We start from the raw sequence: 115,343 nt of genomic DNA, 5'->3' as shown, positions 1-115,343 counted from the left end.
CACAGAATCTATGCTGGCAAAGTTTTTTATGCAATTTAATTTATTTGAGAAAAATTTAGAAGTTGATATTGAACTATTCTTTGAAAAGCCAAAAGAGGTTTTAAAAGAAACGATTGAAGAAACACAGGCGCATATTAATGAAAATCAAGACGTGTTAAGTCATATGAAAGCCAATCCTGAAGCTTACTATGATCCGTTAACATTATTTCAGCTTCGCTTGCGTCAGTATGAGTTAATGGTTAAAGCTACAGAAGAAGTACACTATAACGTCTAAAAGGTGGAGCAGGATGTATTTAACGATAAAAGAAGTAGCAGAGTATCTATCTTTTCCTGAAGAATATGTACAGAAATTGATTCAAGAAGGAAAAGTAAGGGCTATATTTGATGGTGAAAACTACTTATTAAATAAAGAGCAGTTTAACACCCATTTAGAGCAAATGGAAAAGTACAAAAAACAAATTGAAGAATACCTAAATGAGCCAATCCCTGAAGATATGGACGTAAAAGATGAAGATTGAAGGCCGAAGCAGAAAACAGATGTTTTCTGCTTTTTCTTTTGGAGTGAAAGTGTTAAAAAAGGTAAGATATGAAAGAAATGTCGAAAAAAGTTGGAATTTCGTTAAAGATGTAGTCTTTTTAGATGCTTTTTTTATATAATGAAAGTATGCTAAACAAAAAGGAGAAGGTCTATGCAACGATCAAGACAGTTAAGGCTGATTTTATTGCTTGCCCTGATTGTTGTCGCTTCGTTTTTAATTATTATTGTTTCGAAAACACAAGGGATTATAAGTCAGCAAACGACAAAAAAAGTAGAAAACACAAGCGTTGCAATTCTCACCTCTGATGTACTGACAGATCAAAGCTGGGGCAGTCTAGCTTATAAAGGAAAAATCAACATCGAGCAGAAGTACCCCGTTTCGGCTCAAGTTATTAGCGAAGTAAATACGAACCAAAAAATGAAGGAAGCTGCTGAAAAAGTTATTCAAAATGGAACAAAAGTCGTAATTGGACATGGAAGAGAATTTTCTACCGTTTTTACAGAACTAGCTCCTAAGTATCCTCATGTTCATTTCGTCACCATTCACGGTACTTCAATGTATAAAAACCAAACTGTATATACATTTGATCAAACAAAAATAGAACACCTGGCAGGCACGGCAGCTGCCATGAAGACAAAAACGAAAAAAATTGGATTACTCGATACATTTGCAAAAGAAAAAAATCCAGGATTCGAACAAGGAATCAAAGCGTATGATTCATCGATTGCTTTTTATTATCAAGTTGTAAACAGCCGAGACGATGGAGCAAAAGCAGTAAAGCTGCTCCGCGAGTTAAAAGCTCAAGGTGTCGATATCGTCTATGCTAAAGGAAATTCGTATAATCAAGAAGTTATTCAAGAAGCGAAAACACAAGGAATGTACGTAATAGGATATTTAGATGATCAGGCGTACATGGGTAGGTCTGTTATTTTAACAAGTGTGATAAATGATGTTCCTCAAGCTTACAACGTGATTATGAAGAACTATTTTAGTAAAAAAGGTCTTCCATCTGGAGAAGTCAAACTTGACGCCAGGGACGGTGTTTATAAACTAGCGCCTTTTGGACCGATGTACAGTAAACAAGAAAAACAAATTTTATATTCGAAAGTTAGAATGTCTACACAGCCGAAGTAACTATGAAAAAGAAAGAGATGATTATGAATCAATTATTTCGCAACATGTCATTCCGTAGCCAAATATTAACGATTCTTCTTTTGATTACATTCATGTTAAGCGGGTTCTCTTTAGTTTTAGTGCATGCCATTGATAAAATGAATCATGTAAGCAACGAAATTAAAGATGAAGATGTTCCTCAAATGGTGTGGCTTTCTTATTGGGAAGAGCAGCTGAACATAAAAGAATACATTGTGAAAAATAATCTAAAGAACCCCACTGTCTCTTTGATAGAAGAATATCAATCATATGATACACGAGTTATCGAAAATAATGAAAGATATAAGCAGCCTGTGCCAAAATCGTTGATTCCACTAAAGGAAAAAATTGAGCTGCTGGATTTTAAGATTTCTAATAACGTGCAGGGACTGTTGAAGTACGGAGATATAGAGGGAGCAAAAGAGTATCTTAAGAGAAATTATTTGCCGGATCTGCATCAGATAAAAAAAGATATTAATAGTTCAAAAGAAGAGACGGTTGATTCACTTGATACACTATCAGATACACTGTCTGTTATTATTAAAGATTCATTAATTTTACTATTGATTTTAACAGTAAGTGCTATTGTCGCTTCTCTTTATGTTTCGTATCGTATGAGTGCGAGCCTTACGAAACCAATTGAACAAATGATTGAAAAAGTGAATGACATTGCAGACGGAGAATACGGTCTTGTTCTTCAAGACACAAAGCAAATCGAGCTGAAGCAGCTTTCGGCTTCTATCAATCAAATGTCGGTTAGTTTAGAAGATTCATTTTGGAAAATCATTAAAGATAAAGCATATCGCCAGCAGATCTTAAATTCACTGCCTGTTGGAATTATCACAATAGAAGATGAGACAAATAGTATATTTGCTAATACCTCAGCAAAACAGTTTTTAGATCTCGATGAAAAGGATATTTGCGGGTATATGAAGGAATGTCCTGAATATAATACTGAATTTTGGAGCATGTTGAATTCGGGAGAAATTCACGAAAATAAAAAAGTATTATTTGGAACGAAAGAGACGTGCTATTGCTTTTTAGCCTCTCAAACGCAGCTGTTTAATGAGAAGAACGAAAGCATTGGAAGGATTTTTTATTTCATTGATATATCGGATACCGAAGAATTAGAAAAGCGAATGCATCAGTCTGAGAAACTTGCCTTGGTTGGAGAAGTGGCAGCCGGAGCTGCTCATGAGATTCGTAATCCTCTTGCCGTGATTCATGGATTTATATCTCTTATGAATCAGTCTCTTTCTGATGAGGAGAAAAAGCGTTTTTACCTGCCTCTGCTTATGAAAGAGCTAGAGAGGATTAATTACATCATTGAAGAAATGCTGTTGTTATCAAAACCTGGGACTCCGGTGATGAAAAAAGTCAGCATGCAGGATATTATTAATGAGTTATTGCCTTTGATTACTCACTCAAGCAAATTTACAGAAAAAGATAAGCTTATTTTCGATGTGAAATTGCAGCCGCATGTATTAAAGGTAGATGAAAAACAAATCAAACAAGTTCTTCATAATTTAATTCGAAACAGTATGGAAGCCATGGATGGAGAAGGAGTCATTACAATCTACTCGCAGGTTCATGAAGATAGCTACTGTCTATACATTGAAGATACTGGAAAAGGTATTCCGGTTCATATGCAGCAGTCGCTGTACCAGCCTTTTTCCACTTCGAAGGATAGCGGCACAGGTCTTGGTCTGCCCATTGCTCAGCGTATTCTAGAAAGCCACGGAGGACAGATTAAATTATTATCTACTTCTTCCCGCGGCACAGTTTTTGTTATTAAATTTCCTCTACATTAAGAAAACAGCCTCAAAAGGGCTGTTTTTTAATGTGCTGTTAAAATAAGAGGACCGTTTTTCGTAATCGCAAGCGTATGTTCAAATTGAGCGGATAATTTACCGTCTGTTGTACGAGCAGTCCAACCGTTTTTATCCATTTTAGAATGCCATGTACCAGCGTTTACCATTGGCTCAATTGTAATAACCATACCTTCTTTTAAACGTGTACCTTTGCCAGCTTTTCCGTAGTGAAGAATTGTAGGCGCTTCGTGCATGGTATTTCCAATTCCATGTCCTGTGAAGTCGCGTACGACAGAGAATTTTTCGCCTTCTACATAGCTTTGAATAGCGTGGCCGATGTCACCTGTACGGTTTCCTGGCTGTGCTTGCTCGATTCCTTTTAAAAGCGCTTCGTATGTAACATCTACTAGACGCTGTGCTTCGTCTGAAATGTCTCCAACGGTATGAGTCCATGCGGAATCTGCTAAGCCTCCGTTTAAATTTACAACCATATCAATGGTTACAATATCCCCGTCTTTTAACGGTTTAGTTGTTGGGAAACCGTGGCAAATTTCATCATTTAAAGAAGCGCACGTTGCATATTGATATCCTTTGTATCCTTTTTGTTCCGGCGTTGCTCCGTGCTTTGCTAAGTACTCTTCAACAAATTTATCAATTTGCATTGTTGTTATGCCTGGTTTGATCATTTTAGCGATTTCTTTATGACAAGAAGCTAATAGTTTACCTGCTTCGTGCATTAAATTAATTTCGCGTTCACTTTTTAATGTGATCATTGTTGTTCACTCCTTTTTTGATGTAACTTTACGAAAAAAGTTGAGCAGCGGTTATAGCGATGAAAGTCGACTATTCATCAGTCGATTCTTCTTTATTTGAAAATCTAAGAAATACAGGAACCGTCTGCTATTGGGCGATATAAAATCATCCTTAATCATAACGCCCAATAGTAGGAAAATGCAAGATGCAGGCTTAAAAAGGAAGGGTTTGACGCTAGGCATGTAGGGAAAACTGATAAATGAACGTTGAATTGGAGCATTCTCTATAACAAATGCGGTATGATATAGTAAAATAAATGAAACAAAACAATTCTTTAGGAGGGGTATAGGAAAATGAGTGAACATGGAAAATTTATTGGATTTGCAGGTACATATACAAAAGCAGGCAGTGAAGGTGTCTATACATTTACGTTAGATACAAAGGCTAAAAAAATTGTAGAAGTAAAAGCCGTGGCTAAAATTGAAAATCCTACATACTTAAATGCGAGCAAAGACAATGAACATCTTTATACAGTTATTAAAGAAGGAGAAAAAGGCGGCGTAGCTGCTTTTAAGATTGATCCAAACACAGGGCAATTGAAATTTGTAAACAAACAGCTGCTAGACGGCGCGCCTCCTTGCTACGTTTCAGTGAATGAAGATAATACGCTTGTTTTATCTGCTAACTTTCATAAAGGGAGCGTTGAGACGTATTCTGTTAATGAAGAAACAGGAGAAATTGAATATGTAGCATCCGTAGTGGAACATCCTCATTCAGACCTTAAAAAAGGACAACAAGGAAAACCACACGTACACTATGCCGATTTTACTCCTGGAGAAAAGCACGTGGCGGTTGTAGACCTAGGTATTGATGAAATTGTGACATATGAAGTGGAAGAGAATAAATTGAAGGAAGTCAACAGCCTTTCTACATCTGTTGGTTCGGGTCCTAGACATTTAACGTTCCATCCAAATGGCCGCTATGCGTATGCAATGACAGAATTCAGCTCCGAAGTTTTATTTTTAACGTATGACGAAAGCACAGGAAGCTTTACTCAACAACAAGCTACTTTAGCAATTCCGGCTGATTTTACAGAAAATAATCAAGGGAGTGCGATCCACATTTCTTCAGACGGCCGCTTTGTCTATGCAGGAAACCGCGGACATAACTCGATTGCAACATTCAAAGTAGACCAGGATTCTGGACAGTTAACATTCGTAGAATGGGCAGGCACTGAAGGCGACTGGCCGCGCGATTTTGTTTTAGATCCAACGGAACAATTTATTGTGGCGTCTAATCAAGAGACAGGAAACTTGGTGCTGTTTGAAAGAGACCAAGAAAATGGAAAGCTAACGCTTCTTCAATCTAACGTTACGGTTCCAGAAGCTGTATGCGTAAAGTTCCTCCACTATAAGTAATCGATGTAGAAAGCCAGACCTGATCCAAAAACAATCAGGTCTGGCTTTCTAAACCTAAGCGGCTGTCACTCCCCTTTCGGGGTTAGTGCCATCCGCATAGGTGAACCTTTGAGGGAATAGTCAGGTAGTGCGCATTCCTAAGCGTCATTTATGATCCCAATTTTTGAAATGAGCATAATCTATATATGGAAGAAAAGCCCTTTTGGAGGGCTTTTTTTTCTGGTGTTGTAGTAGAATGAAGAGAGAACGCATGAAGGGCTGAGGTGATAAGTGTGGAAAATATATGTGAGTATCCAATTGTACAAGCTCCTATGGCAGGAGGAGTTTCGACGCCTAAACTAGCTGCAGCTGTATCTAATAGCGGAGGGCTAGGGTTTTTAGCCGCGGGATATAAAAGTGCGCGTGAATTGGAGCAGGAAATTATAGAGATGCACTCACTTACGAAAAAACCTTTTGGAGTAAATCTGTTTGTTCCGACAAATGAAAAAGTAGCAGTTGATGCACTTGATTGTTATCAAAAAGAATTGTCAAAAGCCGCTGGATATTTGGAGTGTCAAGTTGGCATACCAAAGAATGATGATGATGAATGGAGTGCCAAGCTCGACATCATTCAAAAACATCGAGTACCTGCTGTGAGCTTTACATTTGGGTGCCCGGATCGAGAGATTGTAGCAAGCTTAAAGGGAATTGGAAGTCATATTTTCGTTACGATTACAACACCTCAAGAAGCCGAGGTGGCTTTGAGAGCAGGAGCAGATGCGCTGTGCTTGCAAGGAATTGAAGCCGGCGGCCATCGGTCTACTTTTTTAGAGAGTTCGGTGGACTTTTCGCTTATAAATTTGCTAAAAGAAGTCCGTCTAATCACTAAAAAGCCATTAATTGCTGCGGGAGGCTTGATGACGGGGTCTGACATTAAACGCGTGTTACAGGAAGGTGCTTCTGCTGCGCAGTTAGGTACGGCTTTTATTTGTTGTCCAGAAAGCGGAGCGAGTGCTCTTCATAAAGAAAGCATTCTTCAAAAGCGTTTTAATGAAACAGGTGTTACAAGAGCTTTTACAGGGAAACGTGCTAGAGGATTTGTGAATGCTTTTTTTATTTCCTATGATAAATCAGCACCATCCGCTTACCCTCATATTCATTACATGACAAAGCCTATTCGAACAAAAGCTACACAAATGAATAATCCAGAGTACACTTCTTTGTGGGCAGGAACTGGATTTACGCTGGCAAAAGAACTGCCTGCACATCTTATTGTGGAAGAGCTTGTACAAGAACTAAATGAATGATGAGAATTACGGTGTTGCTTGCTTTAAGTGCAAGCAGCTTTACATAAAGAAGGTGAACTTATAGTGCAAAACAAATTTACGATTGGGCAAATGGCCAGACTGCACGATATTCCAATTAAAACACTTCGCTATTATGATGAAATTGGCCTGTTTGAGCCTTATGAAGTTGATCCGCAAACTGGATATCGTTATTATACGTTAGAACAATTTAAGAAATTAGATATCATTGTCTATTTAAAGCTGATGGGGGTTCCGTTAAAAGAAATTAAAAGAAAAATGGAGCACAGCAGCTTGGACGAATTTATTGAAACCTTAGCGGAATATCAGAAGGTAACAAAAGAAAAAATTCGTCACCTTCAAAGAGTGAATGCGCAGTTAACAACTCGAATGAAGGAATTAGAACAGACGAGACATATTAACCAAATAGGAGCCCCGTTCATCAAACACCTTCCTTCTCGTGAAGTTGTGCAAGTAAAAGCAGAGGTAGGTACGTTAGACGGAACTGAAAGTGTTCTGCGTGATTTAAAAAAGAAAATCAGTCATATTACCCCGATTATGATTGGGAAAGTAGGGTTTATACTATCTGTAGAAAACACAAAAAAACAACAATTTACAGATTACGATGGCATTTTTTTATTGGTCGAAAGCGATGTTTCTTTTAAGCATGAACTAGTTACGTTAATACCTGAAGGCGATTACGCATCTATTTATATGAGAGAAAAGAGAGATACCACAGGAGTCTATTACGATACGTTACTGAACTTTATTAAAGCCGAAGGATACAAAGCAGAAGGGCCTTTTTTAATTCGGCGAATTGTAGATTCATTTATTTCTCATCATGAAGAAGAGCGGCTGACGGAAATTCAAATTCGAATTACGTCTTGACTATCCAGTTGCTGGAGGGTTTAAGATGAGACTATTGTAAAACTGCTGAAGGGAGAGACAACAATAGATGAATCAGCAAAGTATTTCCCAAGGAATGTCTTTAAGCCGAGGAAATCGCATTTTATTTATTTTAATTTTGGGTTCACTAAGCGCATTTGGACCGTTATCAATCGATATGTATTTGCCAGCGCTGCCGACTCTTGCTAAAGAACTGCATACGTCAGCTTCTTTAGCCCAGGTCAGTCTGACAGCTTGCTTATTAGGCTTGGCATTTGGGCAAGTGGTAATGGGGCCATTCAGTGATATCCGGGGAAGGAAAAAGCCGCTTGTAGCAGCATTAATCACCTATGCAGTTGCCTCTGTGTTATGCGTGTTTGCGCCTTCTATTTGGATTTTTATCGTTTTACGATTTATTCAAGGTATGGCGGGAGCAGCAGGAATGGTTATTTCAAGAGCAAGCGTGCGAGACTTGTTTTCAGGTTCGGATTTAACAAAGTTTTTCTCCATGCTCATGCTCGTAAATGGTTTAGCTCCCATTTTGGCTCCGGTTGCCGGCGGACAGCTGCTGACGGTTATGTCGTGGCGCGGAGTATTTGGTGTGTTAGCCGTAATTGGTGCACTAATGTTTTTTGCCGTTTTATTTGGCTTGAAAGAAACGCTGCCGGCTGAACGCCGTAAAGAAGGTGGATTAACAGAAGTACTGCGTACATTTAGCGTATTGCTAAAAGATAGTGTCTTCGTGGGATATGCACTGGCGCAAGGTTTTATTATGAGTGCTATGTTTGCTTATATTTCAGGCTCTACATTTGTCCTTCAAGACATTTACGGGCTGTCTCCGCAGATGTTCAGCTTTGTTTTTGCTATTAACGGTTTTGGTCTCATTATAGCTACTCAAGTGACAGGACGTTTAGCTGGTAAAGTAAAAGAAGCTACTCTTCTCATGTATGGATTGCTTCAAGCAGCCGTTGGAAGCGTGCTTTTAGTGGCTGTAATTGCTACTCACACGTCCGTTATTTTGGTCTGCATCTTGCTTTTCTTTGTTGTATCAAGCGTAGGAATTGTGAACACCACCGTTTTTTCACTTGCTATGCAAAATCAAGCTTCCAATGCGGGAAGTGCTTCAGCGCTTCTTGGATTGCTGCCGTTCTTGCTCGGAGCAGCCGTAGCTCCTCTTGTGGGACTTGGAGGAGGGCAAAATGCTCTGCCGATGGGCATTGTGATTATGGTCTGTGATTTATTAGCATTAGGTGTATACATGGCATTAGTGAAACGGAAAACTGCATCATAAAAAAGCTACTTGGCTCTCAACAGCCAAGTAGCTTTTTTAGTTATTGAACTTTGTGCTCGTTCTTTTCAAACGGCATTGTGACACCGAGTTTTTGAATTTCTTTTTTTGCATTTTCTAAAATGGTTTCGGCCTTAGCTTTTGTTTCAGCATCTAAACCATTTAGAAAATCTTTCTTTTTAGCAGGAAGATCTACGCCAAGTTCTTTTAATTTGGCTTCAGCTTGTTCCTTAGTCAGGGTGCCGTCGCGAAGCTGATCCATAATAGCTTTGGCTTTTTTCTTAGTGGCTGCATCTAGATTGCTAAAAGGACCGCCTTTATGTTCAGGAAAGTCTACGCCAAGTTCTTTTAATTTGGCTTCAGCTTGTTCCTTAGTCAGGGTGCCGTCGCGAAGCTGATCCATAATAGCTTTGGCTTTTTTCTTAGTGGCTGCATCTAGATTGCTAAAAGGACCGCCTTTATGTTCAGGAAAGTCTACGCCAAGTTCTTTTAATTTGGCTTCAGCTTGTTCCTTAGTCAGGGTACCGTCGCGAAGCTGATCCATAATAGCTTTGGCTTTTGCCTTTGTACCAGCATCTAAATTGCTAAAGGGGCCTTCTTTATGATGCTGAGGTAAGCTTACGCCGAGTTTCTGTAATTTTTCCTGTGCTTTTTTCATAATATCATCAACTTTTTGTTGTGTTGCATCACTCGTAGTTGTTGTATTGCCATTTGTTCGCTCTACAACCGTTGAAGAGCTTGTTTCATCTTTGCTTGCTGCAAATGCCGTGGAGTTTGCAGCGGCCATAACTCCTAGTGTTAAACCGCTTGCCATGATATAACCGAATAGTTTCTTTTTCATGCTGTTGTCACTCCTTAAAAGTTATAGGGGTGTGGTACAGAGCTGTCCACAATTGTTAATGTAACCACCAATAGTGAAAAAATGGTGAAAATAGATAAAAAACGAAAAAATATAGACGTTTGTTGAACACTACAGCTCTTTTATTGGATAACAAAATGAAATTCGATATGATTTTATCTAAGTAACAGCAAAAAAGAATGGAGACTTTATATAGATGAACGTTCTTAAAAAATTGGCAATAGCTTTGATAGTTGTGATAGCGGTAAGCCTGTTATTTTTGTTTCGCGATGAGTTAAAGCAAGGTCCAACGTTAAAAGATTTTTCAGGAGCAGCTGAGTTGCATCCTGTCGTAGAAGAAAAGAAAAATAAACTTGTTCAACAAGCAAACGACCAAGGAATCTCGATTGTCATTACGGAAGGTTTCCGTTCAAAAGAAGAGCAAGATAAGCTTTATGCAAAAGGCAGGACGGAAGAAGGTAACATTGTTACCTATTCAAAGGGCGGCCAGTCTTATCATAACTATGGACTAGCTATTGATTTTGCTATTGGGTTAAAAGACGGACAAGTTATTTGGGACATGAAATATGACGGTAATAACAATAATCGGTCTGATTGGATGGAGGTTGTAGATATCGCAAAAAGTTTAGGGTTTGAATGGGGAGGAGATTGGCAAGGTTTTAAAGACTATCCGCATTTTCAAATGAGTCCGGAAAATATAAAAGGCCACACACGCTAATAAAGCGTGTGTTTTTTAGAGAAATAATATAATTTTACTATATTTATGTCAGAACCTCTAACATGAATGGAAGCTTGTATTTACTTTTTTTATTAATTTACTGCTAAGAGAATTATATATATTAATATAATAAAATGATAGACAGATAATTAGAAAAAGGGCTGATTAGAGAGAACTGCCCTAGAAAAATGAAAGACAATTCGTATAAAGATATGCGTTAACTAATATAATCTATTGATTAAGCTGATACAAGTACCTTCAGCCTAGCGAACGTATGCTTACATATCGGCAAATGCCAACAAAACCTTTTATTTTTCTAGCATATTTTATTTGAAGATAGTTCATTTTGATTACAAAAAAGAGATAATTTGTCAACTGTTGACTTTGCTTTAAGGGTAAGAATATAATTTTTAACATATTTTAAATATTTTAAAAATTTAAATATTTATCATTGTTCGTAGATTAGGAGGAGGAAAATGATTGTTTTTGACGGAGTGAACAAATATTACGGTGATTTTCACGTATTAAAAGATATCAATTTAACGATTAAAAAAGGTGAAGTTGTCGTCGTAATTGGACCTTCGGGTTCGGGTAAAAGCACGATGCTGCGATGCATAAATTATTTAGAAACAATATCTAACGGACAATTGACGGTAAATAATATATTGGTTGCAGATAAAAAAACAAATATTAACAAACTGCGCCGCAATATAGGTATGGTTTTTCAGCATTTTTATTTATATCCGCACAAAACGGTTTTAGAAAATATCACCTTAGCGCCTATGAAAGTACTGGGACAGTCGTCAGAAGAAGCTAAGAAAACAGCTCTATACTATTTGGATAAAGTAGGAATCGGTGAAAAAGCCAACGCCTACCCATCCCAGCTTTCAGGTGGCCAGCAGCAGCGTGTAGCCATTGCGAGGGGACTTGCGATGAAACCAGAGATTATGCTTTTTGATGAGCCTACCTCTGCTCTTGATCCAGAAATGATTGGAGAAGTGCTGGATGTCATGAAAACATTGGCTAAAGAAGGAATGACGATGGTAGTTGTAACTCATGAAATGGGGTTTGCTAAAGAAGTAGCAGACCGCATTGTATTTATGGATCAAGGAAAAATCTTAGAAGAGGCAACTCCGGCTGAGTTTTATGAAAACCCGCAAGAAGAAAGGGCGCGTTTATTTCTTAGCCGTATTTTAAATCATTAATTGTTTAATAGGGGGAGTAATATGAAGAAATCAAAAACGTTTTTAAAGGCAGCCGTGCTTTCATTAGCAGCGGCTATGATGTTAGCGGCTTGTGGAGGAAAAAGTGAAGAAACGAGTGGATCATCAGCTAAAAAAGATGCGCTCACTGAAATTAAAGACAGAGGGAAAATTATCATTGGAGTTAAAAATGATACGCGCTTATTTGGCTTAAAGAATCCAAAGACGGGTGAAGTAGAAGGTTTTGATGTTGATATTTCTAAGCAGCTGGCTAAAGAGATTTTAGGAGATGAAAACAAGGTAGAATTTAAAGAAGTTACGTCCAAGACAAGGGTTCCTCTTCTTCAAAAAGGAGATATTGACGCTGTTGTTGCAACAATGACCATCACAGATGAGCGTAAAAAAGAAGTGGATTTTACGGATGTGTATTTTCAAGCTGGCCAGTCTCTTCTTGTGAAAAAAGGCAGTAAAATTAAAAGCGTTGATGATTTGAAGAAAGGTACTAAAGTGTTGGCTGTTAAAGGATCAACTTCAGCTATTAATATTCGCGAAAAAGCACCGGAGACAACGGTATTAGAGTTTGAAAACTATGCAGAAGCATTTACCGCTTTAAAATCTAAGCAAGGAGATGCTTTAACAACTGATGATGCTATTCTTTATGGAATGGCTGATGAAGATCCTTCTTATGAATTAGTAGGAAAGCCGTTCACAGAAGAGCCTTATGGCATTGCTGTGAAAAAAGGAAACAAAGAGCTTGTAGATGCATTAAACGATGCGCTTAAAAAGATGAAAGACTCTGGAAAATATGATGAAATTCACGACAAGTGGATCAAACAATAAGCGTACAGTTTTCTTTTCTCAGGATGAGCAGCATTATGCTCATCCTGCTTGTTTAGTTGAAAGGAGGAAGAAAATTGCTGGATTTTTCAATTCTGACGAACAATATGGATCTTTATTTAGAAGGTTTTAAGTACACCATTATCGCCAGTCTGATTGCTTTAGTGGCCAGTTTTGTACTTGGTACAATCATTGCGGTAATGCGAATAGCCCCTCTCAAAATAGTAAATGTAATTGGCACTGTCTACGTAGAGTTTATTCGAAATATTCCACTTGTGGTTATCGTCTTTTTTATTTTTATTGTGGCAGGAATCAGCGGTACAGCAGCCGGAGTGCTGGGATTAACTATTTATACGGCAGCTTTTATAGCCGAAGCCATACGAGCGGGAATTATGGCAGTTCCAAAAGGGCAGCTTGAAGCGGCGCGTTCATCCGGCCTTACGTACGGTCAGGCTATGCGATTCATTATATTGCCTCAAGCCATTAAAATTGTCATTCCTCCTCTTGGGAATCAATTTATTAATTTAGTGAAAAACTCATCCGTGTTAGGGATTGTTGCTGGTTTTGATTTAATGTATCAGGCAGATCTTGTTTCCTCTCAAACTTATGTAGTGTTTGATGTGTATATTTTTGTTGCTCTGTTTTATTTAGTTCTAACCATTCCGTTGAGTTTAGGAGTTGGTTATCTTGAGAAACGTCTTGGTAAAACAAGCTGAAAGGAGTGAAAGTGATGGATTTTATGGGTGCTTATTCTCCTGATCACCTTTCCTTCTTAATGGAAGGATTTTGGGTCACTTTAAAAGTGGCATTCATTTCGATTGTGTTAAGTTTTCTTATTGGAAGTATAGTAGGTATTTTAAGGTATGCCCGCATTCCAGTTCTGTCTCATGTACTCGCTTTTGTCGTAGAAATTATCCGGAATTTGCCGCTTCTTTTAATCATCTTTTTTACATACTTTGCTTTACCTGAAATCGGAATTGATATGGAAATTACGTCAGCAGCGATTGTGGCCCTCACTGTATTTGAATCTGCTATGATTTCAGAAATTATCCGAAGCGGATTAAAATCAATTGAAAAAGGACAAATTGAAGCGGCACGTTCATCAGGTTTAAACTATTACCAAACGCTTCGTTTTATTGTATTGCCACAAGCTTTGCGACGAATGGTACCTCCTTTAGTTAGTCAATTTATTTCCTTATTAAAAGATACGTCGCTTGCAGTAGTGATCGCACTTCCTGATTTGCTGCATAACGCTCAAATCATTTACGGACAGAAACAAAGTTACGTAGTCCCAATGTTTTTGATCATCGCGATGATGTATTTTATTGTAAACTATGCTTTATCCATCATTGCAAGAAGACTAGAAGTCAAAAGGGTGTAGATACTCTTTTGACTTTATTTTTGGAAAATAAATAACATTGACAATGTATTAATTCAACGCATAAAATGACTAAAGTAACAGTGGTAAAATCAGATCATTTTCATTCAACATAGAGAAGAAAAACAGTGTTGGTTCACCCCCTACTGAATATCCGGTAGGGGTTTTTGCGCAAGAAGTGATTTGGTTAAACTAACACGTAAAATGAACAGAAGGGACGGGCATCATGGAAAAACAAGATCAAAATTTAAAAAAAGGTCTGTTGCCTCGTCATGTGCAGCTCATTGCGCTTGCCGGTATGATTGGGACAGGTATTTTTAAAGGTAGTGCTGATACGCTAGGTATTGCAGGACCAAGTGTGGTACTGGCGTATTTATTTGGCGGTCTTATCTTATTTATTGTAATGACAGCATTGGCGGAGATGGCAATTGTCTATCCGAATATGAACGTACAAAATTTAGTGCATAAGGCATTCGGTACGCAAACCTCTTTTATTGTAGGGTGGCTGTATTGGGTGAACTGGATTGTCGTGACAGTTGTTGAACTGCTTGCGGGAGGAAGCTTTTTGAAGTTTTGGTTCCCTTCTGTACCTCTTTGGCTCTTAAGCTTTCTCTGTGCAGTGCTGATTGTAGGGATGAATTTATTTCAAGTTAAGTATTACGGAGAAATTGAGTTTTGGTTTGCCGGTATTAAAGTAATTGCTCTTACCGCTTTTATCATTTTGGGAGCTTTCATTTTATTCGGTGTGATTCCAAGTGATGTGCAAAACCCCTGGGCAAATTATACGGCTCATGGAGGCTTTTTCCCTCACGGCATGAGTGGTGTGCTGAGTGCCTTTTTAATTGTGATGTTCTCTTACGGCGGAGCTGAATTAATTGGTGTGGCCGTAACGGAAACAAAAGATGTGAAAAACGTGTTACCGAAAGTGATCAAAGGCACAGTATGGCGGGTGATTGGCTTTTATATTTTGCCTATTTTAATTATTTGCGGCCTTATGCCCTGGAATTCTGTATCAGGACAAGACAGTCCATTTGTGCAAGTGTTTAGTATCACCGGACTGCCGGGTGCGGCTCATATTATGAACTTCGTTTTATTAACGGCTGTTTTATCAGCAGCGAATTCAGGGATGTATGCAACTTCGCGTACGCTCTATGCTATGGCTCAAAGCGGAGAAGCATCAAAGCGCTTCTTGAAAGTTTCGAAAAACGGTATTCCGATTAATGGTTTGATGATTACGGCTGTTTGTATTTTAATGGGTGTGTTTTTAGCTTATAAAACACCGGATAATGTAATTAGTTATTTAATGACCATTCCCGGCTTCACGATTATTCTTATTTGGGTAAGTATTTGTTTAGCTCAATTAAAGCTGCGTAAAGGGTATAAAGAAAAGCCGTTTTTCGCATTAAAGTGGTTTCCTTATACAACGCTCTTTGCAACAGCAGCACTGCTTGTTATTTTTGTATCATTTATGTTTAACAAAAACAATGTGATTGGATCCAGTGTATGTGCGGTTATCTTGGTCGTACTCCTCATTTTTTCATTTATTAATAAAAGTCGAAAAGAAAAAAAGTTTGAAGTATAGCAAAAAGGCAATATACTAGAAAGACGAGGGTAAAAGCTTGTCTTTCTTTTTTTGCGAAAATTTCTGTATCACGTTACATATTTCTAGATGAAATGTTTAGTTAAATAAATAAAGGATGAGGACTACAATGGAATCAAATAATGTATTTACAACAAATCCAAAGAAGAAATCAAAGCACTTAGCCACGATTTCTTTGGCGATTATGGGAGTGGGCTTCGTTGCCACCATGCCTTTTGGTGATTCAATTTGGGGTCGGTTGCTTCAAGGTGGGTTCGAAGCTGGATTAGTCGGCGGATTAGCGGATTGGTTTGCCGTTACGGCTCTTTTTCGTCACCCTTTAGGCATTCCTATTCCACACACTGCGCTGCTTCCTAAAAACAGACAGCGTATTACAAGAGGGCTAGTCTCAACCCTTGAAAACGACTGGCTGTCAAAAGAAAGTATTCAAGAAAAAGTAAAAAGAATTGCGTTTACACAGCGTTTGCTTCCGATTGTTCGAAAAGGTGTTCATTCGGAAACGATTCAACAAAAAGGAACCGCACTGCTTGTTGATGCGATTAATCGTGTGGATACAGAGAAAGTCGTTCCTATTATTGAAAAAGAGCTCAAATCATCGCTTTCAGCAATAGAGTTAAAGCCTATTGTGCATTCGATTGTTGGAGAAGTGGTGAAAAATCAGTATGATGAAAAAGCGCTTGATGTTCTTTTAAATAAAGGGGAGAGCTGGATTAAAAAAGAAGAAACGCAGTATCAGCTCGGAAGTATTGCTAAAAATGCGCTTGATAATATTGAGCTTGATGGTATTTTACAATTTGCTCTCAAATCATTTCAAAGCATGATTAATGAAGAGAAGCTAGGGTCTATTTTGCAAAATTTATTGCTTTCTATTACAGGGCGTCTTCGTAACGAAGAGGATGAATACCGCCTTGCTTTGGTAAACGGAATTAGAAAAGAGCTGCAAGGCTTGGAGCACAATGAAGAGCTTCTTGAGAAATTAGAAGCATGGAAACAAAAAACGATTAATGAATTAAATGTAACGAATAAATTAACAGAAATCGTCGATAAAATGAAAGCGAAAGTGGCGGCATTTATTGAAAGCCCTGAATTTATGAAAAGCTACGCCGTTCCTTACGTAGAGAGCTGGCTGGATGCTCTTGAAGGGGATGCACAGCGTCAAGAAGCAATTGATACGGCTATTCAAAAGCAAATCATGAGTTTTGTAGACGAGAATCATTCAAAAATTGGGCAGCTTGTTCAAGAAAACTTAGATAAATTAGATGATGAAACGCTTGTGGATATGATGGAAAACAATGTCGGAAAAGATTTGCAGTGGATTCGAGTGAACGGAGCTCTATGTGGATTCTTGATTGGTATTGTGTTAACGGTTATTAAATTAGCGGTATAAAAAAGAAGCACGCTCCTTTTGGAGCGTGCTTTTTCTATTAATCATCTATTTCTACACTGATTACGTCGCCGTTTTTGGCATCTACTGAAACAGTTGCTTCACGTTTATCGGCTGTGTCAATTTCGATTTCATATACTAAACGGTTGTTTTCTTGGTCTAAATCCGTTTCGTTAACGGTTCCTTTAGCACTCTTTAAAGCTGTTTTTATCGCTTGATCTAATGAAATAGCAGGGGAAGCGTTTTGGAGATTCTCTTCTTTCTTATCTTCATCGTCTTTTTGGTCTTCATCAAATTCAATGATTTTACCACTGCTGCTGTCAATATCTACATCGTATTCTTTATTACCTTTTGTGATATCTACTTCATATTGTTTAACGCCGTCATCTACGGCTAATTGGATATTTGTAATGTCACCGCCGTCTGTTTTTTGAAGAGCAATGTCTTTTGCCTTTGCTTCTTCAATCGTTTTGGTTTGCTTCTTGTCATTGCTTTTGGACTGATCCGTCATGGCATATGCACTTGCACCTAATCCACCGACTAATACTGCACTGGCTAAAACGGTTGTAATAACTTTCATATATTACGGCCTCCTTGATTTGTTGTTAAGACTATCTTAGCCCATGAACTTTAAAGGAAAAGAAGAAGAAGTTTAAAATTTTCTTAGAAATAAATAAAGGTGTATAAAAAAAGCACAGCTTTCCGCTGTACTTTTAGTCGTCGTCATTTTCGTAGGTGATGGAATCTACATGCCCAGAGTAAGCGTTTATCATTACTTTAGCTTCTCTTGTTTTAGACTGATCAATTTCGACTTCGTAGAAGGTTTGGCCTTCTTCCTCTTCTATTTCAACTGAGGAAAACGTTCCTTTTACTTTTTGTAAAGCAATATCTCTTGCTTGTTCCATTGAAATGAGAGGCTCGTCGGATGTAGGAGAAACGGGTGGCTGCTCGCTCTTTTTTTGTTCTTTTTCTGTATTATTTTTAGTTTGAGTAGACGTTTGTTTCTCTACTTTTTGTTTGATTAATGACTGGACTTCTCCATTTTCTCCATTTACTGTGATGTGGTATGGAATATCATCTTTAAGCAAAGTAATTAGATAAATCGGTTCATCATCTTTTTGAGAAAAGCTTGCATTTTCAATTGTGCCGCCATATTTCTGCTGAATCATACGGCTGATTTCAGACTCGGATAAAATGGTATCAGATCGATTCATTGCTTTTGCTATTCCGTAAAAGCAAGCTGAACCAACGGCAAGAAAAATAAGTATAAAAAGCACCGTTTTCTTCATACATTCACCTCCAGTATTATGAAAAATAGTATAGCAGGCAATTCTTAAAAATCTCTAAGAAACGGTGAGAAATCAAAGAGGAAAGCAAACCGTTACGGATGTCCCTTTTCCTTCATCGCTGCTAATCTCAATACGTCCGCTATGGGCTTCTACAATCTTTCGAGCAATGGATAATCCAAGCCCTGAACCACCGGTTTCTCGATTTCTTGCTTTATCTACGCGAAAAAAGCGTTCGTACACGTTTGATAAGTCTTCTTTTGGGATACCAATTCCTTGATCTGTGACCGTAATCATAAAGCTTTCGCTTCTTGCTATAGTTACTTCCACTGCTTTTTCACTATATTTAATGGCATTATCTAAGAGGATGTACAGCAGCTGCTTTAAGCGTTTTTCATCCGCTGTTACGACGGGATGATCCGTTTTTATATTTAAATAAATGGTTCGTTCAAAAGCTTGTTCTAGATGCTTGATTGTTTGGTTACAGACGGCCGCCGCATCTACGTGTTCCATGTGAAGCTCCCACTGCGACTCATCTTTCGCAAGCACCAGCATTTGAGACGTAAGCTGTTTCATGCGTAAAGACTCAGAGTGAATGGCTTCGATGGCTTCTTCTAAAATATCTGGACGCTTCATCCCCCATCGTTTTAGCATATTGGCATAGCTTTCTACCACGGTAAGTGGTGTTTTTAATTCATGAGAAGCATCCGATACGAACTGCTCTTGCTTTTTATAGTTTTCCTCTAATAAATCCATCATATTATTAAAGGTATTGGCCATTTGATCTAACTCATCTTTAGAAGAAGAAGAGAGGTCAATTTTTTTAAATGTGCGAGACACTTGAATTTCTTCCATAGTATGAATAAGAGATTTGATAGGCCGCAAAATAATTTTACTTAAAAGCCGTCCGGCAAATATGGTCGGAATTAATATAACAAGAGAGGCAATGAGCAAGATAAATTTTAATGTCTGCAGAGATTGTTCCACATCTGCCAGCTGTTCTGTGACTTCCAAAGAAACAACTTCGCCGTCCGTCCAAATGACGGGAGTATGCGAAATTGCGTATAGGTGGCCGTCGTCTTCTTTGATGGTTGTTTGTTCATTTGAATAATAAGAATAAGGCAGGTCCTGAAGCTCTTTCGTTTGATCAGTAACCGATACAACTAAAGGACTCCCTGATTTAGGTAAAATACGAATCATTCCGTTAGGAGGTAAATAGGCACGAAGCAAATTGGCTTGTTTAACCGTCGAACTTGTTTGTTTTAGCCCATTTGTTACGTTGCTTGTTTCTGCTTGCAAACGTTCAATTGCATTGTCTTCCATGGTTTTCTTGAAAATGAAGTAAATCGAGCTGTTCGCAATCACTAGCAGAATAAAAAGCAGCACAGTTGATGTAAGGATAATCTTTGTTTGCAGTTTCATGAGCTACTCCTTAAGCATATAGCCAACGCCCCGCACTGTTTGAATGTAGGGTGTTGAAAATGGAGCATCAATTTTTTTGCGCAAATAACGAATGTATACGTATACAATATTCGTGTCTCCGTAGTAATCGAATCCCCATACGTTTGTAAGAAGCTGTTCAAAGCTCAGCACTTGATTGTTGTTTTGAAGCATATAGACAAGCAAATCATATTCTTTAGGAGTCAGCTCAATAGCTTCATTTTCACGCGTGACTTCTCGCGTTTTTTCATTCACAACTAGAGTTCCTAGCTGCAGAGTATCTGGTTCTTTTTCAGCAGGAGATGCTGATGTAGGATGGCGAAGCCAGACGCGGATACGTGCAAAAAGCTCCTCAATTTGAAAAGGCTTTGTAATGTAATCGTTCGCTCCTAAATCTAGTCCGCTTACCTTATCAGGAAGGGCGTCTCGAGCGGTTAATAAGATAACGGGCGTCTGATCATCGTTTGCTCGAATGCGACGAAGTACTTCGAGTCCGCTCAGTTCAGGAAGCATCACATCTAAAAGCAGCAAATCCCAATTGTGTTCTTGAAACTCTGCCAATCCTTCTGTCCCTGTATAAGCCATGCCCGTTTCGTACCCTTCGTGTTCAAGTTCGAGCTGAATTAAACGAGCAATTTTGCGCTCATCTTCTACAATTAAAATTCTGCCTTTACTCAAAAAAATTCCCCCTTGTGTCTATGTATAGTTGCGTACATTATAGCACGGAGAGATTCGGGGTGTATAAATGATAAGGAAATCAATGGTTATTTACTAAATATATCAATAATAGCCCGAGAAATAATGTTCATTTTCTTCAGAAACTGATAAGATAGCTAATGACATTTAAAAATAAGAAAGGATTTCGATTATGTTATCAGCTATTAATTCAGTAGACTATACCATTTTCCATGCGGTGAATCAGTACGCCTCGCATGTGAAGTTTGTAGATTCGCTGATGGTATTCTTTGCAGATTATGCCCAGTATGTACTTATTGTTTTACTCGGCTTGTTTTTACTTATTAATAAAAACGGCAGCCGTGTTGTAGCATTTCAAGCTTTATGTGCTTGTGCCACAGGAGTCATTATCAATAAAGTGATTAGTTTATTTGCTTATCGAGATCGTCCGTTTATCTCTCACCACGTGAATCAGCTTATTGATCACGCCGCGAATTCTTCATTTCCAAGCGATCATGCTACGTCTGCATTAGTTATCACTTTTACCATTTGGCTGCATTTCAAACGTTCAGGGCGCATGTGGGTTGTCATGGGTGCACTCATTGCATTTTCACGCGTATGGGTTGGCGTTCACTATCCATTCGATGTGTTAACAGGAGCCGTTTTAGGCTGCGTGCTGGCGCTGTTTATTCATTATGTTATTTTTAATACGAAACTGATGAGGGCTATTACTAACTTGTCTATTTTTCGAAAATCAGCTTATGACGAACAGTCTCAATATTATTAAGAAAAAGTCGCATATACGCGGCTTTTTTTTATTGGAAAATTTTTAATGTATTTAACACTTGTTTTTTAAAATTAAATTGTGTACAATTAAATTACAGAAACGATAAATAAAAAATTTTAATAAAATTACTAAAAAAGAGGAGAGATTTATACATGAAAGCTTTATATGAAACGACAGTCGTTAACACAGGTGGAAGAACAGGAGAAGTTCATTCTTTAGATAATATCTTTAATCTAGACGTTGCAACACCTCCAGCGCTTGGTGGAGAAGCAACAACAGCAACAAACCCAGAGCAGCTATTTGCAGCTGGATACAGTGCTTGTTTCAACAGTGCGTTAGAATTTATGTTGAAAAAACATAACGTAGAAATCAAAAGCAGTGAAGTAAAAGCTACTGTTCAGCTGCTTCCAGATAAAGCTGATCAAGGAGTAAAAATTGCTGTAGCGCTTGAAGCTCATATCGAAGGCTTAGATTTAGAAACAGCGAAAAAATATGTAGACCTAGCTCACTCATACTGCCCGTATTCAAAAGCAATCAGCGGTAACGTAGACGTAACGGTAGAAGTAATTTAATTGCTTTAAAAATCCCTGCTAAGCATGTAAAGCTTAGCAGGGATTTTTTATTTGAATTTTCTCTATTCATTTGTAAGCGGTACTAGTATAATGAGGAAGAAAATGAATTATTCGCACAGTTTAGGTGCTCTTACATAGCGTAAGAGGTAACAGGGAATCGAGTGCAAATCTCGAGCGGTCCAGCCACTGTAAGCAGGGAGTTTTCTATCTTATCGTCACTCAAAACGGGGAAGGCGGTAGAAAATGATGATCTCAAGCCAGGAGACCTACCTATTCTGTACACTTGACTCTTCTAGGAAAGAGGCGGTGTATCAAGGTACGCAGTGAGCAATTGCTGTTTATTTTCATATGCCGACACATCCTCAATTTCTATAGAATTGAGGCTTTTTTACGTTTTATTTTAAAAAAAGGAGTGTAGGAAATGGAAGGTTTATCAGTTTTTTTACTTGTCTTTTTATTAGGAATCAGGCACGGATTGGATGCAGATCACTTAGCTTTTATTGATGGCCAGACCCGATATAATTGGCGAATGGGGAGCCGTTTTGCCCCGTGGGTCGGCACGCTGTTTTCACTAGGTCACGGAGGAATGGTGGCCGTCACGGCCGGGGTGCTTGGCGTGGTGATGAAGAATTTTACGTTTCCATCGTATTTCGATCATTTTGCATCCTGGGTATCCATTATCTCCCTCTTTCTAATCGGGACATTAAACACATATCATTTGCTTCGAACCAAAAATAAAGAGGAAGAGTTTGAGCTGAGCGGGTTAAAAGGGAAGTTTATTCCGAAAATCGCAAAAGGAACAACGAATCCTTTTTTAATTATTCTTGTAGGAGCATTGTTCGCTTTAGCAGCCGAAACGGTCAGTCAAACGGCCGTGTGGTCTCTAGCTGTAGGGAACGCAGGCAAGTATACGCCGCTTTTATTAGGACTAGTATTTATGTTTGGTATGATGCTGACAGATACAATCGATTCACTGATTGTACATAAAATGGTGAATGAATCGAGTAAGTTTGGGCGATCTGCTTCCCGCTTGATGGGCTGGGTTATTGTTATCCTCGCATACGGGGTGTCCTTCTACTTAGCATTCACTTTCTTTAATCCATGGGCCGAAGTAAACTTTGAAATGGTTGGCGTTATTTTGTTTGTTTTTTTAGTGTCTATGTTTGTTTTTGTAAGTGTGAAGTCAAAAGGGAAAAATATTAAAATAAATGTCAATTAGTCAAACGAAAGCTTTAATCTGTTGAAGATTGAAGCTTTTTTGTATGAATTTGTTGAAGTTTATGGCTATTTTCGGTCGGTTATGAATAAGTTAAAGTATTATCTATATTTAAAGGATGGAAAATTGTCTGAAAACCATTATAATTAAGGATAATTTAAGGTCGTTATGTGAAACGTAGAACATAGTTATACGTACGATAAATAAAAGCATTTAATGCAAGCAGCAGGGGTTGTTTGGAGGAGGAATTGATTTGAGTCAGGTAATGGTAGAACAAAGTGTATTTAGTTATTTAAAAGAACACGAACAAGAGATGCTTGAAGATTTAGTTGGATTTGTGAAAAAAGAATCACCGTCCTACAGTAAAGAGTTAGTAGATCAGTGTGGAATGTATTTAACGGAGCTGTTTCAAAAGCGTTTAGGAGTAGGCTACGAAATTATAGAAGAAAAAGAAGTAGGAAACCATTTGAAATTTACGATTGGAGAAGGAGAAAAGCAGCTTTTAATTATCGGTCACTTTGACACGGTATGGGAAAAGGGAAGGCTAAGTCTAAGAACAGAGGGAAACAAGCTGTACGGTCCGGGAATTTTAGACATGAAAGGCGGCATTGTGCAATCTATATGGGCGATTAAAGCGATTCAAGAGCTTGGCTTATCGCTCGATAAAAAAATTGTGTTTTTCTGCAATTCGGATGAAGAGATTGGGTCAATTTCTTCTAAAAAATACATTGAAGAAGAAGCACAAAGAAGTGAAGCAGTGCTAGTAGCAGAACCGGCGGTGGCGGGTTCAGGTGCGTTAAAAACGTCGCGCAAAGGAGCGGGAATTTTCACCGTAAAAGTATGGGGACGAGCAGCACACGCGGGTAATCACCACAAAGAAGGAATCAATGCGATTGAAGAGCTTGCGCGCCAAGTGATTTTCTTGCAGGGCTTAACCGATTATGAAAAAGGTACAACGGTGAACGTTGGAACATTTACGGGAGGCAGCGGTACAAATGTAGTGCCTGAATATGCAGAAGCACACGTAGATTTACGTGTTTCTACAGAAGAAGAAGCGAAACGTATGACGGATATTATTTTGAACTTAACACCCATCTTAAAAGGGATAAAGCTCGAAGTAACGGGAGGCATGAACCGTCCTCCGATGGTGAAGTCTAAACAAACGGAAGAGTTATTTGAATGCGCTCAGTCAATCGCGGCCAAACTGGGTATGAAATTAGAAGAAGCGGCTGTTGGCGGCGGAAGTGATGGCAATTTTACAGCGGCCATTGGTGTTCCCACGTTGGATGGATTAGGAGCATGCGGAAAAGGAATACATGCGGAATATGAACATATTCAAATTGATACGTTGTCCGAGCGCTCTTCTTTATTTGCGAATTTACTGCTTCAAATATAAAAAAAGCCCGCCTCAAACGGCGGGACTAACCTGAAAGCTTATATTGGGAGAGTATAAGCTTTCTTTTTTATTTACTGCTTTCTTCTTGAAGAGAAAAAGCAGTTTCTTTCTTTTTAAATACCACTTTATCAAGAGCAAGGAACTGGCTTCCTGCAAGAAATAGGTGAGCAGACATGGCAATTAAGGCGATATCAAACTCAAATCCGCCAACAAATCCGCTTTTAAGCTTGGCTGTGAAAATAGCGCCGAGCATTACTGCTATAAATAAAGCACCTATGACTCTTGTTGCTAAACCAAGAATAATAAGAATACCACCTACAAGTTCAATCGTTGCAACAATATATGCCATGAAACCAGGGATTCCTAAGCTATCGAAGAACCCTACTGTATTTTCAATTCCCCCTTGCCATTTTTGAAAGCCGTGTACTAAAAATGTAAAACCTAATACTAAACGAATAATAAGTGAACCAATTTCGACGTTTTTATTCACTTTACTTCCTCCTTTAAGTGTATTTGAAAAACACTACATTATGTAGTGTGAAAGCCCGAAAAAAGAAATGTAGCAATTAAATCAGAAAGTCTTTCTTATTTGGATAATTTTACAACATTATGAATACTACACTACACATTGTAGTGTGGTGTTTGTCCCCAGTCAAGTGAAAATATAAAATTAGACCATTTGGCATACAAAAAATTTCTGAAGGGCACTTGAAAAATCCTTTAATTATGTACAATTTAGTTCCTTATTTTCAATCTTATTCTCCAACATGCTATACTGATGGCGGAGGTGTTACGATGCGCTTAGAAAATAAAAGAGTTATTGCGCTTGTTAGTGCAGACTTTGAAGATCTAGAACTATGGTATCCAGTGATGCGTCTTCGCGAAGAAGGAGCAGAAGTACATTTAGTTGGAGAAAAAGCAAACGAAACGTACATGGGGAAATACGGTGTTCCAGCCGTATCGGACTACGCATTTAAAGATGTTGATCCAGCTGAATATGACGCTATTTTAGTACCTGGAGGCTGGGCGCCGGATAAACTGCGCCGCTACCCTGAAGTAATTGAAATGGTTCGTCATATGGATGAACAGCAAAAGCCAATCGGCCAAATCTGCCATGCAGGATGGGTATTAATCTCTGCAAAAATCTTAGATGGCCGAAACGTAACAAGTACGCCAGGAATCAAAGATGATATGGAAAATGCGGGAGCTATTTGGCATGATGAAGCAGTCGTAATCGACGGCCACATCATTTCAAGTCGCCGTCCGCCAGACCTTCCTCCTTATGCAAAAGCATTTGCTGATGTACTAGCAGAGCAATAAGAAAAAAGCCGAAACCATATTGGTTTTGGCTTTTTTATAAGATTCCCTAAAAAAAGAAATGATAAAGTAAATAAAAAATCATCATTAAAAAAGCGAGCAGATGCATCTGCTCGCTTTTGTTCGTGTTTCTTATCAGTAACTTGCTTTTTGCAAGTGTAAAAACAAAATGATTACTTTCTTTATAAAATCCATGATTACGGTTTTTGTATGTTTCGTTGTTGTTAGGGCACAATTAGCATTGATTGTGCTTGCATGGATTTCATCCATTGCCGCGGTTTGTTTTTCCACATGATCGATTAACCTAAACGACGCAAGCCCTACCTCTCTTGCATCCTTACGGCTCCGAAGCCGATCCAGTGTGAATAAGTTTTGTTCAAAGACATGTGTCGAATGCCAGTATTTTTACCTTGCATTGTACGATACATCCTCTCAAGTTACTTTCACTATGTCTAGCTCTTAAAGAAAAGCCAGAAATCTAAATATAACACCCTGGTTAACCAATGTCAAATAGAAAATATGATTTTTTCACGTGAAACAATTGCAGTTAAAACAAGGTTAAGTAAAGGGATATCTTTTTTATATGGAAGAGTTTTTTGGTACGATAAGTTAGAGGAATCCTAGAGGAGGATGAAAAATGAACAAAAATGAACAGTTTCGAAATGATGTATTGAACAGTGTAGAATCATTAACATACGAACAATTAAATCAGCAGCCAGCATCTAATACATGGAGCGTTATGCAAGTATTAGAACATTTATATTTGATGGAGCGCATGATTGTTTCACGTGTAAAGGATCAGTTAGAAAACGGTGTAGATCAGCCCACTGAAGATAAGCCGTTTCATTTAGCGGTAGACCGTTCGCGAAAAGTAGATGCACCGGCTCAAGTTACGCCTTCTAATGAAAAGCAGACATTAGAAGAAATGAAGAGTAAGCTGGCAGAATCAAGAGAGGCTTTAGCAGAGTTAGAAGAAACAGCAAGTGAAGATAAGCTAAAGCAAAAATCATTTCCACACCCTGTATTTGGGTTAATGGATTTAAAGCAATGGATTGACTTTATTGGTTATCACGAAAAGCGTCATCAAGAACAAATAGAAGAAATCAAAGCAGCAATCGGTGCATAAAAAAACAGGCTTTCCGCCTGTTTTTTATTTTTGGACCAAAATAGGATAATCCGACATCATCCAAATGCCAACACTGTACGTTTGGGGATTATGGTTCCCTACGGTAGAACCTGTTTGAATGGTAAATGAGAGTTGAAGAGGGTCTTGATCGTAATAAATTGTTTGCTTTGTGGAAGGGGAATAGAGTCGCTTCGGAGGGATTTTAGGAACCGTATCCGTCGTGTTAACAAAGCAGCGACTATTTGAAACAAGATTTGTGTATGTTTGAACGAATTGAGGATCACCTACTCGAGGAGCTCCGTAGTTGTACATTGTAACCTCTGGAAAAGATGCGTTTGTGGCGACATCTAAGGCATGAAGAGCAGCGAGTGCACCACCTAGGCTATGCCCCGTTATATAAAGTGGCTTGGGGGTAAGGGACTGATACGTTTCAAAAATTTCATCACGGCATGATTCGTAAACGGCTAAAAAACCTTCGTGGACGAGACCGGCTTGTTGATTGTATGGATAAGGGCGCTGCTTAATGCGAGCATCAGCAATCCAATCTGCCTCAGATTGAGTTCCTCGAAAGGCAATTACGATAGAGTCATCAGATTCTAAAATAAAACCAAACCATTCTTGAACCCCTATGGCAGAAGCTTTAAACGATTTAATAAGCCGGTAGCCTTCAGGTACATCAAATGTGCCTCCCTGTGCGTATTGCTTATAAGCTAAGACGCACGCATAAAGAAGGTCTAGAGCTAAAGGACGATAAAATAAAGGCTCTATTCTCATCATTGTTTTTCACACCTTCTAATAGAAAGTAACTCCTATAGCCTATGTGTTCCTGATAAGAAAGGTGCAGATATCTCTCTTTTGAAAGCGATAATTACGGAATGTAAACGGTTCATCGTTGGATGTTTTTGAGGATTTTATAAGTTTTTTTGTGTATTTTAACTAAAAAAAAGTTTTAATTTAGAGTTTTATTGTTAAAATTTATAATTTAACTTATAATTTAAAATAGTCTGAATGAAAAAATAAGGGGGTTATCTTTTGGAGCAATTTGTAACGAGTTTGAATAATGTGCTATGGAGCACGCCTGTTATTTATGGATGTCTTGCGATTGGCCTGTTTTTCTCAATTTTAACGAGGTTTTTGCAGGTAAGACACTTAAAAGACATGGTTATGCTTATGTTTCAGGGTAAAAGCTCAGAAGCAGGAGTTTCTTCCTTCCAAGCCCTGTCTTTAGCGCTGTCGGGACGAGTCGGAACAGGAAACATTGCTGGAGTGGCAACAGCTATCGCTTTTGGAGGTCCAGGAGCTGTATTTTGGATGTGGGCAGTTGCTTTTATTGGTGCTTCTAGTGCATTCATCGAATCAACACTTGCTCAAATTTATAAAGTTAAACAAGATGGCCAATATCGAGGTGGTCCAGCGTACTATATTGAAAAAGGAACAGGTATGAAATGGTATGGCATTTTATTTGCTATTGCAGCACTTGTTGCGATGAGTATCCTAATGCCGGGCGTTCAGTCTAACTCCATCGCGCTTGGCATCGACAATGCATTTGGCGTTAGTCCAACGGTTACAGCAGTAGGATTAGTTATTATTCTTGCTTTTATTATCTTTGGAGGCGTTAAGCGTATTGCAGGGGTGGCCCAATTCGTTGTACCTTTTATGGCACTTGGGTATATTATTTTAGCTCTTATCATTATTGCCATGAACATTTCCGAGTTGCCGGGAGTTATCGCTCTTATTTTTAAAAGTGCTTTTGCATTAGATTCTGCTTTTGGAGGAATTGTTGGTTTAGCTGTTTCTTGGGGAGTGAAGCGGGGCATTTATTCAAATGAAGCAGGACAAGGAACAGGGGCGCACGCAGCAGCTGCAGCAGAAGTTTCGCATCCGGCGAAACAAGGACTTGTACAAGCTTTTTCGGTTTATATTGACACCCTGTTCGTTTGTTCAGCAACGGCTTTTATGATTTTATTCACAGGCATGTACAATACGGAAGGACCGGGCGGTTCATTTATTATTTCGAATTTACCGGGTGTAGAAGCAGGACCTGGATTTACACAAGCTGCTATTGAAACAGTGTTACCTGGATTTGGGGCTGGTTTCGTGGCAGTTGCTCTATTTTTCTTCGCATTTACAACGATTATGGCTTATTATTACATCGCCGAAACAAATATTGCTTATCTAACTCGCGGAAAGAACGGAAAGTGGGCTATGTTTGCATTAAAGCTTGTCCTTCTAGGAGCTACGTTCTACGGGTCAGTTAAACAAGCATCACTAGCTTGGGCGCTAGGTGATGCAGGACTTGGTATTATGGTATGGCTAAATTTAATTGCTATCTTAATTTTAGCTAAGCCTGCGTTAGTTGCATTAAAAGACTATGAAGCTCAGAAAAAACAGGGGCTAGACCCTGTGTTTGATCCTGTTAAGCTAGGAATTAAAAATGCGGACTACTGGGAGAAAGAATATAAGAAAGATGAGTCACAAGTTTCGTAAACAAGAAAATCCTCACATATGTGAGGATTTTTTTATGAAGAAAGTGAGACAGGCGAATTGTTTAAGTTATAGCGTTCCTTCAAACAATGAATACGGTGTAGTTCTTCAAGCAGGTGATGAATCGCAAGAAGTTCGTACAGCATGGTTGTTTCTGTTGAAAAAGGCTGATCCACTCTGTTTTCTTCCTGCTTATGTGCCCAAAACCTTTTTTTAAAAGTCAAAACAAGCGTTTGATGCTGCAAAGAGCTTTTATATTGTTCATTTTGTAAGACGTTATGAAAGGAAGTGAAAGTGTCCCAAATCACTTGATGTTTTGCACTTTGAAGCTGGTGAGCAGGCAAATAAATTAAATTACCAATATGGTAGACAAGCTGCCTCATAAGTGAAAGTTTCTTATATTCATAGTGGAATTTTCTCATAGCTGTACGAGTGAAATGGTGAAACTTCCATTCTTTTCGCTGATACTCACAAAGCGTTTCAATTTTTTCAATTTCAGCAGAAAGCTGCTGAAATTGAAGCTTTGTTTGTTTATGACAAGCGTGTACTTGAGAAAGTTCGCTTCCTCTTTGCTGTAAGACGCTACTCATTTGTTTTGAGAGATTTTGAATTTTCCTCGTAATAATCGGTGTATAATTAGGAGGAAGAACAATGATATTTACAAGTGAAGAAGTAAGCAGCCCAATACTAGTGGTCGCTAGGCGAATTAAAAATGATATGAAATAATGGTCGTGCACAATCGTCAGCATAGCCACTCCTGTTAGCGTTGCAACGAGTGTTCCGGCATGTAAACGCAATTTATAACAGGATATAATAGTAGAAACAGCAACAAGCATATAGGTAAGCGGCGTTACGCCTAAAAGAAATGTGTAAATCATGGCAAAAGCAGCTCCAATTGCTGAAGCAGGAAAGCGAATGAACGCTTTTTTGATAGAATCCGCAGCGGTTGGTTCAATCGTAACAATAGCTGTAATAACAGCGAGCATATACGGCCAGCCAACGGACTGACAAATGAGTGCAGTCAAAAAAACGGCAATGCCTGTTTTAATAATACGACCGCCTAAAAAATTAAATTTTTTTACGTTAATCATTATGCATACCTTCTTTAAAACAGTTAGTAGTTTAATTATAAGGCATATTAAGGTGATAGGAAAACACGTCTTAAAAACTAGCTTTCAAAAAACGAATAAATATACTATAATTTGTTTAAATATTTAAAAGAGGAGTACAACTAATGAAACAATTAATAAATGAAACAATTAATAAATTACAGGATACATTTTATGATGTAAGCAAATATATTGGACAAAATCCTGAGCTTGGCCATGAAGAATTTAAGGCTTGCAAAGCATTAACAGATGTTTTAAAAGAACAAGGGTTCACAGTTGAAATTGGTACATGTGACTTGCCAACGGCTTTTACCGCTGTTTATGACAGTCAAAAGCCAGGTCCATCGATTGGGTTTATGGCAGAGTACGATGCTTTGCCGGATCTCGGACACGCATGCGGACATAACTTAATTGGAACCATGTCAATTGCCGCTGGTATTGGTCTGAGTAAAGCAGTCGCAGAAACGGGCGGTAAAATATACGTATACGGAACGCCTGCAGAGGAAACACGAGGCGGCAAAGTAACGATGGCTGAACAAGGTATTTTTAATCATTTAGACGTAGCTATGATGGTGCACCCTTATTACTGTCATCAAAAAAGCGGGCGTTCTCTTGCGATGGATGCGATTCAGTTTGAGTTCTTCGGAAAATCTGCACATGCAGCCGCTGCCCCTCATGAAGGAATCAATGCGCTAGACGGTGTATTACAAACGTTCAATAGCATTAATGCGCTTCGCCAGCATGTGAAGCCGGATGTACGTATTCATGGAGTGATTACAGAGGGTGGCAAGGCGGCCAACGTTGTACCGGATTATGCAGTAGCGCAATTTTATGTTCGCGCTTCAACTCGTGCATATGTAGATGAAGTAACAGATAAGGTGAAGGCATGTGCACATGGTGCTGCTTTAGCGACGGGAACAAAATTAAAAATCTCAAACTATGAGTTTTCTTATGATGATATGCAAACGAATCAAACATTATCCGACGTCTATACAAATAATCTCATCTCATTAGGTGTGAGCGAGCAAAGCATTACGGAAGACCAAGGCGATCATGGATCTTTAGATATGGGGAATGTGAGTCAGGTTGTTCCGGCTATTCATCCGTATATTCAAATTTGTGATGATTATTTTGTTTGTCATACGCACGAATTTAGAGAAGCAGCTTTAAGTGAGCAAGGAAGAGAAGCAATGATACTTGGTGCAAAAACAATGGCATTAACAGGGTATGACGTATTAACAAATCAAACGCTGCTCCAAAAAATTAAAGAAGAATTTAATGCTACAAAGTAAGAGGTAATAATAAAACCATACTAAATAATACGCTTGCGACTGCAAGCGTATTATTTAGTATGAGAAGTGGGACTGAATGGTTCGAAAAATTTGACCGTGGCGCTGTTCATCGCTCGCAGCTCGAACAATGCGGCTTTGAATTCGAGCATTTGTGATTCTTCTAGCGATTGATTGATAAAATGGAACGGTTTCTACTTCATCTTTAATGGATTCAGAGACCCCTTCTTGAAAAGTATTTGGCAGTTTTATGTTTAATGAAATCTGTGGGTAGCTGCCTGATAAATCATAATAGGCTTTAGAAAACCAGTCAAAGTGTTTAATTTCATCCTGCCGAATACCTAATATAGCTTGTTGAAACTGATCATTAGGAGCCAGCTCTGCTAGGCGTGTATAGTAGTGAATAGCAGAAAACTCATCGTTTACAGCTTTGTTTATATCTCTTAAAAGCTGTTCGTCTAGTCTTGTATCATCTTCCCAATATTCTTCATGCCGGGAGTAAAATTCATACATATGGATATACCTCCTCACCGTTTTGTTCTCTTGTCGTCACCATCATCGTATGTATAGACAAGAAAAGGCGTACATTAAAAGAAAAAAGTTTAACAAAATGGTAAAAAGGGTATGTGCAGAGAATAGTATCAAAAAAGACAGAGGTTATCTTATGATTAAAATTGTAGCTAAAACCAAAGAAGGAGCTATTAAAGACATAGAAATGAATGAGATTCGTTCAAGCCATGACTTTCAATGGTATTGGGTTGATTTTTACAATCCCACCGAGGAAGAAAAAAAGCAGCTTGAACAATTTAATTTTCATCCTTTAGCAGTTGAGGACTGTTTGAATCAAGGTCAGCGGGCTAAATTTGAGTTGTATGATGAGCATTATTTTTTAGTGTATTATGCACTTCATAAAGAAGAGCTTGAGCACTTAGAAGTATCTGCATTTGTGGGGGATAACTTTTTAGTCACTTACCACTTGGACAAGCTAACGAGCGTGGCTAGAGTGTGGGAGCTTATCAAAAAAGACCCTGAGGCTACCGAAGATGGAACATGGGATATCATGTATGAACTCTTAGATCATACCGTTGATGAATACTTCCCTGTGCTTTATAAATTTGAAGATCACATAGACGACATTGAAGACAATGCAAAAGACGAACCTATGGATGAACTAATGAGGCAGCTTTATGACATCCGAAGTGATTTGTCACGAATGCGCCGGATTTTAAACCCCATGAGAGATTTAATGTATCGTATTATGTCAACCAATGCGTTAAAAGCAAAAGAGCAGGTTCGCTATTTTAATGATATTTATGACCACCTATTAAATATGATTGAAATTATGCAAGCAAGCAGGGATTTGTCAAATGATATTCGAGAAAGCTTTATGTCCATCAACTCGGATCGTATGAATTCAATCATGTTTACGCTAACGCTGATGTCAGCTATTTTCTTACCGTTGACGTTTATTGCTGGCCTCTATGGCATGAACTTTTCATATATGCCGGAACTGACGGGAAAATATAATTATTTTATTGTACTGGGCATTATGATTGGGCTTGTAGGCGTAATGGTCTTTGCCTTTTATAAAATGGGATGGTTCAAATATCGAAAAGGACCTAAACTATAAAGTAGATTGTTAACCTTCCTGTATAAATGTTCATCAACTCAGTAAAAATGAAATTAAATAAGCGAAGATCTTATCTGCCTCTAGATAAGATCTTTTTCTTGTGCTATAAACAAGGAAAGCAGGGAAGCGAGGGAAGAATGTGAAACACGGAAGAATGGGGCTGCGAAGCATCACGGTGCTGCTTGTATGCATGGTGGTAATTCTATCGCTATTGTTAACGGATTTATTAGTTAGCAGTTCAATTGGAAAAAACATCCGAGATCAACAGGCTGAAAAAGCTCGGACTATTGCTACAATTATTTCAGAATCAACGAACGTGAAAAAAGGACTAAAGACAAAAACACCTCAGTCAATTCAGGAATTTACTGAACGAATTCGTAAAAAATCAAGCGTCTTGTTTATCGTTGTTATAGATATGAATGGAATCCGCCAATCTCACCCAGATCCTAAAAAGATAGGAAAGAGGTTTGCCGGAGGCGATGAGCAAAAATCATTGCACGGGAAATCTTATGTATCTGTATCAAAAGGAACGCTTGATAAATCTCTGCGCGCTTTTGCACCTATTTATAATGAAAAAAATCAACAAATTGGCGCAGTGGCTGTGGGGATTTCTTTGAATAATGTAAATGAAGCGATTAGAGATGGGCATCGTCGAATTGTTTTAGGTTCATTAATTGGCTTACTTGTAGGCGTTCTTGGTGCTATTTTATTAGCGAATTACATAAAGAAAATTTTATTTGGCTTGGAACCTTCTGAAATTGCTAAAATTCTAGAAGAGAGAAGCACCATGCTGCAGTCGGTTCGTGAAGGAGTGATAGCTGTTGATAAAGAAGGTAATATTACACTTGCTAATCGTTCTGCACGCCGCTTATTTGTTAAAGCAGGGTTAGCACCAGAGCCAATCGGTTTGTCTATTCGAGAATATATGCCCACCTCCAGATTGGACGACGTTTTGTCTACGGGGGAATCTCATTATGATGAAGAGCAAGTCATAAATGGAGTAGCCATTGTAGTTAATAGGGTTCCGCTAGTGGTAAACGAAGAGATTGTAGGAGCACTTTCTACGTTTCGGGATAAAACAGAAGTTAATATCTTAGCAGAACAGCTAACAGGTGTTAAAATGTATGTGGAAGCGCTTCGAGCACAATCGCATGAATTTATGAATAAACTTCATGTGATTTTAGGAATGGTGCAGATGAATTATTATGATGAGCTAAAAACGTATATTCATCAGCTTGTTAATCATCGTGTCGATGAATCTAGTTCAGTGACTAAATCTATTAAAGATCATGCGTTGGCAGGGTTTCTCATGGGCAAAATGAGTTATGCTAGAGAGGAAAGCGTAGAACTGACGTTTTCCGCTGATGAAGTTATTCCAGAACCTTCAGATCCACACGTTACTCATCATCTCATTACCATTATTGGAAATTTAATTGATAATGCAATTGATTCAGTTTGTCATCAAGCCTCTAAAAAAGTGTCCGTTATGCTTGTGTATAAAAACAATAAGCTTACGATTCAAGTTACGGATACAGGCTGCGGCATTCCTTCCGATACAATGAATCAGATTTTCAAGAAAGGCTTTTCTACAAAAGGAACGAGCAGAGGGTTTGGGCTGCATTTAGTGAAGCAAACGATTGATGAACTAGGTGGCCAAATCGTTATTGACTCATTTATAAATAGCGGTACCACATTCTATATTGATATTCCGTACGAAACAAGGAGAGATCAAGTTGATTAAAGTATTAATTGTTGAAGATGACCCAATGGTTGCTCAGTTTAATCAAAAGTACATTGAAGAGATAGAGGGGTTTACAGTGGTCGCTGTTGCTCATTCGGGTCATGAAGCCTTAGTGAAGGTAAATGAATATCAAGTTGATTTAGTACTGCTTGATATCTTTATGCCTGGGCAAAATGGTTTGAGAGTTTTACAAGAGATTCGAACAAAGCAAGAGGAAATAGACGTCATTTTTATCACCGCTGCTTCGGATGCCCAAACGATTCAGCAAGCTTTACGCTATGGAGCGATTGATTATTTGATTAAGCCTTTTACATTTGAACGCTTTTATCAAGCACTTTCGGCTTATAAACAAACATTTCGTACGTTAAAACAGCAACCTCAGCTTAATCAACAGGAATTAGACGGGCTGCTGTCTAATAAAAAAATAAAAGAAGCTCCGGTAGAGCCGTTGCCTAAGGGTCTAACGACAGGAACATTAGAAGTCATCGTAGAAGCCATTGTGCATCTTAAATATCACCCTTTTTCGACCGATGATGTGGCTGAAAAAACGGGAATTTCAAGAGTGTCTATTCGAAAATATTTAAAATTTCTAACAGATATAGGTCTTCTTGGAGAAAGAATGACTTACGGCACAATAGGACGTCCTGTGTATGCGTACTTATACAATGAACAAAACCGTCACTTGCTGCATCACTACTTCGTTGACTTTGAAAAATAAAAAGATTTACCTGTCAGAGACGTCCGGTGCTATTTTGTCGGTGTGAGAATATTTTACTGTAGAGTGCCGGTGAGTTAAGTGGTATGGTTGATAATAACAAAGGAAAAAAACAAGTCGTTTGACTGAAAAAGAGGTGGTTTCTTGATTGAAAGCATAGAACGCTTGACTGAATTACTGTTATCAGGGAATCAAGATGAAGCTTGGAATATTGTGTGGAAAAAAAGACAGCAGGGTTTCGACACATTTTATATTTTTCAGCAATTCATTTCAGTGTCAATGGCTCAAATCGGTATGATGTGGGAAGAAGATGAAATTTCAGTGGCTGATGAACATTTAGCTACTACTACCTGTGACTATGTTTTGTCACGCTATCAATTGTGTATAAGACAAGAAGTTATTAAAAGTGAAAAAAAAGGTCTGTTTTTGTGTATAGAAAATGAACAGCATTTTTTAGGTTTAAAAATGATTTCCATTCTCTTTGAAGAGCACGGATGGCAGACGAAACTTTTAGGAGCAGATTCTCCGCTTTTACATGCAACGCACGCTGTTGAACAATGGAAACCTGATTTAGTAGGAATCTCGTTCAGTTTAACTCATCATATAGAAAAAGCAAACGAATATATAGAAGGATTAAAAAAGACAAAACATCAGCCGCTTATTTTAGTTGGAGGCCGAGTAGTTTCAAACTATAAGTTTCCTCTTGTTCAAACAAATCAAGTTCGATTTATTGCACAGCTAGAGGAGTTGAAAGAGCTTTTTCATTATCAATCAATTAGGGGGATTAAGGTTGTCGACTATTAAATATGCTCCGCTTCCTGCTTTTATTATGGATGAGGAAATGAATATTCTAGCGCAATCTGATGAAGCAGCCGCTTTATTCGGAGAGGTTCAACATTTTTTAGAAATTGTTGATGAAGATAGTCAGAACAAAGCTAGAAAACGATTAGGAAAGAAGGAAAAAATAAAAACAGAATTAGTCATGCATTCGCGTAAAGCTAAGATGTCTCTTTATACTGTGAATTGCAAATGGGAGCAAGATAAGGCGCATGTAATATGTGTAGAGGAAGATTCTCAAATTAGAATTCTCTCAGAAAAAATCGAACAGCATACAGCGCGTTTATCTGAAACAGACTTAGAACTGCTGCTGCAAAAAGAACGATTAGAAAAGGCCATGAACCGAGTTATAGAGCTGTCGGGACCGTTTATTCATTTATCGAACAACATGGTGCTTATACCTCTGTTTGGCGATTTATTTGAGGAAGTCATCATGAAAAATGAACATCGGCTGCTCAGACAAATAGATGAGGAAACGGTTGATCGAGTTATCATTGATTTTAATGGAATCGGTCAAATTGATGAACGAGGTGTTGCAGCCCTAGAACATTTAATATGGGAATTTCAGCTAATGGGCGTACAGATTTATTTAACAGGTGTGACACCCGATCACAGTCAATGGCTTCACCAGTATCATTTTCAAGCAAATGTAAAATCTATTAGTAACCTAGGTCAGGCCATTCATCAATTTTTTACAACGGCATGAAATGGCTACAAAAAGTGAACACTTCATATAAAGGCAATAAGACAGGGGATCAATACGGATAAACAGGTGATTAAAATTTGGTGAAACACGCGCGTAAAGTAGCTTTAAGAATTTCAATTATATATATCATTATTGGCGCTGTATGGATCTTGATATCTGATAATATATCTAGAACATTAGCGCAAGGTCGTTTTGAAGTATATATTTTTTTTCAACAATACAAAGGTTGGTTTTTTATTTTAGCTACGGGCATTATTTTGTATGGGTTGGTATATAGGAGAGCTTATAAACTAGTGGAGTCCCAGCAAGAGCTCGTAGTGAAAGAACACGAACTTCAAACGAGCAATCAGCACTATCAATCTTTGTTCAAACATAATCCTGATGGTGTTTTTGAAATAAGTAAAACGGGTGAAGTACTTCTTGCTAACCCGGAAGGTGAAGCAATCGTTGGATACTCCAGTGAAGAACTGCAAAAGATGAAACCTTCAGCTCTTATCGCAGCTGAAGAGTTTGATATGTGTAAAGAGTATTTTAAAGAAGTGCTGAATGGAAAAGGTGCTAAGTTCGAAATGAATGTGATCAATAGAAAGCGAGAAAGACGGTTGCTTAGGTGTTCTTTGCTTCCCATTATTGTTCATAAGCAGGTAGTAGGTGTATTTATGATTGCACGCGATATTACTACATACCGTCAAGATGAAGAGCTTATGATAACCTCGGAAAAAATGTCGGTTATTGGACAAATGGCAGGTGCCGTAGCACATGAAATTAGAAACCCCCTTACTTCTTTAAAAGGTTTTGTACAGGTTATGCAAGCCTCTAAGGAAACAAATGACACATATTTAGATATCATGATGTCTGAAATCGACCGCATCAACTTAATCTCCAGTGAAATGCTCATTCTTGGAAAAAAGCAGCATGTATCTTTTGAAAAGACCAATTTATGCGAGATTTTAAAACAAGTTATTACGCTAATGGAAGCGCAGGCCAATTTAAATAATGTTTCTATTTTATTGAAAGAAACAGCAAAAAGGCCTATTTATGTTTCGGCTGATGCAAATCAGTTGAAACAAGTGTTCATCAATGTGATCAAAAACGGTGTAGAAGCTATTATTGAGAAAGGCCATATTACAATAACAGTTGAAGAAAAAGATACACGAGCATTGATTCACTTCGAAGACAATGGAATCGGAATGAGTCAAGAGAGGATTGAACAAGTAGGGACGCCGTTTTATTCTACAAAAGAAGCTGGAACGGGCTTAGGGCTGGCCGTGTGTTACAAAATCATGGAGCGTCATCAAGGTACCATGCATTTTAAAAGCGGTAAAGGAAAAGGGACAACGGTTACTATTGATATGCCAATTACAGAACGAAACAGCCGCCTTTCGTAGTTCAGAGAGGCGGTTGTTTTCTTGAAAAAGAGGAAGTAAGCAGCTGAGCCTTTTGCATTCGGATCCATATAGGACATAAAACCTCCTTCTTATACAAGTTTTCGTCCATAATAAAGAGGATCATATTGTTTTCTATAGAAGCAATAGTGTATCATAGTTGAAGCTATGTATATCGATGTAGAAAAGTTAAGGCAACAATCGACTTTTCTACTGACGGATTGACAGGGTCCCTTGGGATAAGGAAGGTTTATTTATAAATAGAAATTAAGGTCAGTATTAACGCACATGGCCACTGATACATTCGTTTAATTGAAATAAAAAAATCGTTTATAATATCGAGAAAAGCATGGAAAAGGAGATAGATATGAGTCAGTTTATAGAGACTTTACAGCCTTTTTTACAAGAGGCGTGGAAAAAAGCAGGGTTCAATGAGCCTACTGCCATTCAAACGAAAGCTATTTCAGAGATTTTAGCTAATAAAGATGTAATAGGAGAATCCCCAACGGGAACAGGAAAGACACTGGCATATTTGTTGCCTGTCTTACATCGCATTCAGCCGGGACCATCTCATGTTCAAGCGGTTATTTTAGCATCTTCCCATGAATTAGTTATGCAAATTCATGGTGAAATTCAAACTTGGTCGCAGGGAAGCGGTATTTCAAGCGCTGCGTTTATTGGCGGAGCAAATATGAAACGGCAATTAGAAAAACTCAAAAAGCGCCCTAATATCATTGTTGGTACCCCAGGACGTTTGAACGAATTAATTAAAATGAAGAAATTAAAAATGCACGAAGTCAAAACAATTGTGATTGATGAAGCGGATCAATTGTTTGTACCTGAGCATGTTCAAACGGTTCAACAGATTGTAAAAATGGCGTTAAGTGATCGTCAAATCCTAGTCTTCTCAGCTACTGTATCAGAACGTACCAAATCGCTAGCGAAAGACATGATGAACCAGCCTCTTGAAATAGAGGTAGGAAGAGATGAACTCCCAGCTTCGAAGGTAGAGCATGTATACATCAAAAGTGAAGCTAGAGATAAAGTGGACGTGCTTAGAAAACTAGTTCGTCAAGAACAAATGAAAGCTTTAGCCTTTTTTAAAGGGATTGATACTCTGATCGAGTTTGAAGAAAAATTAACATTTAAGCGTGTAGAAGCAGGCTCTTTACACAGTGAAACGAAAAAAGAAGATCGTGCTACGACGATTAAAGGGTTTCGAAAAGGAGATTTCCCTGTCTTATTAGCAACGGATGTCGCAGCTAGAGGATTAGACATTAAGGGATTGACGCATGTAATTCATATCGATGTTCCTCAAGATGCAGATCAATACGTACATCGCTCAGGTAGAACAGGCAGATCGGGAGCAGAAGGTACAGTCATTTCTCTTGTCACTGAACGAGAAGAGCGAAATTTAAAACAAATCGCACGTGAACTTCAACTTTCATTAGCGAAAAAAGAGCTTTATATGGGCGAAATCGTCGATGAAGGTACAAAAGAGCAGTCCCGTACAGCTAAAAAACCTTCAAAAAAGCCATTTAACAAGAAAAAGAAACAAAAAGGTCGGATGTAAACTAGGTATTCTTCCTTTTTATAACAGCAGTGTCACAACCTAAAAAGCAACGTCTACTGCTTTATTACAGCAGCCTGGCGTTGTTTATTTTCTCTATTTCCCCTGTATAAATAAGTAAAAAAAGAGAAATGTAGATATTTTTTCCTAGGTATGAAAATAGTTTGAATGATGGATTTTGTTTTTTGTAACCTTATTTTAACATTACTTTAAGAGACTTCTAATAAAAGAGGAAGAAGGACGTGGGGACATTTTATGGATGCAATTGATGATCTCTTTGACGACATAGAGCGAAGAAGAAAAAGCAAAGAATATAGTCGAGATGCAGATCAATTAGAATCATATTTACATGAAGTTCAACATATCATGGAATTTCTTGAAGAAGGTATCTATCTGTTTCAAAATTCGCACCAACAATATGCGTCAGATTGGTCAGGGCGTTCTAAGAGCTCATATGAGGATATTTATAATGATATTACGCAATCCACTTTTCATCTGTACGACGTAAGGGATGAATTGTTTCAAACTTTACGCTTAGAAATTTCACGATTAAGAGAGCTAGCATCGGCGTAATAAATAACATTATCGACTCACTCTTTTAGAAAGTGAGTCTTTCCGTATAGGCTTAAAAAATGTTTGGATGATGACTGAAGGCTTACAAGAGATAGGGGGACGGACATACATGGAGATAAAAGTAAATCCAGAGGTGCTGCAGACATTTGCAGAGCGAATTCAACAGTCTCATTCACAGACGGCTGATGCACTTCAAAAACTAAGCTGGGAAGCTACAAATCTACATTTCTTGTCTGTTGCAGATATTGATAAAGTGCTGGACTTGCAGGAAGAGTTACAGCATATGATTCGCAAACTTGATTCGCTAACGGAAAATGCACATTTATTAGTAAAAGACACTGCGGAGCAAATGAGAAAAGCAGATGGAGAGCTAGAAGGCTCTTCAGGCTGGACGGAGTTTTGGTCGAGCGTATGGAGCGATGGGAGCGCCCATTCGCAAGATACGTGGAATGACATAAAGAACTTAAAAGAATGGAACACGTATGACAATATGCATAGAACGATTGAAAAACCTCTAGGTACTCTTAATGTTATGTGGAGTTCGCTTTCTATGTCTTGGGAAGAAAAAGTAGTGAATGGTTCTACATGCAGTCGAACGGAATTTTTTACTTATGGGGTTATTCAAATGGGATTGGGCATTTTAAGTCAGGAGATGAATCCTTCAAACATTATGTTTAGTGACAGCACAGAGGAAGTGAAGAGAGAATGAATGAAGTATATGATGGCGCTGGAAGTGAAATGGTACAGTTCCTTACAGGATTGTCTCAGCAATGAAGTATACATTTAACTTATTAGAAAAATCGTTAATTGAAGCAATGAAAGATAATAAAAAAATTGCTCAATTTTATAAAACTTTAATGAATAGCAATTTATGGCTAGTTGTTAGCTCAGAACATGTAGCATCAGATATATTAATTGCAGAGCACTACGTTCAGACGATGAAAAGTGCAGCGTATCGATATTTACCTGTTTTTTCGTCAAAATATCCGATTGAACAGATGCTAAAAGATGAAAAGACCGTATGTGTATCATTTAAGGATATGCTGCCTGTATTAAATGAAGAAATAGCCATATTACTTAATCCTGACACGCCTCTCTCAAAATTATTCATCCCGGAAGAAATAAGAATGTTAAAAGAAGATCAAAATTATTTTAAGCAGTAGCCAAGGCGATAACAAGCACATGTCCTTTTTTCAAGCATGTCTGAGTCTTAAATAAATAGGATATATATATAGGCAGGGCCTTAAACAGGCTGCTGCTTTTTTATTACTAGTAAATAGTTCTATAGATAATAAATAGAAATGTAATTTAATAGTCTTATAGTTTTTATTTTCCTTTAAATAGGTACCTATAGATTAGATGGAAAAGGTTTAAATGAGAACAAAATCTTGGTTTTTAAGGTTTTATTTGCATTTTTTAGGGGTATTTGTAGATACATATTCTCATTTTTGGAGGCTTTTGCAAGTAACCTTTGACCTTATCACTAGAGTTTCTTACAATAATAGTAAATATATAAACCGAAGGAGAGATATGTATGTCAGGAATTATTCGCGTAACACCAGCAGAGCTTCGCGACATGTCAGGTCGCTATACTAACGAAAGCGGTCAAGTTCAAGAACTAGTAAGCCGTCTTGATACAATGAAAAATCAACTTCAAGATATGTGGGAAGGTGCTTCAAGCGAAGCGTTTGCTGCTCAATACGAAGAATTAAAACCTTCTTTCGTTGAAATGTCTAACCTACTTACAAAAATTGCTAAGCAATTAGACGACTCTGCAAATGTTCTTGAAGATACAGATAACCAAATCGCTAGCCAAATCCGCGGTTAACTTCATCTAATAATCTAAGTGAAGTAATAAAAGGAGCGCCCCATTCTCAAAAGATGAAGGCGCTTTTTCTATGTTTTGAGGTGATGAAACCCTATGTATATAGAAGTAACAGTAGACTTAAAGCACTATACAGGTGATCGGTTCGATTTGCGACTATCAAACTATCATTCAATCAAAAAAGTAGTCGAGATCGTTTGGCAAGCTAAAAAGATTACTCAATCACCAAAGGACGGTGCGTGGATACGTGTTTCAAATAAAAATCTTATTTTCTCGGGAAATGAGACGATGATTAACTGCGGAATTACCACAGGTGATTGTATCGAAATTCTCTAAAGGAGTCTATTAGAATGTCAGAGAAGAAACCGACTTACTTAGAAGAGCAGCTCGAAGCTGTAATGACACGTCATAATAATGAATATACATTTGTTTTTCAAAAAGAAAAAATTCGACTTGATCGTTCTGTTGAAATTGAAATGTTAAAGGATGTAAACACGGCTTTTCAAAAAGAAATCATGATGAGCGATGATGAACTTAAAATAACAATTAAGCCTACCTCTGAATTTCAACCTTTTACAGCATTAAGGGGAAAAGAAGAACAGCAAAAGTGGCTGTTTGCAGATCAGCTTATCAAAAAGGTAAAGCAGCATTCTTTTTCAAGGCTGCATTTGTTGATTTGTCCAGAAAATATCATTTTTGATAAAAGTTTAAGTCCTGCTTTTTTACATTATGGAGTGAAAGAAAGTTTACCTCCTTATGAGCCTAACGAGGAACAAAGCTTTCAGGAGTTAAAGGCTACGATAGCGGCGGCCGTTGACTCATCGCATACATTTGAACAGTATTTTAAGTTATACGAGACCTTGCAATTAAAAGAAGACGCTAAAAAAATAATGCATATCAGCAATGAGGAAGAGTTGAGTCAATTTGTTCAGCATAAGCTAACCCAAATTGAAAAACATCAAAAGACACTTGTTCAACTTCCTCAAAAACGCTGGACCATTTTTAAGTTTTCATCTGTCGGTATACTTGTCTTATTAATTCCAGCTCTTATTTATACTTTTTATTCTTATTTTTTTGCTCAGCCGAAACAAGAAGCATTTGTAGAAAGCAACGAATACTTTCTTGAAAAAAACTACAGCAAAGTAGTCGACACACTTGAAGATTACGATATTGAAAGTATGCCTAAAATTGTGCAATACGAAATAGCAACCTCCTATCTTGTTAATGAAAAGTTGGGAGAGGAGCAAAAGGCAAATGCTTTAAAGACTATTACGCTTCAGTCAGATCCTCAGTACTTTGCCTATTGGTTTTACATTGGCCGAGGAGACAACAAAAAAGCTTTAGAAGTGAGCCGGTTGTTAGAAGAACGTTCGTTAATTATCTATGCATTAATGAAATACGAAGGTCAGCTAAAGACAGACAACGATTTAGCGGCTGATAAAAAGCAAGAAGAGCTTGATAAAGTAGCGAATGAACTGGAAGAATTCAAGAAAGAAAATGATCAGCAAGAAGCGGAAGCAGCCAAGCAGCAAGAAGAGAAACAGGCTGAGGAAGCACAGGCGGCCAAGCAGCAGGAAGAAGAACAGAAAGCTGCAGAAGCCGAGAAAAAGAAACAAGAAGAGCAGAAAAAACGGCAGGAAGATCAATCGAAGTAGGGAGGTAGTTGTATGAATATGCTTTGGATAGTTAGTGGGCAAACGTATCAGCAGCTGCCTATAGATTTTAAAACCTTTCGCCAAGCAACGGTTGGAAACACTCAGCATCAAACGTTTACTTTTTCCTATCCGTTTGAGAAAGGGCAAATGACGCTGTCATCTGAAAAGAACGGCCGGCTCTTGATTTCCTATGGAGAAGAAAGGATAGCAGAGCTATCTGTTTCTGAGTCGTTTGTATGGCGAGAACAAGGACAGGCTTTAACCTTTGCCCTTACAGAGACGGCTGTTAAAGAAGCTGTCTATTATATTGATTACGGATCAGAAGTCTCGTTTTCCACAAGTGATGAAGCAGCTGATGTGTATCAGCAGAAAGAAAAGTATGTAGTAGAGCCAAAAGAAGGATTTTACTTATCAAAGATAAACGGGAAGTGGAAGGTCTTTTATAACCAAGAACGGCTTTATCTTAATGGACACCGAATAGAAGAGAATAGGAACCTTCAGCCCGGAGATCTTATTTTATGGTCTTCTATGACGATTCAATTAATCGAAAAAGATTTGCTGAAGATTCAAAGCTACTATGATTATGCATCTAAGCTTCCGGCTACGGCGCAACCTATTTCTGAAATGAAAAAGAAGTACCCGGTTTATAGACGGACACCGCGCATGATATATGATTTGCCTAATGATAAGGTGAGCTTGTCCTTTCCGTCTCAAGACAATGATGAAAATAACCGAAGCTTATGGCTTACCATTTTACCCCCATTAGTCATGCTTTTAGTCATGGGTACGGTATCGATTATTCAGCCCAGGGGAATTTTTATTATTATATCTGTCATGATGTTTACGACCACGCTGATTGTATCTACCGTTCAATATTTCAAAGATAAAAAACAGCGCAAGAAGCGCCAAGAGCGTCGTCGTCGAATTTATACAAAGTACTTAGAGAACAAGCGCGAGGAATTACAAGAACTAGCATCAGTTCAACAAGATGTATTATCTTATCATTTTCCAACGTTTGAACGAATGAAATATTTAACAGAACAGATTTCCGATCGAATTTGGGAACGAACTGTGGAAAGCAGTGATTTCTTACAGGTGCGTCTTGGAAAAGGAACAGTTCCTGGAAGCTACCAAATTTCTTTAAATAGCGGAGATATGGCTAATCGAGAAATTGATGATTTGCTTGAGCAGTCTCAGCACATGGAAAAAGTCTATCGAGAAGTCAAAAATGCGCCTGTTACCGCTCACTTAGGTTTAGGCTCTATCGGTCTGGTAGGAAAGATGAAGACGGTGAAGAATGAACTGCATCAGCTTGTAGGACAGCTGGCATTCTCCCACAGTTATCATGATGTGAGATTCGTATTCATTTTTGATGAAGAAGAATATAAAGAGTGGGAATGGATGAAATGGCTCCCTCATTTTCAGCTGCCTCATTCTTTTGCGAAAGGCTTCATTTATAATGAACAAACGAGAGATCAGCTTTTATCTTCTATTTACGAAATGCTGAGAGAACGCGACTTAGATGAAGCAAAAGGAGAAGGGGTTTTCTTGCCTCACTTTGTTTTTATTATTACGAATCAGCAGCTAATTGCAGATCACGTTATCTTAGAGTATTTAGAAGGGTATCACCCTCATCTGGGGTTCTCTACGATATTTGCGGCAGAGACGAAAGAAAGCTTAACGGAGCATGTTCACACACTCGTTCGTTATATTAACGAATCCGAGGGGGATATATTAATTCAAAAGCAAAAAGCTGTGAATATTCCATTTCAGCTTGATAAACACACGCTTGATTATAATGAAAGATTTGCAAGGATGCTGCGGACATTGGATCACCAAGTTGGCATGACCAACTCAATTCCAAATAGCGTTTCATTCTTAGAATTATTTAAAGCAAGAGAAATTGGTGAGCTGGATATCGTGCAAAGGTGGCACACCAATGAATCAGCTAAGTCGCTAGCGGTTCCAATTGGTTTAAAAGGAAAAGAGGATATTGTTGAACTAAATCTTCATGAAAAAGCTCACGGCCCTCATGGATTACTTGCAGGTACGACGGGGTCAGGGAAAAGTGAATTTTTACAAACGTACATTCTTTCTCTAGCGGTGAATTTCCACCCCCGTGAAGTCGCATTTTTATTGATTGACTATAAGGGCGGAGGAATGGCTCAGCCGTTTAAAAACATGCCTCACCTGCTTGGAACCATTACAAATATTGAAGGAAGTAAGAATTTTAGTACAAGAGCCTTAGCTTCTATTAAAAGTGAATTAAAGCGACGCCAACGCTTGTTTGATAGATATGAAGTCAATCATATTAATGATTATACAGATTTATATAAGCAAGGTATGGCAGAAGAACCTCTGCCTCACTTATTCTTAATCTCGGATGAATTTGCTGAGTTAAAAAGTGAAGAACCAGAGTTCATTCGCGAATTAGTCAGCGCGGCGCGAATTGGACGTAGTCTAGGCGTTCATTTAATTTTAGCAACACAAAAGCCAGGCGGTGTTATTGACGATCAAATTTGGAGTAATGCGCGCTTTAAAGTAGCGTTAAAAGTCCAAGATGCCGCTGATAGTAAAGAAATCTTAAAAAATGCAGACGCTGCTTCTATTACGGTGACGGGTCGAGGCTATCTGCAGGTTGGAAATAATGAAGTGTATGAACTGTTTCAGTCAGCCTGGAGCGGCGCGCCGTACATGGAAGATACGTATGGGGCTGAAGATGAAGTAGCCATTGTCACAGATCTCGGGTTGATTCCTTTATCTGATGTATCTACTCAGCAGACGTCATCCAAACAAGCGGAAGCAGAAATTGATGTTGTGGTGCAAAAAATCGAACAAACGCAGCAGGAATTAGGTATCAAAAAATTAAATAGTCCATGGCTGCCGCCTCTTAAAGAGAGATTGCTTCGCAGTGAGTACAAAGAGAAGCGAGACGGCGTATTCCCAATTGGCTTAATTGATGAACCTGAAAAGCAAAGTCAAACGGTATATAACTATCAGCTAATGGACGATGGAAACATTGGTATATTTGGTTCGTCAGGATACGGTAAATCGTTTACAGTCATGATGTTGCTTCTTAGTCTAGCTGAAAGACAGAGCCCAGAGCAGCTTCATTATTACATTTTTGACTTTGGGAACGGTACGCTGCTGCCGCTTCGTCAGCTGCCTCATACGGCGGATTATTTCTTAATGGATCAAATGCGTAAAATTGAAAAATTCATGACGATTATCAAACAAGAAATCGCAAGGCGAAAGCAGTTATTTCAACAGCAGGAAGTTAGCAATATCAAAATGTATAATGCTTTAAGTTCAGAAGAGCTTCCTCTAATTTTTATCACGATTGATAATTTTGATCTTGTCAAAGAAGAAATGCAAGATCTAGAAATGCAGTTCACGCAGCTTGTGCGTGACGGCCAGTCTTTAGGAATTTATATGATCTTTACCGCAACGCGCGTGAATTCTATTCGTCAGTCACTTATGAATAACTTGAAAACGAAGGTGGTTCATTACTTAATGGATCATTCAGAAGCGTATTCTATTTTAGGGCGTACGCCGTATGCGCTAGAGTCTATTCCAGGCCGGGCTATTATCAAAACGGATCAACCTTATTTTGCACAGCTGTTTTTACCTGCGGAAGGAAAAGATGATTTTGAAATTTTTGATGCAGTTAAGCTGCACATTCAACGATTAAAGAATCAATACGCTGATGCTATTCTTCCGGAGCCGGTGCCAATGCTGTCATCGAAACTTGTACTTGCCGAATTTATGACGGACAGAAGAGTTATTCGCGAAAAAGGAGTTATTCCTCTTGGGTTAGATGAAGAGTTTGTTCGACCGGTGCATATGAACTTTACGAAAAATAAGCATTGTATCGTCATGGGACAGACGCAAAAAGGAAAGACCAATGTAGTGAAAGTCATACTGCAAACAGCGCTTGAACAAGGCGTGAAGCAAATCGGACTATTTGATTCGGTTGACCGTGGTTTATCAAGCTATGCAGCTGAAGAGCAAGTTGTTTACATGGAAACAAAAGAACAGATCGTCGACTGGCTTGACCTAACCGAAGAACGATTGCAGCGACGTGAAAATAAGTATTTGGAAGCAGTGCAGGAAGGAACCGTACACGGCCTTTCATTTGCCCCGATCATGCTTGTAGTAGACGGATTTGTACGATTCCAGCAAAACTTAGACAGTGTCTTGCAGGATCGTATTACAAAATTGATGAAAAATTATAGCCACCTGGGCTTTAACTTGATTGTTGCAGGGAACAACAATGAGTTTTCAAAAGGATTTGACGCGTTAACAACAGAAGTGAAGCAAATTGGCCAAGCTGTGTTGTTGATGAAGAAAACAGAGCAAAGCTTATTTACACTTCCTTATGACCGAAAAGAAGCCGACGTTAACCCTGGCTTCGGTTATTATATTAAAAGTGGAAAAGAAACAAGAATTCAAATCCCGCTATGTGTAAGTGAAAGGAAGATCTTAACATGACCGAACAGCGTAAGTATACACTTAAAGTCATATTAGCTGTTGTTTTAATTTTGGCTCTTCCTTCTTTCTTTTTCCAGTATATTGGAGACAACCCGCTACAAGTCACAGAAAACTCAACAAGAACGATTGCGGTTGTTAACGAAGATAATGGAGTAAAAGAAAACAATGAAAAAGCGATAGAATTTGGAGAAAAAGTGACTCCTCTTTTACAGGAGGGGTCGGATTATCAATGGACCGTGCTTGGACGAAGCGCAGCTACAAGCGGTTTACAGAATGGGAAATATGATGCGGTTATTTATATTCCCTCGACTTTCTCACAAAATATTTTATCGTATCAGGAAAAAAAGCCAGAAAAAGCTACTTTGGAATACAAAGTTCAAAGTCAGCTTAACGCAGTTAATAAGGAAAAAGTAGTAGGGGAATTAGAAGATGCTACTACAAAGGTTAATAATGAAATGTCCTCTTTGTACTGGAGTTATGTATCACAGGAAGTGGATAAGGTACGCGGACAGTTCGATAAAATTCTAAATAAAGAAATCGCCTTTCAAAAAACAATGGTCGCTTTTTATAAACCGAATTCAAAAGATTTAGCAGGTGAATTAAATGATCAAAAGAAAATTCTTCAGCAAATCCAAGATAATGTAAATAAAGCAGAAAAAGGTTCTAGCGACAGACAAGGCGACGTAGAACAGGTTGAAAAGAATTTAAACAGCTTCATTGAATATGTAAATCAATATCAAACATATCAAGAAACACAGAAACAAATGCTTGAAAAAACGCAGGCTCAAAGCGTCGCTGCGATTCAACAAGGGTTGTCTTCCCTTGAATCTAATCAGCCAAGCTCTAAGCAAAATTTTAATGAGCAGGCCAATCAAGTGTTTATTGGCTTATCTTCCATTCAACAGCAGCTGGATGAAAATCAAAAAGCCGTTGGAGAACTTGGAGATCAACAAGCAGATAACGTCAGTGAACAAGAAAAAGCTCTGCAAGATTTGAACGGCCAAATCATCAGTTCATACAAACAGCAGTCTGAGCAAACAACCCTAAATCAAATTGAAAGCAAGCTAAAGCCGCTTCGTGCGCAGCTAGAGACAGCTTCATCAAATGATGGCGGCGGGGGCTCAACGGATCCAGGGGAAAGTGATGGAACTCAGCCAGATCCTAATCAAGACGGAGAGACGCCAACGGACCCTGGAGAAGGTGACGGAACTCAGCCAGATCCTAATCAAGGTGGAGAGACGCCGACGGATCCTGGAGAAGATGATGGAACTCAGCCAGATTCCGGTCAAGGCGAAGGAACGTCAGAACCAATTCAAGTGGATTTATCTCAGCAAACAGCAAAGCTTGATGATATATCAAAAGGGCTTGATGATTTAGAACAGCAGCTTCAAGGCATGACGAGTGAAACACCCGAAGCGCCTGAAGCACCTGAGGGCACGGAAACGCCTGGAACGCCTGAAACACCAGATACACCGGATACACCTGATACATCAGGCACATCCGATGCTGTGAAAAGTGCGCTTGAAAAAGTGGCTAATCTAAAAACACAGGTACAGGCAGTCAAAGATGAGCTGCAAAATGTAACCGTTCAGCCTGAAACTTCAGGAGAAAATACGGATGCGCTGAAGCAGAAAATTGCCAGTTTGGAAGCAGACGTTAAGTCTTTGACAGCACAGAAAAACAAAGCAGAGAAAGACTTAGAAGAAGCAACCAAGTCGTCGAGCAGTCAAATTGCTAAGCTTCAAGAAGAAAATGAACGATTAAAAAAAGAGAATGAAAAGTTGAAAGAAGACGGCAAAAAACCTTCTAAAGGCAGTGCGGATGTTGATGGTCTCATTACGATGATTAAAAACAAAGAAGATAAAATCTTATCTTCTCCAAACCTTTCAGCTTCTCGAAAGGAAAAGCTGAGCAATACATTCTCAGGTAAGATTAAAAGCAGCAGTGCCGAAGATCTGTTAAAGTACTACGGTGATTTATCGCAGTATGATTTGACTTTAGCTCAAGTAGGAAATACAGACATACAGAACAGCGTCCTTAACAATGACTCTATTAAAGGAAGTTTGCAGCAGGCGTTAGCTGGAACCGTTTCTTCTCAAGACGCGCGTAAGCAAATTCAACAAAACCTGTCTCTAACAAAAGAAGAGTTAGCACAGTTCCAAAGTTCAGTGCAAGATTTTGCTGATCAATATGGACAAACAGTTGATGCTGAACAAGCATCGATTATGGAAGAGCTATCAGCTATTCAAGAAAAAGCAAATGCAATGAATCAAGAGCTTCAATCTAGCGCAGGTGAAGATCAAGCATTAGAAAAGAAAGAAGCTCCGGACGTAACAGGCTTAATGACGCTGCAGCAAAGCATGGGTCAAGAGTTGAAGGGAATGAACGAACTCATTTCATCTTTAGGTGAAAGACAAGCTAATGTTGTCACGTACACAGATGAATTGCAGAAGCGTGTAAATGAAGTTCAGGATAAGGCTGACACGCTTAACAGCAAGTGGGCCCAAAACGTGGATTCAACGAAGTTGGTGCGAGGCCAGGTATACCGCTTGTTAAATAATACATTAGTAGATGGACAGAATAACGATTACGTTTATCATTATTTAGCAAATCCTCTTCAAGTAAGCGGTGAAGTGCCGGCTGAAAAAGTAAAAGAGGTTCCACCGGTTGTCATTTTGGTTATTATCTTAATCAGCAGCCTACTAATTGGCTATTTCAGTCAATATTACCGACATGCACCGATGCTTGTAAAAGGTACGCTCTTTGGATTATTGAATTTGATTGTAGGGTTAATGGTAAGTATCTTTAGCCTTAATATTTATTCGTTATCGGGAGACCGGGCAATGGAATGGTCAATCTTTACGATCGTCTTATTGCTTGCTTCATCTACACTTGTGCGTATTGCTTTCTTATTAGGAAGCTTCGCTGGATGGGTGACGACAGTAGGGTTGATTTTATTTTATATTACCCCACTTCTTAACTTATCTATGCCAAACTTTAATTACGAAGATCCAGTATCTAAAGTGTACATGTCCATTCAATATGATACGCAGTCTCTGTTTGGACAGGCGCTTATTGTATTACTGGGAATGACTGCCGTTTTAAGTGTTCTGCCATCTATTATTCGTGCTTTAAAGACGACTAAAGAGGTTGAAAATGATGAAACCTATAGTGCTTAGTAAGAAGATTGGAAGTGTTGTTCTTATTTTTTCACTTTTTTGTTTCCCTATAGCAGCAGCGGCTGAAGATGATGATGGAAACGTTGAAGAGATTAAACCAAATGTATATAAAGATGATCCCATTAACTTAGACCCCGAATCTTTGCTAGAAAATAAAAAAGAAGTAGGAAATATTCCGGAGGAAATAAAGGATCTTACATTTGAAAAAGAGGAAGATGCAGAGAAAGAGAGTTTAAAAGAAAGTCTTTTTGCGAACGCATCAGCTGAAGATAATACGATTTCTTCGAAAGCAAAAGAATATAACTTGTTTTCTTCTAAAAACACTTCCTACAAGAAAGATCGGACAGAACAAACGGCTTCTGAAAAGTCATCAGATCTACAATGGTTTTATTTATTATTGATTGGTGTGGGGGTTGTTGTATTATTTGTGGTTTTAATACCGCGCATTAGCCCTCAGCCTTCTGTGAAAAAATGAAAAAACCTCGCTGTTAATCAACAGCGAGGTTTTTGCGTATAGACGTAAATTTACAGGCGGCGGAAGCCTTCTTCAAACAAATAATCTTCTGCTTCTTCGTAAGATAAAAATGCTGCCTCTAAATTCAAGCCAGAATAAATATTCCACAGGTCATCTTCATGAACAAGTAAAAGCGTTGCATTGTCTGGGCCGTTCCAGCGCTGTTCATTTCCATTCCCTACAATAGCTTCTTCTCTAGCTGTATCAGGAAGGGTAGACAAAGATTCAATAGAAGCTTCAATAATTGATCGAAGATCTTCTTCAGTGTAATCACGGATATTCACAAGACCTTTGTCATTTGTTTCATATCCTTTTAAAAAACCTGCATATACAAATCCATTTCCGTTAGGATGCAGATGATGCACAACAACCGTTTTATCGTACACGCTTTCTTCATAATGAAAATTCACGCGTCCTAAAGATACATCTTTTCGATGCAGCTCTGGAAACGATGAAATAATAGCTAATTTTTCGTCAAAACTAAGCATAGACAATCCTCATTTCTATTTAAATCATTTCATTTTCTGAAATGGTATAAGCTCTTTTACGATTCGGTTGATTATACCATATATAAAGAAAGACACATAATGCTTTTTCCAGTGTGGACTTTTAAAAATATAACCCTTCGCATAAAGCAGCCGCCACTGTAAAGAAGAACACATCTTTTTCACTATAAAACTTAACAAAAAACAGGCAGGGAATTCACAGTGAAAAAATAATATAAAGAGGTGGAAGGAAACGAGTTTTTAAACCTATCATAAGGAGGAATAAAAAAGTGAGATTACATGCTCTGTGTAAAAAAACATGGGTAATGTCCCTGCTTGTTTTTGCTCTTGTAGTGAGCTTAACTCCTGTTAGTCAAGCAGCGGCATCTTTATCTGTGTCACAAGCTCTTGAAAATCAAAACAATAGTGTACAAGCTGTTAAAGGATATGTAGTAGGTCAACCTACAGGCACATCTACAGTTATTACGAGCAATTACCCAAACGATTATGCACTTGCTCTCGCTGACAGTGCAAATGAAACCAACACAGACAAGATGGTATACGTTCAAATTCCTTCAAATTTGCGAAGTACATTTGGACTTCAAAGTCGCTCGGAGTTAAAAGGGAAAAGTCTTACTGTTACGGGCACACTCACCCCTTACTTTTCACACCCGGGAATAAAATCAGTTACTTCTATCAGTACAGAAACAGGAGGAACTGATCCGACTCCAGACCCCACAGAGCCAACTGTTCCAGTAGAAGACTATTATCGTACCGCAGCTGGAAAAACAGGAAACACCTTAAAAACAGAGCTTCATAACATTATTGACCATCACACAGAACTTTCGTATTCAGCCGTATGGGAAGCTTTAAAGAAAACGGATGAAGATCCAGCTAATGCAAATAACGTTATTTTGCTCTATACGGGGCGTTCACAGAGTAAGAGTACAAATGGAGGTGGAGTGGACGATTGGAATCGTGAGCACGTCTGGGCAAAGTCTCACGGGGACTTTGGAACAGCTATGGGTCCTGGAACAGACCTTCATCATTTACGTCCAACCGATGTGTCTGTAAATGGTACGAGAGGAAACTTAGATTTTGATAACGGAGGGACGGAACATAGCGAGGCACTCGGAAATTATTTTGACAGTGATTCATGGGAACCTCGAGATGAAGTAAAAGGTGATGTGGCTCGTATGTTGTTTTATATGGCCGTACGCTATGAAGGCGATGTAAGTGATGAGCCTGACTTAGAACTTAATAACACAGTGAATAATGGCACTGCTCCTTATCATGGGAAATTATCTGTGCTTCTTCAATGGAACGCCGAAGATCCAGTAGATGATCGAGAACGACGCAGAAATGATATTATTTATTCAGACTATCAGCATAACCGCAATCCGTTTATTGACCATCCTGAATGGGTGAATGAGATTTGGAACTAATGTAGGAGGCGTCCTGGCGGGGCGTCTTTTTTTATAAAAGAAAAAGGAAAAAACTAAAATCCGCCGAATACCTATAGGTGATTTTGAAAAAATGGAGGGAAGCTATGAAACAGCTATGTAAAAAAGGATTGGCTTTTATTTTGGTGCTCATTTTTGTTAACGCTTTCATTTTGAATCCACTTAATGGAGCGGCTGCCGTAGATGGAAAATCAATGAATCCTGGTTACAAAACCTACTTAATGGCGCCTTTAAAAAAGGTAACAGACTATACAACATGGGAAGCGTTTGAGAACGATTTACGCAAAGCGAAACAAAATGGATTTTATGCGGTGACAGTAGACTTCTGGTGGGGAGATATGGAGAAGAACGGCGATCAGCAGTTTGATTTTTCCTATGCTCAGCGCTTTGCTCAAGCTGCTCGTAATGCAGGTATAAAGATCGTTCCTATTATTTCTACTCATCAGTGCGGCGGTAATGTTGGAGATGATTGTAACGTTCCGCTTCCGTCTTGGGTATGGAACTTAAAAAGTGATGACAGCCTTTACTTTAAATCTGAAACAGGTACGACAAATAAAGAAACGCTAAGCCCGCTGGCAACTGACGTTATTTCTAAGCAATACGGAGAGCTCTATACGGCATTTGCGCAAGCGTTAGCACCTTATAAAGACGTGATTGCTAAAATCTATTTATCCGGAGGCCCTGCAGGTGAAATTCGTTATCCGTCCTATACAGCAGCAGACGGAACCGGCTATCCTTCTAGAGGAAAATTTCAAGTGTATACGAACTTCGCCAAAAGCAAGTTTCAATCATATGCTTTGACTAAATACGGTTCACTCGCCGGCGTCAATCAGGCATGGGGAACCAATTTAACCTCTGCATCGCAAATTTTACCGCCATCAGATGGCTATCAGTTCTTAAAAGATGGTTATTCAACAGCTTATGGAAAAGATTTCTTAGCATGGTATCAAGGAGCTTTGGAAGATCATACAAAACGTATTGGACAGTTAGCTCATCAGGCTTTTGATGCCACCTTTAACGTACCAATCGGTGCAAAAGTGGCGGGAATTCATTGGCAGTATAATAATCCGACGATTCCTCATGCTGCAGAAAAACCTGCTGGATATAATGATTACAATGCGCTTTTAGACGCTTTTAAAACAGCTAAATTAGATATAACGTTTACGTGCTTAGAAATGACGGACAGCGGAAGTTATCCCGAATATTCTATGCCAAAGACGCTTGTACGCCAAGTAGCAGGTATTGCGAATGCAAAAGGAATTGTTTTAAACGGGGAAAATGCTCTAACTATAGGCAGTGAAGATCAATATAAAAAAGCAGCTGAAATGGCCTTTAACTATAATTTTGCAGGATTTACTTTGCTTCGTTTCTACGATGTCATTAACAATGATACGCTGATGGGGCAATTTAAAAATACGCTGGGCGTTACACCAGTTGCGCAAACGGTTGTAGTAAAAAATGCGCCAACTGCGGTAGGAGAAACGGTTTATATTGTTGGAGACAGAGCTGAGCTAGGTCAGTGGGATACGTCCCTTTATCCAATTAAATTAACATATAATTCATCTACAGCCGATTGGAGAGGCACCGTCTATTTTCCTGCGAGTCAAAATGTTCAATTTAAAGCAATTGTGAAGAGAGCTGATGGCTCGTTAAAAGCATGGCAGCCTTCGCAGCAATATTGGAGCGTGCCGTCAACAACAGCAACTTATACAGATAATTGGTAAACAAAGCCGCATAGCAAACGCTATGCGGCTTTGTTTCGAACATGAGAATTATTTCCAGTTCGCTTGAATAAACTCATCTCGACCAGACTTAGCGCGGTCTTCTTTATAATGCTTTGGATTTTTCTTGTGGAAATCTTGGTGATACTCTTCCGCTTCATAAAACGCAGAGGCAGGAAGGATGCTTGTCACGATTGGTTTTTTAAAACGTCCGCTTTTTGCGACCTCTAGCTTTGTCTCTTCAGCTTCCTGCTTTTGGCTATCGTTATGGTAAAAAATTGCTGTTCGATACTGCGAGCCTCGATCTTGGAATTGACCTCCATCATCTGTTGGATCAATTTGCGGCCAATAAAGATCTAACAAACGTTTATACGGAAACACTTCAGGGTCAAATGTGATTTGAACCACTTCGTAATAACCGCTTGTGCCAGATTTTACTTGCTCATAGGTAGGGTTATCCACAGTTCCCCCCATATATCCTGATACAATGCCGTGAATACCTTCTAGCTCTTCAAATGGTGTAACCATACACCAGAAACATCCACCTGCAAATGTAGCTTTTTCCATACGTAATCCCTCACTTAATCCGTTGTTATGAAGGGTATTATAACAAATTTATATTGAAACAGCTAGAAAAGGGTTTGTAGGTTGTGTAAAAGCTGTGGATAAAGATAAATATCCACAGCTTTTACACAATAAACTCGGCTATGTTGAAGATTGAAAAATGCAGGAGAGAAGAAAGAAAAAATGATAGAATAGATGAGGTGTATATATCGATGTAGCAGAGATTAGGCGGCAGAAGCAGGATCTATGCGGCATCTAGATAAATAAAGTTAGTACGTTAGTAACAAGAGGTAAGAAACAGCATATTCGCGCTGTTAAATAAATATACAAAGATAATAGGAGAGTTGAATATGTTACAAGATAATCTCATCCTAGAGCACTATGGATTAAATGAATTAAATTTTGATACGATCAAAAGCTACCGGGATCGATTTGCTGAAGTAAAACCAGCTCATCCTTGGAATGCGCTTGAAACAAAAGAGTTTTTATACAAAGTAGGAGCATGGGGAAAGGTAAGAGATACCCATAAAGAAGGAGTTACGCTCGCAGGCCTGCTTTTATTCAGTGAAGAACGGATTATCACAGAAGTTTTACCACAATACTTTTTAGAATACCGGGAAAGTAAAGGGAATGAAGAATGGACAGAGCGTTTTACCTCTCAAGACGGGACGTGGTCAGGAAATATTTTCGATTTTTATTTCCATATTCATGAAATTGTTCGCAATAGCGAACCCCAGTCGTCAATCGCTTCCTCTTTAACAGAAGTTTTAATCAATATGCTTATTCATGCAGATTATAATGGCGAGGGCGGCGTTATTTTAGAAAAGCAACCTTCTCATTACGTTTTTTCTAATCCAGGTCTTTTGTTAGTACCTACAGATTCAGTTTTTAGTAAAACCGTTAGTCAGCTTCGAAACCCGAATATCGTTAAGCTATTCAGTTTACTAGGGCTATGTGAACGTTCGGGCTCTGGCTTGAAAAAAGTGAAGCAAAACTGGAGCTTGCATCATTATAAAAAGCCTTCTGTTGATCAAGATGTTTCTATGCATCGTACGGTAGTCACGTTATCTCTGTCCACTCAAGAAAGACAGATTAGTTCTTCTGAAAAAGACACTTATCATACGTCTGTAACTGATTTGGGAAATAATTTTAAAAGTGTTGAAAAATATCAAAACATACCTGAAAACAATGTCGAAAATAACTACTATAATAAAAATAAAGACTCTTATAATAAAGATTTATTAGAGGAGTTAAACTCATGTAATAACGATAATAACTCCTATAATAAAGAAGAAAACTACTATAATAGTGAACTTAACTCATATAATAAAGATGATTACTCCTATAATAGTTATCAAAGCTCCTATAATAAAGAATCGGAAGATGGTTCTTCTAATTCAGTGAATGGTGAGGATATTGATACGAAGCTATGGGATATTGCAGCGCTGGCTCGTGAAAAAAAACGGCTTTCGCCTAATCAGATGGAGCATATTATTCTTGAATTATGCAAAGAAAAACCGCTCATGCTTAAAGAGTTTGCTTATTTACTAGAAAGAACGCCGGATGGAGTACGTAATAATTATTTAACAAAGCTATTACGAAAAGGACAATTACAGTTGAAATATCCAAATCAGCCAAACCATCCAAAGCAGGCATATTTATTCCATAAGAAAGATACAGGGAAGTAAATCAAGCAACCGCTAGAACAAATAAAGATTAGGCTGAAAAAATTGATAAGGGAGAGTTTGCTGAAAGCTACAGATCTAAGGGAGAAATTCACCATAAAGTTGCCAAGCTGCCAGACTCTCTTTATATGAGTTCTGGCTCGTATAAAGGAGGAAATAGAGTGTGAAAAGCAAGTGCGTTCTTATTTTTCTGGTGGTTGTATGGCTGTTTAATATGGGGAAAGGAACAGGATGTGGATCAAAGGTGAATGCAGAGATGAATATACCGCTGTCGACGTGGGTGTGGGATACAAAGAAATGGATGTTGGACCAAGAAGCTATCCGTGAAAAACTTCAAGAAAAAAAGGTGACAAAGGTTTATTTACAAATTGACGCTCATCTTTCACCTTCTGTATATAGGCATTTTATCCAACAAGCGCAAGTCCAGGGTATAGATGTCTACGCACTTGACGGCGCTCCTTCTTGGATAGGGCCTTCTGGTATAGAAGAGCAAGACGCATTTTTTAATTGGATAACAGCTTACCAAGCAGAAGCGGAAGAACAACAGCAATTTTCAGGGGTTCATTTAGATATAGAGCCGTATTTGTATAAAAGCTGGAAAAATAATCGAGCGAAAAGTATTCTGCAGTATCAATATGTTATTTCTCAAGCTGCAGTACAGTCTCGTCAGTTACACTTGCCGCTTGCTGTAGATATACCGTTTTGGTTTGACGAAGTTCTATTCAAAAATAGCAACGGTTCCGGTTCGCTGGGGCATTGGATTATTCAGTACGCTGATGAAGTCACAATTATGTCGTACCGAAACCATGCAGATAAAGAAGACGGTATTGCTGACATAACGCAAAATGAACGCAAGTGGGGACGTGTACTATCCACTCCGATTGAAATAGGGGTAGAAACGATGGCTTCAGATGAAGGGGAATACATTTCTTTTTCTGCTAAAGGAGAAGAAAAGATGATGCAAGAGCTGGGTAAGTTGCTTACGAAGTGTCAAGCTAAAAACCCTCCAAGCAGTATAGCTGTTCATCATTTTGATAGCTGGCTACAGATGAAACCATGACAACGAAAAGACCGCTGCATCACTGCAGCGGTCTTTTTGGGTTTAGGGAGTATAGATACAATATAGCCATTTTATTAAAGGACTATACATAAAAAAAGTAACCATTTAAAAAATGGCTACTCACACAAAGGGGGGGAACTTAATCTTATCATTCCCACTTTTTCTAAAAGATATGCCTCTTTTAACCCGTTTTTTTTAAAATAATTTAGTCGTCCAAGATTCGCAGTTCCACACGTCTGTGACTACATCTTGATAAAATTCAGGTTCGTGACAAATAATTAAGATACTTCCTTTGTATTCTTTTAAAGCTCGTTTTAATTCATCTTTCGCATCTACATCCAAGTGGTTTGTAGGCTCATCCAGTACAAGAATGTTGGTTTCATTGTTAATCAGCTTACATAGACGGACTTTTGCTTTTTCTCCACCGCTTAGAACTTCTACTTTACTTTCAATATGTTTGGTTGTTAAGCCGCATTTAGCTAACGCTGCACGAATTTCATATTGGGTAAAGTGAGGAAACTCGTTCCATGCTTCTTCAATACACGTATTGTAGTTAGCTGATTTAACTTCTTGTTCGAAATAGCCAATATGCTGGTAATCGCCTTTTTCTACAGAGCCTGAAATCGGTTTGATTTCTCCTAGAATACTTTTTAAAAGAGTTGTTTTCCCGATTCCATTTGCTCCTACAAGGGCAATCTTTTGACCTCGCTCCATTTTTAGATTCAGTGGCTTAGAAAGCGGCTCTTCGTATCCAATGACTAAATCAGATGTTTCAAAAATTAATTTGCTTGAAGTACGAGCACTCTTAAAGTTAAACTCTGGTTTTGGACGCTCTTGAGCTAGTTCAATTACTTCCATTTTATCCAGCTTTTTTTGACGGGACATGGCCATATTTCGTGTCGACACGCGCGCTTTGTTTCTCGCTACGAAATCTTTTAAATCTGCCATTTCTTGCTGTTGTTTTTTATAAGCTGCTTCAAGCTGCTGTTTTTTCATCTCATATACTTTCATAAAATCGTCGTAGTCTCCTACATAGCGATTTAACTCTTGGTTTTCCATATGATAAATTAAATTGATCACGCTATTTAAAAATGGAAGATCGTGAGAAATTAAAATAAAGGCATTTTCATATTCTTGCAAGTAGCGTCGTAGCCACTCAATATGCTGTTCATCCAAGTAGTTTGTAGGCTCATCAAGTAAAAGAATTTCTGGTTTTTCAAGCAATAGTTTGGCTAGCAATACTTTTGTACGCTGTCCGCCACTTAAATCCTGTACGTCACGATCTAAGCCGATATCTTCTAATCCTAATCCGCGCGCAATTTCTTCGACTTTTGCATCGATAACGTAAAAGTCATTGTTTGTTAAGAGGTCTTGAAGCGTACCGACTTCTTCTAATAGTTTTTCGAGTTCTTCTGGTGATACATCCGCCATTTTCTCATAGAGGCCATTCATTTGAGCTTCTAAATCAAATAAATATTGAAAAGCACTTTTTAGTACATCACGAATAGAAAGGCCGCGCTCTAATGCCGTGTGCTGATCTAAATAGCCAACGCGCACTTTTTTAGACCATTCTACTTTTCCCGCATCCGGTTCTAGCTTGCCTGTAATGATGTTCATAAATGTTGATTTACCTTCGCCGTTTGCTCCAATCAAGCCGACGTGTTCACCTTTTAACAATCGAAATGATACATCGTTAAAAATCGCACGGTCACCAAAACCATGGCTTAGATTTTTTACGTTTAATACACTCATGCTGACACACCTTTTCTTTTAAAATATCTATCGTACGTTTCGTTATAAACAAATTGATTCATAACGATTATAGCGAACTTATATACATAAATCCATATGAGTTTTCCAGCCTTGAAAGTCATATAAAATTCACTCGCGTCTTCCTTTCACTTGATTCATACTATATATATCAATGTAGAAAATCCTTCATGACGAAGGGACGGTTATATCGAATCATTCAAATAGAGTATATAGAAGAATAAAAAGGCAGGGGGAAAAGAAATGAACATTTATACGATACTAGTGGCAGGAAGAATGCATAAGGAGCTGGAGGAGATAATCAAACAAAAGCAGCTGTCTCAGACGTTTCGATTTATGGAAGAGCAAGACGTTACAATGGAAGATTTAAACTGGGCTGACGCGCTTTTATCCTTCGGTCCAACGAATTACTTTAAAGACCATAGCTTCAAATGGATTCATTCTCTCGGTGCAGGAGTTGATCGGTTCTTAGAAAGTGGGGATTGGAAAAAGAGCGTGATGTTAACACGTACGGTTTGTTCATTTGGTCAGCGGATCAGTGAATATTGTCTTAGCTATATGCTAGCTGAACTTCAGCACCACGCACAGTTTCAGCATCAGCAAAAACAAAAGCAGTGGAAAGCGGTAGAGCCTCAGCAGCTTTCTGCTCAAACGGTCATCATTTATGGAACAGGTGAAATCGGAGGACGTCTTGCAACCGTTTTAAAATCTTTTGGTGTACGAGTGATAGGAGTATCTAAAAGTGGAAATGAAAAGCCGTCATTTGATCAAGTAGTCTCGATTTCAAATGAGAGAGACTTGCTAAAAGAAGCTGATTGGATTATTAGTACAATGCCGCTAACGAATGAAACAAAAAGCTACTTTGATTCAAAATGGATGAATGTAGTTGAAAATGCATACTTTATAAATGTTGGACGAGGTGCAACTGTAGATGAAAATGCGTTAGTAGAGGCTATTGAGCAAAAGCGTATTCGAAAAGCATACATAGACGTATTTGAACGTGAGCCGTTAACGAAAGAATCTTTTTGGTGGAATCATTCACATATCATCATAACACCTCATATTTCGGCGGTGACTACGCCTGCAGAAGCCGTAGAGTGCTTTGTTGAAACGCTGCAAAAAGTTGAGCAAGGCGAATTGCCTTCTAACTTGGTTAATATTGAAAGAGGTTATTAAAGCATTATGATGCGCGTTTCCGCTATGAGAATGGTATACTGAAACTTGCTTTTCGTGGACGAAAAGAATGAAATCTGTTCTTCTAGGGGGGAACAAACGTTGAAGCAAGAAGAATTATTTGAACAAGCACGTGTATTTATAGAGACGTGCTACGCTGAACTTGAAAAAAGCGAAGTGGAAAAAAACAAGCGATTAAAAGAAATTCATCAGCAAATTATGTCACTCGGACATTATGATCATACATTTGAAGAGTTAGAGCACGGAGCTCGCATGGCTTGGAGAAACAGCAATAAATGTATCGGACGACTATTTTGGCAATCGCTCAATGTATTTGATAAGCGAGAGGTGAGCACAGTTGAAGAGGTAAGAGACGCTCTGTTTCATCATATTGAATATGCAACAAATGACGGGAAAATCCGGCCTACTATTACGGTGTTTAAACCGAAAATGCAAGCAAAAGAACCGGTTAGAATCTGGAATCATCAGCTAATCCGCTATGCTGGGTACGAGACGGAATATGGTGTGATAGGAGATCCTGATTCTGTTGCGTTCACGGAGGTTTGCCAAAAGCTAGGGTGGGAAGGTGAGAAAACTCACTTTGATGTTCTTCCTCTGGTCCTGCAAGTTAATGAAGCGTCACCTCGATGGTTTGAGATTCCAAAACATTTAGTGAAAGAAGTAGCTATTACGCATCCGGAACTTCCTGAATTTGAAGACTTACAGTTAAAATGGTACGCTGTCCCGATGATTTCAGATATGAAGCTAGAAATTGGAGGGATTGATTACGTCGCAGCACCATTTAATGGATGGTACATGGGGACTGAAATTGGTGCCCGAAATTTGGCGGATACGTATCGCTATAATCAACTTCCAAAAATAGCTTCTATGATGGGATTGAACATGGATTACAACGCGACGCTTTGGAAGGACAAAGCTCTTATTGAATTAAACGTTGCGGTGCTTTCTTCTTTCAAACGAGAAGGTGTTAGCATTGTAGATCATCATACGGCTGCTCAGCAATTTCACTTGTTTGAAGAAAGAGAACAAAAAAATGGCCGGGAAGTGACTGGGAACTGGACATGGTTAATCCCACCGGTTTCACCAGCTACCACACATATTTTTCATAAGCCTTATAAAAATAAAGTATTATCACCAAATTATTTTTATCAAGACGCAGCTTATTAAATGAACAAAAAAGAGAGTACAAATTTGTACTCTCTTATTACACGTTAATTAATTTTTGTGTTTATCAAGCAAGTTAGCAAGTACATATGTTTTGTACTTTTCCACTTTGCGGCCTTCATGGTTGCGAACTCCTCGTTTTTTAAGTTCCTCAACATACCAACCTTTGCTTCCTACGTGCATACTCAAACACCCTTTCGTCATTTTTTTAGGATGAACAGAATGAGGTTCATTGTCTGCTCGAATGGAGACATCTTGTCTTTCCAATACGTGCCTCATTGTAACATCTTTTATTTTATGATGAAAGGGAAAAAGGTCAAAAAAACGAGAATGATTTCAGGTGAATTTTAGTTTGTTCATTCCTCGTTTTTTTGAGATAGGAGGAGGAGGTTTAATTCGTCTTTATTTTGGATTAGATCTTCTAATGTATACTGATCTAACACTTTAATGAAGGCTTGCATGGCTTCATGCAAAACACTTTTTAACTTGCAGACGGGGCTAATAATGCAGAAGTTTCCTTCACGGTCAAAACATTCAACAATATGAAAATCTTCTTCAGTTTGACGTACCACTTTGCCAATATTAATGTCTTTTGGAAGCTGAGCTAAACGAATACCGCCGTTTCGTCCTCGTATCGTTTCAATTAAGCCAAGTTTTCCAAGTTCGTGAATGATTTTCATAAGATGGTTCTTTGAAATATTATACGCTTCAGCAATTTCTTTTATATTGCTTAGTTTATTATTATCGCGAACGCCTAAATATAATAAAACTCGCAGTGAGTAATCTGTATATTGTGTGAGCCTCATCTTTTTACCTCTTCTCTTATCAGCAGCTGATATATCTATAATAGCATGTCTATATCTAAGAAATACAGAAAGAATGCTCACATTTTTGACAGGGTGAATTTGTGAACATTTCTTTAAATGTGTATATAAAATATATCTTTTTAAGTAGGATATGAGTATCATAAAGATGTATTAAAAATATATCTTTTAAAAATGAATCTTTCGGAGGCGAAAGTTATGAAACAAACAACTATTTCTATTGTAAAAAGTACAGTTCCTGTTTTAGAAAAGCATGGGCAAGCAATCACAACTCGTTTTTATGAAATGCTTTTTGAACAGTATCCTTCTTTAAAAAATGTATTCAACCAAACAAATCAAAAAACAGGACGTCAGCAAATGGCGTTAGCTAATACAGTTTATGCCGCTGCGCAGTACATCGATCGGCTTGAAACGCTGCTTCCAGTTGTGAAGCAAATCGCCCATAAACATCGCAGTATCGGCGTGAAAGCAGAGCACTATCCAATTGTCGGCGAGTTCTTATTAAAGGCAATTAAAGATGTTTTAAAAGAAGCTGCGACCGATGAGATTATGGAAGCTTGGAAAGAAGCTTACGGTGCCATTGCAGACGTATTCATAAGTGTGGAGCAAGAGTTATATGAAGAAGCTGAAGAAAAAGGATGGAAAGATTATAAAAAACTAATGGTTCATAAAAAAGTAAAAGAAGCAGAAGGCGTGTACTCGTTTTATTTAGTATCACCTGATCAAAAAGCACTGCCTGCTTTTCTGCCAGGTCAGTACGTGAGTGTACGAATTCCTGGTCAAGAATATTTATCCATTCGCCAGTACAGCTTATCTGGCTATCCAAACCAACCATACTATAAAATTACGGTGAAAAAAGAAAAACAAATGGAAGACGGGGTCGTGTCAACGTATTTACATGATCAATTGAAAGAAGGAGACTTGCTTGAAGTCAGCGTTCCAGCAGGAGATTTTGTCTTAAAAGAAAATAATAAATCAGTATTTATCAGCGGAGGTGTAGGAATTACTCCAATGATGTCAATGCTTCATCAAGCATTGGAAAACAATCAAGAAGTAACATTTATTCACAGTGCTAAAAATGAGCAGTTTCATGCAATGAAACGAGAGCTTCAATCGTTGTCAGAGACATATACGTTTGAACAGCACGTTTTCTATAGTCAAGCGCAAACAGATCAGCATGATGAAAACATAACGTATGGTCGCTTAACTAAAAAAGAGCTAGCTAAATATGTCGGCGATAAACATGCATATTATTATGTTTGTGGATCTTCTTCATTTACACAAATGGTGTTAGAAGGCCTAGATGAAATGGGCATTTCCCAAGAAAATATCATGTATGAATCGTTTGGCCCGAAAATGAGTATGACTCCTTCCGCATAAATGTATGGAAAAAGGGTAAAAAGCTAACAGTAGACAATACTGTTAGCTTTTTTTATGAAAGGGAGTTTAAAGATGACAAATAAGCAGTATGACATGGTGGGAATAGGAATAGGCCCTTTTAATTTAGGCTTAGCGGCCCTTGCTGAGCCTCTTGATGAAATTGATGCAGTCTTCTTTGATAAAGAAGAGAAATTTGAATGGCATCCGGGCATGTTAATTGACGGCACGGACTTGCAGATTCCGTTTCTAGCAGACTTAGTTACATTTGCAGATCCAACAAGCCCCTATTCTTTTCTAAATTATATTCACAAGCAAAAGCGCTTGTATCCGTTCTTTTTCTTTAATCGTTTTGACATTCCGCGTCAAGAATACAACGAGTACGCGAAATGGGTAGCGGAGCAGCTATCTTCCTGCCACTTTTCTTCAAAAGTTGTGGATGTGATACCAAAAAATGAAGAAGAGTATTATGAAGTAAAGGTAGAAACACCTGAGGGAATTCAAACGGTAAATGCTAAACACGTTGTAATGGGAACAGGAAGCATTCCACTTGTGCCTCCGGCTTTTGAAGAAAAGCTAAATGAGCATATTTTACACAGCAGCGGCTATTTACATAAAAAAGAAGAGATTCAAAAAGGAAAGCATGTAACGATCGTTGGTTCAGGGCAAAGTGCTGCCGAGATTTTTCTGGATTTACTAGAAGAACAGACTGAACATCATTACCACCTTACATGGTTTACAAGATCCTCTAATTTTTTTCAGCTTGATCAATCCAAGCTTGCTCAAGAGTTATTTTCGCCAGACTATGTAGATTACTTTCATTCGCTGTCTTTTGAGGAACGTACAAGCACGGTAGAAGATTTAAACCCCCTACGTCACGGAATTGAATCTTCTACCTTAACGAAAATCTATGATTTACTCTATCATCGTTCACTTAAAGGAAGAGTACCCGTTACGATTCAAGCTTCGACTGAAGTAAGTGACATTCATAAAAAAGCAAATGGATATGAGCTGGAGTGTAAACAATTAAAGGCTGATCGCTCTTTTCAATACGAAGCGGATCGTTTGATATTATCCACGGGCTATAAGCCAAAGATTTCGCCGTTCATCGAACGAATAAAAGATGATATCGAATGGGAAGATGACAAGCGTTTCAACGTCACAAAAGATTACCGGCTTGTCTTTAAACAACCCCGTAACCACCACTTTTTTACGTTAACTAACATTGAACATTCACACGGATCTGGCGCAACAAATCTTGGTTTATCCGTTCAGCGTAATCAGCGTATTCTGAACGTAATTGCAGGTAGAGATGTGTATCCAGTTCCAGAAGAGACGACGTTTCAGACATTTAATTTGTTTTGAATGTCTGATTTATAAAAACCTACACTGTGTTTTTAGATTATTGTAGAAAAGTTTTTTACTCATAAACCATGTTTAAAAGAATAGTGTACGGGTATTTTATTTATAGAACATTAGTACACAAATCAATTAAGGAGTTGCTTAGAATGAGTAAGAAAATTGCAGTATTAGTAACAGATTTATTTGAAGATGTGGAATATACAGATCCAGCCAAAGCCTTTGAAGAAGAAGGCCATACGCTAACAAAAATCGATGTGAAAACAGGCGAAGTAACAGGTAAACAAGGCGAAACAACATTAACAATTGATAAAGCAATTGCCGATGTAAAACCAGAAGATTTTGACGCATTGTTTTTACCCGGAGGCTTCTCACCAGATATCTTGCGTGCGGACGATCAAGTCGTAGCTTTTACAAAATCATTTATGGATGAAGGCAAACCGGTTATGGCTATTTGTCACGGGCCACAGCTGCTAATCAATGCTGAAACATTAAAAGGACGTGACGTAACTGGTTTCAAATCAATTGCTATTGATTTGAAAAATGCAGGCGCAAACTTCCATGATAAAGAAGTTGTGGTATGCGGTAATCAACTAGTTACAAGCCGTACACCAGATGATATGGAAGCATTCGTACGTGAATCAGTAAACGTCTTAAAATAAGTAAATAATATTAGTAAAACTTTCTGTAAAAGGCGATAACAGGGTGATTTACCACTCTGCTGTCGCCTTTTTTGTATGTAACGTTTTTGACGAGGAATTTACAGTTATATTACCGCATTGGATGGAGCTGTTTCTCAAAGTATATGAAAACCTTTTACTATCAATAGATGGAAGCCGCGTAATATAATCGAAATATTTTTTACATAAGTGTGAGTATAATTTTGGTAGCTTAAAAGGCGTTGCGAGTTTCATAGTTTTCATGCAACAATGAGGGTGCATCACGAGATTGGCTTGCTACAAGCTTAGATGCGTTGCGGTTTTACAAAAAACTTTATTATCACATAGGAGGATTTCAAACATGAAGAAAAGGTTTCGTATTGCCACTGTCGCAGGTGCCGTATCATTAGGATTACTAACAGCAGGACAAGCAAATGCAGCAGCTCCTGATTGCAACACTCCAAAACAAATTACCATTAAAGATGCTCAAGCAGCACAAAATATAAATGTAGATGAGCTATTAAAGAAATTTAACGCTCAAGGACAATCTGCTCAAGCAGAAGCTCCACAACAAGAAACACAAACACCAGAGCAAGCTGAAGCAGCTCCACAGGAACAAGCAAAAGCACCAGAGCAAAGTGAAGAGGCAAAAGCTCCTGAGCAAACACAGCAAAACACAAAAGCTCAACAATCAGAAAGTACTGATAAATCAGAACAAACAAAAGATGCTAGTCAATTTGAACAAAAAGTAGTAGATTTAGTAAACCAAGAACGTCAAAAACAAGGTTTAAAGCCTTTAACACTTAACAAAGAATTAAGTGACGTTGCACGCACTAAATCAAAAGATATGATGGATAAAGGTTACTTTGACCACAATTCACCAACGTATGGTTCACCATTTGATATGATGAAACAATTTGGCATTGAATATACAACTGCAGGTGAAAATATTGCAAAAGGTCAGCAATCTCCTGAGGATGTAATGAATGCTTGGATGAATAGTGACGGTCACCGCAAAAACATTCTAAACCCTGATTTTACTGAAATTGGTGTTGGATACGTAAAAGGTGATACTACGTACTGGACTCAACAATTTATCGGTAAGTAATACAAAAAGAGCAGGATATACCTGCTCTTTTTTGCGTTTTTAGCTGTCCAATTTGGGTATAGTAAAGTAAGAACACGTAAAGGAGTGCCTTAAATTGGGACGTATAGTAAAAAAAATTCTAGTCGCTGTTTTTCCTATCCTGTTAAAAGAAGGATATCGTCATTATAAAAATCGTAAAACTCGAACTACTCCGTCTAAAGGGTATAAATAAAAAGGACTCGAAAGAGTCCTTTTTATTTTATGCTTGAACAGGGATATGCTTAAATTCTTTTACGTTAAATAATCCTTTGTCGGTTAATTTTAGACATGGAATAACAGGTAAGCTCAAGAAAGATAAAGTCAGCAACGGATTGAATTTCTGTGAGATATCGAGATCATGAAGAGCTCCGTGAAGCTGCTTAAGTAAGCTGTTCACTTCATTGTAAGGATGAGGTGACATTAATCCTCCGATGGAAAGAGGGAGGGAGCCAATCACTTCATTGCCTTTTACAATAACAATACCTCCGCCGATTTCTTCAATTGCCGCAATTGCTTTTGCTAAATCCTCGTCATTTGTTCCTACCGCTACGATGTTATGTGAATCGTGAGCAATCGTAGTAGCAATCGCTCCGTCTTTTAACTGAAAGCCTTTTACGATCCCCAGACCAATATTCCCTGTTAAATGATGGCGCTCAACAACAGCCATTTTCAGCTGATCGTTTTCTACAGAAGGCTGAAATTCGTTTTGCTTCACTTGAACTTCTTCTACAATATGATTTGTAAGCAGGCTGTTTGGATTAATTTCAATAATATTAGCCCGATTGTGCTGAAGTGGTATCGTAAGTTTGTTAATAGAGAACTCTTTCAAATGAACAGAATTCATTAGTTCTGTCGGAAGATCAATTTGTTCTTCTTGAACAGACAGCATCTCTCCATTTTCAGCAATGAGCTCTCCGTTTTGATAAACATGTGCTGCAGATATATCGGTTAAGTCGTCCAGCAGAATAAAATCGGCTTTGTAACCAGGAGCAACCGCACCTCTATCTTTTAACCCGTAGCATTCAGCGGCATTTAATGAAGCCATTTGAATCGCAATTAACGGATCCAGCCCGAGTTCAATAGCAAAACGAACATTATAATCAATAGAACCTTCCGTTAATAAATCATCTAGGTGTTTGTCATCTGTACAGAATAAAAATCTGCGTGCGTTGCGTTCATTTACAGCGGGTAATAATTGCTTCAAATCTTTAGCGACAGAACCTTGGCGGATCAGAACATACATCCCGCGCTGAATACGTTCAATTGCTTCTTCTGCTGTTACGCATTCATGATCTGTTGAAATGTTAGCGGTACGATAAATATTAACGCCCGTAGCATCTAACCCTGAGCCGTGCCCATCAATTACACCATTTGCATCGTTAGCTGCTTGTAATTTATCGAGCATATCGTTATCTCCATCTCGCACAGCAGGGAAATCCATCACTTCTGCTAATCCAAGCACGCGAGGGTGAGAGAAAAATGGCGCTAAGTCAGCTGCTTTTAAGACGGCTCCAGAGCTTTCAAAAGGAGTTGCTGGAACGCTTGAAGGTAAGTTCACAAATACGTCTAAAGGAATGGAATCCGAGTTTTGAAGCATAAATTCAATGCCAGATTTCCCTGAAACATTCGCAATTTCATGAGGGTCCGTTACGACAGTTGTGACGCCTCTAGGTACAAGAAGTTTTGAGAACTCTTTAGGTGTAACCATTGATGATTCAATGTGAACGTGTCCATCAATGAATGTAGGAGAAATGTATTTTCCTTTTGCATCCACGACGTTATTCCCATCGTATTGACCTATTCCAACAATCACTCCATCTGCAATCGCAATATCGGCTTCGATGATGGAAAGCGTAAAGACATCGATAATTTTCCCGTTTTTCACTACAAGATCTGCAGGTATTTTTTTATTGGCAACAGCAAGCTGTTTTTTTAAGGTTGTTTTTGTATTTGACATGAATGTGACTCCTCTCATTGTATAACTGAATAACAATGAAGGACTATGTAAGGGAGAACATAAAGAAGAATAAAAATGCAGTATGAATGATGTTCAACCCTCGTAGTCCAACTATTTACGGTAGTTCGGTAGAAACTCTTGGACCCTATTTCCAAGACTATACGAGCTTTAGGTATTTCGATACATTCTATAGACAAATAATAAAAACGTCAATTCCTAATAAAAAAGAAAGATTTTTGGGAATATTTCATCTATGTGTATGTAAACGATTTAACTCTTATTTGCTCGCTAAAAGGTGCAGCATTCATGTATAGAAAAAAATGTAGAAAAAACCGTCAATGGCTATTAGTCATTGACGGAGTTGTCATTAAGCTTGTTTACGCAGTGTACCTAATTCTTCCGCGATCGCTTGCATTTCACTTGGGCTAAAAGAATCTTTTCTCATTACCATATCGTATAAGTACTTTAAGTCTTCATACATTTCTTCGTCAAAAGCTTCAGCTTTAATTGCTCCGATATTTAGCATGCGCAATTTTTCACTAATGCTATCGACCATATGTTTAATATTCTCTGGAGATTTTACTGATAAATCCACTTTGTTCATCCTTCCAGTTGCGTTTTTTTTATTGTAACATGTTTTTATCGTGTGAACACTTTTATGTCAGGTTCTTATCCACAGAAGAGTGGAAACGATATAAATAAAAGAAAACTATTTTTTAGTTTAAAAATGATTGTATATAATGTTTGTAATAAGGGAAAGGAGTCGAGACTATGATTAACGTATTATTCGTTTGTTTGGGAAATATTTGTCGTTCACCGATGGCAGAAGCGGTTTTTAAAGATATGGTGAAGAAAAAAGGGCTAGAAGGACAAATTCACGTAGATTCTGCAGGCACAGGAGGCTGGCACAAAGGCAATCCTCCTCATGAAGGGACGCAGTCTATTTTAACGAAAAACAACATTGATTTTAAAGGGCAAACAGCAAGACAAGTGATTCAAGAGGATGTAGCTAAATTCCATTATATTATTGGAATGGATGTCGAAAATGTAGGAAATCTGAGAAGGATGGCTGGACATACTAAAACAGGTTATATTGCAAGGCTTTTGGATTTTGTGCCCGATTTACATATTGAAGATGTGCCTGACCCTTATTTCACGGGGAATTTTGACGAAGTATATGACTTAGTTCAAGAAGGATGCAAGGCTCTGTTAGACGAAATTATAGAGAAGCATTTCTCGGAATAAGTGATACTTAAAAAATAAAAAACGGAGGAGAAACGACAAATGGGTAAACGAAATAAGCTAGTAGAAGGTATGGTCATTGGAGCAATTATAGGAGGAGCTGTTTCTTTATTTGATAAAGAAACCAGAAGTTCCGTTATTCAAGGAAGTAAAAAACTGAAAGACAAAACAAAAACTCTTATTCAGCATCCTGAACTTGTGACGGATACTGTGAAAGAGAAATATGAAACGATCCGTACGACCATTGAGCAAGTTTCTGAAGATGTATCATTTGTAGCAGGAAAAGTAGAAAAGTTAAAAGAAACAACCCCTCAGGTGATGGAAATTGTAAACGATACAAAAGAAGCATTTGTAGAGAAGTATGGTGATGAACAAAAATAAATAAGGAGGCACATATGGCTGGAATATACATAAATAACATCGTAAAGTTTGGCAAAGAACTCATGGGCCGCATTCATCGAGATGAGCTGCCCAGCTTATCAGCTGAATTGGCTTATTATTTGCTGCTCTCGCTATTTCCTTTTTTAATTTTCTTAATTACGCTGATTGGATTTTTGCCATTGGAATCAACAGATCTGCTTGACTTGGTCGAAAATGTAGCGCCACAGCAAACGCTGCACATGATTGAAAGCAACGTTTCTCATATCATTGGTTCTCATAATGAAAAACTATTGTCCTTTGGTATCATTGCCACGATGTGGTCTGCTTCAAATGGAATTAATGCGATCGTAAGGGCATTTAACCGAGCGTATCACGTACAAGAAAATCGGCCGTTTTTAGTGGCGAGAGGCATGGCAGTTCTCCTTACTTTTGCGATGATATTTGTTATTATTGTAGCGCTTTTACTTCCTGTTTTTGGTCATATGATTGGTCTTTATTTATCGTCTACGTTTGGATTTTCAGAAACTTTTCTCGCTTTATGGTCTGCTTCCCGCTGGATTATCAGCGGTCTCATTTTGTTTACTGTTTTTACGGGGTTGTATTACTTTGCTCCTAATAAAAAGCTGCTGATTCGAAATGTTGTAAAAGGAGCGGCTTTTGCTACGGTCGGATGGACAGTGGTATCGATGCTATTTGCGTACTATGTAAATCATTTCAATAACTATACGGCTACATATGGAAGTTTGGGCGGAATTATTATCTTGCTTATTTGGCTGTACCTATCGGGTATGATTATCGTTATTGGAGGAGAAATTAACGCTATTTTCTACGACCGCCGAGTCAAATCTTCATAGTCACAAATTGGGATGAAATCATTCGCAAGATATGAGCATACTAACAAAGTGAAAGGGAGGTTTTACATCATGACAAAGCATACAAAAAAAGATGGAAGCAATACAAAACAAAATAAAAAGAGCCAGCCAAAGCATAAAACAAGCAACAGCCAAAATGGACAAAACGGTTACCATTAAGGCATTGATTTCCATAATAAAAAGCCTAACAAATACGTTAGGCTTTTTTTCGTTAAGATTTTAGCAAGCGAAGGCCGTTTAAGATAACTAAAATGGTGCTGCCTTCGTGACCAATAACACCAAATGGCATATCAAGCACTTGGAAAAAATTCGAACAAATTAATAAAAAGATGACGGCAATAGAAAAAATAACATTTTGCTTCACAATTGAGTTCATTCGTCTGGAAAGAGCTACTGCATCCGAAATTTTTGATAAATCATTTTTCATTAAAACGATATCTGCCGTTTCAAGTGCCACATCCGTTCCTTCTCCCATAGCTACTCCAACGTTAGCAGTAGCGAGAGCAGGTGCATCGTTAATACCATCTCCCACCATTGAAACGGTAGGGAATTTTTCTTTTAACGCTTTAATTTTATCTACTTTCGCTTCAGGCAAGCATTCTGCAATGTATTCATCGACGGCACATTCTTTTGAAATGGCCTCGGCTGTTTTTTCGCTGTCTCCTGTAATCATGACGGTATGAATACCCTGCTCTTTAAGAGATTTAACAGCTTCTACAGCTTCTGTTCGTACAACGTCTTTTAGCGCAAGCAATCCCACAATACCATGCTGGTCTTTTGCGTACACAATCGTTTTTCCTTCACTGGCAAGCGTAGATGAAATCCCATTTTCAAATTCAGCTGCTTCTTCTTTACCTACAAAATCTGCTTTTCCTATCTTCCACGTATCTCCTTGAAGAGACCCAATCACACCGTATCCGGGAACGTCTTCAAGTGAATCTGGCTGAACGAGCGTCAATTCCTGCTTGTTTTTCACAAAGTCAACAATGGATTGAGCAAGCGGATGATTAGACTGACGTTCAATTGATGCTATTTTAATAAGAAATTCCTGTTCGTTTATATCAGAACGTACAATAACATTTGTCACTTCTGGCTTTCCTTTTGTTAACGTGCCTGTTTTGTCAAAAGCAATTGCGCTTAAATGGCTTAACCTTTCCAAATGCACGCCGCCTTTGAACAAAATTCCTTTTTTTGCTCCGTTTGAAATAGCAGACAGCGAAGCAGGGGTGATAGATGCAACTAGGGCGCAAGGAGACGCTACAACTAAGAGAATCATTGCTCGATAAAATGTCTCGGTCCAGCTCCATCCAAGCACATAGTGGGGGAGAAACAGCATAACTGCCACAACCGATAGAACAATTTTTACGTATGTGCCTTCAAATCGTTCGATAAACAATTGAGAAGGAGACTTTTCACTTTGAGCCGTTTGAACAAGTTGAATGATCTTTTGAAACAGCGTCTCAGCACTTGGCTTTGTCATTTTAATGGTAATGGCGCCTTTCACATTCACCGTGCCCGCGAATACTTCATCATCGAGCTGTTTTAGTACAGGAACAGATTCACCCGTAATAGCCGCCTGATCAATCGTTGTTTGACCTGAGACAACAATACCATCGGATGGCACTCGTTCACCCGGCTTAACTAACAGCAAGTCTCCGATTTGTAAATCTGAAATGGAGACAATTTCTTCTTGGTCTCCAATCAGCCGCGTTGCTTCTTGCGGCTGCAAATTCATTAAGGCGCTAATTTCTCGGTTGCTTTTATTCATGGTGTACGTTTCTAATGCACCGCTTAGTGCAAAAATGAAAATAAGCATAGCACCTTCTGTCCAGTAGCCAATTACAGCCGCTCCAATGGCCGCAATAATCATTAGCATTTCGACGTTTAATTCTTTATTTTCAATCGTTTCTTCAATGCCTTCTTTTGCTTTAGCAAATCCACCTATCACATAAGCTAATACAAAGAGCGTAATAGATACAGCTGTATCCTGCTGTTTTGAAATCAGCCAGCCGGCTAAAATAAGCACTCCGCTCAACAGTGCAGCAATGAGTTCACCATGTGTTTTTAATACGTTGACAGCAGAAGATGTTTGCGGCGTTTGTTCTTGTTTTTTAGGTAACGCATTTTCCATACAAATCCTCCTTGAACGATAATTGAGAAAAATAATCACAATCATTACCCCTAAAAAAGCACGAAAGCTGCCATCTCAGCGATAGCAGCAAACTTTTTCCATTTATTATCTTTTGAATTGGGATATTTAGTATAGTATAGCACGGAACAAGCAAGGAGGTAACAACTAATGCTTAAAAAATAAAAACAGAATGCAGCTGGACGTCTGCATTCTGTAAAAAACGTACTACATATCTAAATGCTCTTCATAATATTTATAAGCGGAAGTGTAAATGTGCTCGATATCGGCATCCGTCATGTACATTAAGGTTTCACGGTCAATCCCCTTCATTGTTTCAATAAATGTAATCATGTTTTTACGTTCTTGTCTGCTCATTTATTATTCTCCTCTCCATCTGTTTTAATACAGTTTATTATATTTAATTGTATTATATAACAGAAAAAGTATTTTGTGTGGATTTTTTTTTAAAATAGGCAAAAAAATTTTGAAAGACGTAAATAATTGACTATAGAGAAAAAGGTACTTTATAATTTATATATGAACATATGCTCATATACTTGTATATAATGAACGGAGAGATGTTATGAAAAAAGATGAACATTCGTTTTTATCACCTCAAACAGTAGAAGAAGCATCAAGAATACTAAAAGCTATTTCAGATCCTACGAGAATGAAGATTCTCTATTTGCTATTTCAAGAAGAGTGTTCAGTCGGTCATATGGTTGAAGTGCTTGGTGTTTCACAATCAGCTATTTCACATCAGTTAACTCACTTGCGTCATTTACGTTTAGTAAAATATCGCCGTGAAGGGAATACGTATTTCTATACGTACGACGATGAACACGTGGTTGGAATACTGCATCAAGTGATTCAGCACGTAGAATGCGCACATAACGATTAGAAGGAGGGGCTTTGCATGAGTCATGATCATCACCACCATCATCATCATGGTCATCATCACCATTTTGATACACAGCGTGAAGGCAACAAAAAAGGTCTGTTAATTGCACTAATTATCACCGCGGGTATTATGGTTCTTGAGTTTGTTGGAGGGCTTTTTACAAATAGTTTAGCGCTATTATCCGATAGCGGACACATGCTGTCTGATACAAGCTCACTTGCTCTTAGCCTCGTTGCCATATGGTTTGCTAACCGAGCTGCGTCGGCTAAAAAAACGTACGGTTATTATCGTTTTGAAATATTAGCGGCTCTTTTTAACGGAGTGGCACTGTTTGTAATAGCAGGGTTTATCATTTATGAAGCCTATCAGCGCGTACTGGAGCCGCAGTCTGTAGCAAGCGGCAGCATGATGCTGATTGCTGCTGTTGGTTTACTCGCTAATTTAATCAGCGCATGGTCACTTATGAGACAAGGCGATGTAAAAGGAAATGTAAATTTGCGCAGCGCTTACTTACACGTATTGGGAGATGCTTTAGGGTCTATTGGAGCTATTGTAGCGGGACTTCTTATGATGCTGTTTGGATGGTATATTGCTGATCCGATTATTTCTGTAGTTGTGTCTGTATTAATTTTAAAAAGCGCTTGGGGCGTGCTTGCTCATAGCGTTCATATTTTGATGGAAGGCTCTCCTGAAGGAGTGGATCACAGTGAAATAAAAAACCTTCTTGAAAACATTGAAGGAGTCAAAGATGTGCATGATTTACACATTTGGACGATTACTTCAGGACTGGACTCATTGAGCTGTCATATGCGCGTAGAAGATGAAAAAGATTGTCAGCAGATTTTGCAAAAAGCCATTGATTTAGTACACGATCACTGTGGCATTGAGCATACGACGATACAAATTGAAAAATCAGCTCTTCAGCACCGAACGCTAAAAGTTTAAAAACAAGCGAGAACTTATAAGTTCTCGCTTGTTTTTTGCTGCATAGGCATTTTTTGTCCGAATACAAAAAGAAGGATAAAAATAAAGCCAAGCATCCCGCTAATAATATTAAAAAAGCTGACATGATGAAAGAACTGAATAAAAGTACCGCCTATGTAAGGACCGGCAAGGCTTCCGATACTAAAAGCAATGCCGCATAGTAAATTACCTGTAGGAAGCAGACGGGTAGGAATCAAATCCGTCATATAGCTGATTCCTAAACTAAACGTAGAACCTACAACCATGCCTGCTATAAATAAACACGCTACTAATGGAATAGCGGTGTCTTCCAAGAGACTTGCTGTAAAAAAAGTCACGGCTCCAATTGATAAAATCCATCCTAATACCAATTTCCGTCCGAATTTATCGCTCAGTATGCCAAGAGGAAGCTGAAACACAATAGCTCCAACTGCAAAGGAAGTCAGCAGCAGTGAAATAAACTCTACTTGCAATCCAATTCGTAAACCGTATACAGGAAAGCTGCCGTTCAGTGATGACTCTAAAAAACCATATCCAAAAGGCGGTAAAAAAGCAATCCAAGCATATTTAGCCGCTTTAGAAAATCGCTTAGCCGTTTCTTTTAATGAATTAACCTCAACTCCCTGAAGGGGAAATTCATTTTTTATCAAAAATAAAAATACCCATGTTAGAAGACATAGAGCAGAAGAAATCATAAAAGGCAGCGCATGATTAATTTCAATTAACGGCGTCATTAAAGGACCAACAGCAAAACCAATACCAAAAAAGAGCCCATACAGTGAAATGTTTCTACCTCTTTTATCAGCAGGGGAAGACGATGTAATCCACGTTTGAGTTCCAAAGTGCAGCGCGTGATCTCCTATTCCAATAAATAAACGGAGCACAAACCAAAATACAACAGATTTCCACAGGGGAAACAAAGCTAAAGATACAATAACTAAAAGTCCTCCTGCTGCGATAATTGGCTTGTATCCGTATCTGCGAAGCGGCGCTTCCATGAAAGGAGAAATAAATAAGATGCCCAGGTACAATCCAGTTGCGTTTAATCCGTTTATAGTAGAGGAAAGACCATCTTTCTCAAAAATAATAGCAATTAAAGGAAGCAGCATGCCTTGGCTGAATCCAGAAATGGCGACAAGGCTAACTAAAATCCAGAAACGTTGTTGATGAGTAGCACCCATAGCATCTAACCTCTTTTTATCTATATTTTGTCAATCCAACTGTTTAATCGTACAAGGAAAACGCTTTATTGACAAGGATATAAACAGGCCGTGCTGTCCATTTGACATCTTTATGTAAGGGGAGTAGAATAAAACGTGTAAATATTTACATGTTTTTATTTACAATTAAGAGGTGATTGCTATGATAGAACCAGGGCTGAAGAAAATAGCAACATTCACAATTAATGTTGGTACACCCGTCGTTATTGGTCATACAGGATTAGGAAAAAAACAGTTTATTCCCATTAAGTCAGGTACTGCAGACGGGGAAATAAAAGGCTTAATTCTTCCAAGTGGAGCGGATTCTCAAATTATTCGTTGGGATGGCCGCGTCGATTTATCTGCACGATATGTCATTCAAACAGAAGATGATGAACTTATTTATATTGAAAACAATGGAATACGTCAGGTTAGTGAAGAGTTTAGAGAACAGGCTGCTGAAGGTGAAATTATACCTCCAGAGCACGTTTACTTTCGTACGATTCCTGTCTTTGAAACTGGAAGTGCAAAGTATAAGTGGTTACAGGACCGCATGTTTATAGGCGCTGCTATAAGAAACCCAGAAAGCGTTATGCTAGACATATACGAAGTTTTATAAATCAAATCAAAGGAGAGGTATAGACATGGAAAAATTTATTGGAAATCATATGATTTACACATACGAAAACGGATGGGAATATGAAATCTATATTAAAAACGAAAATACAATCGATTATCGTATTCATAGCGGAATGGTGGCAGGACGATGGGTTCGTGACCAAAAAGTAGATATTGTGAAATTAACAGAAGGTGTATATAAAGTATCTTGGACTGAACCAACGGGGACAGATGTATCTTTGAACTTTATGCCTAATGAAAAACGCATGCACGGAATTATTTTCTTCCCAAAATGGGTACATGAACATCCTGAAATTACCGTGTGCTATCAAAATGATTATCTTGATTTAATGCATGAATCCCGTGAAAAATACGAAACATATCCGAAATACGTGGTTCCCGAATTTGCTGACATTACATTCATCAAAAATGTCGGAGTAAACAATGAGGAAGTTATCGCTCAAGCGCCTTACGAAGGAATGACGGATGATATTCGCGCTGGAAAATTAATTTAATACGGAGTCATACAAAAGGCTAGGACAAAAGTATATTAGTTGAAGGAAGATCCGAACGAAGTTGATTCTTGATCAAGAATCAACTTCGTTCGGATTTTTTTATTGTGATGGTGCCCGGAAATAAACCGCGGTGTAACAAGTGATCTATAGTGAGAGTAGTTGGTTATATAAAAAACGGTTTATAATGAAGGAAAGGAGTGAAGAAAATGGAATTTAACATGAAAAAAGAGGCGGGGTTTACGACAGATTTTCCTTATGGAGAGCTACATATCGCCGGAGATGAAGAGCATGGCTTTCGTCCGTATCAGCTAATGACATCATCCATTGCCGTGTGCAGCGGAGGCGTGTTAAGAAAGATTCTAGAGAAAAAAAGAATCGCTTTTTCCGATTTACACATCCAAGCTGATGTAACGCGCAATGATGAAAAAGCGGGGCGAATCGAAAAAATTCATTTGCACTATATCATCACGGGAAAAGACCTGCCATTAGACAAAATTGAAAAATCGATTGAGCTAGCCCGAAAAAATTGTTCAATGCTACAGTCGGTTATTGACAGTATAGAAGTGACAGAAACCTTCGAAATAAAATAAAAGTGGACATTGTCCACTTTTATATTTCTTTTGGTTTGCTTCCGGCTTTATCAAAATAGCGCATGCGTTCAGGAGTCAGCTGAAGAAGCGAAAAATTTGGGTCATCTGGACTTTTAATCCACTCTTTTAACTTTTCATTCCAAAATTTCTTTTTTAACTCTTCGTTTGTTTCTACATTTACTTTGGCTTCTACCTCTACATACGGATCACTCCAACCTTGCCCATCATAGCCTAACAAAATATGAACGTAAGGGTTTTTTTCTAGTTCTTCGACTTTGTGGGTATCTTTATTGGTGGCGGTGTAAAGCACAAGATCTTCATGAAAAAACATCATAAAGCGTGAATAAGGTTTTCCATCTTGAATCGTAGCTAACGTTCCGATTGTATAGTCATCCAGTACCGATAAAATTTGATTTTTTACATCATTACTCATTTTTTCACTCCTCATTCTATCTCATTATCCTTGGTAGTTTGGCTGATTTTTAAATATCTTAATCAAAAATCAATTAGAGGTTTATCATTTATAAAAATAGGTTAAAAATACTAACATTGACGGTGAGTCTATACAAATTCCATTAATTTAATATGATTGATTTTGTTGTCAAAAAATGAATAAGGTAGGTGTACATATCGATGATCAATCGGATTTTTCTGATAGCGGTTATTCTTGGGGTGCCGCTATCTGTTATTGGGCACATGATGCACTGGTCAGATGTTCTTATGTTTATTATTTACTGTTTAACAATCATTGCCCTCGCAGCTTTTATGGGAAGAGCTACAGAGAGCTTAGCTGTTGTAGCTGGTCCACGAATAGGCGGTCTATTGAATGCTACCTTTGGTAACGCTGTAGAATTAATTATTTCGATTTTTGCTTTAAAAGAAGGCCTTACAGCCGTGGTGCTTGCATCGTTAACCGGTTCTGTATTAGGAAATCTCCTTCTTGTAGGCGGTCTTTCATTCTTTATCGGGGGACTTAAATTTAAGCGTCAAGAATTTAATGTCTATGATGCAAGACATAATTCTGGATTATTGATCTTTGCCGTTATCGTTGCGTTTGTTATTCCTGAAGTGTTTGCTAGCGAAATGGACGAAGCGAAGACCATGTCTCTAAGTGTCGGAATTTCCATTATTCTCATCATCTTATACTTAGCGGCGTTATTCTTTAAGCTGGTCACGCATCGAGGCGTGTATCAGCATAAAAGTGAAGAAGTGGAAGAACATGAGGAGCCAGAGTGGTCAATGTGGAAAGCGATTGCGGTTCTCTTTTTGTCTACGTTAGCGGTGGCTTATGTATCCGAAAGCTTGGTAAGTACAATCGAAATTGTCTCGGAAAGCTTTGGCTGGAGTGAGCTGTTTATCGGGGTCATCATTGTAGCGATTGTTGGGAACGCGGCAGAGCATGCTTCCGCTATTATTATGGCCGTTAAAAATCGCATGGGTGTAGCTGTTGAAATTGCTGTTGGATCAACTTTACAAGTAGCGATGTTTGTAGCACCAATATTAGTACTTGTTTCGCTAATGTTCGAAAGCCAAATGTCTCTTGTTTTTACTTGGCCTGAGTTGATTGCGATGGTAACAGCCGTATTTTTAACAATTGCGATTTCTAATGACGGAGATACAAACTGGTTTGAAGGCGCAACTCTTTTAGGTGCTTATATTATTATGGGAATTGGTTTTTATCTCATTTAAAAAAGAAACGTTCACTTTATGTGGACGTTTCTTTTTTGTGAGTGAATAGAAGAATTTCCCTTTTGGTATTCAGGATAAAACAGGGGATGTTTGAAAAAACTATGGTTGCATTCATTAACGATGTTGAAAGGAGTTTCTAGATGTTACGTAAATTGCTTTTATTTGTGTTTACCATCATTATTTCGTTTTCATGTTCAACGAAGATCGCCATTGCAAAAACAGCTCAGCCTACCATCAACGTGCCTTCTTCAGCTTTAAATATTTCAAAAGAAAATACGTATCCAAATGCTAGTCAAGACACGCCTTATTTGCAGCCGAGTGAGTTCACAAAAGAGCTCATTGAAACGTCAAATGTAAAAATTGAAAACCCTGATTTAATTCGTATATTAAATGAATCAAACATTTCTAAAACTCCATGGGCAATTGGATTCAGAGCAACCATTTTTTTAGGACAGTGGCCGTTAAATTATGAATCAACAGAAACAAACGTTAACTGGCAGCACCAGCGAATCAATACGAATCATTATGATAACAGAGCAGGAAAAACTCAGTACAAAATGATGTACAGTCAGGAAAATCAAAGCCATGTAAAAGGCGGATTAACGGCAAAAGTGCCTCAGCCTGATCATGTTAAACAAATGATGCTAATTGAAGCAGCTAAAAAAACAAAGCTCACTTTATCATTTCAAACGTTTGTAGGTGCCGGAACGAAAAAAGACCAGGTGTATAACGTAGCTCCTAAAAAAGTAGGTTATCTCTATGCGTACACGCCTGCTGTAAGTGAAAAGGGAAAAGTAACGTATGGGGAAGTATATGTAACGGTAAAAGGCAGCAAGCGTTCAATTGTGGTGAGAAATGTAACGTCTCAAGGAATTGGAGCATGGATTCCAGTACAAGATTATGTCTCCTTAAGTTTCGGGGCTTACGATCAGCCGAGATAACAAAAAAGAGATTCCAGTGGTGGAATCTCTTTTTGTTATTTTGTAATGTTCGCTTGGAGTTTGCTAAAATCAGTATCTTGATAATAGCTGTTTTTTACCAAAATATTAGGTCCCAAACAAGAGACCGCTGAACAATGGCAGCTAAGTTCTTTAGAAATTGTGCTTTGCTGCCACGTATCAAAAGCGTCTGTAAGCTTTGTATCTTGAATGTTGCCAAGAGGAGGCGTATCACCAAAATCAGTTACGATAATATCTCCGTCGAAAATATTTACATTTAGGCGAGAACGTCCGTCTGGATCGTTTCGAACGGTTACATTTTTACTGCTATACAAGCGCTGTAAAAGCGTTAAGTCTTCCTCGTTATTACTGCATGCATAAAACGGCAGCGTGCCGAATAGCATCCACACATTTTCATCTCGAATATCAAGAAGGTGATGAATCGCTTGACGCATTTCAGGAAGAGATAATGTCTCTAAGGTGCTGGCAAAGTCACTTGGATACATAGGGTGTACTTCGTGACGCTGACAAAGCATTTCATCCACAATTTGACGATGAATTTTTTCCATATGAGGAAGCGTACGTTTATTTAACATCGTTTCAGCTGATACCGTTACACCTGCTTTTACAAGCGCGCGGCTGTTTTCAATCATACGGTCGAAATATTTGGCGCGCTGCTCATAAGTAGGCTTTCGCTCCATCATTGCAAAGCCAGCTTCCACAAAATCGTCCATCGTTCCCCAGTTGTGAGAAATATGTAAAACATCTAAATAAGGAATGATTTGTTCGTAACGAGCAAGATCTAATGTTAAATTTGAATTAATCTGTGTACGGACACCACGTTCATGTGCATACTTTAATAAAGGCACCACATAATTTTTCACAGAAGATAGGGACATCATAGGCTCTCCGCCCGTAATGCTTAACGCCCGAAGAGTTGGAATTTCATCGAGACGTTTTAAAACTAAATCAAGAGGCAGTGCGTTTGGGTCTTTTGGCTGCAGCGTATATCCAACTGCGCAGTGCTCACATCGCATATTACAAAGCGTCGTTGTTGTAAATTCAACGTTTGTGAGCGTCGGTTTGCCATATTGTTTCATATCTAAATACGCTTCCCACGGATCGAACTCCGGGGTAATTCGTTGTAAAGTGGCCATAAAAAAACTCCTTTTATTTTTCCGTAAAGTGAAATGATGATGAAAACATCTCACGGTCCGTCCTGCTAGACTAAATTATACGTCCCATTCAAAACGGACACCAGTGACTATTATGGATTTTATTGCTTTTAGTTGTCAAATATGAAAGTATTCGTTAGGATATAAGGAAATAAGAATGAAAAGCTACATCAGGAGGGTTTAAAATGGGAAACGCCGTTCGAGATAAAGATTCACAAGTACGTTATTTAAAAGATCGTTTAAATATGTTTGTACATGTATTAGACTCTATGGAGCCTGAAAACACAGATCTAGAAGATATTGACCGTTTGATTACAATGATTGATGACCTAGAAGCAAAATGTGAGCAGTTTAAAAAAGATAAAGAATGAAGAAGAAAAAAGCGCTAGAAAAACTAGCGCTTTTTTGCTTGAAGTAGAAATCCTCCTATAAAGGTCTTTCGAAACAATTTTTGAAGGAGTATAATAAATTTTGAAAGTTGTACGACAGATAGATAAATACATACATTAGCGGGATATGGGAGGAATTAAGTGATGATTGAAGCTTTAAAACAAAGCATGTACGATTTAATTGTTGAAACATCTACAAAATTGCCAAAAGACGTTCGACGTGCTATCGCAAAGGCAAAAGCGCGTGAAAATGCAGGAACGCGTGCAGCAATGTCTTTAGCGACCATTACCAATAATATTAAAATGGCGGATGATAACTTATCGCCAATTTGTCAAGATACAGGTATGCCAACATTTAAAATTAAAACCCCTGTAGGAGTGAATCAGCTTCAAATTAAAGAAGCGATTTATTGGGCAATTGAAGAAGCAACAAAGCACGGAAAGCTTCGCCCTAATTCTGTAGATTCGTTAACGGGAGAAAACAGCGGTAATAATTTAGGCGGAGGCACGCCGGTTATTAAGTTTGAACAGTGGGAAAATGACTATATTGATGCGCGTCTTATTTTAAAAGGCGGCGGCTGTGAAAATAAAAACATTCAGTATAGCCTGCCTTGTGAAGTAGAAGGGTTAGGCCGAGCTGGCCGTGATTTAGACGGTATTCGTAAATGTGTGATGCACTCAGTATACCAAGCGCAAGGCCAAGGCTGTAGCGCCGGCGTCATTGGTGTTGGAATCGGTGGCGACCGTACAACAGGCTATGAATTAGCAAAAGAGCAGCTGTTCCGAAACTTAGATGACGAAAATCCAAACGCTCAGCTGAAAGAATTAGAAGAGTATGTAATGGAAAATGCTAATAAGCTAGGAATCGGTACAATGGGCTTTGGCGGAGAAACGACATTACTTGGCTGTAAAGTCGGCGTAATCAATCGTATTCCTGCTAGCTTCTATGTGTCAGTTGCGTATAACTGCTGGGCTTACCGTCGCTTAGGTATTAAAATCAACGCTGATACAGGAAGCGTTCAAGAGTGGCTGTATCAAGAAGGCGAAGAAGTAGATTTTAATAAAAATGCAGGTGCAGAAGAGAAACAAAATGCGGATGAAACAAAAGAAGTTGTATTACAAGCACCTATTACAGAAGAGCAAATTCGTGAATTAAAAGTTGGTGACGTAGTGCGCATCAACGGTATGATCTACACAGGACGCGACGCTATTCATAAACATTTAACAGACCACGATGCGCCAATTGATTTAAATGGACAAATCATTTATCACTGTGGCCCGGTTATGTTAAAAGACGAAGATGAAAAATGGCACGTAACCGCTGCAGGACCAACAACAAGTATCCGTGAAGAACCTTACCAAGGAGATATTATGAAGAAATTTGGTATCCGCGCGGTTATCGGTAAAGGCGGTATGGGTCCTAAAACGCTTGCTGCTCTTCAAGAGCACGGGGGCGTATACTTAAATGCTATCGGCGGAGCTGCGCAGTACTATGCTGATTGTATCAAGAGCGTAGAAGGCGTTGATTTGATGCAGTTCGGTATTCCTGAAGCAATGTGGCATTTAAAAGTAGAAGGTTTTACAGCTGTAGTGACGATGGATTCACACGGAAACAGCTTGCATGCAGATGTAGACAAGTCTTCATTTGAAAAGCTTGAGCAATTTAAAGAACCGGTATTTAAATAAACATACTTCGGGAACGTATGGTAAAAAGTAACGTTCATGAACGAGAAAATTGAGTGGATACTAAGCGTAAAATGACTTCCGAAAGGAGCTTCTTATGCGCCGGTTCACCTTTTTTCTCGTTTTTTTATTCGTGATGTCAACAGGCATAGCATCTGTTGAAGCACAAATGTATCCAAACACTCCGATCAGCTGGGGATTTCAAAAAAGTAAAAATCACAAGCCTGCATCCGCAGGTACAGCTTATGAACACATTCTTGCTAAGTATGATGCGTTTTACCTCGGCGATACAACTAAAAAAAACATTTATTTAACGTTTGATAACGGTTATGAAAATGGCTATACACCGCAGGTATTAGACGTGCTCAAAAAAAGAAAGGTTCCTGCGACGTTTTTTGTAACAGGACACTATTTAAAAGAAGAGCCTAAGCTAATTAAGCGAATGGTAAAAGAAGGGCATATTGTCGGCAATCATTCATGGCATCACCCTGACTTAACTCAAGTGGATGATGCACGTTTTAAAGAAGAGCTGCAAAAAGTAAAAGATGAATACAAGAATATTACCGGTCGTGATGAAATGAAGTATCTCCGCTCACCTAGAGGTGTATTTAGCGAACGAACGCTAGCTCTTTCAAAGCAAGAAGGCTATACGAATGTATTTTGGTCACTAGCATTTGTTGACTGGAAAGTGAATGAACAAAAAGGCTGGCGCTACTCATACGACAATATGATGACTCAAATACATCCAGGTGCGATCATGCTTCTGCATACCGTTTCAAAGGATAACGCAGATGCGTTAGATCAAGCGATTGTGGATTTAAAAAAGCAGGGCTATACGTTTAAAAGCATTGATGATTTAATGAACGAACGTAAACAATTGAAGAAAAGTCCTTCTAAAACGAAATAAAGATAAAAACCGACGGGAATATTTCTTCTGTCGGTTTTTTGCTGTTGAAGTGTTATAATATGCGTTGATGTCTTTTTTAAAGCGATACGGTCCAATAGGTTTTAAGCAGCTAAAGACCGTTAATAACTATATAAAGAATTTAAACTAATCGGAGTTGGTCTCATGAATAAACCAAAAACTGAAATGAAAGTTCAAAAAGGACAAACGTTTCCGTTGACGATAAAAAGACTCGGTATTAATGGAGAAGGCGTAGGCTATTTTAAGCGCCAAGTCGTCTTTGTACCGGGAGCATTACCGAATGAAGAAGTGGTTGTAGAAGCAACAAATGTTCAGCATAAGTTTGCCGAAGGGAAAATCAAGCGAATTCGCAAAAAATCTCCTCATCGCGTAGAAGCACCCTGTCCGATTTACGACCAGTGCGGAGGCTGCCAGCTTCAGCACTTATCTTATGAAGGTCAGCTAGAATCCAAGCGAGATATTGTTCTGCAAGCGTTCGAACGTCACAGTTCATTAAAAAAAGTAGAGGAAAAAACTCGCCAAACGATTGGTATGGAAGATCCGTGGCGCTACCGTAATAAATCTCAGTTTCAAGTCGGCGTGGACAAACAAAAAGTCATTGCGGGTTTGTATGGACTGAATTCTCACCGCTTGATTGATATTGAAAACTGTCCCATTCAGCATAAAGCTACAAATCACGTGACAAAAGAAATAAAACGAATTTTACAAGACCTTCAAATTCCTATCTACAATGAGCGTAAACGCCGTGGAATTGTGCGTACCATTGTATCTCGAGTAGGGTTTGAAACGGGTGAAGTTCAAATTGTCTTGATTACAGCTAAAAAAGAAATTCCGAAAAAAGAGCTGCTGATGAAAGAAATTCAGCGCCGCCTGCCGGAAGTGAAATCACTCGTACAAAACGTAAACGGTCAAAAAACATCGCTTATTTTTGGAGACGAAACGTTTACACTTGCTGGAAAGTCGGTGATTCAAGAAACGTTAGGTGATATCTCATTCGAACTTTCAGCGCGTGCATTTTTCCAGCTGAATCCTCTCCAAACGGTGAAGCTATATGAAGAAGTAAAAAAAGCAGCTGCGCTAACAGGCAGTGAAAAAATCGTAGATGCTTACTGCGGAGTAGGGACAATTGGCTTATGGCTTGCTAAAGATGTCAAAGAAATTCGCGGAATGGACACGATTGAAGAATCCATTGTAGACGCGCGAAAAAATGCCAAAGATCATGGATTTGAACATGCCACGTATGTAACAGGTCCGGCTGAAAAATGGATGCCGCAGTGGGTAAAAGAAGGCTGGAAGCCAGACGTTATCGTCGTTGACCCGCCGCGAACAGGCTGTGATGACAAGCTTCTAAAAACAATTTTACAAGTAAAGCCAAAGAAAGTGGTTTACGTATCTTGTAATCCATCCACATTAGCCAAAGATGTGCAGCAGCTGTCGAAGGCTTATAACGTTGATTACATTCAGCCTGTTGATATGTTCCCTCATACAGCGCATGTGGAGAATGTAGTGAGTTTGACGTTAAAGAAATGAATAGAAAAAGAGTAAAAGAGCAGATTTGATTCTGCTCTTTTTTCTTTGTAATAAGGAGGTCTTTATCACAAGTAAAGGAACAAGGTTTTTATGTAGTATCATATTTCAAATAAGGAAAATAAATGAAACTAATTTCTCCTATTGACAAAGCATCCATCTGGTATTAGAATAAACAACTATTCGACAGTCATTATCTTGATTGAAAAATTTAATACGTAGAAAGCTATGATTGCTATGGATCACACTATAGCAGGAGCAGCTTCTGGAGAGATCGCGATAGTTTCGCGACGCCGAAGGGTTCACAATCTCAGGCAAAAGGACAGAAGAGTACCGGATATTTATTTGGCATGTTACTAATTGGTAGCATGTACCATAATATTTGTTATTCTTATGACCAAGAGATTGGAGCGCATCCAATCTCTTTTTTTATTGGGCTTTATTTTGTAGTCCGCACGATCGCATCAAAGGTTTTATTGTTAGGAGGAGTTAGAGTTGGAACAACGAGAATTAAAGAGGGATTTATCCAATCGTCATGTTCAGCTAATCGCGATTGGAGGAACCATTGGGACGGGATTATTTTTAGGTTCTGGTAAAGCCATACAGCTTGCAGGTCCCTCTATCATCTTTGCTTATTTAATTGTGGGTATTTCGCTTTTCTTTGTGATGAGAGCGCTAGGAGAACTACTGCTGTCTAAAGCAGGTTATCAATCGTTAACAGATATTGCTGAAGAGTATCTTGGACCATGGGCTTCATTTGTCACAGGGTGGACGTACTGGTTTTGCTGGATCATGACAGCTATGGCTGATGTGATTGCCGTTGGCGTATATGTGAAATATTGGTTCAATATTCCTCAGTGGATTCCTGCACTTATTTGTGTAATCATTTTATTAGGACTTAACTTATTAACCGTAAAATTATTTGGAGAATTAGAGTTTTGGTTTGCTTTAATAAAGGTTATTACGATTCTTGCGTTAATTGTTATTGGCGTTATTTTACTGGTAATCGGATTTAAAACAGATGCAGGATCCGTTACGGTTCAAAATCTTTGGAGTCATGGAGGACTGTTTCCAAACGGTGTTTCAGGTTTCTTACTTTCATTCCAAATGGTTATTTTCGCATACGTCGGGGTTGAATTGGTAGGGGTATCGGCAGCGGAAACATCAAATCCCCAAAAAAATATTCCATCGGCCATTAATAAAATTCCGCTGCGAATCTTATTTTTCTATGTTGGAGCGCTTATCGTCCTTTTATTTATTAACCCGTGGATGGAATTGAATGCAGCAGAAAGCCCATTTGTTAAAACCTTTAGTTTAGTCGGAATTCCGCTTGCTGCTGGAATTATTAATTTTGTTGTATTAACTTCAGCCGCTTCTGCTTGTAATAGCGGAATGTTTTCAACAAGCCGTATCTTATATAACTTAAGTAAAAATGACCAAGGGCCATCTACGTTTGCAAAACTGAACAAAAACCACGTACCAAGCAACGGATTGTTTGTATCTACGCTGGTTATCTCGGCGGGAGCTTTGTTAAGCAAACTGATACCAGATCAAGCTTTTGGCATCGTAACAACCATCAGCGCTATTTGTTTCATTTGGGTGTGGAGTATCATTTTGATTTGCCATCTAAGATATAAAAAAACACGTCCACAGCTACATGCAGCATCAACATTCAAAGCACCGTTAACACCATTTATAAACTATGTTGTGCTAGCGTTGTTTGCAGTGATTCTTATTATTATGCTGTTTTCTGATGCGACGCGCCCAGCCTTATTGTTGACACCCGTTTGGTTTATTCTCTTATTTGGTTTTTACGGGGCTAGAAGGAAGAAGAAATAGTAAATGGGTGACCTCATCATTTCGTGATGGGGTCTTTTTATTGGAAGATAAATAATTGATTTCTACTGTATGAAGAAAATGCAGTAAGCAAAGTTTATATAAGAACCCTAAAAAAGTTTTAGCAGAAAATACAGTGAAAAAGCTCATAGTTTTCTGATAGTAATGTAGAACCAAATGCTTTTCTTCTATGTCTAAAGGTGGAATTCTATCATTTACATGGAAAAGTTTTCATTTTGCAGTACAATGGAGGTAGACTTCATTGAATTAAGGTGAACAAACATGAAATGGTTTAAATCTCATACGTTTTGGAAAATCTTCACGATTAATGTGCTTCTTATTTGTACCGTACTGACGCTAATGTTTATAGTTTCAAGAGTGATGCTGCCTAATATTTCTCAAGATCAATATCGACAGGTAACTGATAAAACCGTCAAGAGAATGAAAGAGCAAATTAACATCGTTATTAAAGATATTTGGAGCTTGGGCGACGAGGTACAGCAAGATCCTATTTTTTTATCAGATGATGAACAAGAGATAGACAAAGAACTGCAGAAAATAGTTAATATTTCACCGTATATCGATAGCGGAACCATTTTTAATACAAAAGGGTATGTGGAGCATTATTACCCAGATGATTTAAAGAGTATGAAGCACGTGAACTTAAGTAAAAGAAAATATTTTCAAGAAGCGCTGCGAACTAAAAAAATATATTTAAGCGATGTCGTTTCAGCAGACACAAAGCATTACATTGTGGTGATGGCAATTCCTATTTTGGATGAGCAGCAAAATGTAAAAAAAGTTATAAATTTAGCGCTGCGCATTGAAGAAAATAAAAGCTTTCAATCCATTTTTCAAACGTTCGATATAGGAGAGAACGGCTATACGTTTATTGTAGACCGCAATGGTAGAATTATTTCACACCCTGAGAAACAGAGAATCGGTGAAAATGCCAGGGAAAATGAAATCGTTCAGGAAACGATGAATCATAAATCAGGATATCAGCGCGTTGTGAACACCGAAGGTAAGTACTTCTTTGCGTCATTTGAATATATTCCTGTTTTGGATTGGGGAATTGTCGCTGAATTACCCGTTGAAGAAATTTACAGGCCTTATGAAACGTTTGAAAAAACGCTTTGGACCGTTTCAGGTATTACAATTTTACTGCTTTCTTTTTTTACTGCGTTATATGCAAGGCAAATTGTGAATCCTATTCGTAAACTATATGAATTGGCGGGACAAGTAGCGCGCGGGAATTTTAATCAAAAAATTCCGGAACGAGAAATTGAGCGGGGGGAAATCGGTACTTTATCTAAACAGTTTAATGAAATGATTAGCTATATACGCCATTCTAAAGCAAATTTACAGCAAAAAGAAAATCAGCTGCAGGAACAAAAAACGTTTTTAAGACAAGTCATTGACATTAATCCAAGCTATATTTATGCCATTAATCAAAAAAGGGAGTTCATTCTTGTTAATGAATCTTTTGCGATGCTGCTAGGTGAAAAATCTGATGACTTGATTGGACAACCAATTGATAAATATCAATTCAACCTTCAATCAGATCTTTTATATAAAGGGACGTTTTCAAACTGTACGCAAAAAGGGATGGTATTAGAAGAACAGTTTAAAGATTCGAAAGGAAACCGGCGCTGGGTCGAAACAGCAAAACTTCCTATTATGAATGAAAAACAGGAAGTGATTCAAATGCTGTGCGTATCGACAGATATTACGGAGCGTAAAAAAGCAGAAGAGAAGCTTAGAACTTCTGAGAAGCTTGCCGTTGTAGGAGAACTTGCAGCTGGAGTTGCTCACGAGATCAAAAATCCTTTGACTTCTTTAAAAGGTTTTGTTCACTTATTAAAAGAACAAAATCCCAAAGATGCTTTGTATATAGATATCATGGAAACTGAATTAGAACGAATGAATGGAATCGTAGAAGAATTTTTGATGTTAGGAAAACCTCAGGTTATGAATGTTGAACCCTTGAATATGCAAGCGCTTGTTCAAGAAGTGTGCTCGCTTCTTGAACCTGAAGCAGTAGAAAAAAAGGTAGCTTTCATATTTAAAAGGGATGAGCAATTACCGCAGGTATATGGAGATAAAAATCAGTTAAAACAAGTATTTATTAATATTATTAAAAACTCTATCGAAGCAATGCCTGAAGGAGGGGGTATTCATATTACGATTAAAGCAAAAGAAAACCACCTTTGGCTGCAGCTTGCTGATGAAGGGCAAGGTATTCCTCCTGAACGGTTAGCGAAGATAGGTGAGCCTTTTTATAGTACAAAAGAAAAAGGTACAGGTTTAGGGCTGATGGTCAGCTATCGGATTATTAAAGCTCATCATGCGCAGATGACATTTTCTAGTCAGTTAAATCAAGGAACAAGTGTGGATATATTGTTTCCAATCATAAAAAAGTAGGGGAAGTTCCCCTACTTTTTATTATTATACTTATAATATATCAAAAGCTTTCATGTTACTAAAACAAACGAAAGTGCTAAAGAAGATATCCACAGGTTAACAAGAAGTTAACTGCTGAATTGTATAGGATATTCACAACTTTATCCACATTATTCACATTTTTTCAGAAAATTTACATAAAAATTACCCACTGTCATTTCAAGTTATGAAAGCGGTAATATACATATCTGATAAAGTTATGCACATTATCCACATAATTGTGGGTAAACTTTGTGGATATAGTAGATTATTAAAAAATCGTAAATCATACGCATGAAATCTTCGCGTTATTATCTTTACATAATATAAAACGTCCTTCCGATACACAGTGTACAGAAAGGACGTTGGGATGATCAAGCGTTGGATAGAGATGTTTTGCCTCAATTATTTTTTCGTGTAGCCGCCTGCACGGTCTGCTTTTTTAAACTCGCGGCCGTAATAGATTTCTTGAGCGCTACTTAACGTATTTTTTGCGTTTTCTTTTCGTTTTTTTTCAGACATAAAAAAACCTCCAATTAACGTTTTTCGATCATGCTACTTATTTTTTCCAGAATCTCTCGTTTTTAATCATAAAAAAAGCTCTCCGTGTAACGGAGAGACTCTTACGCTTCTTTAAGCTGGTGATCTTCTTGAACGTCTTGTTCGTGACGCAGGTAGTATAATGTATACAAGTCTTTTGGAATTTCGTATAAATCATATACGTCTTCATGTTGATTAATTTCATCGTATAAAGCTTTGTGTGTTTCATTCGCAAGTACTGCATAAGGCAGTTTTTCGGCAGCCTTAATAGACCTGATGTTGATTTTGCGGATTCGCATAAAAATTCGCTCTATATTTAACTCAAAGAACAGTTCATTAAAGAACGCTTCTTTTGCAATTTGATTATATCCTTTTCCGTGAAACGGTTTGCCAAGCCAAGTGCCTAAAAAACCAGCTTGATCCTGTACATCAAATAAATTAATGGTGCCGATAGGGTTACCCCATTCATCTAAAATCGTGCGAGAAATAATTTCTCCATGATCTTCTGCTTCCATCGTTTGTTTAGTCACAAATAAAAATTCTTCATAGGAATGGGCTTTATGACGAACAAAAGGGAAGACATCAGGATGTACCATGAGTTCGTATAGAGATTGACAGTCATTTAGGTCACGTTTTTTTAACATAACTTTTCCCTCCTGATCGAGGGTATATACAGACTCCAATCAAGTCCCCACCCTCGAAATTTTTTAATAATTAAAAAAATTTCGGGGTGGGAATCGAACCCACTAGAACCAGTTACCTGGTGGCGCACCATTTGCCTTCCCATTACAAGTCAACAAACATAAAAAGTCAACGTGTGATGTTTATGCTTTTGTGAAATTCACATGCTTCTAAACGTATCATACTAAAAAAAATAAAAAAAGAAAATAGGTAAAATGTTAATTTTTTTTAAATAATATTTTACCATCTATCATGGTGAAAATAGGCTTTGCTAAGTAGTGAAAGGGATGATGGCTCCATAGCACTAAATCAGCGTCTTTTCCTGCTTCGATACTGCCGATTCGATGATCAATACGGAGATTCCGAGCAGCAGTAATCGTGATGCCTTCTAATGCTTTTTGCTCTTCGAGTCCTTCACGTACGGCAATGGATGCGCAAATATTTAAATACTGAATAGGCGTATAAGGATGGTCCGTTGTAATGGAAACTTCTACTCCTTCATTGCAAAGAGCTTGATAGGTTTTCCACGTTTTATTCTTAAGTTCAACCTTTGAGCGGCGTGTTAAAGTTGGACCTACGCTCACTTTTAAATTTCTTCCACCCAGCTCTTTAGCAATTAAATGGCCTTCTGTACAGTGCTCAATACGGACGTCTAAATGAAATTCATCTGCTAAGCGAAGAGCTGATAGAATATCATCGGCTCTATGAGCATGAATCCGAACTGGAATTTCTCTATTCAGTGCTTGAGTGAGAGGTTTGATGCGCAAATCATCTTTGTTGTCACTGCTTGCTGCGTGATAAAAGGCTTCTCGCAGCATCCCCATAATACCCATTCGCGTAATCGATTCTTTATTGCCGTGGCTGTGAATTCGTTTTGGATTTTCTCCTAGCGCAATCTTAAGTCCAGCTGTCTCTTGAATTAACATTTGAGAAATGCTTGTTCCAGCTGTTTTAATAACGGAAGTTGTGCCTCCAATCACATTTGCACTTCCTGGCATAATGTGTACAGACGTAATACCCGCTTCAATGGCATCTTTAAACCCAGGATCTAAAGGATGTACACTGTCAAAAGCTCTGATATGTGGAGTCATAGGTTCAATGGTTTCGTTAGCATCATTCCCGGCCCAGCCGGTTCCTTCATCATATAATCCTAGATGTGTATGAACATCAATAAATCCAGGGAATAAATAACGCTGTTTGCAGTCAATGACTTCTACTCGAAGAGGTGGCTGCAAGTTTGGCCCAATTAAAACAATTTTTCCATCTTGAATGAGCACATCACTATTATAAATAGGTTTTGACGTAATAGGATAGAGCGTTGCATTTTTTAAGAGAATGGTTTTCATAAAGTTACTCCTATCTATCGGCAGCTTAGTCACCTGTTTTAGGGAAATAACAGAAAATAACTAGAGTAAATCTCGCAATGCATCTTCTAATACAGTATATGTAAAAATGTAATTCTGTTGAATCAATTTTTCAGGTAAAACGCGCTGTCCCTTTAAAATAATCATACTCATTTCTCCCATCAGCAGCTGAAGGCCAAAGCTAGGTACGGGCATCCAATGAGGACGATTCAACACTTTTCCAATCGTCTTTCCAAACTCTTTCATTTGAACGGGATTTGGGGCAGTGACGTTAACAGCTCCCTCTATTTGTTCGGTATGAATACAATAATCAATGATCTTCACGACGTCTTGAAGATGCACCCAAGACATCCACTGTTCTCCGGAACCGACTGTTCCTCCTGCAAATAATTTATAAGGAAGGGCCGTAGAAGGAAGTGCTCCGCCATCTTTCCCTAATATAACGCCGAATCTTGTTAAGACAGTACGAATATTGAGTTCCATGGCTTTTAGCGCTTCATTTTCCCACTTTTTTACCGTTTCAGCCAAAAAGTCTGTCCCGATCGATGGAGAAGCTTCTGTGAACGTTTCTTTCGTTGATGTCCCGTAATAACCAACGGCGCTTGCATTTACATAAAGTGACGGTTTTTCGGGTAAAGAAGCCATAATGCGAAGAATTTCTTGAGTAGAAGAAAGGCGACTTTCCACGATGGCTTTTTTGCGTTCGTCCGTCCAGCGGCCGCTGTTAAGTGAAACGCCAGCTAAATTGATAAAAACGTCTGCTCCTTCTACATGCTCTTCAGGTTGGCTGTTTTCTTGCATCCACTCTACATATTGAAGTTTCGGATCTCTTGCAGCTTTATCTGCATTGCGTGTTAAAATATATACATAATGTTTTTGTGTTAAAAAATGTTTTGTTAAAGCTTTACCTACGAATCCAGTTCCTCCAGCAATAACAATTTTCATACGAAATTCCTCCTTTATTGAAATAAATAAAAACGTGTATGATACGTTTGGCGGTTCTTCAGCCATCAATTTAAATAAGAAATATGAGGTGAAGGTTAATGCCTGTTGTCACAAAGATCACAACGCAAAAGAATAGCGGTGAACGTTATAATGTGTATTTAGATTACGGTAAAGGTGAAGAGTTTGGCTTTGGTGTTGACGAAAATGTCCTCATCAAATATGACTTAAAAAAAGGTCGTGAGCTTGATGAATTTGAATTAACGGAAATTCAGTATGCAGATGATGAGAAAAAAGCTTATAATTTAGCGATCATTTACTTATCTTATCGAATGCGCTCTGAAAAAGAGGTACATGATTATTTAAAGAAAAAAGAAATTAACTCTACTATTATTCAACAAGTTATTCAGAAACTAGTCAGCCACCGTTATTTAAATGATGAAGAGTTTGCCAAAGCATTTGTGTTAACTCAGATGAACACGACATCAAAAGGACCAAATGTGATTCAAAGAGAATTAAAAGAAAAGGGGATTTCTGATTCCATTATTACCCTTAGTTTATGTGAATACCCTGAAGAACAGCAAATTCAAACTGCTGTAAAATTAATTGAAAAGTTAAAAGGGAAATACAAGAAATTATCTCAAGTGATGATGAAACAAAAAATGGAACAAGCATTGGCAGTGAAGGGCTATTCGTTTTCTGTTATTCAAGAAGCATTTCAGCTAACGGATACAGAAAAAGAAAGTGATGAGGTTTGGGAAGCTCTGCAATATCAAGGAATGAAAGCTCATCGTCGTTTTTCGAAGTATGAAGGCTGGGAATATCAGCAAAAAATGAAGCAGGCTCTTTATAGAAAAGGATTTTCCATTGAACAAATTCAATCATTTCTAGATTCTATTGAAGAGGAATAGAGCCAGGAAAAAAGTATGTTAGTTGAAGGAAGATCCGAACGATGAATCGAGATTCTTGATAGAGAATCCAACTCGTTCGGATTTTTTTATTGTGATGCTTCAATCTTTTTAAAACAAAATATCTTCTGAGTCATTCTGCTGTTTATAAATAATCTCAGCGATTTCTGAAGCTGAGCGCAAGCGGCTTTTATCTTTAATGTGGTTGTTGTGATCCCAAAAAGGAGTATTCATGCCTCCCATATAAGCTGCCGTCACATGAAGGTTGGTATCTTGGTACTCCACTTTTAAACTTTCTGTAAATCCCCTTACGCCAAATTTACTTGCCACATAGACGCTTTCATTGGCTTTCCCTCGAAGTCCTGCAGTTGAAATGATATTCATAACTTTAGGTTCAGGTCTCGTCAAGAGATGAGGCATAAGCGCTTGCGTTAAAAAAATAGTTCCTTTTACATTTGTATCGATGACTTCATCGATTGCTTGTTTTGTATAATCTGTCAAAGGACCAAAATGTCCAATGCCTGCGTTGTTGATAAGGATATCTACTGAATGCTGCATCAGCAGTTTTTCTACAGATTTTCCTACTTCTTCATACTGTGTAATATCTACAGACATCGTATATACGTTTTCTCCTAGCTCATGCTGTGCCTCAGTTAATTTCTGTTGATTGCGTCCAGCTAGAATGACGTTGCAGTCTTTTGCGTAAAGTTTTGCGAGTTCTTTTCCAAGACCCGTCGCACCGCCTGTGATTAGCACTGTTTTCATTCCCAAAACTCCCTTTTCATAGTCTCCCTTTAGTTATACCTTTTGTTATAATAAAATGAAAGCAAACAAGGGGGAAAACAGCATGTCTGAAAAACGTTACAGTGATATGACGACGTATGAACTTCAACAAGAAATTGGGTCTCTTCAAGAAAAAGCACGAAAAGCTGAACAGCTTGGCATGGTCAATGAGTATGCAGTATTAGAAAGAAAAGTAACAATGGCTAGATCGTACTTATTGGATCCTGAAACGTTTCAAGCAGGGGAGGTATATGAAATTCAAGGAGATCCGGGTTCATATTTTAAAATTGATTATATGAACGGAGTTTTTGCATGGGGGTTTAGACTTGGCTCACCGCAAAACGAAGAGGCATTGCCTATTTCCATGTTGAAAAAATAAAGGGACGAACAAGCAGCACGAAGTGTGCTGCTTGTTTGATATCTATATTCGCTTTACTTTTAAACAAATAAGCAAAGCAAGCGGTTATTCTTCGCGCTCATTAGAAGCATGCATACGTTCTTGCGGATGCGTATTGATCGTTCCATTTGCACGTTTTGAAGCGTATTCTGCTTTTGCTCGAGGTTCGCCTTCAAACTTAGTATGATGTTGGTTTGTAAAATCTTTTGCTTTATTGCGCATCGATACCTCTCCTTTTACAACAGAAAGCGTTGCGGTTATGATATAGTACATGAGGGAGTGAATAACTCCGCATTTATAGTGTAAGTTAAAAGTGCAAACATACTCATAAAGAATTTTGGTAATCGAGGTGTTCTTATGAACGATATATTCGAAAGATTAACGAATCAGCTATTAAGCAAAAATAGTTCGCTTTCATACGCTCAAGCCCGTACATGGGTCGAACTTTTCTGGGAAGATTTTGAGTCATCTTACGCAAAAGCAGGATATGATTATAAAGGGAAAGAAGCGACGGAAAAGGTTGTTACGATGTACATCAACAGCTACGGTGACAAACTTCATGAAATCGCGGTTAAAAACCCTAAATATCAGCATTTATTAAATAACGATGACTATTTAAAACATTAAATAAAAACGAACCGTCTTCTCAAGACGGTTCGTTTTTGGGTTTCATATTTGTTCTTGTTATGATTAGTGCGGGAGGTAATCAAGCTTTTTACGCAATTTTTTCTCACTGAAAATCCAACCAGTGTACGAACAAATAATATTTAAATCGTAATCAAGCTGGACCACGGCTACAAATGGATAGTAGTCTTTGCTGCGGTAGCGTAAATCAATAAAGCGCACTTCAATGTGGTCGTTATATTCGTCCAGTTCCCATCTATAAATAGGTGAAAAGGAAAGAAAAGCAGATAAATTTTCATCTTTTTTCGCTACTTCAATTACGGCCGATTCAGGAATTGGAACTTTATCAAACGTATCATAAATAAAAATTTCTTCTCCGATTGCTCTTCCTACATGAAAGTACTTTTCGGTCGTCACGGCTAAGTGCCAGTGAGTGAAACGCAGCGTAGGAGAGATATTGAGCTTGATAACATCAGGAAACTGTTTTCGAAGCTTCTTGGCGATTTGGTGGCGCATATAAAAGCGCAGTCCATAGTAAAACGCCAATAACACATATAGCGTAATGAATGTTGGTCCTGGCTCTGCTCCAATAAACCAGATTAAAATTGCGAGCACGTGGGCTGAGAAAATCACGTAATCAAACGTGTTGATTACGCCAAGAGCAATCCATTTATTTGTGAAAGGCCGTAAAGCCTGCGTGCCATAAGCGTTAAAGATATCAACAAAAACGTGAATAATGACGCCTGCAAAGGTCCACATCCATAGGTGTAGCAAGTTAGCTCCTGGCAGCAGAAGCGAAAGAATGAACACGATAAGCAAAGGCCATAAAATAACAGCCGGGATAGAATGTGTAATTCCACGGTGATTGCGGATATACTGTGCATTGTTTCGCAGCTTTAAAACAGTGTCTAAATCAGGTGCTAATGACCCGGCCATTACGCCAATCATCACAGCATCCATTGTGGCTGTATTCGCAGATACAGTGGGGTCTAATGTTGCAAGGCCGCCAAGAGCGATTCCCATTGCAATGTGTGTACCAGTATCCAGAGCGAACTCCTCCTTTGTAAGATGATGACGATCTTAGATTATTCTAATTCAGCATGAAAGCTTGATTCAAAGCAAAAAATCTCATTTTATTATTAACGCAGCAAATCGGCTGTTTTTATTCATTATTTGAACAATTCATTTTACTATTCATATTTGTAGTTGTTATAAGGTTATCATAAAGTTACTAAGATTCAAAAAGCAACACATTGTATATGTATAGTTAATACCTCGGAGGCTATGACGTGAAACAAAGTAAAGATATTGTACAAAATTTTGATATTCAAGCATTTCAAAATGACTTAATCTCTTGGTTTGAGCAGGAACAGCGCATTTTACCTTGGCGTCAAGATCAGGACCCTTATAAGGTGTGGGTATCTGAAATTATGCTTCAACAAACGAGAGTAGATACGGTCATTCCTTATTTTAATAATTTTATTAGCAAATTTCCCACTATCAAAGACTTAGCTTATGCGAATGAAGATGATGTGTTAAAAGCGTGGGAAGGATTAGGCTATTATTCTCGTGCCCGTAATTTGCAAACTGCGGTTCGAGAAGTTCACGAACAATACGGGGGAGAAGTTCCAAATACGCCAGCAGAAATCTCCAAACTAAAAGGAGTAGGTCCTTATACAACAGGGGCCATTTTAAGTATTGCATACGGAGTGCCGCAGCCTGCTGTAGATGGAAATGTCATGCGTGTGCTATCGCGCATTTTATCCGTTTGGGATGATATTGCAAAACCGAAAACAAGAAAGTTGTTTGAAGAAATCGTGCATGAAATTATTTCAACAGATAATCCTTCCTATTTCAATCAAGGTATGATGGAACTTGGTGCCATTGTCTGTACACCAACTTCTCCTTCCTGTTTGTTATGTCCAGTTCGCGAACACTGCCGCGCTTTTGAAGAAGGAGTGCAGAATGAGCTTCCCGTTAAATCAAAGAAAAAAGCGCCTCGTGCTCTTCAGCTTGCTGCAGCGGTGATTAAAGACGGTGAAGGAAATTATCTAATTCATAAGCGTCCAAGCAAAGGACTTTTAGCTAATCTATGGGAATTTCCAAATATAGAAGTAGATCTTAGTATAGCGCCAGATCATCAGCAGCTTCAGGCATTTATTCAAAACGAGTACGGAGCTGATATTAAAATTCATGCGCCGTTTACCACAATTCAGCACGTGTTTTCTCATATCGTCTGGAACATCACAGTATATGAAGCAGAGCTTGCAAGTGATATCAGTGCATTAAAAAAATTGAAAGTAGTTTCTGAAAAAGACTTAGAACAATATGCATTTCCGGTTTCCCATCAAAAAATCTTAAAAGAATATTTGCTTGTTAAATAAAAGAAGCGTGGATAAACTCCGCGCTTCTTTTATTTAATCATATGATACGTGTGTGCCGTGTGTATAATCTGCTTCGTGGCGCTGTAACCCGCCTCGTGCTTCAATTTCTTTAATAATTTGCTGATGAATACTTTGTCCTTCAGCATTTAAATACGGCGTCATTTGCTGTAAAGAGTGATGGAAAAACGCAAGCTCGCTGTCTTTCCACTCGCTTTTAGAAATCATTGAAAGAGCTGTCATGTCTCTACCTACATACATTCTATTCACCTCGTTCATTTTATCAAGTTTTATCTATTTTCCCTATATTACTTGTTTCTTATGCGATAAAATCAGTACAATGTAAAGATAATATGATACATAAGGGAGATGACATCATGTCACAAAAGGTAGCACTAGTTACGGGAAGCAGCAGAGGTATTGGTAAAGAGATTGCCTTACGTCTTGCTAAAGAAGGATACGATATTGTATTAAACTATGCACGAAGCAAAAGTGCAGCGCAGGAAGTAGCGGAAGAAATTACAGCATTAGGCAGAGAAGCATTAGTTGTTAAAGCAAACGTAGGAAAAGTAGAGAAAATTAAAGAAATGTTTGAGCAAATTGATGACGCATTCGGTCGCTTAGACGTATTTGTAAGTAATGCAGCTTCAGGAGTTTTACGTCCTATTATGGAATTAGAAGAAACTCACTGGAATTGGACAATGGACATCAATAGCAAAGGATATTTATTCTGTGCACAAGAAGCGGCTAAACGTATGGAAAAAGTAGGCGGAGGAAAGATTGTTACCATCAGTTCGCTCGGTTCTATTCGCTATTTGGAAAATTATACAACAGTGGGCGTGTCAAAAGCTGCTGTAGAAGCATTGACCCGCTATTTAGCAGTGGAGCTTGCTCCAAAAAATATTGTGGTAAATGCTGTATCTGGAGGTGCTGTGGATACAGAAGCATTAAAGCACTTCCCAAATCGTGATGAACTGTTAGATGATGCGCGCAAACATACTCCAGCTGGTCGTATGGTGGAGCCAAAAGACATGGTAGATGCAGTGATGTTCTTAGTCTCCGATCAAGCAAATATGATTTGCGGTCAAACGCTTATTATTGACGGAGGGCGTTCACTTTTAATGTAAGGTAAATGTATTTTGTGCTTGCGCTTTAAAATACTGAAAAAAGTTTGCATACCCTATTTACCTCCCGGGCATATTAATTTTCGTGGAGGTGATTACAATGGCAAAACAAACTAACAAAACAGCATCTGGTACAAGCACACAACACGTGAAAAACCAAAATGCTCAAGCATCTAAAAACAACTTCGGTACTGAATTTGGTAGCGAAACAAATGTACAAGAAGTGAAGCAACAAAATGCACAAGCAGCGGCAAACAAAAGCCAAAATGCTCAAGCATCTAAAAACAACTTCGGTACTGAATTTGCTAGCGAAACAAGTGCTCAAGAAGTGAGACAACAAAACGCACAAGCTGAAGCAAAGAAAAACCAAAACTCTGGTAAATACCAAGGTTAATATCAAAAGCGAACTTAACGTCTTTCATACGGCGATGTTAAGTTCGCTTTTTCTTATATAAAAAGCAACAAAGTATGACAAAACTTCTTGAAACTTTACACAACTCGTCAAAGGAATCTGGATCACCTAAACAGAATGTTAACAGAAGTGCCGCGTGTATGGTTAAAGCAAATAGAGAGGAGCTATCGTATGAAAAAATTTGATCAGCTAGTAACTCAACAATTGGAGACCATGGATCAACTTCTGTTTTTGCAGTCTGAGATTGAGCGCTGTCAGGAAATCGAAGGTGAACTAATAAAACTTCATGAAGAAGCAAAACTTCATTCTGTGCAAGATGAAATTAGTGAAATGAAGCTAAAATTAAAAGAGATTCAATTAACGTTTGAAGCACAAACCGAAGACATTATTCGTACATATAAAAGTGAAGGGGCTTGCTCTACACTTGCTTAATGAACATTGATGTGTCACTTCCTCTCTTTTTTAAGGCTGCCAAGCAAAGGAAAAGTAGGGGGAGTGACTTTTTTGAACTCAAGAAGGTTAGCACATTTGTGTTAAAATGAGAGAGAAACCGTTATAATAAACATAAGACAAATGGAGACGTTATATGAATTTTTTTAAGTGCTAAAATGAAAGTAGGTATTGGAGAGGGGAATTCCGGTGGAAGGAGAAACAATTCAAATACACAGCTACAAGCATAATGGACATATTCATCGCGTGTGGGATCGGACAACCGTATTAAAAGCAACCAATAACTTAGTGATTGGAGGAAATGATCGTACAGTCGTTACAGAATCAGATGGACGAACATGGGTCACAAGAGAGCCGGCAATTTGTTATTTTCATGCTCAGCAGTGGTTTAACGTCATTGGGATGATCCGTGAAGATGGAATTTATTATTACTGCAATATCAGTTCGCCGTTCATTTATGATGACAATGAAGCGCTCAAATATATTGATTATGATTTAGATATTAAAGTCTATCCAGATATGACATACACCCTTCTTGATGAAGATGAATATGAGAAGCATCGAAAAGAAATGAATTATCCAGAAGTGATTGACCGTATTTTACATAATCACGTCGAGGAGTTAAAAGGTTGGATTCGACAGCGAAAAGGCCCGTTTGCTCCAGATTTCATTGACATTTGGTATGAACGTTTTTTAACATATCGGCATTCTTGATGAATGAGCTAGAGAACATTATGTTAGGCCGTCTAAAGCTGACTGTTTGATATAATGTTCTTTTTGGCGTTATGGTCGCCATCTTTTAGAAGAGATAAAAGCACTAAAAAATCGACGCGTGTACATATACTAAGGAAGCTTGCCCTCATAGATAGAAAGGGGAGATTTTATGGGAAGTATAAGACGCTACATGAAGTTTGTACAGCCATACAAATGGCAAATTGTCGGCACTGTCTTAATTGGTATTATTAAATTTGCTATTCCTTTATTAATTCCGCTGCTTTTGAAATATGTTTTGGACGATATCGTAAATGGACATGGCATGTCTTCCTCTGAAAAAGTTCATAAAATGGTGACGATTATGGGGATTTCGTTTGTTATATTTTTAGTGTTAAGACCTCCCATTGAATATTACAGGCAGTATTATGCTCAGTGGGTATCGAGCAAAGTATTATATGATATTCGGGATCAGCTGTTTAGCCATATTCAAAAGCTTAGCTTGCGTTACTATGCAAACACGCGAGCGGGTGAAGTGATTTCACGAGTCATTAATGATGTAGAGCAAACAAAAAACTTTGTTATCACAGGCTTAATGAACGTATGGCTTGATATGATGACGATTGTAATAGCCATTGTGATTATGTTTACGATGAATGTACCTTTAACACTGGTATCGATTATTTTGCTGCCGGTTTATGCGTTCTCTGTAAAATATTTTTACAGTCGTCTGCGCCATTTAACGCGAGTCCGTTCGCAGGCTTTAGCCGAAGTACAGGGTCACTTGCATGAAAGGGTTCAAGGAATCTCTGTTATTCGCAGCTTTGCTATTGAGCCTCATGAGCAGAAACAATTTGATAAGCAAAATTCAAATTTTCTACAAAAAGCAATCAATCATACGAATTGGAATGCCAAAACATTTGCAGTAGTGAACACCATTACCGATTTGGCACCTTTAATCGTGATTACATTTGCTGGATATCAAGTCATCACAGAAAGTCTTAGCGTAGGAACGATGGTAGCATTTGTGGCCTATATTGACCGCTTGTATAATCCGCTTCGCCGCTTGGTCAATTCATCGACTACGCTCACGCAGTCTGTTGCATCTATGGACCGGGTGTTTGAGTTCATTGATGAAGAATACGATATTACAGACAAGAAAGATGCAAAAGAATGTACTGAGCTTCATGGAAAGGTGCAGTTTGAGCACGTTTCATTTGCTTATGAAGAAGAAGAAAAACCTGTGATTCATGATATTAATTTAGATGTAGAAAAAGGAAAATCCGTTGCGTTTGTTGGAATGAGCGGAGGAGGGAAATCCACGCTTATCAGCTTAATTCCACGCTTTTATGATGTGACAGAGGGGAAAATTCTCATTGATGACATTGATATCAAAACCTATAAAGTACGCAGCCTGCGAGATAAGATTGGAATCGTCCTGCAGGATACGGTGTTGTTTAGTGACACGGTTAAAAACAATATACTGCTTGGAAAGCCAGGAGCGACAGATGAAGAAGTAATTGCTGCGGCAAAAGCCGCAAATGCCCACGATTTTATTATGAATTTGCCCGAAGGATATGATACAAAAGTGGGAGAGCGGGGAATGAAGCTATCAGGGGGACAGAAGCAGCGTATTTCCATTTCGCGCGTATTTTTAAAAAATCCAGCTATTCTTATTTTTGATGAAGCCACTTCAGCTCTAGATTTGGAAAGTGAGCACTATATTCAAGAAGCATTAGCTGAACTAGCAAAAGACCGTACGACTTTCATTGTAGCCCATCGTTTATCTACAATTACTCATGTTGATGAAATTGTACTTTTAGAAAATGGAAGAGTAGTCGAACGAGGTTCTCATGAGGAGTTAATTAAGAAAAAAGGTCATTACTATCAGCTCTTTAACGTTCAGCAGCTTGATACAATTTAAAAACACCACCTATTGTCTAACAATAGGTGGTGTTTTTAATCTTCTTGTCGCTGATGATTAATATCAAATGAGTTAGCATCCTTGTGATAGTTTTGGAACGTATCAATCAGCTTATCAAGATGCTCTAACTCTTCACTATACTCAATGATGACAGAAATTAAAGGGAAGATATGATAAATAACCTTATTCTCTTCATCATTATCGTATATTTTGTACTGCATAAATTTATCGATTAAAGCTCGTTTTCCAACGCAGGCTTCGTTTGGTACAGTAGTGGTTGGCTGTACGCGTAATTTCCCAATGAATTTTAATAATACTTGCTCATGATACATTAACAGGCACTCAACTTCAGATTTGATTAAATCTTGAAATTGCTGCGGCATGACTTGAAGATCATTTTCCACTCTGTGAAGTAGTTTCAAGGTTGTAAGAGCTCGTGTTGTTACGGTAATCATTTGACGAAATAAAACGAGCTTGCGTGACTTAACAAAACGTTTTTTGGTTGAATAAGTGCGTTCTTCTTTGTAAAAATCAAAGATTTGATTCATTTTAGCCACATTGTCTTTCATTTTTTCAATGTCTTCTTTTAACAATGTGTGCTCAGATGCGTGATAAAGATTCATGCGAATCCATTTAATAATTTCTTCCGTTGTGCTTACAATTTTATAATACAGCTTTGTTTCATACTTTGGCGGAATAAAAATAAGATTGACAATAAATGCTGAGAATACCCCAAGTAACACTGTACCAAAGCGTATAAGCGCATATTCAACGAAATTATCTCCTGGATTTTCCATGATTGCAATTACTGTCACAAGCGCAAGCCCAATTGTATTATTAATACGTAATTTTAAGTTGACTGCAATGACAACAACAGCGGTAAAACCAATAATGATGGGATGGGTACCAAAAATAAGTCCAAAACAAACTGCAGAAGCAGCTCCAATCACATTCGCCTGTATTTGCTCCAATATCGTTAAATAAGATCTGTAAATAGACGGTTGAATTGCAAAAACTGCCGCAATTGCCGCAAATATTGGAGATGGTAAACTTAGAAATTCACCTAATAACAATGAAAGTGTAATGGCAATTCCCGTTTTTAAGATGCGGGCACCAAGTTTCATGTGCGTTCGTAGTTCCTTTCTGTAAAAAAGTTTTTTCGTTATGAAGAATGTTCCCCAAAACAAATGATAAATTGCAAAAATCAATCCTTCTTTATTACATAACCTGTTGGAAATAATATAAACAATAACATACTATACAAGGTTTAAGAATGGATATCAAGAGAAAACAAGCAGAAAAATAAGGGTATTTCTCGGGATTTTTCGACAGGATGACAAAAAGGAGATGACGCGTAAGAAATGGTTATGAAAGGTGGGAATGTTCTATAAGGAAACCCAAAGGCAAGATAAAAAAGCACTCATTTTCAAACGAGTGCTTTAGAGTAAAAATTAGCGTTCTTCACTTAACTGTTTAAATGCTTTTTCTACAGCTTCTAAAGTGTCGGTAATATCTTTTTCTGTATGAGCTGTAGTAAGGAACCATGCTTCATATTTCGAAGGAGCTAAGTTGACGCCTTGGTGGAGCATTAGTTTAAAGAAGCGTGCGAATAATTCGCCGTCTGTATTTTCTGCTTGTTCATAGTTTTTAACTGTTTCTGTTGTAAAGTAGAGAGTAAGAGCGCCTTTTAATCGATTGATCGTAATAGGCATGTTATATGTACGAGCATGTTTTAAAATACCTTCTTCGAGCATCGCCCCTAGCTTATCCAGCTGTTCATAAACGCCTTCTTGCTTTAGTACTTCCAGGCAAGCAATCCCAGAAAGAATAGAAGCTGGGTTTCCTGCCATTGTACCTGCTTGATAAGCGGGCCCAAGTGGTGCCACTTTTTCCATGATTTCTTTCTTACCGCCATAGGCTCCGATTGGAAGACCGCCCCCGATGATTTTTCCAAATGCAGTGAGGTCAGGTTTTACACCAAGCAAATCTTGAGCTCCACCGTACATAAAGCGAAACGCTGTAATAACTTCATCGTAAATAACAAGCGCTCCAGCTTCGTGAGTTAATTCGTTAACTTGTTCTAAAAAGCCGGGTTCGGGCTCAACAATTCCGAAGTTTCCAACGATCGGTTCTACTAAAACAGCCGCAATCTGATCGCCCCATTTTTCTAATGCTTCCTTGTAAGGCTCGATATCGTTAAAAGGAACCGTGATGACTTCATTAGCGATACTTTTTGGTACACCAGCAGAGTCAGGAGTTCCGAGTGTAGAAGGACCAGATCCAGCTGCTACCAATACAAGGTCAGAATGGCCGTGGTAGCAACCTGCAAATTTAATGATTTTATCGCGTCCAGTATAAGCTCGTGCTACACGGATTGTTGTCATAACTGCTTCTGTTCCAGAGTTGACGAAGCGCACTTTATCTAATGCGGGCATCGCTTCTTTGAGCATTTTAGCAAATGTGACTTCATGAGCAGTTGGAGTACCGTAAAGAACACCCGTTTCAGCTGCTTTTGTAATAGCTTTCGTGATATGAGGATGAGCGTGTCCTGTAATAATAGGACCGTAAGCTGCTAAATAGTCAATATATTTATTTCCATCGACGTCCCAGAAATAAGCTCCGCTTGCCTTTTCCATTGCAACAGGTGCTCCGCCTCCTACGGCTTTATATGAACGTGAAGGGCTGTTAACGCCGCCTACAATATGTTCGAGCGCTTCAGCGTGTAATTGTTCTGATTTTGTAAATTGCATGTTATGCCTCCTAATGAAAAGTTCAACTTCTTTATTCTATCAAACTTATTTGTTTCTTGAAAAACATTCGAGAACGTGTATGATAGAAATTTGTGAGCTAACTGCTAGAAAATAGTTCCTCGTCTCTTGGAGGAGTTGCTAGCAAGGGCGCCGGAAACAATAAAAGAAACCACTAATACGTCGACGTAACGGAGGGAATACAATGAAAAATGCTATTGAGGTGAATCAACTTCGGAAAGAATTTAAAGCCTATTCTAGCCGCTCTGGCCTTAAAGGGGCATTCCGGGATTTATTTACCCGTAATTATAGAGTTATGAAAGCTGTGAACGATATTTCGTTTACCGTAAAACAAGGGGAAATGGTAGGTTATATAGGAGAAAACGGAGCGGGGAAATCGACCACAATCAAAATGCTGACAGGAATCTTAACTCCTACTTCAGGCGAGATTACCGTAAATGGAATGAACCCTCATAAAGAAAGGGAGAAGTTTGCCCAAACGATTGGAGTTGTTTTTGGTCAACGCTCTCAGCTGTGGTGGGATATTGCCGTACAAGAATCTTTTCGCTTGTTAAAAAAAGTATACAAAGTGTCAGATGAAGATTATAACGCTCATATGGAACATGTTATTCAAACGTTAGATATTGGACCGCTATTAGATAAGCCGGTGCGAAAGCTTTCTCTAGGTCAAAGAATGCGCTGTGAGCTGGCTGCTGCTCTTATTCATAATCCGCCGCTTCTATTTTTAGATGAACCGACGATCGGTTTAGATGTGCTGGTTAAATTAAAAATCCGCCAATTTTTAAAAGAAATTAATGAAAAATATAATACGACGATTTTGCTTACGACACATGATTTAGCAGATATTGAAGCTTTATGTGAACGCGTTGTAATGCTCGATGAAGGCAGTATTATTTATGACGGATCACTGCAAAAGCTGCGTTCGAATTGGGGAGACCTTAAACAAGTCACGTTTGAATTTGGAACCGCGCCAAATAAAGAGCAGTTGAAGCTATTGACGCAAGGGATGCCTGTTAACTGGATTGAAGGTGATCAAAAATATTTGTGGACAGCGCAGCTTCAAAATAAAGGAGACTTAATGTCACAGCTGATTGCTAAAGTGGTGGCAAAGCACGAAATCAGTGATATTAACATTGAAGAAATTTCAACGGAAGAAATCATCCGCAACATTTATGAAGAAGGTGTTGTGAATGGATAAATATATAGAGATGATACGCATTCGCTTTTTAATGATGCTGGCGTATCGGACGAATTATTACAGCGGAATATTGATTTATGCGATTAATATTGGTGCTTACTACTTTTTATGGTCCGCTATTTATGGAGGAAAAGAGAATATTCAAGGGTTATCCATTACCCAAATGACAACGTATGTAGCCGTTTCATGGATGGCAAGAGCCTTTTATTTTAATAACATTGACCGTGAAATGGCAATGGAAATTAAAGATGGCAAGGTGGCAGTAGAGTTAATTAAGCCTTATAGCTACCTTGGTATGAAAACAATGCAAGGACTGGGAGAAGGGATTTTTCGGCTGCTGTTTTTCTCAGTGCCCGGTATGATTATTGTCGCGTTTTTATTTCCAGTACAGTTTTCAGCCAATGCCGCAACATGGCTTTATTTTGGACTGTCTTTAATTTTTAGTTTCATTATTAATACACAAATTAATTTATTAACGGGTATTACGACTTTCTTTCTCTTTAACAATGACGGACTCATTCGAGCGAAGCGCGTTGTTATTGATTTGTTTTCAGGACTTCTTCTGCCCATCAGTTTCTATCCTTTATGGGCGCAACATATTATGAGCTATTTCCCTTTTCAGGCCATTAGTTATATTCCGAGCATGATTTTCACAAATGGATTTAAAGGGCAGGAAGTAATAAATGCTCTTATTACACAAGCAGTTTGGTCAGGGCTTCTATTTATTCCTATTGCGTGTTTGTGGAACATAGCGAAGAAAAAAATGGTTATTCAAGGAGGGTAGTCTATGAAAATGTTTTATTTTTCGATTTTCTTTCAGTACATTAGTCAATATATGAAAACAAGGCTTCAGTATCGCACCGATATGGTAGTTGAAATCATTTCAGACTTATTGTTTCAAACAGTTAATTTGATTTTTATTTTAGTTGTATTTGGCCATACTCAGTCGCTGCACGGATGGTCACGAGAGGAAATTATCTTTATTTATGGTTTCTTTTTGGTCCCTTTTGCTATTTTTTCGTCTTTCTTTAACATTTGGGATTTCAACGAGCGCTACATTGTCAAAGGTGAAATGGACCGAATTTTAACGCGGCCGATTCACAGTTTGTTTCAAGTTATTTTAGAGCGGATGGAACTGGAATCATTGTTTGGTGGTATCACAGGGATTGCCGTAATGGCTTACGCTGCGTCTTCTTTACACCTTCATTTCCAGTGGTATGATGTTTTTATTTTTCTATTGTTTATTTTAGGAGGAGCGCTTGTATACGCAGGAATTTTCATCGCCTTAGCAAGCATAGGCTTCTGGTCGGATGCCAGAACCTCTATTATGCCTACTATTTATAATATTGGAAACTACGGAAGGTATCCTGTAGATATTTATAACAATGTCATCCGATATGTTTTAACGTGGATTCTTCCTTTTGCATTTGTAGGCGTATATCCAGCTGCTTATTTCTTAGGAAGGTCAGAATGGTACGGATATGCATTTTTAACCCCGGTGATGGGAATCGTCTTTTTTGTAATCTCTATTTTCTTATGGAATACAGGTGTCAAAAAATACAGAGGAGCAGGCAATTAAATGCCTGCTCTTTTTCGTGGCTTCTGAGTAGTAATGAATGGACAAGGATGCGCGTATAGTGGTAGTAGAGTATAAATTAAAGGAGTAGAATGATGGTTATTTTTCTAATCCTCGTTATCATTGTTTTTGTAATCGGTAGTATGAAGTTTCTTTTTGAAAAAGAACTTGGAGAATTTCATTTTTTCTCAATTGGTCATTTCTTTGTCTTGTTTTATTCATATATCACAGTTTTATTGGGGTTTAGCCTTATTTATACAGTGTGTGAGATGGGAAGTATTCCAGTGTTAAGCGGAGGGTTTGAACATGAAGGTCATTACTTTTATACGCTGTTTAACAGCATGTATTTCAGCGCAGCGACGTTATTTTCAGTAGGATACGGAGATATGTATCCGGTTGGAATTGGGAAATTATTTGCAACTTTTGAAGCGTTTATCGGCTACATTATGCCTGCAATCTTTGTGATGCGAACTGTTACCCGCACTTAAACTTGTCATCTTATCTAATATTGGGTACGCTATTCAAAGAAAATGAAAAGCGTAAAGGAGCAGATAAATATGACAGCTGTAGTTGGAGAAAAAGCACCCGATTTTGTATTAATGTCTACAAATGGAGAGCAAGTATCACTCGCTTCGATGAAAGGAAAAAACGTTGTGCTGTATTTTTATCCGAAAGATATGACGCCAGGCTGTACAACGGAAGCTTGTGATTTCAGAGATCAGCATGAAAATTTTGAAGAGCTAGATGCGGTGATTCTAGGAGTGAGCCCGGATCCAATCGACAAACACCATAAGTTTATTGATAAGCACGGTCTTCCATTCTTGCTTTTAGCTGACGAAGATCACAGCGTAGCTGAAGAGTATGGAGTATGGAAACTGAAAAAAAACTTTGGAAAAGAATATATGGGCATTGAACGCTCCACTTTTATCATTGATAAAGAAGGAACGCTCGTAAAAGAGTATCGCAAGGTTCGAGTAAAAGGGCATGTGGAAGAAGCTTTATCATTTATTAAAGAAAAAATGGCATAAAAACAGGCAGATAACTAGAGCAGTTTTAGTCTTTGAACATACAATATCAGTGTAGGGCATACCTCCTCAGATGTTAATATATTTAAAAGTGTGGATTGATTTCCACACTTCTTTTTTTGCATAACATATATGAATAATTTCTACTTATTACATAAAATAGGAATAGGCATCAAGTTGACAAAACGTGGGTAAAACATGTAGACTAATTATAAGAATTATAAAGTAATAATACTTATAGAAGAGGGGTGCATGACGTGTCAAATCATTTACAAGAAGCCCTTGAAACGTTAAAAGGTACTGGCGTTCGTATTACACCACAACGTCATGCTATTTTAGAGTATTTAATCAATTCTATGACACACCCAACAGCAGATGATATTTATAAAGCGCTGGAAGGTAAGTTTCCAAATATGAGTGTAGCAACCGTTTACAATAATTTAAGAGTATTTCGCGAAGTGGGTATTGTAAAGGAACTAACATACGGTGATGCATCAAGCCGGTTTGATTATGTTACAACAGAGCATTACCATGTGATTTGCGAAAGCTGCGGAAAAATTGTGGATTTTCATTATCCTGGTTTAGACGAAGTAGAAAAGCTGGCTGCTCATATTACTGACTTTGATATTAGTCACCACCGAATGGAAATTTACGGAACGTGTCCTGATTGTACGGCTAAAAAAGCGCATTAATAAGCTGATAGTAGTGATACTATCAGCTTTCTTTTTGTTTTTTTCTATTATACTTTTCATCGAATTGTTTTCCTTCAAGAGACTGGTCAAGCGTAAGCGGCTCGTTGCAATACATACACATATCTACGCGCCCTAGCATTTTGGTTTGCTTTTGACATGTAGGGCAGGTTACTTGAACTGCTTTTGTAGAAAGCATGCCAATCCAGAAATAAACGCCGGTACTAGCTACGATGCACAGTAAACCTAAAAGCATAAAAATAGTCATTAGCCAGACTGAAGACCGAAAGAAAATTCCCCCATACATAACAATGAAACCAACAAAGATCAGGCTGAGTGCAAACGTGCGAATCTTGTTAATTTTATTTGAATACTTTATCCCCATCAGTATCCCCCCTGTTACCAATATATCATAGAGTGAGACAGTGAATAGTAATAAAAATTGAATCTTCGGAAAATTATCCGTAGTTTTTGAGCTTTCTGAATGATTTCCATAATTCTGAGTGGGATATCCGTTATACATCGTATATAATAAAAAAAGAAATCTTAGTCCATAGCCTTTAAAATTTTGAAAAATATTTGTCTATTACAGTTAGGAGAGCTCAAAATGGAAGATGTTTTACGGCCAATATATCAAGAAAGAGCTAGCAATAAAGACACACTCGGTATTTTACTGATTGAAAAAAAGAAATCAGAATCTCCAGTGACGGATAATTTGGATGCTATCTTATTTATTGTGACCAAAACCACAGAAACTTCTCTTTTTATTAAACAATACGAATATGAAAATGAGCGTGCTGCACTTTATATGGCTTCTGAACAGCAAATGAGTGAATGGATTATGAATGGGACGAACCGCCGTATTATTGATTGGATCTTAAATGGTAAAGTGCTATTTGATCGAAACGAATATATGGAAAACTTAAAGAAACGCTTAATTGATTTCCCTAGAGAAGATCGGACAAAGAGAATAGGTGTCGAGTTTGCTAAGTTGATTCGCCGATTTAAAGAAGGAAAAGACTTTTATGCGTCTAATCATTATTTAGATGCATTCAATCATGTCATTCATGCTCTTCATCATTTAGCACGACTGTCTGTGTTGGAAAATGGATTTCACCCAGAAGTGACAGTGTGGAACCAAGTGAAAAAAATAGAACCTGAAATTCATCGTCTTTACGAAGAGCTAATTATTAGCCAAGAAGAGGTTAGCAAGCGTTTGGAGCTGCTTTTCTTAGCAAGTGAATTTCTAGTCAATAAAAAAACTGAATTGGGTGCGAAGCATCTTGTTCATATTATGAAAAGTGAAAAGCAGGAATGGACGTTTAATGAACTTGTTCATCATCCCGAAATACGCCCTTATGCTATTGACTTAGGAATACTCCTTGAGTTTTTAATTGAAAAAGATATCATTATGGTAAAAAAAGTAGAAACCAAAGGAAAGAGTTTGTACCATAGACACTATGTGGCGAAATGATAGAGAGAGAAAGGGTATCTGATACGGTATGGTTATGACGTATAGATGCCCTGACACATGATTTTATAGTCTGGATAAAAGGTTTTTCTAAAAAAACACGATTTATTTTAAAAAATCTATTGACGCTTTAAAATATCCGTGGTAAATTTATATACGTCGCTGATGAGCGATACTAAATTTATCAAAAACTTGAAAAAACTTCTTAAAAAAGTTGTTGACAAGAAAGAGATAAACTGGTAAGATTAAAAAGTCGCTTAAGAGCGGCGGTTGAACTTTGAAAACTGAACAAAGCGACAAACGTCAACGTTAATTTTTATTTTTTA

The 115,343-nt window shown here is 38.2% G+C and carries 115 protein-coding genes and 3 riboswitches (1 of these 118 running past the window's edge); of the genes, 81 read left to right on the top strand and 34 right to left on the bottom strand.

Going from position 1 to position 115,343, the window contains the following annotated elements:
• The 4 genes from WKH56_RS31075 to WKH56_RS31060 form a co-directional block, all read left to right on the top strand.
• A protein-coding gene (locus WKH56_RS31075; protein ID WP_310884151.1) for a GTPase domain-containing protein crosses the window boundary here: on the top strand, positions 1–274 show its end. The gene continues 2,465 nt to the left of window position 1, outside the view; the window shows 274 of its 2,739 coding nt (coding positions 2,466–2,739); the start codon falls outside the window, past its left edge; its stop codon occupies positions 272–274.
• A gap of 13 nt (positions 275–287) precedes the next feature.
• Positions 288–518, top strand: a complete 231-nt coding sequence (locus WKH56_RS31070) for an excisionase family DNA-binding protein (RefSeq protein WP_310884152.1) — start codon at positions 288–290, stop codon at positions 516–518.
• A gap of 171 nt (positions 519–689) precedes the next feature.
• Entirely contained in the window at positions 690–1,673 is a 984-nt protein-coding gene (locus WKH56_RS31065; protein ID WP_034266896.1) for a BMP family ABC transporter substrate-binding protein, read from the top strand.
• Positions 1,674–1,696: 23 nt separating this feature from the next.
• Complete coding sequence (locus WKH56_RS31060; RefSeq protein WP_310884153.1) at positions 1,697–3,502, top strand: ATP-binding protein; 1,806 nt, start codon at positions 1,697–1,699, stop codon at positions 3,500–3,502.
• A 26-nt stretch (positions 3,503–3,528) separates the two neighbouring features.
• On the opposite strand, the gene map is transcribed toward WKH56_RS31060, so the two are convergent.
• Positions 3,529–4,275 (bottom strand): type I methionyl aminopeptidase, encoded by a 747-nt coding sequence (gene map, locus WKH56_RS31055; RefSeq protein ID WP_025752900.1) that lies wholly within the window; start codon positions 4,273–4,275, stop codon positions 3,529–3,531.
• A gap of 333 nt (positions 4,276–4,608) precedes the next feature.
• Between map and WKH56_RS31050 the strand changes: the two genes are divergently transcribed.
• The 4 genes from WKH56_RS31050 (at position 4,609) to WKH56_RS31035 (ending at position 9,132) form a co-directional block, all read left to right on the top strand.
• Positions 4,609–5,673: a lactonase family protein gene (locus WKH56_RS31050; protein WP_310884154.1), complete on the top strand. Its 1,065-nt coding sequence runs from the start codon at positions 4,609–4,611 to the stop codon at positions 5,671–5,673.
• 272 nt (positions 5,674–5,945) lie between these two features.
• Positions 5,946–6,959 carry a nitronate monooxygenase gene (locus WKH56_RS31045; protein WP_033580819.1) on the top strand — a complete coding sequence of 338 codons (1,014 nt, stop codon included), beginning with the start codon at positions 5,946–5,948 and terminating at the stop codon, positions 6,957–6,959.
• A 63-nt stretch (positions 6,960–7,022) separates the two neighbouring features.
• Complete coding sequence (locus WKH56_RS31040) at positions 7,023–7,844, top strand: MerR family transcriptional regulator (protein WP_028412508.1); 822 nt, start codon at positions 7,023–7,025, stop codon at positions 7,842–7,844.
• A gap of 67 nt (positions 7,845–7,911) precedes the next feature.
• Entirely contained in the window at positions 7,912–9,132 is a 1,221-nt protein-coding gene (locus WKH56_RS31035; RefSeq protein WP_047751756.1) for a multidrug effflux MFS transporter, read from the top strand.
• A 40-nt stretch (positions 9,133–9,172) separates the two neighbouring features.
• Here WKH56_RS31035 and WKH56_RS31030 read toward each other — a convergent pair whose 3' ends face one another.
• The gene (locus WKH56_RS31030; RefSeq protein ID WP_221831841.1) at positions 9,173–9,970 is read right to left on the bottom strand and encodes a hypothetical protein; all 798 of its coding nucleotides are present in this window, start codon (positions 9,968–9,970) and stop codon (positions 9,173–9,175) included.
• Between the two features lie 214 nt (positions 9,971–10,184).
• Between WKH56_RS31030 and WKH56_RS31025 the strand changes: the two genes are divergently transcribed.
• The 7 genes from WKH56_RS31025 (at position 10,185) to WKH56_RS30995 (ending at position 17,110) form a co-directional block, all read left to right on the top strand.
• Positions 10,185–10,706 (top strand): M15 family metallopeptidase, encoded by a 522-nt coding sequence (locus WKH56_RS31025; RefSeq protein WP_310884155.1) that lies wholly within the window; start codon positions 10,185–10,187, stop codon positions 10,704–10,706.
• Positions 10,707–11,182: 476 nt separating this feature from the next.
• Positions 11,183–11,911, top strand: coding sequence for an amino acid ABC transporter ATP-binding protein (locus WKH56_RS31020; protein ID WP_028410185.1), 729 nt, complete (start codon positions 11,183–11,185; stop codon positions 11,909–11,911).
• A gap of 21 nt (positions 11,912–11,932) precedes the next feature.
• The gene (locus WKH56_RS31015; protein ID WP_028412504.1) at positions 11,933–12,748 is read left to right on the top strand and encodes a transporter substrate-binding domain-containing protein; all 816 of its coding nucleotides are present in this window, start codon (positions 11,933–11,935) and stop codon (positions 12,746–12,748) included.
• Positions 12,749–12,822: 74 nt separating this feature from the next.
• The gene (locus WKH56_RS31010) at positions 12,823–13,461 is read left to right on the top strand and encodes an amino acid ABC transporter permease (protein WP_013055074.1); all 639 of its coding nucleotides are present in this window, start codon (positions 12,823–12,825) and stop codon (positions 13,459–13,461) included.
• Positions 13,462–13,475: 14 nt separating this feature from the next.
• Positions 13,476–14,126, top strand: a complete 651-nt coding sequence (locus WKH56_RS31005; protein ID WP_025752888.1) for an amino acid ABC transporter permease — start codon at positions 13,476–13,478, stop codon at positions 14,124–14,126.
• Between the two features lie 223 nt (positions 14,127–14,349).
• Positions 14,350–15,705, top strand: a complete 1,356-nt coding sequence (locus WKH56_RS31000; RefSeq protein ID WP_013055076.1) for an amino acid permease — start codon at positions 14,350–14,352, stop codon at positions 15,703–15,705.
• Positions 15,706–15,832: 127 nt separating this feature from the next.
• Complete coding sequence (locus WKH56_RS30995; protein ID WP_048021634.1) at positions 15,833–17,110, top strand: DUF445 domain-containing protein; 1,278 nt, start codon at positions 15,833–15,835, stop codon at positions 17,108–17,110.
• Between the two features lie 37 nt (positions 17,111–17,147).
• On the opposite strand, the gene WKH56_RS30990 is transcribed toward WKH56_RS30995, so the two are convergent.
• The 4 genes from WKH56_RS30990 to WKH56_RS30975 form a co-directional block, all read right to left on the bottom strand.
• Entirely contained in the window at positions 17,148–17,687 is a 540-nt protein-coding gene (locus WKH56_RS30990) for a PepSY domain-containing protein (protein WP_048021632.1), read from the bottom strand.
• Between the two features lie 133 nt (positions 17,688–17,820).
• A complete protein-coding gene (locus WKH56_RS30985; protein ID WP_048021630.1) occupies positions 17,821–18,396 on the bottom strand; it encodes a PepSY domain-containing protein in 576 nt (191 codons plus the stop codon).
• Positions 18,397–18,468: 72 nt separating this feature from the next.
• A complete protein-coding gene (locus tag WKH56_RS30980; RefSeq protein WP_048021629.1) occupies positions 18,469–19,815 on the bottom strand; it encodes a HAMP domain-containing sensor histidine kinase in 1,347 nt (448 codons plus the stop codon).
• Between the two features lie 3 nt (positions 19,816–19,818).
• Entirely contained in the window at positions 19,819–20,511 is a 693-nt protein-coding gene (locus WKH56_RS30975) for a response regulator transcription factor (protein ID WP_063248477.1), read from the bottom strand.
• 190 nt (positions 20,512–20,701) lie between these two features.
• On the opposite strand from WKH56_RS30975, the gene WKH56_RS30970 reads away from it, so the two are divergent.
• From WKH56_RS30970 to WKH56_RS30955, 4 genes are all read left to right on the top strand, one after another.
• Positions 20,702–21,295 carry an undecaprenyl-diphosphatase gene (locus WKH56_RS30970; RefSeq protein WP_033580715.1) on the top strand — a complete coding sequence of 198 codons (594 nt, stop codon included), beginning with the start codon at positions 20,702–20,704 and terminating at the stop codon, positions 21,293–21,295.
• Between the two features lie 152 nt (positions 21,296–21,447).
• Entirely contained in the window at positions 21,448–21,867 is a 420-nt protein-coding gene (locus tag WKH56_RS30965; RefSeq protein WP_014461895.1) for an organic hydroperoxide resistance protein, read from the top strand.
• A gap of 105 nt (positions 21,868–21,972) precedes the next feature.
• Positions 21,973–22,155, top strand: a riboswitch (cobalamin riboswitch).
• 133 nt (positions 22,156–22,288) lie between these two features.
• Entirely contained in the window at positions 22,289–23,086 is a 798-nt protein-coding gene (locus WKH56_RS30960) for a HoxN/HupN/NixA family nickel/cobalt transporter (protein WP_168761418.1), read from the top strand.
• A 229-nt stretch (positions 23,087–23,315) separates the two neighbouring features.
• Positions 23,316–24,479 (top strand): M20 family metallopeptidase, encoded by a 1,164-nt coding sequence (locus WKH56_RS30955; protein ID WP_063248475.1) that lies wholly within the window; start codon positions 23,316–23,318, stop codon positions 24,477–24,479.
• A gap of 67 nt (positions 24,480–24,546) precedes the next feature.
• On the opposite strand, the gene WKH56_RS30950 is transcribed toward WKH56_RS30955, so the two are convergent.
• A complete protein-coding gene (locus tag WKH56_RS30950; protein WP_014461891.1) occupies positions 24,547–24,969 on the bottom strand; it encodes a DoxX family protein in 423 nt (140 codons plus the stop codon).
• A gap of 305 nt (positions 24,970–25,274) precedes the next feature.
• Here WKH56_RS30950 and WKH56_RS30945 point away from each other — a divergent pair, with 305 nt between their 5' ends.
• On the top strand, positions 25,275–25,799 hold the full coding sequence (locus tag WKH56_RS30945; protein ID WP_013055087.1) for a type 1 glutamine amidotransferase domain-containing protein: 525 nt from the start codon (positions 25,275–25,277) through the stop codon (positions 25,797–25,799).
• Positions 25,800–25,931: 132 nt separating this feature from the next.
• Here WKH56_RS30945 and WKH56_RS30940 read toward each other — a convergent pair whose 3' ends face one another.
• Positions 25,932–26,087 carry a hypothetical protein gene (locus tag WKH56_RS30940; RefSeq protein ID WP_014461889.1) on the bottom strand — a complete coding sequence of 52 codons (156 nt, stop codon included), beginning with the start codon at positions 26,085–26,087 and terminating at the stop codon, positions 25,932–25,934.
• Positions 26,088–26,433: 346 nt separating this feature from the next.
• Between WKH56_RS30940 and WKH56_RS30935 the strand changes: the two genes are divergently transcribed.
• Entirely contained in the window at positions 26,434–26,922 is a 489-nt protein-coding gene (locus WKH56_RS30935) for a DinB family protein (protein ID WP_014461888.1), read from the top strand.
• Between the two features lie 24 nt (positions 26,923–26,946).
• Here the strand turns inward: WKH56_RS30935 and WKH56_RS30930 are convergent, their stop codons facing one another.
• Positions 26,947–27,699, bottom strand: a complete 753-nt coding sequence (locus WKH56_RS30930; protein WP_053074090.1) for a lipase family protein — start codon at positions 27,697–27,699, stop codon at positions 26,947–26,949.
• A 255-nt stretch (positions 27,700–27,954) separates the two neighbouring features.
• Between WKH56_RS30930 and WKH56_RS30925 the strand changes: the two genes are divergently transcribed.
• The gene (locus WKH56_RS30925) at positions 27,955–29,409 is read left to right on the top strand and encodes an alanine/glycine:cation symporter family protein (protein ID WP_048021616.1); all 1,455 of its coding nucleotides are present in this window, start codon (positions 27,955–27,957) and stop codon (positions 29,407–29,409) included.
• A 32-nt stretch (positions 29,410–29,441) separates the two neighbouring features.
• Here the strand turns inward: WKH56_RS30925 and WKH56_RS30920 are convergent, their stop codons facing one another.
• The gene (locus tag WKH56_RS30920) at positions 29,442–30,497 is read right to left on the bottom strand and encodes an aromatic acid exporter family protein (protein ID WP_048021614.1); all 1,056 of its coding nucleotides are present in this window, start codon (positions 30,495–30,497) and stop codon (positions 29,442–29,444) included.
• A 143-nt stretch (positions 30,498–30,640) separates the two neighbouring features.
• On the opposite strand from WKH56_RS30920, the gene WKH56_RS30915 reads away from it, so the two are divergent.
• On the top strand, positions 30,641–31,807 hold the full coding sequence (locus WKH56_RS30915; RefSeq protein ID WP_047751748.1) for a M20 family metallopeptidase: 1,167 nt from the start codon (positions 30,641–30,643) through the stop codon (positions 31,805–31,807).
• Positions 31,808–31,861: 54 nt separating this feature from the next.
• Here WKH56_RS30915 and WKH56_RS30910 read toward each other — a convergent pair whose 3' ends face one another.
• Positions 31,862–32,317: a ferritin-like domain-containing protein gene (locus tag WKH56_RS30910; protein ID WP_028412483.1), complete on the bottom strand. Its 456-nt coding sequence runs from the start codon at positions 32,315–32,317 to the stop codon at positions 31,862–31,864.
• 151 nt (positions 32,318–32,468) lie between these two features.
• Here WKH56_RS30910 and corA point away from each other — a divergent pair, with 151 nt between their 5' ends.
• The 16 genes from corA (at position 32,469) to essA (ending at position 52,586) form a co-directional block, all read left to right on the top strand.
• The gene (gene corA / locus WKH56_RS30905) at positions 32,469–33,434 is read left to right on the top strand and encodes a magnesium/cobalt transporter CorA (protein ID WP_048021608.1); all 966 of its coding nucleotides are present in this window, start codon (positions 32,469–32,471) and stop codon (positions 33,432–33,434) included.
• A 154-nt stretch (positions 33,435–33,588) separates the two neighbouring features.
• On the top strand, positions 33,589–35,175 hold the full coding sequence (gene dcuS, locus WKH56_RS30900) for a DcuS/MalK family sensor histidine kinase (protein ID WP_048021641.1): 1,587 nt from the start codon (positions 33,589–33,591) through the stop codon (positions 35,173–35,175).
• Positions 35,168–35,893 carry a response regulator gene (locus WKH56_RS30895; protein ID WP_342837331.1) on the top strand — a complete coding sequence of 242 codons (726 nt, stop codon included), beginning with the start codon at positions 35,168–35,170 and terminating at the stop codon, positions 35,891–35,893. The genes dcuS and WKH56_RS30895 overlap by 8 nt, the downstream gene beginning before the upstream one ends.
• A 141-nt stretch (positions 35,894–36,034) precedes the next feature.
• Positions 36,035–36,694 carry a cobalamin B12-binding domain-containing protein gene (locus tag WKH56_RS30890; protein ID WP_028412479.1) on the top strand — a complete coding sequence of 220 codons (660 nt, stop codon included), beginning with the start codon at positions 36,035–36,037 and terminating at the stop codon, positions 36,692–36,694.
• The gene (locus WKH56_RS30885; protein ID WP_033580723.1) at positions 36,681–37,433 is read left to right on the top strand and encodes an STAS domain-containing protein; all 753 of its coding nucleotides are present in this window, start codon (positions 36,681–36,683) and stop codon (positions 37,431–37,433) included. Before WKH56_RS30890 ends, WKH56_RS30885 begins: the two co-directional genes overlap by 14 nt.
• 80 nt (positions 37,434–37,513) lie before the next feature.
• Complete coding sequence (locus WKH56_RS30880; RefSeq protein ID WP_223546637.1) at positions 37,514–38,821, top strand: ATP-binding protein; 1,308 nt, start codon at positions 37,514–37,516, stop codon at positions 38,819–38,821.
• A 364-nt stretch (positions 38,822–39,185) separates the two neighbouring features.
• Positions 39,186–40,391 (top strand): DEAD/DEAH box helicase, encoded by a 1,206-nt coding sequence (locus WKH56_RS30875; RefSeq protein ID WP_028412476.1) that lies wholly within the window; start codon positions 39,186–39,188, stop codon positions 40,389–40,391.
• Between the two features lie 252 nt (positions 40,392–40,643).
• Entirely contained in the window at positions 40,644–40,961 is a 318-nt protein-coding gene (locus tag WKH56_RS30870) for a hypothetical protein (protein ID WP_048021605.1), read from the top strand.
• A 109-nt stretch (positions 40,962–41,070) separates the two neighbouring features.
• Positions 41,071–41,670: a WXG100 family type VII secretion target gene (locus WKH56_RS30865; protein WP_048021603.1), complete on the top strand. Its 600-nt coding sequence runs from the start codon at positions 41,071–41,073 to the stop codon at positions 41,668–41,670.
• A 61-nt stretch (positions 41,671–41,731) separates the two neighbouring features.
• Positions 41,732–42,124, top strand: a complete 393-nt coding sequence (locus WKH56_RS30860; RefSeq protein ID WP_033580724.1) for an SseB family protein — start codon at positions 41,732–41,734, stop codon at positions 42,122–42,124.
• 371 nt (positions 42,125–42,495) lie between these two features.
• Positions 42,496–42,789, top strand: coding sequence for a WXG100 family type VII secretion target (locus tag WKH56_RS30855; RefSeq protein ID WP_028412473.1), 294 nt, complete (start codon positions 42,496–42,498; stop codon positions 42,787–42,789).
• A 93-nt stretch (positions 42,790–42,882) separates the two neighbouring features.
• The gene (yukD, locus tag WKH56_RS30850; RefSeq protein ID WP_025752817.1) at positions 42,883–43,122 is read left to right on the top strand and encodes an ESX secretion system protein YukD; all 240 of its coding nucleotides are present in this window, start codon (positions 42,883–42,885) and stop codon (positions 43,120–43,122) included.
• A 14-nt stretch (positions 43,123–43,136) separates the two neighbouring features.
• Positions 43,137–44,441, top strand: coding sequence for a type VII secretion protein EssB (essB, locus tag WKH56_RS30845; RefSeq protein ID WP_310884156.1), 1,305 nt, complete (start codon positions 43,137–43,139; stop codon positions 44,439–44,441).
• Between the two features lie 12 nt (positions 44,442–44,453).
• Entirely contained in the window at positions 44,454–48,932 is a 4,479-nt protein-coding gene (gene essC / locus WKH56_RS30840; RefSeq protein ID WP_342837326.1) for a type VII secretion protein EssC, read from the top strand.
• The gene (gene esaA / locus WKH56_RS30835; RefSeq protein WP_048021597.1) at positions 48,929–52,111 is read left to right on the top strand and encodes a type VII secretion protein EsaA; all 3,183 of its coding nucleotides are present in this window, start codon (positions 48,929–48,931) and stop codon (positions 52,109–52,111) included. The genes essC and esaA overlap by 4 nt, the downstream gene beginning before the upstream one ends.
• On the top strand, positions 52,089–52,586 hold the full coding sequence (gene essA, locus WKH56_RS30830) for a type VII secretion protein EssA (protein WP_168761417.1): 498 nt from the start codon (positions 52,089–52,091) through the stop codon (positions 52,584–52,586). Before esaA ends, essA begins: the two co-directional genes overlap by 23 nt.
• 50 nt (positions 52,587–52,636) lie before the next feature.
• Here the strand turns inward: essA and WKH56_RS30825 are convergent, their stop codons facing one another.
• Entirely contained in the window at positions 52,637–53,113 is a 477-nt protein-coding gene (locus tag WKH56_RS30825; protein ID WP_028412469.1) for a hypothetical protein, read from the bottom strand.
• Positions 53,114–53,400: 287 nt separating this feature from the next.
• Here WKH56_RS30825 and WKH56_RS30820 point away from each other — a divergent pair, with 287 nt between their 5' ends.
• Both WKH56_RS30820 and WKH56_RS30815 read left to right on the top strand, forming a co-directional pair.
• Complete coding sequence (locus WKH56_RS30820; RefSeq protein ID WP_033580730.1) at positions 53,401–54,555, top strand: endonuclease; 1,155 nt, start codon at positions 53,401–53,403, stop codon at positions 54,553–54,555.
• Positions 54,556–54,659: 104 nt separating this feature from the next.
• Positions 54,660–56,297 (top strand): family 14 glycosylhydrolase, encoded by a 1,638-nt coding sequence (locus WKH56_RS30815; protein ID WP_033580731.1) that lies wholly within the window; start codon positions 54,660–54,662, stop codon positions 56,295–56,297.
• Positions 56,298–56,345: 48 nt separating this feature from the next.
• Here WKH56_RS30815 and msrA read toward each other — a convergent pair whose 3' ends face one another.
• A complete protein-coding gene (gene msrA / locus WKH56_RS30810; RefSeq protein WP_028412466.1) occupies positions 56,346–56,861 on the bottom strand; it encodes a peptide-methionine (S)-S-oxide reductase MsrA in 516 nt (171 codons plus the stop codon).
• Positions 56,862–57,208: 347 nt separating this feature from the next.
• On the opposite strand from msrA, the gene WKH56_RS30805 reads away from it, so the two are divergent.
• Both WKH56_RS30805 and WKH56_RS30800 read left to right on the top strand, forming a co-directional pair.
• Positions 57,209–58,546, top strand: coding sequence for an ATP-binding protein (locus WKH56_RS30805; protein WP_048021594.1), 1,338 nt, complete (start codon positions 57,209–57,211; stop codon positions 58,544–58,546).
• 160 nt (positions 58,547–58,706) lie between these two features.
• Positions 58,707–59,603 (top strand): hypothetical protein, encoded by an 897-nt coding sequence (locus WKH56_RS30800; protein WP_048021592.1) that lies wholly within the window; start codon positions 58,707–58,709, stop codon positions 59,601–59,603.
• Between the two features lie 195 nt (positions 59,604–59,798).
• Here the strand turns inward: WKH56_RS30800 and WKH56_RS30795 are convergent, their stop codons facing one another.
• A complete protein-coding gene (locus tag WKH56_RS30795) occupies positions 59,799–61,355 on the bottom strand; it encodes an ABC-F family ATP-binding cassette domain-containing protein (protein ID WP_028412463.1) in 1,557 nt (518 codons plus the stop codon).
• Positions 61,356–61,616: 261 nt separating this feature from the next.
• Here WKH56_RS30795 and WKH56_RS30790 point away from each other — a divergent pair, with 261 nt between their 5' ends.
• The gene (locus tag WKH56_RS30790; protein ID WP_048021589.1) at positions 61,617–62,549 is read left to right on the top strand and encodes a D-2-hydroxyacid dehydrogenase; all 933 of its coding nucleotides are present in this window, start codon (positions 61,617–61,619) and stop codon (positions 62,547–62,549) included.
• 99 nt (positions 62,550–62,648) lie between these two features.
• On the top strand, positions 62,649–63,734 hold the full coding sequence (locus WKH56_RS30785) for a nitric oxide synthase oxygenase (protein WP_221831870.1): 1,086 nt from the start codon (positions 62,649–62,651) through the stop codon (positions 63,732–63,734).
• Between the two features lie 48 nt (positions 63,735–63,782).
• Here the strand turns inward: WKH56_RS30785 and WKH56_RS30780 are convergent, their stop codons facing one another.
• Positions 63,783–63,914, bottom strand: coding sequence for a YflJ family protein (locus WKH56_RS30780; RefSeq protein ID WP_016762840.1), 132 nt, complete (start codon positions 63,912–63,914; stop codon positions 63,783–63,785).
• Positions 63,915–64,087: 173 nt separating this feature from the next.
• Positions 64,088–64,537: an Rrf2 family transcriptional regulator gene (locus WKH56_RS30775; RefSeq protein ID WP_028410145.1), complete on the bottom strand. Its 450-nt coding sequence runs from the start codon at positions 64,535–64,537 to the stop codon at positions 64,088–64,090.
• A gap of 216 nt (positions 64,538–64,753) precedes the next feature.
• Here WKH56_RS30775 and hmpA point away from each other — a divergent pair, with 216 nt between their 5' ends.
• From hmpA to WKH56_RS30755, 4 genes are all read left to right on the top strand, one after another.
• Positions 64,754–65,935: an NO-inducible flavohemoprotein gene (gene hmpA, locus WKH56_RS30770; RefSeq protein ID WP_048021585.1), complete on the top strand. Its 1,182-nt coding sequence runs from the start codon at positions 64,754–64,756 to the stop codon at positions 65,933–65,935.
• A gap of 72 nt (positions 65,936–66,007) precedes the next feature.
• Positions 66,008–67,297 (top strand): lysine N(6)-hydroxylase/L-ornithine N(5)-oxygenase family protein, encoded by a 1,290-nt coding sequence (locus WKH56_RS30765; protein ID WP_048021584.1) that lies wholly within the window; start codon positions 66,008–66,010, stop codon positions 67,295–67,297.
• A gap of 143 nt (positions 67,298–67,440) precedes the next feature.
• The gene (locus WKH56_RS30760) at positions 67,441–67,953 is read left to right on the top strand and encodes a type 1 glutamine amidotransferase domain-containing protein (RefSeq protein ID WP_013081517.1); all 513 of its coding nucleotides are present in this window, start codon (positions 67,441–67,443) and stop codon (positions 67,951–67,953) included.
• Between the two features lie 358 nt (positions 67,954–68,311).
• Positions 68,312–69,058 (top strand): CAP domain-containing protein, encoded by a 747-nt coding sequence (locus tag WKH56_RS30755; RefSeq protein WP_342837318.1) that lies wholly within the window; start codon positions 68,312–68,314, stop codon positions 69,056–69,058.
• A 238-nt stretch (positions 69,059–69,296) separates the two neighbouring features.
• Here the strand turns inward: WKH56_RS30755 and ade are convergent, their stop codons facing one another.
• Together ade and WKH56_RS30745 are read right to left on the bottom strand one after the other, a co-directional pair.
• Complete coding sequence (gene ade / locus WKH56_RS30750; protein ID WP_048021580.1) at positions 69,297–71,033, bottom strand: adenine deaminase; 1,737 nt, start codon at positions 71,031–71,033, stop codon at positions 69,297–69,299.
• An 83-nt stretch (positions 71,034–71,116) separates the two neighbouring features.
• Positions 71,117–71,218, bottom strand: a riboswitch (purine riboswitch).
• 182 nt (positions 71,219–71,400) lie between these two features.
• Positions 71,401–71,628 carry a DUF1128 domain-containing protein gene (locus WKH56_RS30745; protein WP_013055127.1) on the bottom strand — a complete coding sequence of 76 codons (228 nt, stop codon included), beginning with the start codon at positions 71,626–71,628 and terminating at the stop codon, positions 71,401–71,403.
• 176 nt (positions 71,629–71,804) lie between these two features.
• Between WKH56_RS30745 and WKH56_RS30740 the strand changes: the two genes are divergently transcribed.
• Genes WKH56_RS30740 through WKH56_RS30730 form a run of 3 tightly spaced genes read left to right on the top strand, consistent with a single transcriptional unit; the run spans position 71,805 to position 73,510 of the window.
• Positions 71,805–72,278, top strand: coding sequence for a low molecular weight protein-tyrosine-phosphatase (locus tag WKH56_RS30740; RefSeq protein ID WP_013055128.1), 474 nt, complete (start codon positions 71,805–71,807; stop codon positions 72,276–72,278).
• Positions 72,279–72,317: 39 nt separating this feature from the next.
• Entirely contained in the window at positions 72,318–72,656 is a 339-nt protein-coding gene (locus WKH56_RS30735; RefSeq protein WP_047751736.1) for a hypothetical protein, read from the top strand.
• Between the two features lie 14 nt (positions 72,657–72,670).
• Positions 72,671–73,510: a YihY/virulence factor BrkB family protein gene (locus tag WKH56_RS30730; protein WP_034267022.1), complete on the top strand. Its 840-nt coding sequence runs from the start codon at positions 72,671–72,673 to the stop codon at positions 73,508–73,510.
• Between the two features lie 229 nt (positions 73,511–73,739).
• Here the strand turns inward: WKH56_RS30730 and WKH56_RS30725 are convergent, their stop codons facing one another.
• Positions 73,740–75,659, bottom strand: coding sequence for a heavy metal translocating P-type ATPase (locus WKH56_RS30725; RefSeq protein WP_034267025.1), 1,920 nt, complete (start codon positions 75,657–75,659; stop codon positions 73,740–73,742).
• Between the two features lie 225 nt (positions 75,660–75,884).
• Positions 75,885–76,034 carry a BH0509 family protein gene (locus tag WKH56_RS30720; RefSeq protein ID WP_013055132.1) on the bottom strand — a complete coding sequence of 50 codons (150 nt, stop codon included), beginning with the start codon at positions 76,032–76,034 and terminating at the stop codon, positions 75,885–75,887.
• Positions 76,035–76,242: 208 nt separating this feature from the next.
• Here WKH56_RS30720 and WKH56_RS30715 point away from each other — a divergent pair, with 208 nt between their 5' ends.
• Entirely contained in the window at positions 76,243–76,560 is a 318-nt protein-coding gene (locus tag WKH56_RS30715; RefSeq protein WP_034267028.1) for an ArsR/SmtB family transcription factor, read from the top strand.
• Between the two features lie 15 nt (positions 76,561–76,575).
• On the top strand, positions 76,576–77,505 hold the full coding sequence (locus tag WKH56_RS30710; RefSeq protein ID WP_049162767.1) for a cation diffusion facilitator family transporter: 930 nt from the start codon (positions 76,576–76,578) through the stop codon (positions 77,503–77,505).
• Positions 77,506–77,519: 14 nt separating this feature from the next.
• Here the strand turns inward: WKH56_RS30710 and WKH56_RS30705 are convergent, their stop codons facing one another.
• Positions 77,520–78,704 (bottom strand): MFS transporter, encoded by a 1,185-nt coding sequence (locus tag WKH56_RS30705; protein WP_310884157.1) that lies wholly within the window; start codon positions 78,702–78,704, stop codon positions 77,520–77,522.
• Between the two features lie 181 nt (positions 78,705–78,885).
• Between WKH56_RS30705 and WKH56_RS30700 the strand changes: the two genes are divergently transcribed.
• The 3 genes from WKH56_RS30700 to WKH56_RS30690 all read left to right on the top strand — a co-directional run bounded on the left by WKH56_RS30700 (position 78,886) and on the right by WKH56_RS30690 (position 80,445).
• Complete coding sequence (locus WKH56_RS30700) at positions 78,886–79,341, top strand: DUF3237 domain-containing protein (RefSeq protein ID WP_275211697.1); 456 nt, start codon at positions 78,886–78,888, stop codon at positions 79,339–79,341.
• A 25-nt stretch (positions 79,342–79,366) separates the two neighbouring features.
• A complete protein-coding gene (locus WKH56_RS30695) occupies positions 79,367–79,855 on the top strand; it encodes a phenolic acid decarboxylase (RefSeq protein ID WP_168761408.1) in 489 nt (162 codons plus the stop codon).
• Positions 79,856–80,061: 206 nt separating this feature from the next.
• Positions 80,062–80,445 (top strand): OsmC family protein, encoded by a 384-nt coding sequence (locus WKH56_RS30690; protein ID WP_165635414.1) that lies wholly within the window; start codon positions 80,062–80,064, stop codon positions 80,443–80,445.
• A 19-nt stretch (positions 80,446–80,464) separates the two neighbouring features.
• Here the strand turns inward: WKH56_RS30690 and WKH56_RS30685 are convergent, their stop codons facing one another.
• Entirely contained in the window at positions 80,465–80,878 is a 414-nt protein-coding gene (locus WKH56_RS30685) for a pyridoxamine 5'-phosphate oxidase family protein (protein WP_275211695.1), read from the bottom strand.
• A 200-nt stretch (positions 80,879–81,078) separates the two neighbouring features.
• Here WKH56_RS30685 and cax point away from each other — a divergent pair, with 200 nt between their 5' ends.
• A complete protein-coding gene (cax, locus tag WKH56_RS30680) occupies positions 81,079–82,134 on the top strand; it encodes a calcium/proton exchanger (protein ID WP_034263745.1) in 1,056 nt (351 codons plus the stop codon).
• Between the two features lie 140 nt (positions 82,135–82,274).
• Positions 82,275–83,075 (top strand): YfkD famly protein, encoded by an 801-nt coding sequence (locus WKH56_RS30675; RefSeq protein ID WP_028412446.1) that lies wholly within the window; start codon positions 82,275–82,277, stop codon positions 83,073–83,075.
• A gap of 35 nt (positions 83,076–83,110) precedes the next feature.
• On the opposite strand, the gene yfkAB is transcribed toward WKH56_RS30675, so the two are convergent.
• The gene (yfkAB, locus tag WKH56_RS30670; RefSeq protein ID WP_168761406.1) at positions 83,111–84,229 is read right to left on the bottom strand and encodes a radical SAM/CxCxxxxC motif protein YfkAB; all 1,119 of its coding nucleotides are present in this window, start codon (positions 84,227–84,229) and stop codon (positions 83,111–83,113) included.
• Between the two features lie 203 nt (positions 84,230–84,432).
• On the opposite strand from yfkAB, the gene WKH56_RS30665 reads away from it, so the two are divergent.
• The 6 genes from WKH56_RS30665 to WKH56_RS30640 all read left to right on the top strand — a co-directional run bounded on the left by WKH56_RS30665 (position 84,433) and on the right by WKH56_RS30640 (position 93,031).
• On the top strand, positions 84,433–84,618 hold the full coding sequence (locus tag WKH56_RS30665; RefSeq protein WP_013081532.1) for an SE1561 family protein: 186 nt from the start codon (positions 84,433–84,435) through the stop codon (positions 84,616–84,618).
• Between the two features lie 162 nt (positions 84,619–84,780).
• Entirely contained in the window at positions 84,781–86,322 is a 1,542-nt protein-coding gene (locus WKH56_RS30660) for a fumarate hydratase (protein ID WP_098627107.1), read from the top strand.
• A gap of 94 nt (positions 86,323–86,416) precedes the next feature.
• A complete protein-coding gene (pdaA, locus tag WKH56_RS30655; RefSeq protein ID WP_165635413.1) occupies positions 86,417–87,226 on the top strand; it encodes a delta-lactam-biosynthetic de-N-acetylase in 810 nt (269 codons plus the stop codon).
• Positions 87,227–87,388: 162 nt separating this feature from the next.
• Positions 87,389–88,774, top strand: coding sequence for a 23S rRNA (uracil(1939)-C(5))-methyltransferase RlmD (gene rlmD / locus WKH56_RS30650; protein ID WP_275211692.1), 1,386 nt, complete (start codon positions 87,389–87,391; stop codon positions 88,772–88,774).
• 252 nt (positions 88,775–89,026) lie between these two features.
• Positions 89,027–89,107: riboswitch (glycine riboswitch) on the top strand.
• 159 nt (positions 89,108–89,266) lie between these two features.
• Positions 89,267–90,610 carry an amino acid permease gene (locus tag WKH56_RS30645; RefSeq protein WP_221831900.1) on the top strand — a complete coding sequence of 448 codons (1,344 nt, stop codon included), beginning with the start codon at positions 89,267–89,269 and terminating at the stop codon, positions 90,608–90,610.
• Positions 90,611–90,889: 279 nt separating this feature from the next.
• Entirely contained in the window at positions 90,890–93,031 is a 2,142-nt protein-coding gene (locus WKH56_RS30640; protein ID WP_063248461.1) for a PAS domain-containing sensor histidine kinase, read from the top strand.
• Positions 93,032–93,454: 423 nt separating this feature from the next.
• Here the strand turns inward: WKH56_RS30640 and WKH56_RS30635 are convergent, their stop codons facing one another.
• From WKH56_RS30635 to WKH56_RS30620, 4 genes are all read right to left on the bottom strand, one after another.
• Complete coding sequence (locus WKH56_RS30635; RefSeq protein WP_013055148.1) at positions 93,455–93,571, bottom strand: YfhE family protein; 117 nt, start codon at positions 93,569–93,571, stop codon at positions 93,455–93,457.
• A 101-nt stretch (positions 93,572–93,672) separates the two neighbouring features.
• Positions 93,673–94,233: a GNAT family N-acetyltransferase gene (locus tag WKH56_RS30630; RefSeq protein WP_013055149.1), complete on the bottom strand. Its 561-nt coding sequence runs from the start codon at positions 94,231–94,233 to the stop codon at positions 93,673–93,675.
• A 255-nt stretch (positions 94,234–94,488) separates the two neighbouring features.
• Positions 94,489–95,616 carry an amidohydrolase gene (locus WKH56_RS30625; protein WP_033580772.1) on the bottom strand — a complete coding sequence of 376 codons (1,128 nt, stop codon included), beginning with the start codon at positions 95,614–95,616 and terminating at the stop codon, positions 94,489–94,491.
• A 60-nt stretch (positions 95,617–95,676) separates the two neighbouring features.
• A complete protein-coding gene (locus tag WKH56_RS30620; RefSeq protein ID WP_098999468.1) occupies positions 95,677–96,579 on the bottom strand; it encodes a TIGR01777 family oxidoreductase in 903 nt (300 codons plus the stop codon).
• Between the two features lie 98 nt (positions 96,580–96,677).
• Between WKH56_RS30620 and recX the strand changes: the two genes are divergently transcribed.
• Positions 96,678–97,487, top strand: coding sequence for a recombination regulator RecX (gene recX, locus WKH56_RS30615; RefSeq protein WP_014461833.1), 810 nt, complete (start codon positions 96,678–96,680; stop codon positions 97,485–97,487).
• Positions 97,488–97,595: 108 nt separating this feature from the next.
• Here the strand turns inward: recX and WKH56_RS30610 are convergent, their stop codons facing one another.
• On the bottom strand, positions 97,596–98,249 hold the full coding sequence (locus tag WKH56_RS30610) for an SDR family NAD(P)-dependent oxidoreductase (protein WP_028412435.1): 654 nt from the start codon (positions 98,247–98,249) through the stop codon (positions 97,596–97,598).
• Positions 98,250–98,331: 82 nt separating this feature from the next.
• On the opposite strand from WKH56_RS30610, the gene WKH56_RS30605 reads away from it, so the two are divergent.
• Complete coding sequence (locus WKH56_RS30605; protein ID WP_028412434.1) at positions 98,332–98,646, top strand: YfhH family protein; 315 nt, start codon at positions 98,332–98,334, stop codon at positions 98,644–98,646.
• Positions 98,647–98,730: 84 nt separating this feature from the next.
• On the opposite strand, the gene WKH56_RS30600 is transcribed toward WKH56_RS30605, so the two are convergent.
• On the bottom strand, positions 98,731–98,886 hold the full coding sequence (locus WKH56_RS30600; RefSeq protein ID WP_028412433.1) for a small, acid-soluble spore protein K: 156 nt from the start codon (positions 98,884–98,886) through the stop codon (positions 98,731–98,733).
• A 135-nt stretch (positions 98,887–99,021) separates the two neighbouring features.
• On the opposite strand from WKH56_RS30600, the gene WKH56_RS30595 reads away from it, so the two are divergent.
• Positions 99,022–99,291 (top strand): YfhJ family protein, encoded by a 270-nt coding sequence (locus WKH56_RS30595; protein ID WP_028412432.1) that lies wholly within the window; start codon positions 99,022–99,024, stop codon positions 99,289–99,291.
• A gap of 63 nt (positions 99,292–99,354) precedes the next feature.
• On the opposite strand, the gene WKH56_RS30590 is transcribed toward WKH56_RS30595, so the two are convergent.
• A complete protein-coding gene (locus tag WKH56_RS30590) occupies positions 99,355–100,335 on the bottom strand; it encodes a metal-dependent hydrolase (RefSeq protein WP_028412431.1) in 981 nt (326 codons plus the stop codon).
• A gap of 242 nt (positions 100,336–100,577) precedes the next feature.
• On the opposite strand from WKH56_RS30590, the gene mutY reads away from it, so the two are divergent.
• Complete coding sequence (gene mutY / locus WKH56_RS30585; RefSeq protein ID WP_048021550.1) at positions 100,578–101,672, top strand: A/G-specific adenine glycosylase; 1,095 nt, start codon at positions 100,578–100,580, stop codon at positions 101,670–101,672.
• A gap of 33 nt (positions 101,673–101,705) precedes the next feature.
• Here the strand turns inward: mutY and WKH56_RS30580 are convergent, their stop codons facing one another.
• Positions 101,706–101,930 (bottom strand): hypothetical protein, encoded by a 225-nt coding sequence (locus WKH56_RS30580; protein WP_014461827.1) that lies wholly within the window; start codon positions 101,928–101,930, stop codon positions 101,706–101,708.
• A 116-nt stretch (positions 101,931–102,046) separates the two neighbouring features.
• Here WKH56_RS30580 and fabL point away from each other — a divergent pair, with 116 nt between their 5' ends.
• From fabL to WKH56_RS30555, 5 genes are all read left to right on the top strand, one after another.
• Positions 102,047–102,796 (top strand): enoyl-[acyl-carrier-protein] reductase FabL, encoded by a 750-nt coding sequence (fabL, locus tag WKH56_RS30575; RefSeq protein ID WP_310884158.1) that lies wholly within the window; start codon positions 102,047–102,049, stop codon positions 102,794–102,796.
• A gap of 97 nt (positions 102,797–102,893) precedes the next feature.
• Complete coding sequence (locus tag WKH56_RS30570) at positions 102,894–103,187, top strand: gamma-type small acid-soluble spore protein (protein ID WP_045291963.1); 294 nt, start codon at positions 102,894–102,896, stop codon at positions 103,185–103,187.
• Between the two features lie 189 nt (positions 103,188–103,376).
• The gene (locus WKH56_RS30565) at positions 103,377–103,637 is read left to right on the top strand and encodes a YgaB family protein (RefSeq protein WP_013081548.1); all 261 of its coding nucleotides are present in this window, start codon (positions 103,377–103,379) and stop codon (positions 103,635–103,637) included.
• A gap of 189 nt (positions 103,638–103,826) precedes the next feature.
• Entirely contained in the window at positions 103,827–104,369 is a 543-nt protein-coding gene (gene ntdP, locus WKH56_RS30560; RefSeq protein WP_342837307.1) for a nucleoside tri-diphosphate phosphatase, read from the top strand.
• A 169-nt stretch (positions 104,370–104,538) separates the two neighbouring features.
• Entirely contained in the window at positions 104,539–106,290 is a 1,752-nt protein-coding gene (locus WKH56_RS30555) for an ABC transporter ATP-binding protein (protein WP_013081549.1), read from the top strand.
• A 35-nt stretch (positions 106,291–106,325) separates the two neighbouring features.
• On the opposite strand, the gene WKH56_RS30550 is transcribed toward WKH56_RS30555, so the two are convergent.
• Both WKH56_RS30550 and WKH56_RS30545 read right to left on the bottom strand, forming a co-directional pair.
• Positions 106,326–107,414, bottom strand: a complete 1,089-nt coding sequence (locus WKH56_RS30550) for an FUSC family protein (RefSeq protein WP_063248456.1) — start codon at positions 107,412–107,414, stop codon at positions 106,326–106,328.
• A gap of 327 nt (positions 107,415–107,741) precedes the next feature.
• A complete protein-coding gene (locus WKH56_RS30545; protein WP_028412426.1) occupies positions 107,742–109,040 on the bottom strand; it encodes a glutamate-1-semialdehyde 2,1-aminomutase in 1,299 nt (432 codons plus the stop codon).
• A 202-nt stretch (positions 109,041–109,242) separates the two neighbouring features.
• Here WKH56_RS30545 and WKH56_RS30540 point away from each other — a divergent pair, with 202 nt between their 5' ends.
• From WKH56_RS30540 to perR, 6 genes are all read left to right on the top strand, one after another.
• Positions 109,243–110,256 carry an ABC transporter ATP-binding protein gene (locus WKH56_RS30540; protein ID WP_047751720.1) on the top strand — a complete coding sequence of 338 codons (1,014 nt, stop codon included), beginning with the start codon at positions 109,243–109,245 and terminating at the stop codon, positions 110,254–110,256.
• Positions 110,249–111,040 (top strand): ABC transporter permease, encoded by a 792-nt coding sequence (locus tag WKH56_RS30535; RefSeq protein ID WP_013055168.1) that lies wholly within the window; start codon positions 110,249–110,251, stop codon positions 111,038–111,040. Before WKH56_RS30540 ends, WKH56_RS30535 begins: the two co-directional genes overlap by 8 nt.
• 9 nt (positions 111,041–111,049) lie before the next feature.
• Entirely contained in the window at positions 111,050–111,835 is a 786-nt protein-coding gene (locus WKH56_RS30530; protein ID WP_013055169.1) for an ABC transporter permease, read from the top strand.
• Positions 111,836–111,927: 92 nt separating this feature from the next.
• Positions 111,928–112,320 (top strand): ion channel, encoded by a 393-nt coding sequence (locus WKH56_RS30525; RefSeq protein ID WP_013081554.1) that lies wholly within the window; start codon positions 111,928–111,930, stop codon positions 112,318–112,320.
• 69 nt (positions 112,321–112,389) lie between these two features.
• Positions 112,390–112,860, top strand: coding sequence for a thioredoxin-dependent thiol peroxidase (gene bcp / locus WKH56_RS30520; RefSeq protein WP_028412424.1), 471 nt, complete (start codon positions 112,390–112,392; stop codon positions 112,858–112,860).
• Positions 112,861–113,114: 254 nt separating this feature from the next.
• The gene (gene perR, locus WKH56_RS30515) at positions 113,115–113,549 is read left to right on the top strand and encodes a peroxide-responsive transcriptional repressor PerR (RefSeq protein ID WP_013055172.1); all 435 of its coding nucleotides are present in this window, start codon (positions 113,115–113,117) and stop codon (positions 113,547–113,549) included.
• Positions 113,550–113,571: 22 nt separating this feature from the next.
• Here perR and WKH56_RS30510 read toward each other — a convergent pair whose 3' ends face one another.
• Positions 113,572–113,931: a YgzB family protein gene (locus WKH56_RS30510; protein ID WP_013055173.1), complete on the bottom strand. Its 360-nt coding sequence runs from the start codon at positions 113,929–113,931 to the stop codon at positions 113,572–113,574.
• A gap of 222 nt (positions 113,932–114,153) precedes the next feature.
• On the opposite strand from WKH56_RS30510, the gene WKH56_RS30505 reads away from it, so the two are divergent.
• On the top strand, positions 114,154–115,020 hold the full coding sequence (locus tag WKH56_RS30505) for a nucleotidyltransferase-like protein (protein ID WP_013055174.1): 867 nt from the start codon (positions 114,154–114,156) through the stop codon (positions 115,018–115,020).
• Positions 115,021–115,343 lie beyond the last annotated feature (323 nt).

The sequence above is a fragment of the Priestia sp. SB1 genome (assembly GCF_038898415.1).
The sequence above is the reverse complement of the archived record's forward strand: the minus strand, read 5'-3'. Positions and strand labels throughout refer to the sequence as shown.

What these genes read in the sequence shown, in the direction of transcription:
- WKH56_RS30985 (WP_048021630.1), bottom strand. Translation starts at nt 18,396, where the DNA reads ATGAAGAAAACGGTGCTTTTTATACTTATTTTTCTTGCCGTTGGTTCA.
- WKH56_RS30780 (WP_016762840.1), bottom strand. Translation starts at nt 63,914, where the DNA reads ATGCACGTAGGAAGCAAAGGTTGGTATGTTGAGGAACTTAAAAAACGA.
- WKH56_RS30945 (WP_013055087.1), top strand. Translation starts at nt 25,275, where the DNA reads ATGCGCTTAGAAAATAAAAGAGTTATTGCGCTTGTTAGTGCAGACTTT.
- WKH56_RS30620 (WP_098999468.1), bottom strand. Translation starts at nt 96,579, where the DNA reads ATGAAAATTGTTATTGCTGGAGGAACTGGATTCGTAGGTAAAGCTTTA.
- WKH56_RS31025 (WP_310884155.1), top strand. Translation starts at nt 10,185, where the DNA reads ATGAACGTTCTTAAAAAATTGGCAATAGCTTTGATAGTTGTGATAGCG.
- WKH56_RS30540 (WP_047751720.1), top strand. Translation starts at nt 109,243, where the DNA reads ATGAAAAATGCTATTGAGGTGAATCAACTTCGGAAAGAATTTAAAGCC.
- WKH56_RS30505 (WP_013055174.1), top strand. Translation starts at nt 114,154, where the DNA reads ATGGAAGATGTTTTACGGCCAATATATCAAGAAAGAGCTAGCAATAAA.
- essC (WP_342837326.1), top strand. Translation starts at nt 44,454, where the DNA reads ATGAATATGCTTTGGATAGTTAGTGGGCAAACGTATCAGCAGCTGCCT.
- WKH56_RS31020 (WP_028410185.1), top strand. Translation starts at nt 11,183, where the DNA reads ATGATTGTTTTTGACGGAGTGAACAAATATTACGGTGATTTTCACGTA.
- WKH56_RS30740 (WP_013055128.1), top strand. Translation starts at nt 71,805, where the DNA reads ATGATTAACGTATTATTCGTTTGTTTGGGAAATATTTGTCGTTCACCG.
- ade (WP_048021580.1), bottom strand. Translation starts at nt 71,033, where the DNA reads ATGTCAAATACAAAAACAACCTTAAAAAAACAGCTTGCTGTTGCCAAT.
- WKH56_RS30710 (WP_049162767.1), top strand. Translation starts at nt 76,576, where the DNA reads ATGAGTCATGATCATCACCACCATCATCATCATGGTCATCATCACCAT.
- WKH56_RS30875 (WP_028412476.1), top strand. Translation starts at nt 39,186, where the DNA reads ATGAGTCAGTTTATAGAGACTTTACAGCCTTTTTTACAAGAGGCGTGG.
- WKH56_RS30600 (WP_028412433.1), bottom strand. Translation starts at nt 98,886, where the DNA reads ATGCGCAATAAAGCAAAAGATTTTACAAACCAACATCATACTAAGTTT.
- WKH56_RS30855 (WP_028412473.1), top strand. Translation starts at nt 42,496, where the DNA reads ATGTCAGGAATTATTCGCGTAACACCAGCAGAGCTTCGCGACATGTCA.
- WKH56_RS30525 (WP_013081554.1), top strand. Translation starts at nt 111,928, where the DNA reads ATGGTTATTTTTCTAATCCTCGTTATCATTGTTTTTGTAATCGGTAGT.
- WKH56_RS30565 (WP_013081548.1), top strand. Translation starts at nt 103,377, where the DNA reads ATGAAAAAATTTGATCAGCTAGTAACTCAACAATTGGAGACCATGGAT.
- dcuS (WP_048021641.1), top strand. Translation starts at nt 33,589, where the DNA reads ATGGGGCTGCGAAGCATCACGGTGCTGCTTGTATGCATGGTGGTAATT.
- WKH56_RS30660 (WP_098627107.1), top strand. Translation starts at nt 84,781, where the DNA reads ATGATTGAAGCTTTAAAACAAAGCATGTACGATTTAATTGTTGAAACA.
- yukD (WP_025752817.1), top strand. Translation starts at nt 42,883, where the DNA reads ATGTATATAGAAGTAACAGTAGACTTAAAGCACTATACAGGTGATCGG.
- rlmD (WP_275211692.1), top strand. Translation starts at nt 87,389, where the DNA reads ATGAATAAACCAAAAACTGAAATGAAAGTTCAAAAAGGACAAACGTTT.
- WKH56_RS30980 (WP_048021629.1), bottom strand. Translation starts at nt 19,815, where the DNA reads ATGAAACTGCAAACAAAGATTATCCTTACATCAACTGTGCTGCTTTTT.
- essA (WP_168761417.1), top strand. Translation starts at nt 52,089, where the DNA reads ATGATGAAACCTATAGTGCTTAGTAAGAAGATTGGAAGTGTTGTTCTT.
- WKH56_RS30695 (WP_168761408.1), top strand. Translation starts at nt 79,367, where the DNA reads ATGGAAAAATTTATTGGAAATCATATGATTTACACATACGAAAACGGA.
- WKH56_RS31060 (WP_310884153.1), top strand. Translation starts at nt 1,697, where the DNA reads ATGAATCAATTATTTCGCAACATGTCATTCCGTAGCCAAATATTAACG.
- WKH56_RS30995 (WP_048021634.1), top strand. Translation starts at nt 15,833, where the DNA reads ATGGAATCAAATAATGTATTTACAACAAATCCAAAGAAGAAATCAAAG.
- WKH56_RS30920 (WP_048021614.1), bottom strand. Translation starts at nt 30,497, where the DNA reads ATGATTAACGTAAAAAAATTTAATTTTTTAGGCGGTCGTATTATTAAA.
- WKH56_RS31070 (WP_310884152.1), top strand. Translation starts at nt 288, where the DNA reads ATGTATTTAACGATAAAAGAAGTAGCAGAGTATCTATCTTTTCCTGAA.
- WKH56_RS30685 (WP_275211695.1), bottom strand. Translation starts at nt 80,878, where the DNA reads ATGAGTAATGATGTAAAAAATCAAATTTTATCGGTACTGGATGACTAT.
- WKH56_RS30580 (WP_014461827.1), bottom strand. Translation starts at nt 101,930, where the DNA reads ATGTATGTAGGTAGAGACATGACAGCTCTTTCAATGATTTCTAAAAGC.
- WKH56_RS30690 (WP_165635414.1), top strand. Translation starts at nt 80,062, where the DNA reads ATGGAATTTAACATGAAAAAAGAGGCGGGGTTTACGACAGATTTTCCT.
- WKH56_RS31015 (WP_028412504.1), top strand. Translation starts at nt 11,933, where the DNA reads ATGAAGAAATCAAAAACGTTTTTAAAGGCAGCCGTGCTTTCATTAGCA.
- WKH56_RS30790 (WP_048021589.1), top strand. Translation starts at nt 61,617, where the DNA reads ATGAACATTTATACGATACTAGTGGCAGGAAGAATGCATAAGGAGCTG.
- WKH56_RS30535 (WP_013055168.1), top strand. Translation starts at nt 110,249, where the DNA reads ATGGATAAATATATAGAGATGATACGCATTCGCTTTTTAATGATGCTG.
- cax (WP_034263745.1), top strand. Translation starts at nt 81,079, where the DNA reads ATGATCAATCGGATTTTTCTGATAGCGGTTATTCTTGGGGTGCCGCTA.
- WKH56_RS30935 (WP_014461888.1), top strand. Translation starts at nt 26,434, where the DNA reads ATGAACAAAAATGAACAGTTTCGAAATGATGTATTGAACAGTGTAGAA.
- WKH56_RS30720 (WP_013055132.1), bottom strand. Translation starts at nt 76,034, where the DNA reads ATGAGCAGACAAGAACGTAAAAACATGATTACATTTATTGAAACAATG.
- WKH56_RS30930 (WP_053074090.1), bottom strand. Translation starts at nt 27,699, where the DNA reads ATGATGAGAATAGAGCCTTTATTTTATCGTCCTTTAGCTCTAGACCTT.
- WKH56_RS30635 (WP_013055148.1), bottom strand. Translation starts at nt 93,571, where the DNA reads ATGTCTGAAAAAAAACGAAAAGAAAACGCAAAAAATACGTTAAGTAGC.
- WKH56_RS30665 (WP_013081532.1), top strand. Translation starts at nt 84,433, where the DNA reads ATGGGAAACGCCGTTCGAGATAAAGATTCACAAGTACGTTATTTAAAA.
- WKH56_RS30700 (WP_275211697.1), top strand. Translation starts at nt 78,886, where the DNA reads ATGATAGAACCAGGGCTGAAGAAAATAGCAACATTCACAATTAATGTT.
- yfkAB (WP_168761406.1), bottom strand. Translation starts at nt 84,229, where the DNA reads ATGGCCACTTTACAACGAATTACCCCGGAGTTCGATCCGTGGGAAGCG.
- WKH56_RS30625 (WP_033580772.1), bottom strand. Translation starts at nt 95,616, where the DNA reads ATGAAAACCATTCTCTTAAAAAATGCAACGCTCTATCCTATTACGTCA.
- WKH56_RS30705 (WP_310884157.1), bottom strand. Translation starts at nt 78,704, where the DNA reads ATGGGTGCTACTCATCAACAACGTTTCTGGATTTTAGTTAGCCTTGTC.
- WKH56_RS31005 (WP_025752888.1), top strand. Translation starts at nt 13,476, where the DNA reads ATGGATTTTATGGGTGCTTATTCTCCTGATCACCTTTCCTTCTTAATG.
- WKH56_RS30530 (WP_013055169.1), top strand. Translation starts at nt 111,050, where the DNA reads ATGTTTTATTTTTCGATTTTCTTTCAGTACATTAGTCAATATATGAAA.
- WKH56_RS30775 (WP_028410145.1), bottom strand. Translation starts at nt 64,537, where the DNA reads ATGAGGCTCACACAATATACAGATTACTCACTGCGAGTTTTATTATAT.
- essB (WP_310884156.1), top strand. Translation starts at nt 43,137, where the DNA reads ATGTCAGAGAAGAAACCGACTTACTTAGAAGAGCAGCTCGAAGCTGTA.
- WKH56_RS31050 (WP_310884154.1), top strand. Translation starts at nt 4,609, where the DNA reads ATGAGTGAACATGGAAAATTTATTGGATTTGCAGGTACATATACAAAA.
- WKH56_RS30870 (WP_048021605.1), top strand. Translation starts at nt 40,644, where the DNA reads ATGGATGCAATTGATGATCTCTTTGACGACATAGAGCGAAGAAGAAAA.
- WKH56_RS30675 (WP_028412446.1), top strand. Translation starts at nt 82,275, where the DNA reads ATGTTACGTAAATTGCTTTTATTTGTGTTTACCATCATTATTTCGTTT.
- WKH56_RS30965 (WP_014461895.1), top strand. Translation starts at nt 21,448, where the DNA reads ATGAAAGCTTTATATGAAACGACAGTCGTTAACACAGGTGGAAGAACA.
- WKH56_RS30755 (WP_342837318.1), top strand. Translation starts at nt 68,312, where the DNA reads ATGAAGAAAAGGTTTCGTATTGCCACTGTCGCAGGTGCCGTATCATTA.
- WKH56_RS30605 (WP_028412434.1), top strand. Translation starts at nt 98,332, where the DNA reads ATGTCTGAAAAACGTTACAGTGATATGACGACGTATGAACTTCAACAA.
- WKH56_RS31065 (WP_034266896.1), top strand. Translation starts at nt 690, where the DNA reads ATGCAACGATCAAGACAGTTAAGGCTGATTTTATTGCTTGCCCTGATT.
- WKH56_RS30510 (WP_013055173.1), bottom strand. Translation starts at nt 113,931, where the DNA reads ATGGGGATAAAGTATTCAAATAAAATTAACAAGATTCGCACGTTTGCA.
- WKH56_RS31035 (WP_047751756.1), top strand. Translation starts at nt 7,912, where the DNA reads ATGAATCAGCAAAGTATTTCCCAAGGAATGTCTTTAAGCCGAGGAAAT.
- bcp (WP_028412424.1), top strand. Translation starts at nt 112,390, where the DNA reads ATGACAGCTGTAGTTGGAGAAAAAGCACCCGATTTTGTATTAATGTCT.
- WKH56_RS30730 (WP_034267022.1), top strand. Translation starts at nt 72,671, where the DNA reads ATGGCTGGAATATACATAAATAACATCGTAAAGTTTGGCAAAGAACTC.
- WKH56_RS30735 (WP_047751736.1), top strand. Translation starts at nt 72,318, where the DNA reads ATGGGTAAACGAAATAAGCTAGTAGAAGGTATGGTCATTGGAGCAATT.
- WKH56_RS30595 (WP_028412432.1), top strand. Translation starts at nt 99,022, where the DNA reads ATGAACGATATATTCGAAAGATTAACGAATCAGCTATTAAGCAAAAAT.
- WKH56_RS30550 (WP_063248456.1), bottom strand. Translation starts at nt 107,414, where the DNA reads ATGAAACTTGGTGCCCGCATCTTAAAAACGGGAATTGCCATTACACTT.
- WKH56_RS30555 (WP_013081549.1), top strand. Translation starts at nt 104,539, where the DNA reads ATGGGAAGTATAAGACGCTACATGAAGTTTGTACAGCCATACAAATGG.
- WKH56_RS30915 (WP_047751748.1), top strand. Translation starts at nt 30,641, where the DNA reads ATGAAACAATTAATAAATGAAACAATTAATAAATTACAGGATACATTT.
- WKH56_RS30630 (WP_013055149.1), bottom strand. Translation starts at nt 94,233, where the DNA reads ATGTTAAAAAAACGTGACCTAAATGACTGTCAATCTCTATACGAACTC.
- WKH56_RS30805 (WP_048021594.1), top strand. Translation starts at nt 57,209, where the DNA reads ATGTTACAAGATAATCTCATCCTAGAGCACTATGGATTAAATGAATTA.
- recX (WP_014461833.1), top strand. Translation starts at nt 96,678, where the DNA reads ATGCCTGTTGTCACAAAGATCACAACGCAAAAGAATAGCGGTGAACGT.
- WKH56_RS30640 (WP_063248461.1), top strand. Translation starts at nt 90,890, where the DNA reads ATGAAATGGTTTAAATCTCATACGTTTTGGAAAATCTTCACGATTAAT.
- WKH56_RS30715 (WP_034267028.1), top strand. Translation starts at nt 76,243, where the DNA reads ATGAAAAAAGATGAACATTCGTTTTTATCACCTCAAACAGTAGAAGAA.
- map (WP_025752900.1), bottom strand. Translation starts at nt 4,275, where the DNA reads ATGATCACATTAAAAAGTGAACGCGAAATTAATTTAATGCACGAAGCA.
- pdaA (WP_165635413.1), top strand. Translation starts at nt 86,417, where the DNA reads ATGCGCCGGTTCACCTTTTTTCTCGTTTTTTTATTCGTGATGTCAACA.
- WKH56_RS30990 (WP_048021632.1), bottom strand. Translation starts at nt 17,687, where the DNA reads ATGAAAGTTATTACAACCGTTTTAGCCAGTGCAGTATTAGTCGGTGGA.
- WKH56_RS30825 (WP_028412469.1), bottom strand. Translation starts at nt 53,113, where the DNA reads ATGCTTAGTTTTGACGAAAAATTAGCTATTATTTCATCGTTTCCAGAG.
- WKH56_RS30815 (WP_033580731.1), top strand. Translation starts at nt 54,660, where the DNA reads ATGAAACAGCTATGTAAAAAAGGATTGGCTTTTATTTTGGTGCTCATT.
- WKH56_RS30545 (WP_028412426.1), bottom strand. Translation starts at nt 109,040, where the DNA reads ATGCAATTTACAAAATCAGAACAATTACACGCTGAAGCGCTCGAACAT.
- WKH56_RS30970 (WP_033580715.1), top strand. Translation starts at nt 20,702, where the DNA reads ATGTTATCAGCTATTAATTCAGTAGACTATACCATTTTCCATGCGGTG.
- WKH56_RS30610 (WP_028412435.1), bottom strand. Translation starts at nt 98,249, where the DNA reads ATGAAAACAGTGCTAATCACAGGCGGTGCGACGGGTCTTGGAAAAGAA.
- WKH56_RS30865 (WP_048021603.1), top strand. Translation starts at nt 41,071, where the DNA reads ATGGAGATAAAAGTAAATCCAGAGGTGCTGCAGACATTTGCAGAGCGA.
- WKH56_RS30960 (WP_168761418.1), top strand. Translation starts at nt 22,289, where the DNA reads ATGGAAGGTTTATCAGTTTTTTTACTTGTCTTTTTATTAGGAATCAGG.
- WKH56_RS31000 (WP_013055076.1), top strand. Translation starts at nt 14,350, where the DNA reads ATGGAAAAACAAGATCAAAATTTAAAAAAAGGTCTGTTGCCTCGTCAT.
- fabL (WP_310884158.1), top strand. Translation starts at nt 102,047, where the DNA reads ATGTCACAAAAGGTAGCACTAGTTACGGGAAGCAGCAGAGGTATTGGT.
- WKH56_RS30910 (WP_028412483.1), bottom strand. Translation starts at nt 32,317, where the DNA reads ATGTATGAATTTTACTCCCGGCATGAAGAATATTGGGAAGATGATACA.
- corA (WP_048021608.1), top strand. Translation starts at nt 32,469, where the DNA reads ATGATTAAAATTGTAGCTAAAACCAAAGAAGGAGCTATTAAAGACATA.
- WKH56_RS30795 (WP_028412463.1), bottom strand. Translation starts at nt 61,355, where the DNA reads ATGAGTGTATTAAACGTAAAAAATCTAAGCCATGGTTTTGGTGACCGT.
- WKH56_RS30765 (WP_048021584.1), top strand. Translation starts at nt 66,008, where the DNA reads ATGACAAATAAGCAGTATGACATGGTGGGAATAGGAATAGGCCCTTTT.
- WKH56_RS30570 (WP_045291963.1), top strand. Translation starts at nt 102,894, where the DNA reads ATGGCAAAACAAACTAACAAAACAGCATCTGGTACAAGCACACAACAC.
- WKH56_RS31030 (WP_221831841.1), bottom strand. Translation starts at nt 9,970, where the DNA reads ATGAAAAAGAAACTATTCGGTTATATCATGGCAAGCGGTTTAACACTA.
- esaA (WP_048021597.1), top strand. Translation starts at nt 48,929, where the DNA reads ATGACCGAACAGCGTAAGTATACACTTAAAGTCATATTAGCTGTTGTT.
- WKH56_RS30760 (WP_013081517.1), top strand. Translation starts at nt 67,441, where the DNA reads ATGAGTAAGAAAATTGCAGTATTAGTAACAGATTTATTTGAAGATGTG.
- WKH56_RS30860 (WP_033580724.1), top strand. Translation starts at nt 41,732, where the DNA reads ATGAAGTATACATTTAACTTATTAGAAAAATCGTTAATTGAAGCAATG.
- msrA (WP_028412466.1), bottom strand. Translation starts at nt 56,861, where the DNA reads ATGGAAAAAGCTACATTTGCAGGTGGATGTTTCTGGTGTATGGTTACA.
- WKH56_RS30725 (WP_034267025.1), bottom strand. Translation starts at nt 75,659, where the DNA reads ATGGAAAATGCGTTACCTAAAAAACAAGAACAAACGCCGCAAACATCT.
- hmpA (WP_048021585.1), top strand. Translation starts at nt 64,754, where the DNA reads ATGAAACAAACAACTATTTCTATTGTAAAAAGTACAGTTCCTGTTTTA.